The following is a 113,461-nucleotide window of genomic DNA, read 5'->3' on the forward strand; positions in this document are numbered from 1 at the left end:
ATGGGGCCAGGAAACTCCGGGCGCAGCTACGCTGCGCCTTTCAGCCACTCGGCGATGAACTCAGCTATTGCCTCTGGCTGGTTAATATCCAGGAATTTAACCCCTGTAACAGGCCGATCGCTGGCTACGGCAATGACAAACTTATCCAGCATATCCTCCAGCGGCCTGCCTATATCTTCACGATACAGAATGATCTTACTCACCGGCTCGTGTTTAAACCCTTCCACTAAAATCACATCTACCTTGTCACGATCAAATCGGCTGGCCAGATAGTGCAGATCAAGCGGCAATTGCTCCGGTGTTTCTGTCATTAGTGCCCAGCGACGATCGCTGGCGACCAATGTTTGATCGGCGCCTGCTTTACGTAATTCATAACTGTCTTTGCCTGGCGTATCTACATCCATATCATGATGCGTATGTTTAATCAGTCCTACGCGGATTTCCCGCTGTCTCAATAACGGTATTAGCTGCTTAAGCAGGGTAGTTTTACCTGTACCGCTATAGGCAGCAATGCCCAGCAAAGGAGGGTGGGGGTTATTCATGGGGGAATCCTTTTTCCTGCTGCCAGCGCAGGCAGTCTTCTCGCGTATTAAGGTTGTGGAATGCGGCTTGCTGACCAATGAACGTTACCTGGCGCGCGCCTACTGCGTCCAGAAACAGCATTAGCTTGCGATCCCCTCTAGCCAGATAGCCTGCTAACTGGGGTGCCAAGCTGGCGTGCAACAGTGCCAGCGTTGGATGTGCCCGCTCCCCATCGCTGGCATAGGCGGCCAGTGCCGGGCCTTTTTGCTGCCAGAGTTGTTCGACCAACGTGGTGGGAAAATCGGGCACATCGCAGGGAACAAATACCACCCATTCAGTGGCGGCGTATCTCAGCCCGGCCAATATACCGGCCAGAGGACCGGAAAAGTCAGTGGTCAGATCGCCGATCGTCGGCAGGCCGCTTTCCTGATAACGGGCCTGATTGCGGTTGGCGCTGATGGCAATCAAGCCTACCTGCGGTTGTAATCGGGCAAGCACGTGCTGATACAACGGTATTCCGGCAACCTGAACCAAGCCTTTATCTTCCCCGCCCATTCGCGTGGCGCGTCCCCCGGCCAGAATAATGCCGGTAATGTCCTCGTGCATATTTCTCATCCTGCATTGTGGCTAACGTCCTGATTGTAGCGCTAAAGCCGGTGCGGCATCAGGATTTACCTTTATTGACAAGCTGCTTCTTTCACTGCGTTGGTAAGCCTGTTACTTTGTGTGCTTATTCATTCTATTGGACGGTATTGCGATGAAAACGCACCGCGTAAACGAGCTGATTGAGCTGTTACACCCGGCCTGGCAGGAAGATCCTGATCTCAACCTGATTCAGTTTTTGCAAAAGCTGGCGCAAGAAGCCGGTTTTCAGGGGGATTTGGCTGAACTGAGTGATGATATTCTTATCTACCATCTGAAAATGCGCGGCAGCGCCGGCACGGAACAGATCCCAGGGCTAAAAAAGGATTACGAGGAAGACTTTAAAACGGCCTTGCTGCGCGCCCGTGGCGTTATAAAGGATTAGCATTTGTGCGGTACGGTGAACCAGTGCTCGTGAAATTTGTCATTAATGCTACTATTTCTCATTCCCGGCACAGTGCTGTCACCCAATGAAACTGAATGTTGTTATGAACAACTCCGCTTTTAATTTTCAAACCCTGTCGCCCGACCTGATTATGGACGCGCTGGAAGGGGTTGGCCTGCGTGTAGATTCCGGGCTAACGGCGCTGAACAGCTATGAAAACCGCGTCTACCAGTTTATGGACGAAGATCGTAAGCGATACGTGGTGAAGTTTTACCGGCCCGAACGTTGGAGTGCGGCGCAAATTATTGAAGAACACCAGTTCGCCGGGGATCTTGCTCAGGCGGAGATCCCTGCAGTTGCGCCACTGGCCCTGCAGGGCAATACGCTACATACGCACAACGGTTTCTTTTTTACCGTATTTCCCAGCGTTGGCGGGCGGCAGTATGAGATAGACAACCTCGATCAACTGGAGTGGGTTGGCCGTTTCCTGGGGCGTATTCATCAGGTGGGCAGTGAAAGCCTGTTTGTGGAGCGTCCTACAATGGGGATTGAAGAATATCTCACCGCGCCGCGTGAAGTGCTGGCTGGCTGCAAACTGTTGCCCAAGGCACAGCGCGACAGCTTCCTGACTGCGACGGACGCTCTGATTGAGGCGATAAAACAGCATTGGCATCTGGACTGGCAGCCGCGGCGTTTGCACGGTGACTGCCACCCGGGCAATATCCTGTGGCGTGATGGCCCACTGTTTGTTGATCTTGACGATGCGCGCAATGGGCCGGCGGTACAGGATCTGTGGATGCTGTTGCACGGTGAGCGCCGTGATCGCCTGATGCAGCTGGATGTTTTGCTGGAGGCTTACTCAGAGTTTGCCGAGTTTGATCAGAGTGAGTTGGCGTTGATCGAACCTTTGCGTGCCATGCGAATGGTGTACTACCTGGCATGGGTAGCTCGCCGTTGGCAGGATCCCGCATTTCCTAAAAGTTTTCCGTGGATGGCGGAGTCTGATTTCTGGTTATCTCAGACCGCGGCATTCACTGAACAGGTTAAGCTGTTGCAGGAACCTCCTCTGCAGCTGATGCCAATGTATTGAAGCTTTAACACAATGGAGAGTTTAGTCTTATGAAGAAAATATGGTTGGCGCTCGTTGGCATGGTAATGGCATTCAGTGCCTCGGCTGCGCAGTTTAGCGATGGTTCTCAGTATGTAACCCTGGACAAACCGGTGACAGGTGAACCTCAGGTGCTGGAGTTCTTTTCCTTCTATTGCCCGCACTGCTATCAGTTCGAGCAGGTTTACCACGTTTCCGAGAACGTGAAAAAAGCGCTGCCTGTAGGCACCAAAATGACCAAATACCACGTTGAGTTTCTGGGGCCGCTGGGTAAACAGCTGACTCAGGCCTGGGCGGTTGCGATGGCGCTGGGTGTGGAAGATAAAGTGAGCCCGCTGATGTTTGAAGCCGTACAAAAAACTCAGACCGTGCAAACCCCTGATGATATCCGTAACGTGTTTGTCAAAGCCGGCGTGAGTGCGGAAGACTATGATGCGGCCTGGAACAGCTTTGTGGTGAAATCCCTGGTGGTTCAACAGGAGAAAGCTGCGGAAGATCTGCAGCTGCGCGGTGTTCCGGCAGTATTTGTGAACGGTAAGTTTATGGTTAAAAATGATGGCCTGGACACCAGCTCGATGGATGCCTACGTGAAGCAATTCGCCGACGTGGTTAAATTCCTCAGCCAGCAGAAATAACTGAGATTGAAAGTGAAGAACGCCGGCTGAGCCGGCGTTTTTTTTAACTGTATTGCCGCTTTAACTTATCCAACAGCCTGTCTTTTTCCTGCCATAGCGTATTCAGCCACAGTTGGAAACGCCGTTTAAAGAGCTTGTCGTTAAAGTAATCGCCATGCAGGGTTTCATCGATCGGCAGCAGCTCGATTCTCACCACAATGCGCTTTAATCGGCCGCACAGCATATCCCTAAAAGGCCGTTCGCTATTCTCTGGATAAAGCAGGGTAACATTTAACACTTTATCGAACTGCCTGCCTAATGCACTGAGCGTAAAAGCAATACCGGCGGCCTTTGGGGCCAGTAAATTGCGATAGGGGGAGCGGGTTTTAATTTTCTTGGCTTCAGTAAAGCGGGAACCCTCCACAAAATTGACGATAGTGGTCGGACGTTTTCGGAATTTCTCGCAGGAGCGGCGTGTGGCTTCGATATCCCTGCCGCGTTTTTCCGGGTGCTTGAGCAAATAGGCGCGCGAATAGCGTTTCATAAATGGCATATCCAGTGCCCAACAGGCGAGGCCGACAAAAGGCACCCAGGCTAACTGTTGCTTGAGAAAGTATTTATTCATGGGAATATGGTTACGGAGCAGTACGCACAGCACGACAATATCCGACCAGCTTTCGTGATTGCTGATAAGCAGATACCAGTTTTTACGGTCCAGCCCTTCCAGCCCCTCAATATCCCAACGTAGCTGCCAGTTAATGCGCAATAACAGCGACAATCCCTGACACCAGCACCACATCATAAAATCGGCAAAGGCGGAGGTCTGTCGCCAGATGACAGGATAGGGGATCAATAGCTTAACGATACCGGCCAATGTGATGGGGATCGAACACAGCATGGTCACCAAAATGGCGAGCAGTGCCGAAAATATAAAAATAACAGGGGATAGCAGTCTAAGCATGATTATGGGCTGATGGTCGGTGGGAACAGCGTTACATGCCGATATGCATGAACAAAAAAATATTTTAACAGAAATTATGGGGGGAAAGCGCTCACTAACAGCAACAGTTTTTATAGATGAATAAATAATCATTTGCTGCGTTTTCGTGCAACTTGCTCATCTTGTGCTAGGGTAATTGAGTTGCCAAATTTGATTAATAGTGCGATTAAAATCGAGCGCAAGTTATATCCACAAATTGTGTAAAAGTCGATAAATACCCTTCTTCAAAATAACACCATTTAACACGGTGATTTCAATAGGAATTTTATTTTCAATTATAACGATAAATGCATTGTTATAATCTGTTGTCTTTTCTATGCACAAAGTTATCCACAGGTAGGATCTTGCGGATCGCTTCGCATAATCACATCATTTTCATCCGTAATGCACGCTAAGGTTCGTCTCAGGCGGCCAGCTATGGCATGCTTACCGCTATGTCCGATCACGATAAAGAAACGCTATGGCCCAGATTGCAGAAAACCCATTAATCCTGGTTGACGGTTCCTCTTACCTCTACCGTGCTTATCACGCCTTCCCTCCGCTGACCAATTCCGCGGGCGAACCGACCGGAGCAATGTACGGCGTACTGAATATGCTGCGCAGCCTGCTGTTGCAGTACCAGCCAAGCCATGTTGCGGTGGTGTTTGATGCCAAAGGGAAAACCTTCCGCGATGAGCTGTTCGCAGAGTACAAATCACATCGGCCACCGATGCCTGACGATCTGCGCGCTCAAATCGAGCCACTGCACAAAATGGTCAAGGCCATGGGCCTTCCGCTTTTGGTCACGCCTGGCGTAGAAGCGGATGACGTTATCGGCACGCTGGCTCTGGAAGCCGAAAAGGCCGGCCATGCGGTGTTGATCAGCACGGGCGATAAAGATATGGCGCAGTTGGTCACACCGAACGTGACGCTGATCAACACCATGAATAACACCATTCTTGGTCCGCAAGAAGTGTGCGATAAGTACGGCATTCCGCCAGCGCTGATTATCGACTTCCTGGCGCTGATGGGCGACTCCTCGGATAACATCCCAGGTGTGCCAGGTGTGGGTGAGAAAACCGCGCAGGCGCTGTTACAGGGGCTTGGTGGGCTGGATGCACTCTATGCCAACCTGGACAACATCGCCACGCTCAACTTCCGTGGCGCCAAGACCATGGCAGCCAAGTTGGAACAGAACAAAGAGGTGGCGTACCTCTCCTATAAGCTGGCGACGATTAAAACCGATGTCGAGCTGGATCTTTCCTGCGCAGAACTCGAAGTCTCTCCGCTGGACGTTGACGCACTGCAACAGTTGTTCAAACAGTACGAATTCAAACGTTGGCTGGCGGATGTTGAAGCCGGCATCTGGCTGGAAGGCAAAAAAGGCACCGGCGCGAAAGCGGTCAGTGCGTCGAAACCTGCCGGCGTAGTGGCAGACACCCCAAAAGTGGCTGCGGAAGCGACGCTGTCGCAAGAAGGCTACGTCACCATATTGGATGAGAAGACCTTCGCTGATTGGCTCAAAAAGCTGAAAAACGCCGAAGTATTTGCCTTCGATACCGAAACCGACGGTCTGGATACCCTGACCGCCAACCTGATCGGCCTGTCCTTTGCCGTTGCGCCGGGCGAAGCCGCTTATTTGCCGGTGGCGCATGACTATCTTGATGCGCCGGCGCAGTTGGATCGCGCTTATGTGCTGGAAACGCTGAAACCGTTGCTGGAAGACGAGAAGGCGCTGAAGGTCGGTCAGAACCTGAAGTTTGATATGGGTTTGTTGGCGCGTTACGACATCACCCTGCGCGGCATTGCCTTCGACACCATGCTGGAATCTTATGTGTTGGACAGCGTGGGCGGTCGCCACGACATGGACAGTTTGTCCGATCGCTATCTCGGCCATAAAACCGTTACCTTTGAAGAGATCGCCGGTAAGGGCAAAAAGCAGCTCACCTTCAACCAGATTGCGCTGGAGCAGGCGGCGCCTTACGCGGCCGAAGATGCCGATGTCACGCTGCAGTTGCATTTGGCGATGTGGCCGCAGTTGAAAGAAAGCGCCGAGCTGTTGACGGTGTTCAATGAGATTGAAATGCCGCTGGTGCCGGTACTGTCGCATATCGAGCGCACCGGGGTGCTGATTGACCAAAGTATTTTGGCCACCCACTCCATCGAGTTGACCAAGCGTCTGGCCGAACTGGAAATTCAGGCGCACGAACTGGCGGAAGAGCCGTTCAATCTGGCGTCGACCAAACAACTGCAGGCGATCCTGTACGAAAAGCAAAAGCTGCCGGTCCTGAAGAAAACCCCTGGTGGCGCACCATCGACCAACGAAGAAGTGTTGGCCGAGCTGGCGCTGGATTATCCGTTGCCGAAGGTGATTCTGGAATACCGTGGGTTGGCGAAGCTGAAAACCACCTACACCGATAAGCTGCCGTTGATGATTAACCCGTTTAGCGGACGGGTGCACACTTCCTACCATCAGGCGGTGACGGCTACCGGACGCCTCTCCTCCAGCGATCCTAACCTGCAGAATATTCCGGTGCGTAACGACGAAGGACGCCGCATCCGGCAGGCATTTATTGCCCCTGAAGGCTACCGCATCGTCGCGGCCGACTATTCGCAGATTGAACTGCGCATCATGGCCCACCTGTCGCAGGATGAGGGGCTGCTGAAGGCATTTGCCGAGGGTAAAGACATCCACCGCGCTACGGCAGCCGAAGTGTTTGGCGTGCCGTTGGACAAAGTGACCGGCGAACAGCGCCGCAGCGCCAAAGCGATCAACTTTGGCCTGATTTACGGTATGAGCGCATTCGGCCTGGCGCGTCAGTTGGGGATCCCGCGCGGTGAAGCGCAGCGCTATATGGATCTTTATTTCGAGCGTTATCCGGGCGTGCTGGAGTATATGGAGCGCACACGCCAACAGGCTGCCGAACAGGGTTATGTCAGTACATTGGATGGTCGTCGTCTGTATCTGCCGGACGTCAGTTCCAGTAATGGCATGCGTCGCAAGGCCGCCGAACGTGCGGCGATCAACGCTCCGATGCAGGGGACGGCAGCCGATATCATCAAGCGCGCGATGATTGAGGTGGACGCCTGGTTGCAAGGTCAGGATGAGCCATTGGTGCGCATGATCATGCAGGTGCACGATGAACTGGTGTTCGAGATACATGAGTCAGTGATTGAAGCGTCCAGCCAGCGCATCCGCGAGTTGATGGAAAACAGCATGACGTTGGCGGTACCGCTGAAAGTGGACGTCGGCGTGGGTGCCAACTGGGATGAAGCCCATTGATAATGCGGCCGCTTACCCGTTAATCATCATCGCTGATGAGCTAACTGGTGATAACCTAAGCACTTTTCGTAATTTAGCTACAAGATACGGCGATTGTTTCCCCAACCTCGCCGTTATTACGCGCTAAGTTGTGTAAGTAAACTACAAAAAATTCTTTTGCACTGCGAAAAAATCATGTAGAGTTACAGGCGTAGGGTACAGAGGTAAGATGTTCTATCTTTCAGACCTTTTACTTCACGTAATCGGATTTGGCTGAATATTTAGCCGCCCCAGTCAGTATTGACTGGGGCGTTTTTTATTGTAAAAACAACGCCAAACCATAGTTTTTTCTTATTCATCCCCCCATTTTTCTGCCTGACGATCTTCTGTTATTGCCCGCTAACTCTGCCGCTGCCAATAAGTCATCATAAGAATTTATGATGGTTTTTTGTCAAAACTGTAATTAGATAACGAAAACGCCAAAGGCTTTGAAAATTGGGCATAAAAAAACCGATGTGTTTCCACATCGGCTATCTCGGCACCTGCGGCAGATTACTCGCTGGCAGCGTCGTCTTCCGGCAGAACTTCCGGCGGGATCTCGTTAAACCAGGTATTCAGCTTCTGGCTCAGCTTGTCGACACCGATTTTTTTCGGTGAGGAGAAGGCTTCTACCTGGATATCGCCCATAAATGGCACTACCGCTTCACGCACCATATTGAGCTGCGCTTTACGCGCGCCGGAGGCCAGTTTGTCCGCTTTGGTCAGCAGAACCAGCACCGGCGTGCCGACATCCACCGCCCATTGAATCATCTGCTGGTCGAGATCTTTCAGCGGGTGGCGGATATCCATCAGCACCACCAGGCCTTTCAGGCAGTTGCGCATCTGCAGGTATTCACCCAGCGCCCGCTGCCACTTGCGTTTCATCTCTTCAGGAACTTCGGCGTAGCCATAACCCGGAAGGTCGACCAGGCGAATGCCTTCTTCCACTTCAAACAGGTTGATGAGCTGGGTACGGCCCGGCGTTTTACTGGTACGTGCCAGGCTTTTCTGATTGGTCAGGGTATTTAACGCGCTGGATTTACCGGCATTGGAACGACCGGCGAACGCAACTTCAATACCTTCATCCCCCGGCAGATGGCGAATATCGGGCGCACTGGTGACGAAATGGGTCACATGATAATTGTAATTCTTGCTGGTCAAAATTTTTCGTCTCCGCGAGGATGGCTAACTGGTTGGCGATTATAACTGCATCAGCGGCAAAAATGGTGTGTTTCTCTGTTTTTAAGCGCCGGGCCAGCAGGGCGTGGCAGTCACGCCGCATTGAGCGTGTGAGACATTTGCCATTCGAATAGTGGGCAATGTCGCTTTATTCGAAAGTGATTTTTATTCTTTTTATTAAAAAACAAAAAGTTAACATTTTTCTGTGTTATTGAGGGTTGGCATTCCACGGCAGATACCTTGAGCGTCACCTTTGATCGCGTAAAGTAGATCGCAGCACAAGGCTGTGCAGGAGTAAGGAACATCCGGGAAGGGTGACAAACCTCAGGGAGCGCACGGGAAGTGCAATGAGTGACAGGATGACCCCAGCAGGAACGCCTTGTTTGCACCTGAATGTGTGAACAGCATAAGGATGGTGAAGTTATTGCAATCTGGATGCCCGCAGGAAGCGCGCTCAGGGAGAGCGGATGCGAACGGATTGCGCCATGGACGATTTCTCTTTCAGGATGAAGGACGTAGTAGCAGGGAATGCGTTTATAGCAGAGGGAAAAACCAGGATGTTGAGTGTGCGCACGGAGCGCGTGGCAGGAATATCCTTCGAAAGAGGGTGAGAAATAGGCGGCAGGTTTAACCTGCCGCCTTTTTTCTTTGTCCGCTTTCTGCTAGATTCCGCCGCAATCGTATAGCATCTCTATACTGAATCTACATACCTAAGAGCGTACGCTATGAACCAACCATCAAAAGCACCTCGCGCCCCACGCAGCAGCGCGGCGACGTCGAAATCGAAAAAGAAAAGCCGTGTGGAGCTCGATCAGGAAGCCCGTGAGCGCAAGCGCCTGAAAAAACGCCGTGGTCTCGCTTCCGGTTCTCGCACTCAGGTTGAGTCCGCTAATCAGAAAAACAAGGCCGAAGCGCAGGTCAAAGATCCGCGTATTGGCAGCAAAGTGCCGGTAGCGCTGGTGGCTGAAGCTAAACCAAAAGCCAAACCGCAGCCTAAGCCGAAGGCCGCAGCCAAACCGCGCCTGTCGCCGGAAGAAGAGCTGGCGAAGCTGGAAAATGACGAGCGTTTGGATGCATTGCTGGATCGTATCGACGACGGTGCGACGCTGAACGCCGAAGACCAGGCTTACGTTGACCAGACGCTGGATCGCATCGATGCGCTGATGGAGCAATTGGGCATTGAGCTGGGCGACGACGAAGACGATGAAAAAGAAGAAAAGCAGGAAGACATCCTGAAACTGCTGAAAAGCGGTAACCCGAAAGACGTATTTTAACGTGCCATGTGGCCGATCCTGGCAATAGCCCTACTCTTGATGTGTTATCTGCTGTGGTTATTCGGTAAACTATGGCGGCTGTCTAAACGCAAAACGCGTTTTCGCAGCGCTTCCGCGGCCAGACAGCGTAGACAACTGCCCATTTCCCGGCCCGGTAGGAAAAAATATCGGAAGGAGTGAGCATGTCAGAGCAGGCAATCGTCTGGGATCTGGCCCTGATCCAGAAATATAACTATTCAGGGCCGCGTTACACCTCATACCCTACGGCGCTGGAGTTTAACCAGGGCTACGACGAAGCGGCGTTTCAAAGCGCCGCGGCGCGTTATCCTGAACGTCCGTTGTCACTGTACGTACATATTCCGTTCTGCCATAAACTCTGTTATTTCTGCGGCTGCAACAAGCTGGTGACGCGTCAGACCCACAAGGCTGATGAGTACCTGGCGGTACTGGCGCGTGAAATCGCCGAGCGCGCTCCGCTGTTTGCCGGGCGCAAGGTTGGCCAGATGCACTGGGGCGGCGGTACGCCCACCTACCTAAGTAAGTCGCAAATCAGCAGACTGACGGCGATGTTGCGGCAACACTTTGATTTCTTGCCCGATGCGGAAATGTCGATCGAGGTTGATCCGCGTGAAATTGAACTGGACGTACTCGATCATTTACGCAACGAAGGTTTCAACCGCCTGAGCATGGGGGTGCAGGACTTCAATAAAGAGGTTCAGCGGCTGGTTAATCGTGAGCAGGATGAAGAATTTATCTTTGCCCTGATCGCCCGCGCCAAGGCACTGGGATTTAACTCCACCAATATCGATCTTATTTACGGGCTACCAAAACAGACGCCGGAGAGTTTTGCTTTCACCCTAGAGCGGGTGGCGAAGCTAAGCCCGGATCGCCTCAGCGTGTTCAACTACGCGCATTTGCCGAGTCTGTTCGCCGCACAGCGCAAGATCAAGGACGCCGACTTGCCAAGCGCGCAGCAGAAACTGGATATCTTGCAACAGACCATCGCTTCCCTGACCGAGTCCGGTTATCAGTTTATCGGCATGGATCACTTTGCTCGCCCGGACGATGAGCTGGCGGTAGCCCAGCGCGAAGGCAAGCTGCACCGCAACTTCCAGGGCTACACCACCCAGGGCGACAGCGATCTGTTGGGGTTGGGCGTTTCCGCCATCAGCATGTTAGGCGACAGCTATGCGCAGAACCAGAAAGAGCTGAAGACCTATTACAGCAGCGTTGAGGCGCAGGGCAATGCGCTGTGGCGTGGCTTGACGATGACGGAAGACGATTGCCTGCGGCGTGAAGTGATTAAAACGCTGATCTGCAATTTCCAATTGGGTTATCGCGCGATAGAACAGCAGTTCGCCATCGACTTCGCCGCTTACTTTGCCGAAGACCTGCAGTTGTTGGCGCCGTTTGAACGAGATGGGCTGGTGGAGCGTGATGAACGGGGAATTCGCGTAACCCCGCGCGGCCGTTTGCTGATCCGCAATATTTGCATGTGCTTTGATCTCTATCTGCGTCAGCAGGCGCGCACTCAGCAGTTCTCGCGGGTGATTTGATGCATAAAAAAACGGCCGCTGATGCGGCCGCTTTTTCAACTGAAGAAATTAATCAGTGCTGCGCACAGCACCGCAGCAACGGCTGCCTGCGGCGTGTGGCTGGCGGAAGAGCCAAGCTCTGCGCCTTGGGAAATAAATACGATGAATGAGTCCAACATCCTGAGCCTCCAGAGTGTGCGACCCGATCATACTGCGACCATGCAGGCTGTAAAGCCTGAAATAGCCGTTTTTTTGTGCGCTTGATTGTATTTTTTATAATCAATGACGCAAGCTATTCCATTCCCAACTCTTTCAATTTCCGCGTTAAGGTATTGCGGCCCCAGCCCAGTAGCCGGGCGGCTTCTTGCTTATGTCCCTGGGTGTGACGCAGCGCGGTCGTGAGCAGCGTACGCTCCATCTCCGGTTGTGCTTCCGACAACAGGTTTTGATGACCGGAACGCAGGGCGCGATCGGCCCACTGCGCCAGCAGCGTAGCCCAACTGTCCGGCAGGCTGTGGCCGGCGGTTTCCGGTACGGAGGTTTCAAACAGCTCGCTCGGCAGATCCTGAATTAACACTTCCTGTCCGGCGGCCATCACGGTTAACCAGCGACAGGTATTTTCCAACTGACGCACATTCCCTGGCCATGGCAGGCGGGTCAGCGCGGTTTCGGTTTCCGGATGCAGATTCTTCGCTTCAACGCCCAGCTCTTTTGCCGCTACCTGCAGGAAGTAGCGTGCCAGGCGTGGGATATCCTCACGGCGCTCGCGCAGTGGCGGCAGGTGCACGCGGATCACGTTCAGGCGGTGGAACAAGTCCTCGCGGAATTTGCCTTCCTGTACCCGCAGCTCCAGGTTTTGGTGCGTGGCGGCGATGATACGCACGTCTACCTTCACCGGCGCATAACCGCCGACCCGGTAGAATTGACCGTCTGCCAGCACGCGCAGCAAGCGCGTCTGCACGTCCAGCGGCATATCGCCGATTTCGTCCAGGAACAGCGTGCCGCCGTCGGCCTGTTCAAAACGCCCCTGACGGATCTGATTGGCGCCGGTGAACGCGCCTTTCTCGTGGCCGAACAGTTCGGATTCGATCAGGTCTTTGGGGATCGCAGCCATGTTCAGCGCGATAAAAGGCGATTTGGCACGCGGGCTGTGGCGATGCAAGGCATGGGCCACCAACTCTTTGCCAGTCCCCGATTCGCCGTTGATCAGCACGCTGATCGACGAGCGCGACAGGCGGCCGATGATGCGAAACACATCCTGCATCGCCGGCGCTTCGCCGATGATGTCCGCCGCCGGATCGTTGGCCGGCTGGCTACGCGCCGGTTGCTGTTGTTCCTGATAATGGCTGATGGCGCGTTCGACCAGCGCCACCGCTTCGTCGATATCAAACGGCTTGGGCAGGTAATCGAACGCCCCTTGCTGATAGGCGCTGACGGCGGCGTCCAGATCCGAGTGCGCGGTCATTATGATGACCGGCAGCATAGGATGGCGCTGTTTGATCTGCTTGAGTAACGCTAAACCATCCATACCCGGCATGCGGATGTCAGACAGCAACACGTCGGGAGTTTGCGTGGCCAATGCTTCCAGCACTGCATTGCCACTGTCGAAGGTGGCGCAGCTCACACCCGCTCCAGTGAGCGCGCGTTCAAGCACCCAGCGGATGGAGCTATCGTCATCGACGATCCAGACTATCCCTCGTTGCATAGAAAACCTCACTGGCGAATAGGCAGGTAAACCGAGAATTCGGTATGTCCTGGCCAACTGTTAAATTCAATTTTTCCGCAATGCTGATCGATAAGATTACGGGCGATGGATAAACCCAGGCCGGTGCCGCCTTCGCGGCCGCTGACCATCGGGTAGAACAGGGTGTCCTGCAACTGCGCTGGAACACCGGGGCCGTCATCTTCGATATCGATACGTGCCGCCAATCGGTAGCGAGTGCCGTGCAGAGTGATCTGGAACGCGGTGCGGGTGCGCAGTGTGATAGTGCCACCTTCAGCGCCCAGAGCCTGCAGGGCATTGCGGGTAATGTTCAGCAGCACCTGTTCTATCTGATCCGGATCGTGCGCCATTTCCGGCAGGCTGGGGTCATAGTCGCGCACCAGCGTCACGTTGTCCGGTTTCTCCAGCGACACCAGTTGGCATACCCGTTCCGCCACCTGATGAATGCTCTGGGTAATGTGCTGGCCGGGCCGCTGAGGCCCCAGCAGGCGATCGACCAGGTTGCGCAGGCGATCGGCCTGTTCAATGATCACTTTGGTGTATTCGGTCAGCGCCGGATCGGGGAGTGCCTTGGCCAGCAACTGTGCAGCGCCGCGCAGGCCGCCAAGCGGATTTTTGATTTCATGCGCCAGGCCGCGGACCAGATCGCGGGCCGCCACCTGCTGGGCGTGTTGCAATTGTTCCTGGCTCAGACGGCGTTGGTTATCCATTGGCGCCAGCTCGACCAGGATATAGCCTTCAGGCAGCGCCTGAGCGGTCAGGGAGAGGATATGCGCACGGCCGTCAACCACCAGTGTCACTTCACTATCGGTAAAGCCCTGGCCAGCTCGCAGGCTCTCGCGCATCAGATCGACATTCAGCGAGAAATAGCCGAGCAGCTCGGGTAACGGTGTACCGAAAAGTTTACGGGAACTTTGCGCCAGCAGTTGTTGTGCTGCCGGATTGGCGTAATGAACCGCCAGATCATCATCCAACAGCAGGATGCTGTTGATGAGAGAATTGAGGATCTGCCCAGCATCGGGCAGCTTGCCAGTTGCCATAAAGCAGACTCCTGCACCTTTTTAGTGCATCTATGCTACTCCATCCGTGATGCGAGCGGTATGGAATAGTGTTGCAGAAATACGGTGGAGAAAAAAACCCATCCGAAGATGGGCTGAAAGTTTCCACGGCAACAAAAAAACGACAAATAAAATTTGGTGCGCCATCCGCAGATGGCGCGGTAAAGGCTTAAACGCTGTAGTACAGTTCGAACTCAACCGGGTGCGGCGTCATGCGAACGCGGTCCATTTCTTCTTTACGCAGGTCGATGTAAGCGTCGATTGCGTCGTCGGTGAATACGCCGCCACGGGTCAGGAACTCGCGGTCTTCGCTCAGTGCAGCCAGCGCTTCGTCCAGAGAGCCTGCAACTTTTGGAATTTCAGCTTCTTCTTCCGGCGGCAGGTCATACAGGTTTTTGTCCATGGCATCGCCAGGGTGGATTTTGTTAATCACGCCATCCAGGCCTGCCATCAGCAGAGCCGCGAAGCACAGGTACGGGTTAGCCGCTGGATCCGGGAAACGGGCTTCGATACGGCGCGCTTTCGGGCTGGCAACCACTGGGATACGGATGGAAGCGGAGCGGTTACGGGCTGAGTAAGCCAGCATGACCGGCGCTTCGTAGCCTGGGACCAGACGCTTGTAAGAGTTGGTGGTCGGGTTGGCCAGGGCATTGATCGCTTTAGCGTGCTTGATGATACCGCCGATGTAGAACAGGGCAGTTTCAGACAGGCCGCCGTATTTGTCGCCAGCGAACAGGTTAGTGCCGTTCTTGGACAGCGACATGTGGCAGTGCATACCTGAGCCGTTATCACCGAACATAGGTTTCGGCATGAAGGTCGCGGTTTTGCCAAATGCGTGAGCCACGTTGTGAACCACGTATTTGTAGATTTGGATTTCGTCGGCTTTCTTGGTCATGGTGTTGAAGCGGGTTGCCACTTCGTTCTGACCCGCGGTTGCCACTTCGTGGTGGTGCGCTTCGACCACCAGACCCATTTCTTCCATGGTCAGACACATGGTAGAACGGATGTCCTGTGAAGAGTCGACCGGAGGAACCGGGAAGTAACCGCCTTTTACTGCCGGACGGTGGCCTTTGTTGCCGCCATCGTATTTGGTGCCGGAGTTCCATGCGCCTTCGACATCGTCGATAGCCACGTGGGAACCACGGATGCTGCTGCCGAAACGAATATCGTCGAACAGGAAGAACTCAGGCTCTGGCCCGAACAGCACGGTATCCGCGATGCCGGAAGAGCGCAGGAAGTCTTCTGCACGCTTGGAGATGGAACGCGGGTCACGGTCGTAGCCCTGCATGGTGCCTGGCTCGAGAATGTCGCAGCGAATAATCAGGGTGGATTCTTCGAAGAACGGATCCAGCACCGCAGTGCTGGCATCTGGCATCAGCACCATGTCAGATTCGTTGATGCCTTTCCAGCCGCCGATCGAGGAGCCGTCAAACATCTTACCTTCTTCGAAGAAGTCGGCATTCACCTGATGAGCAGGGATGGTGACGTGTTGTTCTTTACCCTTGGTGTCAGTGAAACGCAGGTCTACGAATTTCACTTCATGCTCATTCAGCATCGTCAAAACGTGTTCAGCGGACATACTTAACTCTCCCGGATTTATTATTGTCGTCGTCGTGGAACGAATCTGTGGAACTGGCTGTTTTTGCCTTGAATAGACTAAAGCGAAAACTGTGCCAACTTTGCAAAAGCGCTTTAATCGCCTTCCTGCGCGGGTTTTGCACAGAATCAGTATGCACCATCAGTGACGCATTGCACTTATATGGTGCAAATAACGCAGTGTGGGGCACTGTAATGGTGCAAAAGTGCACCAGCTGCTGCTTTTTGCACCGTGAAAGGGATCACAAACTGACCTGTACACAGTTGTTTATAAGAGACTGTTGTGATCTTGTTTAGTACCTCGCTTAATACGTGTACAATAGCGCGCTATTTCTAATGCCTGAGGCAAAGCTGTGATCGAAAATTTGCGTAACATCGCCATTATTGCCCACGTTGACCATGGTAAAACCACCCTGGTTGATAAGCTGCTGCAACAATCCGGTACTTTCGGAGAGCGTGTAGAAGCCACCGAACGCGTAATGGACTCCAACGATTTGGAGAAAGAGCGTGGGATTACCATCCTCGCAAAAAACACCGCCATTAATTGGAAAGACTACCGCATCAACATCGTGGATACCCCAGGACACGCCGACTTCGGCGGCGAGGTTGAGCGTGTGATGTCAATGGTTGACTCGGTGCTGCTGGTTGTGGATGCAATGGATGGCCCAATGCCGCAAACCCGCTTCGTGACCAAAAAAGCCTTCGCTAATGGTCTGAAGCCGATCGTGGTAATCAACAAGGTTGACCGTCCGGGCGCACGTCCTGACTGGGTTGTCGATCAGGTCTTCGACCTGTTCGTTAACCTCGACGCGACCGATGAGCAGCTCGACTTCCCAATCATCTATGCTTCTGCATTGATGGGTATCGCGGGCACCGACCACAACGAGATGGCGGAAGACATGACCCCGCTGTATCAGGCGATCGTAGACCACGTGTCTGCGCCGCAGGTTGAGCTCGAAGCGCCGTTCCAGATGCAGATCTCTCAGCTGGACTACAACAACTACGTTGGCGTTATCGGTATCGGCCGTATCAAGCGCGGTAAGGTTAAACCTAACCAGCAGATCACTATCATTGATAGCGAAGGCAAAACCCGTAACGGTAAAGTCGCTAAGGTTCTGACCCACATGGGTCTGGAACGTATCGAAGCTGCCGTGGCTGAAGCTGGCGACATCATCGCTATCACCGGTCTGGGCGAGTTGAACATCTCTGACACCATCTGCGACACCAACGCCGTTGAAGCGCTGCCGGCACTGTCTGTTGATGAACCGACCGTAACCATGTACTTCAACGTCAACACCTCTCCGTTCTGTGGTAAAGAAGGCAAGTACGTGACTTCACGTCAGATCCTCGACCGTCTGAACAAAGAGCTGGTGCACAACGTGGCACTGCGCGTTGAAGAAACCGAAGATGCTGACGCATTCCGCGTATCGGGCCGTGGTGAACTTCACCTGTCGGTTCTGATCGAAAACATGCGTCGTGAAGGTTTCGAGCTGGCGGTTTCCCGTCCTAAAGTTATCAACCGTAAAATCGATGGCCGCATGCAAGAGCCGTTCGAGAACGTGACGCTGGATATCGAAGAACAGCACCAGGGTTCAGTCATGCAAGCCATGGGTGAGCGCAAAGGTGACGTTAAGGACATGATCCCAGACGGCAAAGGTCGTATTCGCCTGGATTACCTGATCCCTGCGCGTGGCCTGATCGGCTTCCGTACCGAGTTCATGACCATGACTTCCGGTACCGGTCTGCTGTACTCCACCTTCAGCCACTACGACGATGTACGCCAGGGCGAAATCGGCCAGCGTCAGAACGGCGTGCTGATCTCCAACGGCCAGGGTAAAGCGGTAGCGTTCGCCCTGTTCGGCCTGCAAGATCGCGGCAAGCTGTTCCTGGGTCACGGTGCGGAAGTGTATGAAGGCCAGATCATCGGTATTCACTCACGTTCCAACGACCTGACCGTAAACTGCCTGACCGGTAAGAAGCTGACCAACATGCGTGCTTCCGGTACTGACGAAGCCACTACTCTGGTTCCGGCTATCAAGATGTCTCTGGAGCAAGCTCTGGAATTCATCGATGATGACGAACTGGTAGAAGTAACGCCAACGTCCGTACGTATTCGTAAACGTCACCTGACGGAAAACGATCGTAAGCGTGCAAGCCGCGGTCCTAAAGACGCTTAATCGCTGATTGAGTGTTCTATGCTTAGGGCGCGTTCTGCGCCCTGAGTTTTTTCCTCTGCCTTTCCCCATTTCTGCCGTGCGCTATGCGCTTTTCCGTCGGCTCTCTGTTCAGCCCCCCCTTTTCCCGCTACAGTGAAATCTCACCGGCCCATCAGGAGAGGACTATGTTGTATATCTTTGATTTAGGTAATGTGATTGTCGATATCGATTTCAAACGTGTACTGGGTGTATGGAGCAATTTGAGTGGCACGCCGCTGGCGGTATTGTCCGAGCGTTTCACCCTGGGTGAGTTGTTCCAGCAGCATGAGCGCGGTGAAATCAGCGACGAAGATTTTGCCGAACGGCTAAGTGATGAAATGGGTATCGCCCTCAGTTTTGAGCAGTTCGCTACCGGCTGGCAGGCGGTGTTTGTCGCCCTGCGTCCGGAGGTGATCGATATCATGAAGCGCCTGCGCAGCGAAGGTCACCGGGTGGTGGTGTTGTCGAACACCAATCGTCTGCACTGCAACTATTGGCCGCAGCATTATCCGGAAGTGGCCGAGGCCGCCGATCATCTGTACCTGTCTCAGGACATCGGCATGCGCAAACCGGACGCCAACATCTATCTGCACGTACTCAACGCCGAAAATACGCCGCCGGAAGCCGCAGTGTTCTTCGACGATCACCCGGATAACGTCGCCGCCGCACAGGCGCTGGGAATCAAAACGGTGCACGTGACCGACCGTAACGTGGTGCCGGCTTATTTTGCCCAATGACTGCGAAGGGTTAAGCTTAAGGCGTACAAACTGACATCAAGGAGTGACCATGTCGTTTTTCCGCCGTAAAAAGTTGTCTTCTGCGATCAAACCCAGCGTCACCTTCGGGCGGCTGTTGTTCCAACGCGTCGATAACGATGGCCTGACCATGCTGGCGGGCCATCTGGCCTATGTTTCCCTGCTGTCGCTGGTGCCGCTGATTACCGTGGTGTTCGCGCTGTTTGCCGCGTTCCCGATGTTTTCCGACATCAGCGTCCAGTTGAAAAGTTTTATCTTCTCTAATTTCATGCCTGCCGCCGGCAACGTGATCCAAAGTTATCTGGAGCAGTTTGTCACCAACTCCAACAAAATGACCGCCGTCGGTACCTGCGGGCTGATTGTCACCGCGCTGCTGCTGATCTCCTCGGTGGACAGCGTGCTGAATACTATCTGGCGCAGCAAGAACAAACGGCCAATCGTATTCTCGTTTGCGGTGTATTGGATGGTGCTGACTCTGGGGCCGCTGTTGGTAGGTGCCAGCATGGCTATCAGCTCCTATCTGCTGTCGCTCAATTGGCTGGCGCAGACCGGTGTTAACAGCCTAGTGGATCAGGTACTGCGAATTTTCCCGTTAATTCTGTCGTGGGTATCATTCTGGCTGTTGTATTGCATCGTGCCAACGGTGCGTGTGCCACCCAAAGATGCGCTGATCGGCGCGCTGGTGGCCGGGGTATTGTTTGAGCTCGGCAAGAAGGGCTTTGCGCTGTATATCACCATGTTCCCGTCTTATCAGCTGATATACGGCGTGCTGGCGGTGATCCCGATTTTATTCCTGTGGGTCTACTGGAGCTGGTGTATCGTGTTACTCGGCGCGGAAATCACCGTTACCCTCGGAGAATACCGTGACTACCGCCGGCAAAAGACGGAGCAACAGGATCAGACACAAGAAGGGCAGTTATGATTGCGTTAATACAACGGGTGTTAAACGCCAGCGTCACGGTCAAGGGAGAGACGATAGGCAAGATTGGCCCCGGTTTGTTAGTGTTATTGGGCGTGGAGCAGGACGATAACGAGCAAAAAGCCGTGCGCCTGTGTGAACGCGTGCTGGGGTATCGCATCTTTGGCGACGAGAACGACAAGATGAATCTCAATGTCCAGCAGGCGGGAGGCAGTCTGTTGGTGGTTTCGCAGTTCACGCTGGTGGCCGATACCCAAAAAGGCATGCGCCCGAGTTTCTCACGTGGTGCAGTACCGCAGGAGGCCGATCGGTTGTATCAATATTTTGTTGGCCAGTGCCGCGAACGCGGTGTAGAAACACAGACCGGGGAGTTCGCCGCCGACATGCAAGTGGCGCTGGTGAACGACGGGCCGGTGACGTTTTGGCTTCAAGTCTAAGTATTTTGAGAGAGAAGGCGTCTATGTATCACCTACGAGTACCCGTAACAGAACAAGAGCTGAAGGATTATTACCAGTTTCGTTGGGAAATGCTGCGCAAGCCATTGCACCAACCGGTGGGTTCGGAAAAGGATGCCTACGACGCCATGGCGCACCATCAGATGGTGGTGGATGAGGGCGGTAAAATTGTCGCTATCGGGCGGTTGTATATCAATGCCGACAACGAGGCGGCGATCCGCTTTATGGCGGTAGACCCTACGGTGCAGGACAAAGGCCTTGGCACGCTGGTGGCGATGACGCTGGAGTCCGTGGCACGTCAGGAAGGGGTAAAGCGGGTGGTGTGTAGCGCCCGTGAGGATGCGGTGGAGTTCTTTGCCAAGCTGGGTTTCGTCAATCAGGGCGAGATCACCGCGCCGCAAACCACCCCTATCCGCCACTTCCTGATGATTAAGCCGGTGGCCACGCTGGACGATATTCTGCATCGCCCCGATTGGTGCGGCCAGCTGCAGCAGGCCTGGTACGATCATATCCCGCTCAGCGAGAAAATGGGGGTGCGCATCAGCCAGTATACCGGTCAGCGTTTCGTCACCACCATGCCGGAGATTGGCAATCAGAACCCGCATCATACGCTGTTTGCCGGCAGCCTGTTCTCTCTGGCCACGCTGACCGCCTGGGGGCTTATCTGGCTGCTGCTGCGTGAGCGCCATCTGGGCGGCACCATTATTCTGGCAGATGCGCATATCCGCTACAGCAAACCTATCACCGGCAGACCGCGCGCGGTGGCGGATCTCAGTTCGTTGAGCGGCGATCTGGCACGTCTGGCGCGGGGCCGCCGCGCACGGGTGCAAGCGGAGGTGCATCTGTTCGGTGACGACGATAAAGGCGCGATATTTGAAGGCACTTATATGGTGCTGCCGGCCGAGTCGGACGCGCCCCTGGATCAGGGCGGCTCTGAGGCGATAGAAAGCTGAGTTATCGGCCCTCTTCCCTGGGAAGAGGGCGTGAAAGCCTAGGGTAACTGTTGGTCGACCGTACGGCCATCGCCGGCGGTGGCCTGCAGTTCGCCCTTAAGTGAAGATTTAAACGGGCCATCGCTGTTCAGCAACCCTTTCAACTGCAACTGCAGATTTCCGTCACCTTCCAGCGGAACCGACTGCCATCCCCATTGCTGCAAAGTATTCACCGGCACCGAGCGGCCGTTCAACGACAGCGTAAAGGGTTTGCCCGGCAGCTGTTCGACCGTGGCTTTGGCTTCCAGTAATCCTTTTGGCATAAAGGCGCTTAGCTCGGTGACGTTGATCTGCCCGTCGTTAGCGTTTAGCGCCAGCGATGGGCGTCTAATGTCAATCTTGTTGAGGGTGGCTTCGCTGCCGTTCAGGTTCAGCGTGCCGGACCAAATGCCCCACTGGTGGTCACGCGCCAACAGCAGATTTCCGCCGTAGCCGTCCAGCGCGGTGATCTGGAACGGGAAGTCCGGATTAATATCGATGATCAGGTTGCGATTGGTGGTCAGCTTGTTGACGTAAACCTCCGCCAGCCAGTGCGGCAGCGGTTTCAGCCACAGTGCGCGCCAATCTGACGGTAAAGTGTATTCCAGTGCGGCGACGGCCACTTCGTCCAGTTGCAGGCGATTGTTGGCGCGCAGCCAGTTGCCGGAGGTGCGCAACAATCCGCCTTCCCAGCGGCTGGTGAACTGCTGAATGGCGATACCGGCCGGTGAAAGCCGCATATTCATGATCGGGTCGATCAGGTGGAAACCCCCGTTGATCAGATCGCTGGCGTTGAAGTTCAGCGAACCGTCCTCGCTGCGCCAGTCGCCCTGCTGGAAGGTGATGTTCTGCAGCGACAGATCGAGATCGTTGAACGCCCACTCCTTGCCTTCCAGTCGCGCGTCGATCAGATCAAAACGTTTGAGAGTGACCGGTGGCAGGGCGGTAAAGCGTTGCCAGAATTCGGCCAGCGTCAGCGGAGTTTGCATGCGCACACCGCTCAGCCGCAGGCGTTCCACCTGCCAACTGCCGTCGGCGGCACGGCTGGCAACCCCGGTCAGGTCACCCTGAGCCAGATCGGCACCGAAGTTGTTGAGCTTCAGCTGGTTCTGTTTAAGTTCACCCTGTACCAGCACCTGCGAAGCCGGGATACCGTTCAGCGTCATCGAGCCGGCGCTGAACTGGAACTGATTGTTTTCTCCCAGCGGATGGCCGGCTTTGGGTTGCCAGGGCGTAATGCCGGCATTGACCTGCTGCGCATTGAGCTGCCAGGTTTCATCGCGGGACAGCAGCGCCATATTGCTCAACTGCAACACATCGGCCTGCACCGGCAGTGTCGCGGCTTGCGGCTGAACGGTAAGCGTGCCGTCGCGCAGCGTTACGCTGTGAAAATAGCGCGGTTCAGTGATTTGGCGCAGGCTCAGGCCGAGATCTACCCGTTTGGCGACCAACGCCTGCGGCTGGTTATTTTTGGCCAGTTGGACGTCTTCCAGGCTGATTTGGCCCGGCTGATTCCATGAGTGCGAGATTTTTGCCACCGACAGGCGATATTCGCTGTTGTCGCTGATCCAACGGCTAAGCCAGCCCGCCGCCCAGCCGGTTTGCCCCACGACGTATAACAGCACAATGGCAAGCACTACCAGCAGCAGCAACGTCAGCAACAGTTTTCCGATAAATTTCATCGTCTACATCCGCGTCGGTCAAAAAAGATACCCTGTTTATGCCGCAATTGGCCGGGCATCTCAAGTGCAATGGTCTGATAGGCAATAAAAAACGGCCGCAAGTGGCCGTTTGTGGCAGGCAGCGCGGCGGATTATGGCTTCTCGTGTTCGTGCGGGAACACCAGGTTGAGCACGATAGCGGTGATGCCGCCGGCGGCAATGCCTGAGGAGAGCAGGGTTTTCAGCCAATCCGGTGCGAACTGCAGGATCAGCGGTTGCTGAGAAACGCCCATACCGACGGCCAGCGACAGCGCCATGATCATGATCGCGCGGCGGTTCAGCCTTTCGCGTGACACGATACGCACGCCGGAGGCGGCGATGGTGCCGAACATCACCAGGGTAGCGCCGCCAAGCACCGGCTCAGGAATATGTTGCACGAAATTGGCCACTGCCGGGAACAAGCCCAGCGCGATCAGCATCAGCGCCACCACAAAACCGACGTAACGGCTGGCAACACCGGTCAGTTGGATCACGCCGTTGTTCTGACCAAAACAGGAGTTGGGGAAGGTGTTGAACACAGCCGACAGCATCGAGTTCAGGCCGTTGGCCAGCACGCCGCCCTTCAGGCGCTTCATATACAGCGGGCCGCTGACCGGCTGTTCCGACACGTCTGAGGTAGCGGTGATGTCGCCGATGGTTTCCAGCGAGGTGACCATAAAGATCAGCATTAGCGGCAGCAGCAGGCTCCAGTCAAAGCCCAGGCCGTAATACAGCGGGATCGGCAGGGTGACTGCCGCCGTTTGCGGAGCCGGTTGGCTTGCCGGCAGCATGTCCATCGCCCAGGCCAGCAGGTAGCCGACCGCCATGGCGATCACCAGCGAGGCGACGCGCAGGTACGGGTTGCGCTGACGGTTAAGCAGAATAATCACCGCCAATACCGCGCCGGCCAGCAGCAGATTTTTCGGTGCGCCGAAGCTGCCTCCGCTCATCGCGGCATAACCGCCGCCGATGGAGGTCAGCCCAACCTGAATCAGCGACAACCCGATAATCATCACCACAATTCCGGAGACCAGCGGGGTGATGATGCGTCGCGCCAGGTGCAGCACGCGGGAGAGCAAGATCTCGGTGCAGGAAGCGACCATCAGCGTGCCGAATAGCGCGGCCATCATGGTGGGGACGTCGGCACCGCCGTTCTTCAGCGCCAGCCCGCCCATAATCAGTGGCGAAACAAAGTTGAAACTGGTGCCCTGAATCGACAGCAGGCCGGAACCGATGGGTCCCCAGGTTTTAATTTGCAGAATGGAGGCCAGACCGGAGGCAAACAGCGACATGCTGATAATGTGCTGAGTATCCTGTGTCGGCAGACCGAGCGCCTGACAGATCAACAGAGCCGGGGTGATTACCGCCACGAACATCGCCAGCAGATGCTGACCGGCGGCAAACAGCGTTTGCGGCAGCGGCGGGCGGTCTTCCAGGCGATAAATCAGTTCGCTGGTGTGGGGAGTTACGGCGGCTTTTTGCACGGCATCAAGCTCGGTGGATGGCATGGTCATGATGTGACATTTCCAGAAACGGCAAAGCAGGCATTTTAATGATCCACCCCGCAAAAGCAAACGGTTGCGCCCTAATATTACGTCGGGGTTATCAATGCTTATGTCGTATTTTTGTTCATTTTTTCTTGTCTTCTCAGCATTTTTTACTTCTAATCCCACCCTCATCAAGTTTTAAAAACTAAGCGGTTTTCTATAACTTATTATTTCTTATTGGATCTTTTCCGTTACAGGGAGTACCCGGATGTTTCATCTTGATACTTATGGCACGTTAGTCGCGGCAACGCTGGTTTTGCTCCTTGGGGGCAAATGCGTCACAAGCATTCCGCTGTTGCGAAAATACACTATTCCCGCACCTGTCGCCGGTGGTTTGCTGGTGGCGCTCTTGTTGTTAGCCCTGAAAAAGTTCGCTAACTGGGAAATCAGCTTCGATATGTCGCTGAAAGACCCGTTGATGCTGGCCTTCTTCGCCACCATCGGCCTGAATGCCAACCTGGCGCGGCTACGCGCGGGTGGCAGAGCGCTAATGGTGTTCCTGTTTGTGGTGCTGGGCCTGCTGCTGGTGCAGAACGCCATTGGCATCGGCATGGCGAAAATACTGGGTCTGGATCCGCTGATGGGTCTGATCGCCGGTTCAATTACGCTATCCGGCGGTCATGGTACCGGCGCAGCCTGGAGCAAGCTGTTTATCGAGCGCTATGGGTTTGAAAACGCGACCGAAGTGGCGATGGCCTGTGCGACTTTCGGCCTGGTGCTGGGCGGCCTGATCGGTGGTCCGGTGGCGCGTTACCTGGTGAAACACTCCTCTACGCCGGAGGGCACACCGGAAGATAGCGTGCAACCGAGCGGTTTTGAAAAACCGGAAAGTGGTCGACTGATCACGTCCTTGGTGATGATCGAAACTATCGCGATGATCGCCATCTGCTTGAGCCTGGGCCAGTTTATTGCCGGCCTGTTGAATGGCACGGTGTTTGAATTGCCAAACTTTGTTTGCGTGCTGTTTGTCGGCGTGATCCTCAGCAATACGCTGGCGTTCAGCGGTTTTTACACCGTGTTCGAACGGGCGGTGTCGGTGCTGGGGAACGTCAGCCTGTCACTGTTTCTGGCCATGGCGCTGATGAGCCTGCGCCTGTGGGAGCTGGCGTCGCTGGCGCTGCCGATGCTGGCCATTCTGGTTGTGCAGACACTGGTGATGGCGCTCTACGCGATTTTCGTCACTTACCGGGTGATGGGTAAAAACTACGATGCGGCGGTACTGGCTGCGGGCCACTGTGGTTTTGGCATGGGCGCTACGCCAACGGCGATCGCCAATATGCAGGCGATTACCGATCGCTTCGGTCCCTCGCATCTGGCGTTTCTGGTGGTGCCGATGGTGGGGGCGTTCTTTATCGATATCGCCAATGCGATCGTGATTAAGCTGTATCTGCTGTTGCCGGTGTTCCCGGCGGTGGGCTGAGTAACGTTCGAGAGGTAAAGCAAGGGCGCCATTGGCGCCCTTGTCTATGGCTGAGGGTCAGGCGTTGGAGTAGCGCGCTTTCTCCGGTAGCCAGCGTTCAATCAGGGCGCGGGCATGTTCCGGGTACTGCTGATGAATATGACGGGCGACGCGTTGCACTTCCGGTATCATTGCCTGGTCGCGCAACAAGTCGGCCACCTTGAACTCCGCGCTGCCGGTCTGGCGCGTCCCAAGCAGCTCGCCTGGGCCACGAATTTCCAGATCGCGCTGGGCAATCACGAAGCCATCGTTACTGTCGCGCAGTACCTGCAGACGTTTCTGCGCAGTTTTACTCAGCGGGGTTTTGTACAACAGCACGCAATGCGATGCCACAGCGCCACGGCCAACGCGGCCGCGCAACTGATGCAGTTGCGCCAATCCAAGCCGCTCCGGGTTTTCGATGATCATCAGGCTGGCGTTCGGTACGTCGACGCCCACTTCGATCACTGTGGTTGCCACCAACAGCTGTAACTCACCCTGTTTAAAGGCCTGCATTACCGCCTGCTTTTCCTGTGCTTTCATGCGGCCGTGAACCAGAGCGACTTTCAGTTCGGGCAGCGCAGTCTTCAACTCTTCCCAGGTGGCTTCTGCCGCCTGCGCTTCCAGCAACTCCGACTCCTCGATCAACGTACAGACCCAGTACGCCTGCCGGCCTTCTTCCATACAGGCGCTTTTTACCCGCTGGATAATATCGGCGCGCCGGGTGTCAGGAATGGCGACGGTGGTGACCGGCGTCCTGCCTGGCGGCAGTTCGTCGATCACCGAGGTATCGAGATCGGCATAGGCGGTCATTGCCAGCGTGCGTGGGATTGGCGTGGCGGTCATGATCAACTGGTGGGCATGGAAGCCTTGCTCCTCGCCCTTTTCCCACAGAGCCAGCCGTTGGTGCACGCCAAACCGGTGCTGTTCGTCGATGATCACCAGCGCCAGGCCGGAAAACTGTACCTGTTCCTGGAAGATGGCGTGCGTACCGACCACCATCGACACTTTTCCGCTGGCGATCGCTTCCTGCTGAGCAATGCGTGCCTTGCCTTTTTGCTTGCCGGCCAGCCAGCCGACTTCAAGCCCCAGCGGTTCAAACCACTGGCGGAAGTTATTGGCGTGTTGTTCGGCCAGCAGTTCGGTGGGCGCCATCAATGCCACCTGTTTGCCGTGGGCGATGGCGCGTAGCGCCGCCAGCGCTGCTACCAGCGTTTTGCCTGAGCCGACATCACCTTGTACCAACCGCATCATCGGGAAGCCTTTTTGCATATCGGCTTCGATATCGGCCACCACGCGCTCTTGCGCGCCGGTCGGCGAGAACGGCAATTCGGCGAGAAATTGTTGTTTCAGACAGTCATCCGGCATCAGCGGCAGCGCCTGATAACTCTGCGCGCCGGCACGTACCGCCAGCATGCTGAGGTTATGCGCCAGCAGCTCTTCCAGGATCAGGCGTTTTTGCGCCGGATGCTTGCCCTGTTCCAAATCTTCCAGCTGGATATCCGGCGGCGGGCGGTGCAGTGTGTGCAGTGCCTGCGGCAGGCTCATCAGCCCGCCACTGAGTTCCGGTGGCAGCAGTTCGGCGATGGCGCAGGTGTCCAGCAGCTCCAGCGCCTGATCGGTCAGCTTGCGCAGCGTGGCCTGCCTGATGCCTTCGGTGGTCGGATAAACCGGCGTCAGTGATTCTTGCAGCTCAACCTCGCTGCTTTCCCCCTGAATGCGGTATTCCGGGTGGATGATTTCTGCGCCGTGGTTACCGCGTTTGATCTCACCGTAAGCGGTCACGCGTCGGCCTGCGGCCAGGCTGTTTTTCATCGCTGCGTTGAAGTTAAAGAAACGCATGGTGAGCAAGCCGGTACCGTCGCTGATTTGGCAGGTCAGCATACGCCGACGGCCAAAACTGATATCGCTGCGCAGCACTTCGCCTTCCACCGTGGCAAAAATGCCCGGCAGCAGATCGTTGATCGGATAGAGACGGGTGCGGTCTTCATAACGCAGCGGGAGGTGCAGCAGCAGGTCCTGAATGGTTTCCAGGCCAATTTTGGCCAGCTTGCCCGCCTGGCTGGCTCCAACCCCGGAAAGCGTGGTGAGAGGGACGGCGTCCAGCAGGCGGCCTTTCATCGGCGTACCGTTGCCTGCATGGTTGCCCACCATTCGGTGTCGGCGACCACCTGGCCCTGTTGGTCAATCTGCGGACGCGGCAGCCCTTTGCGCTTGGCGACGTTGGCCAGCACCGGGTAACCGCCCTCGAACAGCAGGCGTTGCTGTTCTTCTTCGTCCAGCGCGCTGTGGGTGCGCAGGTACATACCGGCGTTGTGGCGTTGGCGCTGCGCTTCGTACAAGATCAAGGCGGAGGCGACCGACACGTTGAGGGATTGCACCATGCCGATCATCGGAATGATGATGTCCTGGTCGGCCAAGGCCAGCGCTTCTTCGGTGATACCGGTTTTTTCCTGGCCCAGCAGCACGCAGGTTGGGCGGGTGTAATCCACCTCGCGGAAATCAACCGCGCGGGCGGAAAGGTGGGTCGCCAGAATCTGCATACCTTGATCTTTCAGGTGGGTCACTGCGTCAGAGATGGTGCGGTGGGTTTTTACGTTGACCCAGCTGTTGCTGCCGGCAGCGGAGGAAACCAGGGTGCGCATGCGTGAGGTCGGCCACACGGCATGCACCTGGTGCACGCCGACGGCGTCGGCGGTGCGGATAATGGCGGAGACGTTATGCGGTTTGTGTACCTGTTCCAGGCAGACCGTCAGATCCGGCTGCCGGGTTGCCAGCATTTCACAAATCCGCGCATAGCGTTCAGGGCTCATAGGCGCTAATTTCGGTTACGGTTAACTTTAATCACATCCGGCATGATACGGATTTTACGCATAATATTTGCCAGATGGATGCGATCGCGGGTGGTCAGGCGAATAAAGGCGCTATAAACCCGGCCGTCTTTCTCTTCGGTATTCAGGCTCTGAATATTGGACTCGGCCGCGTTGATGGCCGCCGTCAGGTTGGCCAGCGCACCCTGATGGTTAAACATGTCCACTTTGATCTCGGCGATGAATTCCTGCTCGATATCTTTATCCCACTCTACCGCCATGAATTTCTCAGGCTCTTTCTGGTAGCCGCGGATGTTTCGGCAGGATTCATGGTGGATCACCAGCCCTTTGCCCGGGCTGACGTGGGCAATGATCGGGTCGCCCGGAATAGGCCGGCAGCATTTGGCGAAGGTGATCAGCACGCCGTCTGCGCCCTTGATCGCCAGGTTACGAACCCCGGAGGAGGTGCCCAGATTGGATTGGTCACCCTGCAGGTTTTTTGCCACCACCACGCTCATGGCGTTGCCGAGGCCGATTTCAGCCAGCAGATCGTCCAGGGTCGCCAGCTTCATGCGATCCAGCTCGTGCTGGATATTTTCCGGTGGAATTTCTGCCAGTTTGCGGCTACCGCCCAACGCATGGTTCAGCAAGCGGCGGCCGAGGCCGACCGAGTCATCGCGTTTGAGGTTTTTCAGCATCTGGCGGATTTTGGCGCGCGCTTTCGAACTGACGACAAAGTTCAGCCAGGCGGCGTTTGGTCGGGCACCCGGTGCGGTGATGATTTCCACCGTCTGACCGCTGCTCAGCGACTGCGACAGCGGATAGGGCTGGCGATCGACGCGGGCGCCAACGCAGGCATGACCGATATCAGTATGCACCGCGTAGGCGAAGTCGACCGGCGTTGCGCCCGCAGGCAGTTCAACGATGCGGCCTTCCGGGGTGAAAACGTAAATCTCATCCGGGAACAGATCGGATTTCACGCTCTCGATAAATTCAAATGAACTGCCGGCGCTTTGCTGCAACTCCAGCAAGCTTTGCATCCAGCGCTGGGCGCGGATTTGCGCGGTGGTGCCGGTTTCGCCCTGTTCTTTTTCTTTATAAGCCCAGTGCGCGGCCACCCCCATTTCTGCCATCTGATCCATATCTTCGGTACGGATCTGCACTTCAACCGGCACGCCGTGAGGGCCGATCAGGGATGTGTGCAGCGATTGGTAGCCGTTGGCCTTGGGAATGGCGATATAGTCTTTGACCCTGCCCGGGCGCGGTTTATACAGGCTGTGGGCCTGGCCCAGCACGCGGTAACAGGTATCGACTTCCTTCACGATCACCCGAAACGCGTAGATGTCCATAATCGAATGGAACCGCTGTTCTTTCAGGTGCATCTTGAGGTAGATGGAATACAGATGCTTTTCTCGCCCACTGACGCGGCAAGGAATGCCGGCTTCGTTCAATCGGCCTTCGATCTCGGAGAGAATCTTTTGGATCATCTCCTTACGGTTACCGCGAGCGGCTTTCACCACTTCTTTGATTACACGGTAGCGGTTCGGGTACAACGCCTCAAAACCCAGCTCTTCCAGCTCGGTCTTCAGGTGGTGAATACCCAGGCGATGGGCCAAGGGGCTGTAGATTTCCAGGGTTTCACGCGCGATACGCCGACGTTTGTCAGGACGCAGCGAACCCAGGGTACGCATATTGTGCGTGCGGTCGGCCAGCTTGATCAGCACGACGCGGATATCCTGCACCATCGCCATGATCATTTTGCGGAAGTTTTCCGCCTGGGCTTCTTTCTTATCCTGGAACTTCAGCTTGTCGAGCTTGGATACGCCTTCAACCAGTTCAGCGACGCTCTTGCCGAACAGTTGTTCCATATCCTGGTAGGTGGCCGGGGTGTCTTCGATGACGTCATGCAGCAGCGCTGCCATCAGCGTCTCATGATCGAGACGCATTTCCGCCAGAATGCAGGCCACGGCGACCGGGTGAGTAATGTAGGGCTCACCGCTGGAGCGTGTCTGTCCCTCGTGAGCATCACGTGCAACGAGGTATGCCTGTTTGAGGCGCTTAATCTGCTCCTCAGGCAGGTAACGTTGAATCAGCAGATTCAGGCTTTCAAACAGGTACAAGGCAGACTCGCAGTCTAATTAACGACGACCTTCAGCAATTGCGGTAACCGCTTGAATTTCTGCGGCTTCCTGCTCTTGCTGCTCCTGACGATCACGAACATCGAGGATCTGGCTGGTGATCAGGCCTTCTTCGATTTCGCGCAGAGCGATAACGGTGTACTTGTCGTTTTCTTCCGGAACAAGTGCATCTTTACCGCCAGTCTGGATTTGACGTGCCCGACGAGCAGCGACCAACACCAGGTCAAAACGGTTACCAATTTTCTCTACAGCGTCTTGAACAGTTACGCGTGCCATATTTGTGCTACTCCACAGGTGACGAAAAGACTGGGCATAATACTGAAACTGTCTTCAGTCTGCCAATAGTTTGCTGATTAAAGCGTCATGCCGCAGTAATTGCCGGCCTAAACGCAGGCGCTCGGCGCGAATAATGGTTTTCAGATCGGACAGGGCCAGATCGAAATCATCGTTCACGATTAAATAATCATACTCCGCGTAGTGCGTCATCTCCGCTACGGCTTGCGCCATGCGTTTGGCGATCACGTCTTCGGAGTCTTGCCCGCGGCCACGCAAGCGACGGCCAAGTTCATCTTTCGACGGCGGCAAAATAAAGATGCTGCGCGCCTGCGGCATTTTAGCGCGGATCTGCTGTGCGCCCTGCCAATCGATATCCAGGAAGACGTCTACGCCGGTCGACAGCACCTGCTCAATGGCGGCGCGTGAGGTCCCGTAATAGTTGCCGAACACTTCGGCATGCTCAAGAAACGCATCCTGCTCAATCATCCGGCGGAATTCATCTTTTGAGACGAAGAAATAATGTTCGCCGTGATGTTCACCCGGGCGGCTGTCGCGCGTGGTGTGCGAAACCGAAACCTGCGTGTCGTACAGCGGTTGCGTCTTTAACAAAGCCTGAATCAGACTTGATTTCCCTGCGCCACTGGGGGCAGAGACAATAAAAAGCGTGCCTTGAGCCATGATGATGTTCGTTGATAGCGGTTGATGTGCCAATAACAGCGGATGTGTATTTTCTCCGCACAGTATACACGGCTAACGCGCCGGGTGCAGCGTTAGCTCGCATTTTGCCCGCCGCTTTGTGCTGAAAAAACCGCTAAACGGCGGATTTGCGCAGCGGATCGGTAAATTTCCGCGATTTCATGTAACGCAGTCACCCTTTCTCGAGCCGCTAGGCAGTTCGGAAAACTGGCCGTTGCCAAGGCGCCGCTACCCGGTTTTACTGCCGGTTATCAGGGAGGTGCGCTATGCGAAAATGTGGAATACGGGTCGGGATGACGCTGTTGGTCGGGGTAATGTTCTGCGGTGCGCTGCGGGCAGAAAGTTGTCCGGCGTGGCGACCGGAGCGGCTGCAACTGGAGATAACCACGTTAAAAAACCAGCTTGAACGCTGGGATGTGGCTTATTACCAACAGGGCGACAGTTTGATTGAGGATGAGGTCTACGACAGCCTGCGGCAAAAGCTGCAGTTGTGGCACCGTTGCGCCGGGCTGGAAAGGGGCGAGGAGCCCAGTCCGCTTTTACCGGCGGGCAAGACGCCTCACCCGGTGGCGCACACCGGGCTGCATAAATTGGCGGATCCTGCAGCCGTGGGCCAATGGTTGCGAGGCCGCAGCGATGTCTGGGTTCAGCCAAAGGTGGACGGCGTCGCTATTACTTTGGTGTATCGCGATGGGGAACTGGCGGCAGCGGTCAGCCGGGGAAACGGGCTACAGGGGGAAAACTGGCTGGAAAAGGTGCGGGCTATTCCGGCGATACCGGCGACGGTGAAGGGCGCTCCGCCGACGTTGATTCTGCAGGGCGAACTCTTTCTGATGGTGAACGGTCATCAGCAAAAGATTCATGGTGGCATCAATGCCCGATCCACGGTAGCCGGTGCGCTGATGAAAAACCGGCTTTCGCCGGTCTTGCAACAGATAGGTCTGTTTGTCTGGGCATGGCCGGATGGCCCGCAGGAAATGACTCAGCGTTTGCAGCAGCTTGCCGCAATGGGATTCCCTCTCGCGTTGGCTTATTCACAGCCCGTGAGTTCACTGGACGACGTGCGGCAATGGCGTGAGCATTGGTATCGCGAAGCATTGCCCTTCGTCACGGATGGCGTGGTGATTCATCAGGCGCGCTCACCGCAAGGGCGCTACTGGCAGGCAAAGCCCGGCGATTGGGCGGTTGCCTGGAAATATCCGCCGGTGCAGCAGGTCGCCAGGGTCAATGATGTCGAGTTCAGTGTAGGCCGTACCGGAAAGATTGCCGCGGTGCTGAAACTTGATCCTATCAGGATGGATGATAAATGGGTCTCGCGGGTTAACCTGGGATCGCTGCCCCGCTGGCGGCAGTGGGCGGTTGTGCCAGGTGACCAGGTGGCTATTAGCCTGATGGGGCACGGGATCCCGCGTCTGGATAAAGTGGCCTGGCGGACCACAGAAAGAATCGAGCCCAGTGCGCCGGCTGCCGATCGCTACCATGCTTTGAGTTGCTTTACCTGGCTGCCGGAGTGTCGCCAGCAGTTTCTGGCGCGGCTGGTGTGGTTGGGTGGCCCACAGGGACTCGGCCTGCACGGCGTCAGTGAATCCACCTGGCAGGTGCTGATTGATCAGGGGCTGGTGCGGCACTTACTGGATTGGCTGGTGTTGACGCCGGAGCAACTGATGTCAGCGCCCGGCATCGGTGATAAACGCGGACGTAGCATCCACCGGCAATTTCAGCTGGCGCGACAACAGCCGTTTGCTCGCTGGCTGATAGCCTTAGGCGTGCCGCTGAGCCTGCAACAAACGCCGGCGCTGAAAAGCTGGCATCAGATACGGCAACTCCCCGTAGGAGAGTGGCGAAAAATGACCGGGATAGGCGCGAAAAAGGCCGAGCAAATCACCGGTTTTCTGCAGCATCCGCCATTTCTGACGCTGGTCAGCACGCTGGAGGCACAGGAAATAACAGGTTTTGTCGGAACCCAGTGATGTGCTGTTACTCCGTCGATCTCTCGACAAGTGAGTTTGCGTCTGTGGTCTGTGGATGCGTGATCGGCGGGGGTGAGGCATGACGCAGGAAAATAAAAACGATGCCTGCGGAAATCGCCGTCATTAACGCCAGAATATACAGCAGGTTATGAAATGCGGCTTCGTAGCTCTGTTTCAAGGCCGCAGTATCGGCATTCAGCAGTGCCGCCGCTTGTTGCAGGTCGCCCATTGCCAGCCGATGGGCGCCGGCGGCCGCATTGGCCAGCGGAGAGCCCGGTAGATGCTGTTCAACCAGGGTGGCCAACAACGCACCCACCACGGCGAGTGCGATACCTTCGCCCGCCACGCGGACGGTGCTAAAAATGCCGGTAGCCATGCCTGCGCGATCCTTCGGCACCACGCTGACTGCCAGGCCGTCCATTAATCCCCAGGGCAAGCTGATGCCGCAGCCAATGGTCAACAGCGGCAGAATCAATAGCACGAAGGGTTTCCCCGGCACATATTGCGCCAGCCATAGCAGGCCGAAGGCGCAGATCAGTAAACCCAGGCTGGAAATGATACCGGCGGAAACCCGGTGCGCCAACATGCCTGCCAGCACAGGCAATACCAGCATTGGCGCCGAGAGTGCGAACATAACGATACCCGCCTCCTGGGTGCCGTAACCTTCGATGCCAATAAAGCGCAGCGGGAGTAAAACCAGCAGCACCACGTAGGAATAGGCTGGGGCGGCCGCCAGAAACTGTACGCCGACAAAGCGCGGATAGCGGAATAAAGACAGATCAAGCATCGGCCTGCGCACGCGATTCTCGATCGCGACAAAGGCAATCATGAAAAGCAGCGCGCCGCTGAACAGAGCGATGACTTCACGGCTGCCCCAACCGCTGTCGGGGGCTTGCAGTACGGCATAAGTCAATAATGTCAGAGCCAGTGTAAAGGTGGTCGCGCCAGGCCAGTCGAGTTTGGCCGCTGCGGGATCGCGCGACTCATGCATATAGCGTATACCGGCGAACAGGGCGATGGCGCTGAACAGCGACACGCTGATAAAAATCGCGCGCCAATCAAAATGCTGTACCAAAAAACCGGCCAGCAGCGGGCCAAATGCCAGGCCGATGCCAAAGGTGGTTCCCAACAGGCTGAAGGCTTTGGCGCGTTCTGCGCCATCGAATACCTGAGCCAGGCCGGCGGTTCCTCCGGCAAACGCCGCTGCGGCGGCAATACCCTGAAGCGCACGAATCACATCAAAGGCGATGATATCTTGCACCATCAGCATAACCATCGAGCTTAGGGTAAGCACCGCCAGGCCGCTGATGAACACGCGTTTGCGGCCAAAGCGATCGGCGAGTGCGCCGGCAATCATCAGGCTGCAGCCAAAGGTCAGCATAAAGGCGTTGGTGACCCAACTGAGGGCGACTACGCTGCCGCCCAGGCTGGCGGCGATAGCGGGTAAAGAGACTGCCGGGCCGGTAAAGTTAATTGGCATAATCAACCCCGCCAGGCAGACGGAGAACAGGATAATCCAGCGCTGCGGATCGGGAGCGGGGTCTGGAAGACGGTAAGGATGGTTCATGATGAGCTCCAGCGGCAGTATTGTCGGTTGGGATGGATGATAAAGTGGATTTAATTGGCTAAAAATGGGGCTATATTCCACTCTTTAAGGACAATAACGCTCTAATTGGAGATCCTATGGACAGCCTCAGTGGCCTATTGGCCTTTGTGCGCGCTGCCGAGCTACGCAGTTTTGTCGCCGCAGGTGAACGGCTGGGCGTGTCCGCCTCTGCCGTCGGGAAAAGCGTGGCCAGGCTTGAGGAATCGTTGGGCGTCAGGCTGTTTAACCGCAGCACCCGGCGTATCAATCTCACCGATGAGGGGACATTGTTTTTTGAACGCTGCCAACGCATCGTCAGCGAAATTGAAAATGCCGAAGCCGAAATGGCGAGGATCTCCGACGCGCCGCGCGGCAAGCTGCGCGTAAGCATGCCGGCTATCGGCTATCGAATGTTGGTCCCTCTGCTTGCTGATTTCAGCGCGCTTTATCCCGAGGTTGAGCTGGACGTGGACTTCAATGACCGGATGGTGGATCTGATCGCCGAGGGAATCGACGTGGCGGTTCGCAGCGGCGAGTTGGCGGATTCCCGGCTGATGGCCCGGCGGCTGGGGCCGTTCCGGTTGATACTGGCGGGTGCGCCTGAGTATTTACAGCGTCGGGGTGTGCCGCAGGGGCCGGAAGATTTGCTCGAGCATGCCTGCCTGCGCTATCGCTACCCGGGGGGCCAGCAATTGCAGGAGTGGAGGTTGTTTTCTGATGGAGAGCCGGTTTCCCAACGAATCCCGGTGACGCTGAGCTGCAACAGCATTGAAGCCCTGATCCACGCCACCCAGGAAGGATTGGGCATCGCTTACCTGCCGGATTTTACGCTGTGTTCGGCCATTAACGCCGGGCAACTGGTGGTGGTGTTGGATCAACATACGCAGGAGCAGGGATTTTTCTCAGCTCTGTGGCCGTCAAGTCGGCATATGCTGCCCAAGGTGAGGGTCTTTGTAGACTACCTGGCGCAGCATATGTTGCCTCTGAGATGAGCCGTATTAGTGGTCTGGATGCTGGTAGTTGAATACCGGCAGCCCCAGGCGAAAGCGCAGGGCGATCAAGCGGGCGCTCAGGCCGGCGACCAGCGTGATGATGACGACCAGGTTATGCGGCAGGCTGAAGTGTTGCAGGCCGATGTACAGCCAGGCGGCGGCGAAGGAAATACCGGCATAGATTTCCTTCTGGAAAACCAGAGGGATGCGGTTGCAAAGCATATCGCGCAGCACGCCACCGAACACGCCGGTGATGACAGCCGCAATGGCGGCGATGATAGGGCCGTGGCCCATATCCAGAGCGACCTGCGCCCCGATGATTGAAAATACAATCAGGCCAACGGCGTCCAGCACCAGGAACAGGCGACGCAAGTGGCGCATCAGCGGCGCTACCCAGGTAGTGACAATCGCGGCAATGGCGACAATCACGATATATTCAGGATGCTTGACCCACCCCAACGGAAAGTGCCCGAGCAGCATATCGCGCACCGAGCCACCGCCAATAGCTGTGGCCGAAGCGATAATAATCACGCCAAACATATCCATCTGGCGGCGGCCGGCAGCCAGCGCGCCGGTCATGGCTTCGGCGGTGATGCCGATGATATAAAGAATGCTCAGTAACATAAGGTATTCACAGGGTGGGCGGGAGTGAGTGTAAGGCCGAAAGGGTAATCGCCGACGGGGCATATCGCTACTGAGTTTTTCTAACCAATGCCTATTCGGATTACTTTAATTAATCTGGCAGTGGTTTATCTGACTTGTTATTGGCCTTTTTTAACCTTTCAATGCCCATACAGGTATTAGATATTTCGTGTTAGTTTCTAGAGCTGACTATGCTTTTTGCATTCTATCTTTACGCTGCGCATCGGCGGTGTATTTCAGGCTGATGACGGGTGTGCCCACCGAGGAATATGAATATAAAATGAAAAATACTCCCATGCTGGCGGCGGCCTTGGTTACCGCCCTGTTGTTGAGCGGCTGTGTTGCAACGGCCCAAAATGCCACGCAGCAAAAGCCGAAGGTTTGCGGCACCGGCGATCCGATGGTCCAAACCACGCTTTATTTCGGTTTGAACCGCCCAACCGGACCGGTGATTACCGCAGCAGAGTGGCAGGGTTTTGTCGATCGGCAGGTGACGCCGCGCTTTAAAGACGGCCTGTCGGTGTTTGATGCCAAAGGGCAGTGGCTGGGCAATGATGGCAAGTTGGCGCGTGAGAACAGCAAGGCATTGATGCTGATTCATGCGCCGGGCAAGGAGAGTGAAACCAACATCGAGGCGCTGCGCAGCAGCTATAAGCAGCAGTTTGCGCAGGATTCGGTGATGCGCGTTGATGCGCCGGTGTGCGTCGCGTTCTGAGGTGATCCCGGCCGGAGCCGGGGTATTGCTTACAGCACCAACCCTGCGATGGCTGCCGAGAGCAGGCTGACCAGCGTTGAACCATAAACCAGCTTCAGGCCAAAGCGGGATACCACGTTGCCTTGTCGTTCATTCAGCCCTTTGATCGCCCCGGCGACGATGCCGATAGAGGCAAAGTTGGCAAAGGAGACCAGGAACACGGACAGAATACCCAGGCCGCGCGGCGACAGTTCCGCCGCAATTTTCTTCAGCTCGATCATCGCCACGAATTCATTGGCCACCAACTTGGTCGCCATGATGCTGCCGGCCCGCAACGCATCCTGTGCCGGGATGCCGATCAACCAGGCCAGCGGATAAAACACGTAGCCCAGAATTTGCTGGAAGCTGATGCCGAACACGGCGGAGAACAGAGCATTTACCGCAGAGATCAGCGCAATAAAACCAATCAGCATCGCGGCGATAATCATCGCAATCTTGAAGCCCGCCAGAATGTATTCGCCCAGCATTTCAAAGAAGCTCTGATCTTCATGCAGTTTGTTCAGTTTCAGCTCAGGCTCATCGTCCAGTTGATAAGGGTTGATGATCGACAGAATGATAAAGGTGCTGAACATATTGAGGATCAGTGCCGCAACCACGTATTGCGCATCGATCATCGACATGTAGGCGCCAACGATGGACATGGAGACCGTCGACATGGCGGTTGCGGCCATGGTGTACATGCGGCGCGGCGAAATATCGCCGATGATTCCCTTATAGGCGATGAAGTTTTCCGACTGACCGAGTACCAGCGTGCTGACGGCGTTGAAAGACTCCAGCTTGCCCATGCCGTTAACCTTGGACAGCAGGGTGCCGACCAGGCGGATAATCAGCGGCAGAATACGAAAGTGCTGCAAAATACCGATTAGCGCGGAAATAAAGATAATCGGGCACAAAACGCCCAGGAAAATGAACGCCAGCCCGTCCTTGCTCATGCCACCGAAAACAAAGTCGGAGCCTTGCGCTGCGTAGGTCAGCAGCGTTTCAAAGAAGCCGGCGACGTGTCTGATTACGCTGAGGCCACTTTCTGAATGCAGGAAGAAATAGGCGAGTGCACCTTCAATGACCAACAGCTGAATAATATAGCGCAGGCGGATTTTCTTGCGATCGTTGCTGACCAGCAACGCCAGGGCGATGATCACCACCAGGGCGAAAATAAATTGCAGAATTTGCGGCATAAAGGGTCCGTACGGCTTGCGGGCATGAAAAAAACACATTTAGCCACAGCTTAGCCCGCCTTTCATTACCTTACGTGATAATTAGAACAAAATACTTCGGGCGGCTGGTATGGGTTATGGATTGTCATTCTCTGGGTGATCGTCGCAGTTTTTCGTAAAAGCCTCGCTTTTACGGCGAAGATGCCTGTAAACCCATCGCCGATGGAGCGGGCCGGCTGGAATCTGTCCCGCATAATCTGAACGTCATCCCGCTTAACTATTGATTTTTTCCTCGCTGAGAGAGAAAAAGAGTTCACTATTTCGCCGCAAAAGACGGCCTACTTTCTCAGGATGAGGATGCGGATATGAAGACACAGGCAATGTTGAGGGCGCTGGCAAATGGCGTTCACCCCGAGACGGGGGAGTTGCTGGGTACGGCGTCAATGACCGGTTCGCCGGAGGCGATTCGGCTACTGTTTGCATTGGCCGAGGAGTTTCAGGCTGAGCCGGAGCGCCAGAAAAAAGTAAAGCTCTCACCGGAAGAGCGGCAGCAGAAGAACATTGCCGAGGGGCGGCCGGCGAAATCGTACTTCCCATGGACAGAGGAGGAAAAACAGCGGCTGCAGGAGAGCTATACAGCCGGCGGAACGCTTGAGGCATTGAGCAGCGAATTTGAGCGAACCACTTGGGCCATCGCCGTTCAACTGCAAAAAATGGGGCTAATTACCGAACAGCAGGCGGCCAGGTATGTATAGGGTTAGTTCATAAAAAAACCCGCATAGCGCGGGTTTTGGTTAGTGAAGAAAATATCACTCGATATTCTGGATCTGCTCGCGCATTTGCTCGATCAGCACTTTCAGTTCGATAGCGGAAGTGGTGACTTCGGCATTAATCGACTTGGAGGCCAGCGTGTTCGATTCGCGGTTAAACTCCTGCATCATAAAGTCGAGGCGGCGGCCCACGGCTTCTTTCTTCTTCAGGATGTTATGCGTTTCTTTTACGTGGGCTTCCAGACGGTCCAGCTCTTCGGCAACGTCAATACGTTGCGCCATCAACACCAGCTCCTGTTCCAGGCGAGTGTTTTCCAACTGCACCTGAGCTTCTTCCAGCTTGCTGACCAGGCGCTCACGCTGCCATTGCAGGATGTTTGGCATCTGGGCGCGCACTTTGATCACTTCGGCGCTGACGCCGTCGAGGCGCTGTTCGATCAGGGCTTTCAGCGCGGTGCCTTCGCTTTCGCGAGCGGTGATGAAATCATCCAATGCGCTGTCCAGAGCCTGCATCAGCTGTGCGCTGATGGCGTCCAGATCCTGCTCCTGAGCAGACATCACACCCGGCCAACGCAAGACGTCGATAGGATCGATTTCCCCTTCGTCGCTCTGCATTTTTACCCAGTTGGCGGCTTCAACCAGCTGTTTAGCCAGTTTTTCGTTCAGGATCAGCGAGCTTTGCGCGCTCGGGTCCAGCTCGAAGCGCAGGTTGCATTCCACTTTGCCACGGGTCAGACGGCCACGGATACGTTCGCGGATCACCGGCTCCAGGCTGCGGAATTGCTCCGGTAAACGGATGTAGGTTTCTAGATAGCGTTGGTTAACGGAACGCAGCTCCCAAGCTGCGCTGCCCCATTCACCCTTGATTTCACTCCGTGCGTAGGCGGTCATGCTGCGGATCATTGATGCGTACCCGTAATAGGAAAAGATGGAACGATTATAACGTTGGACCTCCGGGCAGGATAGGCATTACGTCACGAAGCCCGTATAATGCGCAGCCAATCGTAGATTAGAAGCCGGAGAGAACCCATGCGTCCTGCAGGCAGAGCACCACAACAAGTTCGCCCACTGACACTGACCCGTCACTATACCAAACACGCTGAAGGTTCAGTGCTGGTTGAGTTTGGCGATACCAAAGTTTTGTGCACCGCCACGGTAGAAGAGGGCGTTCCGCGCTTCTTGAAAGGTCAGGGCCAGGGTTGGATCACCGCCGAATACGGCATGCTGCCGCGCTCCACCCACAGCCGTAACGCTCGCGAGGCCGCAAAAGGCAAGCAGGGCGGCCGTACGCTGGAAATTCAGCGCCTGATCGCCCGTTCGCTGCGTGCGGCGGTCGATCTGAAAAAACTGGGTGAGTTCACCATTACCCTGGATTGCGACGTACTGCAGGCTGATGGCGGCACCCGTACCGCCTCCATTTCCGGTGCCTGCGTTGCGCTGGCTGATGCGCTTAATGCATTGGTTGCTGCGGGCAAACTGAAGGCCAACCCAATGAAAGGGCTGGTGGCTGCAGTGTCTGTCGGTATCGTCAAGGGCGAAGCGCTGTGCGATCTGGAGTACGTCGAAGACTCTGCGGCAGAAACCGATATGAACGTGGTGATGATGGAAGACGGCCGCATGATCGAGGTGCAGGGCACCGCCGAGGGCGAACCCTTCAGCCACGACGAGCTGTTGGCGCTGTTGGCGCTGGCTCGAGGGGGCATCGAAACCATCTTCCAGGCGCAGAAAGCGGCGCTGGCAGAGTAATTTTTAAGGCGACTGAAGAGTCGCCTTTTTTACGCCCGACTATCGGGTGGCAGTAATAACAGATCTAACAGACCCAGACGAGGAGAAGCAGTAATGAAAGCCTATCAGCGCCAGTTTATCGAGTTCGCGCTTAACAAGCAGGTATTGAAATTCGGTGAGTTCACTCTGAAATCCGGCCGTACCAGCCCGTATTTCTTTAATGCCGGCCTGTTTAATACCGGGCGTGATCTCGCGTTGTTAGGACGCTTCTACGCCGAAGCGCTGATGGACTCCGGCATCGATTTTGATCTGCTGTTTGGCCCGGCATACAAAGGTATCCCGATCGCCACCACCACGGCGGTAGCTCTGGCGGAACACCATGAACGCGACGTACCTTACTGCTTTAACCGTAAAGAAGCCAAAACCCACGGCGAAGGCGGCACTTTGGTGGGCAGCCCGCTGCAGGGCCGAGTGATGCTGGTGGACGATGTGATCACCGCCGGCACCGCAATCCGTGAGTCGATGGAAATCATCGGTGCCAGCGGTGCGACGTTGGCCGGGGTGTTGATCTCCCTGGACCGTCAGGAACGCGGGCGTGCGGAGATTTCAGCTATTCAGGAAGTCGAGCGCGACTATCACTGTAAGGTGATTTCCATCGTGACGCTGAAAGATCTGATTGCTTATCTCGAAGAGAAACCGGAAATGGCGGCGAGTCTGGCGGCGGTGCGCGCCTATCGTGAACAGTACGGAGTTTAACGCGCTATTCACGTTGTCAGGCGCGCCAAAACGCGCCTGACAACGGTTTATTGCAGCTGTGCCGCCAGCAGCGGCCAGCGGCCGTCGAAGTCTTGCGTAGGACGGTAACGGAACTCGGAGCGCACGTAGCGTGACAGCATACCTTCGCAGAATGCCAGCAGTTGGCTGGCCAGCAGCGTTTCATCCACGACAAAGCCTTTGCCTTCCCGCAGTTTGCGTTCTTTCAGTACCTGCCGCAGCTGTGCCTCTATACGTTCAAACAGCTGGCTGATCCTTCCCTGCAAGCGGTCCTGCTCAAACATCAGCGCATGGCCGGTCATGATGCGCGTCAGGCCAGGGTTACGTTCGGCAAACCCCAAGATCAGCAACAGGATCAGGCGCAGGCGGTTAAAGGTTTCTTTTTCGTCCTGCAGGATCAGGTTGATGCGCGTTATCAGGCTGTCTTCAATAAATTCGATCAGACTGTCGAACATCCGTGTTTTGCTGGGAAAATGCCGATACAACGCAGCTTCGGAGACACCGACGTTAGCGGCCAGTTTCGCAGTGGTGATACGCTGGCTGCCGTCGCTGGATTCCAGCATCTGGGCTAACGCCTGCAGTATTTCCTCGCGCCTGTTCCTTTTGGTATTTTCTTTTTCTGCCATGTCTGATTAGACCCTTGCTAAAACTGCTTAGACTTTCGGAAACCCGCGCACCGGCCATTGCAGAGAGATCTCTGTGCGGCTTATGTGATAGCTTTTTTACGATGCTGGGGTCAGCGGCCTTAACGACCTGTGTTCTCCGCGCGACCTGGTGTGCGCTGTAATCGTTGCCGGACAAACCTTGCCATATACCCGTTATACTTGAAGCTGCATCTGTGTTGGCTGCACCCACTCACCCGAATCGCTTACCACTGTAAGCTCATCCCGTAGGGGCCAGCGCAAGCGCTGTTCAACAAAGCCACGGCTTTGTTGTGATGCAACTCCAATTATCTTGGGTATAGAAATGTCCTTCTCTCTGGGCGGCAAGGTTTCGGACGACATTTCCCTGCCGACCATCAAGTCTTGGGCTGCGCTTAGTGACGACCCGAGTGGCCAAAGCCACCTGCGCCACGTTCGCTGCTGTCGAACTCTTCTACCAGATTGAACTCAGCTTGCACAACAGGCACAAAGACCATTTGCGCGATACGTTCGCCAGGTTCAATGGTGAAGGATTTTTGGCCGCGGTTCCAGACGGAAACCATCAGTTGGCCCTGGTAGTCGGAGTCGATCAGGCCAACCAGGTTGCCCAGCACCACGCCGTGCTTGTGGCCCAAACCTGAGCGCGGCAAGATCACCGCCGCCAGATCGGTATCGGCAATGTGAATAGCCAGACCGGTAGGCAGCAACGTGGTTTCACCCGGCGCCAGTTCAACCGCGGTGTCCAGGCAGGCGCGCAGATCGAGACCGGCTGAACCTGGGGTGGCGTAGGTCGGTAAAGGGAAATCCTGTCCGATACGCGGGTCGAGGATTTTAACGTCGATTTTTTTCATCATAACGGCTGACTATCTCGTCTATTAAACGTTGGCCAAGGAGTGCCTTATCGCTCAGCGCCAGGCGCTTTTCTCCATTCTGCCAAAAAAGGTGCAAGGCATTGGTGTCACTGTTAAACCCATGCTCTGCAAGCGATACATCATTAGCGCAAATTAAATCCAGTTTCTTACGCGCCAGTTTTTGTCGCGCGTATTCTTCCACATTCTGGGTTTCGGCGGCAAACCCCACGACAAAGGGGCGATTTTTAGTCATTGCGGCGACGCCGGCAACGATGTCGGGGTTTTTTACCATTTTGAGGATGATTTCATCACCCTGTTTTTTTATTTTTTCACCGGCGATCTGCCCGGCACGGTAATCGGCTACGGCGGCACAGGAAATGAAAATGTCCTGCTGGGCGGCGCGCTGCTGCACTGCGTGTTCCATTTCCAGCGCACTGATGACGTCTACCCGGGTTACCCACGGCGGCGTCGGCTGGTTGACCGGCCCGGCAATCAAGGTGACCTGCGCACCGCGTGCGGCGGCGGCTTGGGCGATAGAGAAGCCCATTTTACCGGAACTGTGATTGCTGATGAAACGCACCGGGTCCAGCGCTTCACGCGTTGGGCCGGCGGTGATCATAATCTTTAAATGTTGCAAATCTTGTGAAGCGGAGAAATAACCGTTCGCCAGGTCGACGATGTTCAAGGGATCGAGCATGCGGCCAGGGCCAACATCACCACAAGCCTGGCTGCCGCTGTCCGGGCCCCACAGCAACATGCCGCGTGCCTGCAGCGTTTGCAGATTGGCCTGGGTGGCTGCGGCGCGATACATCTGCTGGTTCATGGCGGGCGCTGCGGCTATCGGCGCGTCGGTCGCCAGGCAAAGGGTCGTCAGCAGATCGTTGGCCATGCCGGCGGCGACGCGTGCCAGCAGATCGGCGGTAGCGGGGGCCAGGATCACTAAATCCGCCCATTTGCCGAGCTCTATGTGACCCATCGCGGCTTCGGCTGCGGGATCCAGCAGATCGTCGGAGACCGGATAGCCGGAAACCGCCTGCAGCGTCAGCGGCGTGATGAACGCTTTCGCCGCGCCGGTCATTACCACACGCACTTCCGCGCCTCTGTCACGCAGGCGGCGCACCAGTTCTGGGCATTTGTACGCAGCGATACCGCCACTGATGCCAAGCACAATATGTTTGCCGGAAAGTCCCGTCATCATGATTGTCCGATTGAAAACCGAAAGATGCGCCATTTTAGCATAACCGCCAGACAGGTGAGCGATTCCGCTGTCTCTGCAGCTTGTTACATTGCGCTTTGCGCAGTACTTCGCAATGTTATCAAACACCTGTCGTTCCCCTTTGTTCCGCATGGCATGCTTGGACGCTTTCGGGGGGTGATGATGAGCAGTCAGGTAATGACCTTGTGGCCGGGAGCGCTTGCGCCCCGGGAAAAGTTACTGCGGTACGGCGCGGCGGCGCTGTCCGATGCGGAGTTGCTGGCGATTTTTCTGCGTACCGGCTTTCCCGGCCTGCATGTCATGCAACTGGCGGAGCAGCTGTTGGGGCAGTTTGGCTCGCTGTATCATCTGATGTCGGCAGACCATCAGGTTTTCTGCAGCCACAAAGGATTGGGTAATTCGAGCTATGCGCAGCTTCAGGCGATTTCAGAATTGGCGTTTCGCTTCTTTTCCGGCCATCTGGCGCAGGAAAACGCCATGCTCAATCCCAAAATAACGCAGCATTATCTGCAAAGCTTACTGGCGCACCGTGAGCGGGAAGTGTTTTTGGTATTGTTTTTAGACAATCAGCACCGCGTTATTCGCCATCAGGAGATGTTTGCTGGTACCATCAGCAGCGTCGTCGTGCACCCGAGAGAAATTGTGCGTGAAGCGTTGAAGGCTAATGCGGCCGCCATTATTCTGGCGCATAATCATCCTTCGGGTAAGGCTGAACCCAGTCACGCTGACCGTTTGATAACAGAGCATGTGGTTAATGCCTGCCTGTTATTGGAGATCCGAGTGCTCGATCATTTGGTGATAGGTCGGGGTGAATGCGTCTCTTTTGCCGAGCGCGGATGGCTTTAAGCGATTTTTTCGCGATCCTTCGGGGATCTTTAGCTGTTCGGGACTTGAGCACTTACGCCTCAGAGCGTATACTACGCCACCTTTGAGAATCTTGGGTTTGGCGTAAGAGCCTATCTCAGCAGGTTTCTAACCTGATGTGTGGTTTCTGACCTGATGACGGGAGTCTCCTCAGTATGGAGTTTGCTGAGATGGGCTCTAAAAGCCTGACGAGGCGGCCATACCCTATACGAAGCTCGAGCTGATTTGATTTTTGGAGAATAGACATGTCCCGAGTCTGCCAAGTTACTGGCAAGCGCCCGGTGAGCGGTAACAACCGTTCCCACGCAATGAACGCGACCAAACGCCGTTTTCTGCCGAACCTGCACTCACACCGTTTTTGGGTTGAGGCTGAGAAGCGCTTTGTAACGCTGCGTGTATCTGCTAAAGGTATGCGTGTTATCGATAAGAAGGGTATTGAGACGGTCTTGGCCGATCTGCGTACCCGTGGTGAGAAGTATTAAGGAACTGCATCATGGCTAAAGGTGTTCGCGAGAAGATCAAGCTGGTTTCTTCTGCTGGTACTGGTCACTTCTATACCACCACGAAGAACAAGCGTACTAAGCCGGAAAAATTGGAACTGAAGAAATTCGATCCAGTTGTCCGTCAACACGTACTGTACAAAGAAGCTAAAATTAAATAATTTTAGTGGATTAATAAAAACCCAGCTTAGGCTGGGTTTTTTGTTTTATAAGGGTAGAAAACCGACGGGAGAGCGCCAGATGCCTGAATTACCAGAAGTTGAGACCAGCCGACGTGGTATTGAACCTTATCTTGTCGGCCATAGCATTCAGTATGCGGTGGTGCGCAACGCGCGGCTGCGTTGGCCTGTTTCCGAGCAAATTCTGGCGCTGAGCGACCGGCCGGTACGCAGCGTACAACGCCGCGCCAAGTATCTGCTGATTGAACTGGACCACGGCTGGATTATCGTCCATTTGGGGATGTCCGGCAGCCTGCGTATGCTGGCTGAGGAAACCGAAGCCGGTAAGCACGACCATGTTGATCTGGTGATCAGCAACGGCATGACGCTGCGTTATACCGATCCCCGCCGTTTTGGCGCCTGGCTGTGGTGCGAAGACCTGGCGAACAGCAATGTGCTGGCCCACCTTGGGCCGGAACCGCTAAGTGAAGCCTTTACTGGCGCCTACCTGTACGAAAAATCACGCAATAAGCGCACGCTGATCAAACCCTGGCTGATGGATAACAAGCTGGTCGTAGGGGTTGGCAATATCTACGCCAGCGAATCACTGTTCACCGCCGGGATCCTGCCCGATCGCCCGGCCGGTTCGCTGAGCAAAACGGAAGCTGAGTTGTTGGTGGAGACGATCAAGGCGGTATTGCTACGCTCGATTGAGCAAGGGGGTACAACGCTGCGCGATTTCCTGCAGTCGGACGGTAAACCAGGCTACTTCGCGCAAGAATTGCAGGTGTATGGTCGTGCGGGTGAGCCTTGCCGCGCGTGCGGCACGCCGATTGAATCCGCTAAACACGGGCAGCGCAGTACCTTCTTCTGCCGCCGCTGCCAACGCTGATTATTGTGCGGCGAGCCTTTCCATCAGTGCCTGGGTGACCACGTCCGGCAGGAAAGGTGCGATATCGCCGCCGTGGCGCGCCACTTCCTTCACCAGGGAGGAAGAGATAAACGACCACTCTTCGGAAGGCATCAGGAACACGCTTTCCAGCGTTGGCATCAGGTGGCGGTTCATGTTCGCCAACTGCAATTCATATTCAAAGTCAGACACCGCACGCAGGCCGCGCACCAGAATATTGGCATTTTGGTGGGCGGCAAAATGCGCCATCAGCTCACTGAATCCCAACACTTCGACATTATCCAGATGCGATGTCACCTGGGTGGCTAACGCCACGCGCTCTTCCAGCGTGAACAGCGGTTTTTTGCTTGGGCTGGCGGCAATGGCCAGAATGACGTGATCGAACATCAATGACGCGCGCGTCACCAAATCCAGGTGGCCGTTAGTCAGGGGATCGAAAGTACCGGGATAAATGGCTTTACTGGTCATGATTCACTTCTCTGAAGAGTTGCGGCCCAATGCCCACAATGCGGCATATTTATTGAAGGTATATTGCGCGTTGACCACGGCTAACAGCAACCCCTGTTTACCGTCGAGGAAGCCGGCGCGCAGCAGCCAGGTTTTGCAGAAGGCACCGAGAGTATGAGTCAGTATGGAGGAGTAACCGCAGCGCTTGCCGGCCTGATGACGCTGATTGGCCCATTCTTCGGCATAACGCAGCTGCTTGCGCTGGAAAGCGAAAAAGTCGCGGCAGGTCAGGTGTAGCAGATCGCCGCTGAGGGGCACCACTTTCGCGGCGCCGATATTGAGCGATTCATGCACCAGATCGTCGTTATAGCGATAGCGTCGGTTGGCGTACAGCCGGTTGACGCGATCCGGATACCACCCGCTGTGACGCATAAAACGTCCAAGGAACAGGTTGCGGCGCGCACAACTGTAGACCTGATTGTCGTCAGGCGCGGCCAAGGTCTGTTCAATCGATTGGCGCAGTTCGGGGGTGACGCGCTCGTCAGCGTCGATCATCAGAATATAGTCGTGGCTGGCGTAGCTTTGAGCCAATTGGCGCTGTTTGCCGAAGCCCTGCCAGTCTGTATGGACGAACACTTTGGCGCCGAGGTTTTCGGCAATGGCGATGCTGTCATCCTGGCTGCCCGAATCGAGAATGACCACTTCGTCCGCCCAGGCCACAGAGTTCAGGCAATCCGGCAGCAGCCCGGCTTCGTTCTTGGCGATGATCACCACCGACAGGCTTTTGCGGTCGCTCATTTAATGGCTCCGTGGCGGCAGGTGCGGTTCCAACAGTTGCAGCAGGCGCTGCAGCGCTCCCTGATTCTGATACAGCACTTCCACGGCGTGGCGGCCGTAATAGCGGCGATAGTCTTCGTCGGTGAGCAGAGTGGCGACTTCCTTGACCAGCGAGTCCTCGTCGGCCACGGTGATCAGCCCTTCGGCCTGCGATAACTTGGCGCAGATATCTTTAAAGTTGAAGATATGCGGCCCCATCAGCACCGGAATGGCGTGTGCGGCGGCTTCCAGCGGATTATGCCCGCCGCGTTCCACCAGGCTGCCGCCGACAAAGGCCAGGTCGGCAATGCCGTACAGCAGCATCAGTTCGCCCATGGTATCGCCAATCACCACCTGGGTGCTGCCGGAGGGGATTTCACCGCTGCTGCGCAGGGTGTAGCTGAAACCGGCTTTCTGCACCAGTTCTTTGGCGGTAGAGAAACGTTCAGGGTGACGCGGCACCAGGATCAGCAGCAGGTCGGGGTGCTTTTCCAGCAGCTTGCGGTGTGCCGCCAGCAGAATGGTTTCTTCACCTTCATGAGTGCTGGTCGCGATCCACACCGGGCGACGCGGCGCCCATTGGCGGCGTAATGTGATCGCGCGTGCAGCCAGCTCGGGAGTGACGGAAATGTCGAATTTCAGGCTGCCGGTCACGGTCAGCTGTGAGCGCTTCAGGCCAAGTTCGATAAAGCGTTCGCCATCTTCCTGATTTTGCGCGGCGATTAGCGTAATGCGGCGCAGCATGTCGCGGACAAAACCGCCGATTTTTTTATAACCGGCGGCAGAGCGAGCGGAAAGGCGTGCGTTGGCGATCACCAGCGGGATCTGACGCTGATGCAGTGCGTTAATCAGATTTGGCCACAGCTCCGTCTCCATGATGATAACCAGCTTGGGGTTCACCTGATCGAGGAAACGGCGCATGGAGCCGGGCAGGTCGTAAGGCAGATAAACATGATGAACGTCTTTACCGAAAGCGGACTGAACGCGCTCTGAACCAGTTGGCGTCATCGTGGTCACAGTAATCGGTAAATAGGGATAGCGGTGGCGCAGCGCGCGGACCAACGGGATGGCTGCCAGCGTTTCCCCCACGGAGACGGAATGCAGCATGATGCCGCCCGGCACCACTTTTCCGGCGCAGAAGCCATAGCGTTCTGCCCAGCGTTTACGGTAGGCTGGAGCTTTGCGGCTGCGCAGCAGTAAGCGGAGCCAGATCAGGGGTTGGATGAGGTAGAGTAGTACCTGATATAAACGCAGCAACATTCTATCAATTTCATTTATATGGGTTAGTCAGAATAGTACCATAACTGGAAGGGAAAGGCGCTAATTTGGTAACCTTTGGTGTCAGTTTTAGACAACAGGCGAGAGATTTCGCTGATAGGCTTGGAATGAAGAATATTTTAATTATTCGCCGTGACAATATTGGCGATCTTGTTTGTACGACCCCTTTGATTGAAGGGGTGAAAATTGCCTATCCGGATGCCAAACTTTATCTGTTAATCAATAAAGTCAGCCAGGATGTCGTTAAAAACAACCCGCACCTTGAAAAGGTTTTTGTCTATAAAAAGGCAAAGCACAAGGCGAAAAACGAAACGACATTAGGGGTTTATTTTGAGCGTCTGATGATTTTTCTTAAGCTGCGTAAAATAAAATTCGACGCGGCGATCCTGGCCAACCCGGTTCCTTGCAAGTACAGCCTGCGGTTGGCGAAAATGGCGGGGGTAAGCAATATTATCGGCGCAGATTTAGGTACGCCTGATATTCATCATCCTTTCCGTAAGGAAAATTTCAGCGGCAAGCATCAGGTAGAGCATACTTACAGCTACTTATCGGCGATTACCGAACAGCGCATCCCGATTCCGCCGGTCCGCGTGTTTTTGGCCCCGGAAGAGCGCCAGCAGGCGGCGCAACGTTTGCAGAAACTCTTGCCGCCTGTCGGGCGAGTTTGCGCGGTCCATATCAGCAGTCGCAGCCCTAAACGTCGTTGGCCGATAGAACGCTATGCCGAAATTATCAATCGCTTAGTCGCCGATCAGAACACCGCCGTGCTGATTTTCTGGTCCCCGCAAGGCACGCTGACGCCTGATGATATCGGTGACCAAAAACGTGCAGAGCAGTTGTTGGCGCTGTGTCAGAATGAACGCGTGGCGCTTTACCCGACGGCCTCGGTGCGGGAATTACTGGCCGGTTTTGATTTATGCGACAGGGTATTGTGCAGCGATGGCGGGCAGATGCATCTGGCTGCGGCGTTGAATAAAGATATGGTGGTCTTTTTTGGCGATACGGATAAAGAATCCTGGCATCCCTGGACGGGGCGTTATCACATTCTGCAGACCGAATCGGGTGATTGTATTGATGTGTCCGTTGACGATGTCTGGCAAAAAATACAAATGTTCGATTAATTAAAGTAAGGGCAGGGAATTCCCTGCCCTTATTTATTTCTTGAGCTCCAAATAGCGCTGACAAATAGATTTCAGTCCATAGCTCAGCAACTGCTGGTGATTAATCTCCGGAGGTTGGGCATAAATTTTTGCCATTTTTTCCGCCAGCGATTTTTCATTGAGGTCTGCCAGTGCGTTATCCATTCCGGCTTTTTCCAGAATTTCCGCAGGCCCCCCTGGACAACGGGTGCTGACCACCGGCGTACCGCATAACAACGCTTCCACCAGCACATTGCCAAAGCCTTCGCTGTCGGAGCTGAGCACCAGCAGCGATGCGTGCCGAATAAAAGGATAAGGGTTGGCCTGGAAGCCGAGGAACAGTACGCGGTCGGCGATGCCCAACTGATTGGCCAGCTGTTTCACTTCCCCTACGTTGACTTCGCTGCCGGCGCCAATCAGTGCCAACGGCGCCTGTATGCCCGATTGCGCATAGGCTTTCAACAGGCGATCGTGCCGCTTGTGCGGGTGAAAGCGCCCGACGTGCACCAGATATTCCTGACCCGCCAGTTCACAGGGTTCCGACGCCTGTTGTTCGATGGCGGCAATATCAAACGGATTGTTGATGACTGCCAACCGGTTCGGGTGGATAGGCAGGTTTTGTTGCAGATCGTCACCGACGGCCTGTGAGACGGCGACGATATTTTGGCCCTGATAAACGCCGGCGATTTTCCGCTGTTTCAGCCAGCGATCCAGGCCCTTGCGATGGCCGAGATAAGAAGTCGATAGCATGCCGTGGATGCAAAACCACAGGCGATCCGAGGAGAGCAGCTTGCTGCGGCTGACGATGCGATCGGTTTTATGCAGGTTCGAGAACACCAAATCATAGGCACCCTGCTGGCGTTCGTTATCGGCAATCACCCGATCCAGTGCGGCGGCGCGGCGTGACAGCTCGGTCAGTTTTCGCCAGGGGGTGCGGCTGTGATCCGCAACCACCTGATAATGAACGCCGGCCGGGATAGGGTAGTTACAGACGTCGCGAAGCGAAATCAGGCTGACGTCATTGCCCATTTCCTGCATGCCCTGACACAGCGTCAGCACCACTTTTTCTGCGCCGCCGCCGGGCAGGCCATCGATAATCATTAAAATACGCATAGTTAATCCAGCAGCCGGTTATAAAGGGAGATCAACTGTTCCGACAGGTGCGCCGGGGTGGCAGACATGATACGTGCTCTCGCGGCTTCACCCATGGCGGAGCCCAGTGCCTGGCGTGGCAATGCCTTGATCGCCGTGACGAGGGCGGGGACATCCAGAGCATCGGTAACGAAGCCGTTTTGCCCTTGAGCGATAAATTCCGCGCCGCCGCAGGTGGTGCTGGTGATGACCGGCAGACCGCAGGACATTGCCTCCAGAATCACGTTAGGGAACGGGTCGTACAGCGTTGGCAACAGCAGTGCATCGGCGGCCTGATAGAACGGCAGCGTCTGCTTTTGCACGCCCATAAACCGCACCCGATCGCCGCACCCTAGCGACTGTGCCAGCGCCTGATAGCGCTTTTCAGCCTTATCTTTACCGACGACCAGCAGATAACTGTCCGTGGCCGCGACAGCGCGGATGGCGGCGGCCAGCCCTTTGCGCTCAAAGCCGGAGCCGACAAAAATCAGGCAGTGCGCCTGTTGAGGGATCTGGTGTTGCCGACGCAATTGCTGCCGCTGCTCGGCCGTGGCCGGCAGAAATTTTTGATTATCAATGGCGTTGTAGATCACCGTGATTTTATCGGCCGGAACCCCAAAGTCGTCGATGATTTCCTGTTTAATCATTTCCGCATTGCAGATGACCGCTTTCAGTTCCGGCGCGGCATACATCGCACGTTCCGCACACATTACGTAACGGTGATAGCGGTTGGAGAACAGCCATTTGCGGCGCCAGTCGGGCAGCAAACGCGCTCTTTGCAGCAACCAGCGGCGGTGAACGCCATCGCCGGCGCGGTAAATATCGCAGCCGGGGATACGCTCGTGGCTCTGCACCAGATCAAATTTCTCTTTCTGCCACAGCGCTCTGGCGGCCTCGGCAAAACCGCGCTCACGGCTGATGCGCCCAAGCTTTATCGGATTGCACAAATGAATATGCCAGTTCGGATGGGTTTCACCCTGCCATTCGCGGGTGATAACGTTCAGATCGAGGTTCTGTTGCTCCAGTGCTTCCAGAGCGCGTGAGACGAAACGCTCGGCGCCACCGTCCGGGCGATACTTTTGACGAACGATCGCCAAACGAAATGCTTTCATGCTAGCCGGCTCCGCGCGGCTGCAATCACCGCGTCTGTAGGGATAAGGTCCAGGTAACGTTCATCGGTGCCGGTGTTGATGGCGTCCGGATCGGGTAAGGTGCCGAAGTCCCCGGCCCATATCACGCAGCCATTAACCTGCCATGGGCGCCAAAACACCAGCTTGGAAGGGCCAAACAGCGCAATGCAGGGTGTCTGCAGCGCAGCGGCCATGTGCATGGGCACCGAGTCTACACCGATAAACAGTTTAGCGTGGTCGATCAGGGCGGCAAGCTGACGCAGCGTTAACTGGCCGGCCAGCGAAACGACTCCCTGCGGCGGGCAGAGCGCCAGAATGCGCTCCACCATTTCCCGCTCTTTTGTGTCCGGCCCAGAGGTGATCACCAACCGGTGGCCGTCGGCCTGCAACGCGCTGACAGTGGCGGCCATTTTTTCTTCGCTCCAGCATTTGAAGAACCAGCGGGACGTAGGTTGTACCACGATATAATCGCCGGTAATGCCCTGCTGCCGTAACAACTGCTCGCAGGTTTGCCAGTCCTGCGGCGGATAGCTCATGGTCACCTGCTGGCTGAGGGTCGGCAGACCGAGCGGCCGCAACAGGGACAGGTTCTGTTCAACGGTATGCAACCGCGCGTGATCGCTTACCGGCACCAAATGCGTGTGGCAATGACGCCATAAGAAGCCTCGCCGTTTGGGCAAATCGAAACCCAGCCGAATGCGTGCGCCGGTCAGGCGGGCGATAATGGCGCTGCGCCATTGATCGGCCAGATTGACCACCAGATCGTAACCTTGGCCTTTGAGCTGCCGGATCAGGTTAAGCTCGTGGCGCAGATGAGCTTTCGTACCCTGTTTTTTCCACTGGCGATCGATAACGAACACATTCGACAGCGCCGGGTGGCTGGCCAGCATATCCTGGGTTTCTTTATACAGCAGCACGTCGATCTGCGCCTGCGGGTAGTTTTGCCGCAGGGTATTGATGACCGGCGTGGTCAGCAACATGTCGCCGTGATGGCGAAGTTTAACGATCAGAATACGCTGTATCGAGGTATCAGGAGCTAGGGCTGGCGCGTCGTTCATCATGAGTCGCTTTCAGGGAAACCAATATTTGATTCTAAATGACCCGATCGCATGTGGCTACTGTTGCACGGTTTTCTTGCCGCGAAGTGAAAAAATAGCGCGAAGGAGAGACAAAAGGCCTTCAACGTTGTCCAAACCAGGCAGTAAAGTCGTTTGCCCTGGCGAAACGCCCTGCGTAACATAATGCATTCTGTTGATATCAGGCTCGATATTTATGACTAAACCGGCGTTTCTCATCACCATTGATACCGAAGGCGACAATCTGTGGCAAAACCACGATCGTATTTCGACCGAAAACACGCGCTTTTTGCCGCGCTTTCAGGCGTTGTGTGAGAAATATGGCTTCAAGCCGGTGTATCTTACCAACTATGAAATGGCGGTAGATGCCGAATACGTCGAGTTTGCCCGCGATGTGATTGCGCGCGGTACCGGGGAAGTAGGAATGCACCTGCACGCCTGGAACAGCCCACCTCTGACGCCGTTGACCGACGATGACTGGCGGCACAAACCTTATCTGATCGAATACCCGGCCGAACAAATTCGCGCCAAGGTCGATCATATGACCAAGCTGCTGGAAGATGCCTTCCAGACCAAAATGCTCAGCCATCGCGCCGGGCGCTGGGCGTTTAACGAGTACTATGCGGCGTTGTTGCTGGAATATGGTTATCAGGTAGATTGCTCGGTCACGCCACGCGTCAACTGGCAATATTCGCCGGGCAACCCGCAAGGGAACGGCGGTACCGACTACCGGCACTTCCCGTCGCAGGCCTATTTTATCGATCCGGAAAATATCGCCGCAGCGGGAGCCTCAACGCTGTTGGAAGTGCCGATGAGCATCCAGTATAAGCATTCTGCGCTGATGAATACGCTCAAGCAGGGTTATGATCGGTTGCGTGGCAAGCAGCGTTCGCCGTCGGTAAACTGGTTGCGGCCAAGCGGCGGCAATCTGGAAAAAATGCAGCAGGTGGCCGAACGTTGCCTGTTGCAGGGACATGACTACGTCGAGTTTATGCTGCACTCTTCCGAGTTTATGCCCGGCGGCAGCCCGACGTTTAAAACCGAGCAGGATATTGAAGTGCTGTATCGCGATTTAGAGCAACTGTTCGCCTGGCTACAGCAGCGTACGGTGGGCATGACGCTGGCCGAATATTATCAACTTAAAGTGAACTGACATGTCGAAAAAATGGAAAATTAAGGTCGCGGATTGGTTTTTGCGACGTTATACCGCAAAGTCCGGCCGTTTCCAGGATAAGGCGACTTTCGACAGTCGGCTTCAGTTTGACAATATCGTCATCTATTCGACCACGGCGTTGGGCGATTTTATGTTCAACACCCCCGCGCTGCGGGCGATGCGGGAACGCTATCCCGATGCGCACATTACGCTGGTGGTGCACAAGAAGAATCAGGAACTGGTGGAGAACGGCCGCTACTACGATCGCGTGGTGTATTGGGACAGTAAAATCAAGAGTATGCGGCCGCTGCTGAAGTCACTGCGCGAGCATCAGCCGGATTTGGCGCTGATCCTGCATTCGCATCTGCCGTACGACATCATCAGCGCGGTATTATCCGGTGCGAAATATATTATCCGCGATAACTACAGCTCCGGGATTTGCGGGCTTGAACCTTGGCTGACCAATTATATCTTCCATTATTACGGTCATTTTATTCGCCGCAAGCTGGAGCTGATTTCAATTTTGGGTTGTCGCAGTGACGATCCCACCATGGAAATCCCCGCGCCTTATCAGCCGGGTATCAAAAGTAGCGAGCACTGTACTGTTGGTTTTCAACTGGGCGCTTCTACCGAATCACGCTGCTGGCCAGTCTCGCATTTCGTCCGGCTGGCGGACGAACTGGTGGCCAAACACGGCAAGGTACGTATTGTGCTGATTGGCGGCCCTTTTGATGAGGGGAAAGCGCAGCAGTTCCTGAGCCAGGTGAACCCTGAAACCCGGGCTTGCGTGGACAACCGGATTGGTAAAACGGGATTGCAGGCGCTGCTGACGCTGATCGACAGCTTCCATGTGCTGATCACCGGCGATACCGGGCCGCTGCATCTGGCGGTCGCGCTGAAAGTAAAAACCATCAGCCTGTTCGTCACGGCTGATTCACGTTCTACCGGGCCCATTCAGGATCCGGAGCTTCATCGGATTATTCAGGTTTCCCGCACCGGTTACACTATGCCGCTGGAAGCTGAAAGCCCGATGGGCGTGATCCAACCGCAGCGTATTTATGCTGAGGTGGTGGAGCATCTGTCATTGAATTAAGCGTGTTTTTCGCGCGTTCTCAGTCGCCAGCGGATTTTTGACAACCAGGTATCGACCCGGGCGTAGCGCATTTGCCGGATTTTTTTTCGCGGTACGCCGCTGTTGCGGCATACCTCAGCCACGCGGTTGAAGGTGCGCAGCGCTTCCGGCTCATAATGGTAGTAGCCGTACAGCGCTTTCGACATGCTTTTCACTTCCGAGAAACAGTTGGCGAGCATTAAGGCCGCCAATTGTCGCAAGGGCTCATCATGCGGGCGCTGATCGATAAAACGCAGCGTTTTGCCGATGGCAAACAGCATATCTTCAATATCTTTGGCTTTGACGTTGCGGGTGATGCCCTGGCTGTTATCCCGATAGAAATAAAGCTCATGGTCGAGATGGGCGATTTTCCGGGTTTTGAAATACTGGAACGGCGTGAAGATAACGTCTTCATAGCGCCGGCCGTTTTCGAATGATTCCCCTTCCAACAGCGTACGCCGATAGACCCGGCTCCAGAGATGCCACATTGAGCGGGCAAACAGCGGAGTGAGGCAGGACAGGCCCTGGTTGTCAAAATCATAAACGCTGCGGCGGGCGGTTGTCTGGTGCGGCAGCATTGGCGGGGTATCGATAAACTTTTGATAATTAAAGTCGATCAGGTCATCTTCATCCGCCAGTAGCAATGGCCGCAGAATGGCCAGGTAGTCGCCGCTCAGCAAATCGTCCCCGTCAAGGAAGGTAATGTAACGCCCACGCGCGTGTTGCAGCCCGATGTTCCGGGCACAGGCGATGCCGCCATTTTTCTGCGAGATAAAGGTCACATGCGGGTGTGGGATCTCTGCCAACAACTGGCGTACCCGATCGGCTGAAGCATCGGTTGAGCCGTCGTCAATGATGACCACTTCAATATCATCGCCGATTTGGTCGAACAGTGAACTCAGGCTGGCGACAACGAAATCCTCATTATTGTAAAAAGGCACAATAAAACTGAGCAGCGGCGGTGATGAGTTCATATCGTTCAATCCTGGGAAACCTGCATTTTCTTCATCGACAGCACGCTGGCAATTATCGCCAGGCAGAATATTGCCGTGCCTTCGGTGCTGAAGAAGATAACGTCGCTGAGCCCGTAAACAAACAGGCTGAATGTCACCCCTAACAATAACGCATTACGGTGCGGCTTAAGAGAACTGACGAATAAGCCAACGTAGAGCGCGAATAAAAACAGCACACCCCAAACACCTTTGAGCGAGTAGGTTTCCAGCAGTTCGTTATGCAGATGCACATTGATATAAGGCATAACGCCGTACAGTTCGGGTTGCTTGGCGACAATGGCCTTGATTTCCTCGCCGCGCTGCTCTGCAGATTGTCCCAACGGTGCCATCGTACCGGTACGTAAGCCGATTCTTTGCATCGTAATACGGGATATGATGGAATTGTCGATTTCCGGCGTACTGACCAGCTTCATGTTGGTTTTAAAATCATCAATGCGCTGTTCTATCTGTGATTTGAAGACAAAACCACTGACGAGTAGCAGCACAGGTACCGAAGCTATCAGTAGCATCTTGTGCTTATGGGATATCAGGTTCTTCGTTGCCAGTATCGACAAGGCGATAACAACCGGGTAAACCAACATGGCCGCCCGCGTTCCAGTGAGCACCAGCGTGGAGAACGTAACCAGGAAGCCAATGATATACAAAGGAATACGGTACTTACTGCGTAGCATCAGTATCGCCTGCAGCATCACCAGATTGATGGCGGTAATCAGGTAGGCGGCGACGGTGGCGCGATCGAAGTTGATTTCTATACGCGGAATATCCAGCCACAGCCCTTGGTAAAGCGAATAACCGTTGACCGCGATGCCGGTCGCCAGTGCGACGACAACAAACGCGCGCTGCATGCAAAGCCGTTCATTTAACGCAATCAACAGGATAAACGCGGTGGCGATCAGCAATTTCCCGGTCGACATATAGGAACGGTAAATATTGATGTACTCGCCCGGTTGTTTGAAGTGCTGCAACCAGAAAATGCTCCCCATGCCTACGCAGAAAAACAGAACCGGCAGAATTAAGTTTTTTTTGTTTTTAACAAAATACTTTATGTTCAGGCAGACGGCGATGAACGAGATATAGCTGGAAATATAAAACAGATTGCGCCCGGTGGCGGAGCCAAAGGGGATCGTGCAAAAAGCGATAGCGCATCCCAAATAAATAAGATAGCTGAAGGCGGGATGTGGAGTTGTTTCTTTTAGCAGCATGGGGCTGGGTTTCCTGCTCATATTACGTTTGGGTAATAAATGATTTCAGCGAATCATCAAACTCGGTCTTGAACATAGCGTAGCTGAAATGTTCGACGGGGTAACGCTGCGCATTTCGGCTCATGGTTTGGTAGGTTTCAGGTACCATCAGCCTTTCGACCGCATCCGCGCATTCCAGGTGCGACAGCAGCTTTGGCACCACCAGGGCATCGGTAGCCGGATCGTAAACATCGTGAGGGAAATCCACCTTGATACCGGTCAGTCGGCAATGTTCTTCGATTGTCACTGCAGGCGTCAGCCCAATACCGCACTGCCCGTCCTTGATCACTTCAGGCTGGCCATCCACCTGCGGGAAAATCACCGGCACGCCAAAATACAACGCTTCCATACAGGATAAGCCGAAGGGTTCGGTAATCGGCGTGCTCATATAGATATGGGTACGGTTGAAAAAGTCGGCCACGTTATCCTGAAAGCCGCTGAAGGTGACCCGATCGCCCAGTTCGAGTTTTTCTGCCAGTGCTTCAAACGCCGCCCGATCCGGCCCTTTGCCGGCGATTTCCAGGGTGACATCATGCCCGCGGCGCAGCAACTCTTGCAGCGTCAGCAATGAAACGCTGATGCCTTTCAGGCTCACCAGGCGAGACGCCGTGCCTATCCTCACCGGCTGGCTCAGTGGCTTCAAATTATCATGAATACCGATAGGGGTTTTAAGCCGGTTAATCACCACGTGATTGGGGCAGGGCAGGTTAAACCGCAGCGCCATCACCCGCTTTGAGGCGTAAGACGCGGAGATGCAGCCGTCCAGCATGGCGAGGAATCGTAATGTCTTCGGGTTTTTCGGATAGCGCCAGGAGCAGCCATGATCGTAATAAATCAGTTTGCCGCGTTTAGGCTTCGCTGCCAGGCCGGGCACAAGATCCCAGACAATCACTACGTCGGCGTTGGCTTTCTCGATTTTTCTGTTCAACAGGTATTTGCGCAAGAATTGCGGGCAACGCAGCGGGAACGCGTTAATCAACCTGTTGGCAAAGGTGATCTTCTGGTCAGGCATTTGCCGACGGATTTCTTCACCGACCTCACCGCTGATGCAAATGACGTCGTTGCTGCCATCGGTCGTGTCGTTGATATACTGCAGGAACAGACGTTCGACACCACCCATTTTCCCTAAATTGATAATGTGCAGTTTTTTCATCAAATAACCTTTTGCAACTCTGCCCAGACTGCGTCAGCGCTGAGCGTCGCCATGCTTTTTTCCGGAGAAATCAGGGAATGCTGATTTTGCCCATAGCCGCCGATCAATCCCGGATCGGTCGGGCCGAACAGCGTGATATTAGGCCTGTCGAGCGCAGCGGTCAGATGGCTGAGACCGGTATCGACCGAGACCACGCCTTTCGCGCCGGCCAGCACCTCGGCGACCTGCTGCAGGCTGAGTTTTGGCAGCACCTCGACGTGCGGGAAGCCTTCCGCCAAACGCAGCGCTCGCAGGCGTTCGTGTTCCGCGCCCCACGGCAATTTTATCTTCAATCCGCTTGGCGCCATCAGCCCAATCAATTCCCGCCAGTGCGACTCAGGCCAATGTTTCTCATCGCGGGTCGTCGCGTGCAAAAACACCAGGTATTGCCCGGCATCGGCCGGCAGGTGGCTGAGAAAGCGCGCCGCAATGGCGTAATCGCCGTAGCTTTCCGGCTTAGCATAGCCCAGGCTTTTGGCGAACAGCTCGCGGGTGCGCTCCACGGCGTGTTGCTGTTTGTCGATGTCATGACGGTGGTTATAGAACCAACTGGCGAACGGCTCGCGGGCGCTCTTGGCATCCTGGCCGTGCTTGCTGCCTTTGGCGATGCGGGTGATCAATGCGGCGCTTTTGATTAACCCTTGGGCGTCGATCACCACGTCGTAGGTGCGCTCCTGCACCAGACGTTTAAAATCGCAACGCTCCTGACGGGTCTCGCTGCCAAACCAGTTTTTGCGCCAGCGGCGGATCGCCACCGGGATCACGCGGTCTACTGCCGGGTGCCAGGTGGGGATCTGGCTGAAACCTTCCTCCACCACCCAGTCGAAGCGAATGCCGGGAATGGCCTGCATGGCGTCGGTCAACGCCGGTAGCGTATGGAGCACGTCTCCCATCGAGGAGGTTTTTACAATCAACACCTGCATGCTTACTTATTCCTCGCTGGCGGCAAGTAACGGCGTCAGCGCGTCCAACACCTGCTGTGGCTGAATATCGATCAGACTCTGATGGTAACCCTGATCGGCATCGCCTTTGCGTATCTTATGGTAACCACTGATTAAGCGGATCACTTTGGCTTTATCGGACAGCGGCGGCGTGAAATCCGGGCTGCTTGGGCCGTACAATGCTATCAGCGGTTTGTTCAATGCCGCTGCAACGTGCATCAGGCCAGAGTCGTTGCTGACCACGGCCTGGCAGGACGCCAGCAGGATCACGGCCTGCTCCAACTGAGTTTCCCCGGCCAGATTCATGCAAAATCCTCGGGCGTCGTCATCCAGCGCCGCGCGGATTTGTTCGCCCGCTTCGTGATCCTTGGCCGAGCCGAACAGCGCGATTTGATAACCCTGGTCGATCAGCATCTGCGCCAACTGGGCGTAGTGGTAGTGCGGCCAGCGTTTGGCCGGGCCAAATTCGGCCCCTGGGCAGAAACCGATAATCGGCCGATGATCGGTCAGGTTGAAGGCCGCGGTGGTTTCGGCAATTTCTTCGTCGCTTACCTGCAACTGCGGCCACAGCAGCGGCTGCGGCAGATCTTCGGCGCGATGGATGCGTTGCTTGTCGTAAGCCAGCGCCACATAGCGCTGTACCATCAATGGAAAAGCGGCTTTGTCCAGGACGCGGATATCATTGAGCAGACCGTAGCGCATTTCGCCACGCCAGCCGGTCCGCTGTGGCACTTGGGCGAAGAACGGCACCAATGCGGATTTGAACGAGTTCGGCAGTATGTAAGCGCGATCGTAGCCGTTGGCGCGCAGGGCGCGCCCCAAGCGCCGGCGTTCACCGAGCGCCAGCGCGCCGTGGCCTAACGGCATCGACAGAGCCTGATTGACCTCCGGCATACGCGCCAGCAACGGACGGCACCAGGCGGGCGCCATCACGTCAATTTCCGCTGTCGGGTGCTCGGCCTTCAGGGTGCGGTAGAGACTTTGCGACATCATCATATCGCCAACCCACGAAGGGCCGATAACCAGTATTTTCATACCCTGAATGATTTCCTTCAGCTTAAGCGGTGCGGTTCAACCAGGCCATGTACTCTTTCACGCCTTCGGCGACCGTTTTGAACGGCGCGTCATAGCCGGCAGCGCGCAACTTGGTCAGGTCGGCCTGGGTAAATGCCTGGTAGCGACCTTTGAGTTTGTCCGGGAACGGGATGTTTTCCACCGCGCCTTTCTGGTGGAAATCGACGACCGCGTCAGCCACCGCCTGGAAGGTTTCTGCACGGCCGGTGCCGCAGTTGAAAATGCCGGACACGCCGCTTTTCCAGAACCACAGGTTTACCGCGGCCACGTCGCCGACGTAGATAAAGTCACGCTTGAAGTCCTGGCTGCCGTCGAACAGTTTCGGGTTCTCGCCGCGGTTGATCTGGCTGTTCAGGTGGAATGCAACGCTGGCCATGCTGCCTTTGTGGCCTTCGCGCGGGCCATAAACGTTGAAGTAACGGAAGCCGCAGATCTGTGAATCCGCCTCAGGCAGGATTTCACGCACGTACTGATCGAACAGGAATTTGGAGTAACCGTACACGTTCAGCGGCTCTTCAAACTGGCGCTCTTCGATAAATTCTTCACGGCCGCCGTAGGTGGCTGCCGATGAGGCGTACAGGAACGGGATTTCGCGATCCAGGCAATAATGCAGCAGGTCTTTGGAGTACTGATAGTTGTTGTCCATCATGTACTTGCCATCCCACTCGGTGGTGGATGAACAGGCACCTTCATGGAATACCGCGTCGATTTCACCCAGATCGTCACCGGCCACGATGTTGGCGATAAAATCTTCTTTATCGATATAGTCGGCGATATCCAGATCGACCAGGTTGGCGAATTTGGTGCCGTCTTTCAGGTTATCTACCACCAGGATATCGCGATACCCTGTGTCATTCAGCGCCTTAATGATATTGCTGCCGATCATGCCGGCGCCACCAGTAACGATAATCATTGGGTTACCCCCTATTATTCTGCCCGGTGGGACAGGGTGCCCCACGCTCAATGCCGCTTATAATAGCATTTCATGCCGCCGCAAACATCGGACGGGCTCCGAATATCCCGCGATGTCGAGCATCAAAGCACTTTGCCGTGATATCTGCTGCAATTTTCATATTCTCTCCTGTGTATTGTCGTCAGTTTGGTTACAAATCAGTAAAATATGTGGAAAACAGACCCATCCTGGAGATAACCGAATGTCCGCGTCTTTTTATCAGCAGTTGGAACAACAGCTTGCAACCGCCCGTAGCGAAGGGTTGTTCAAGGAAGAGCGCATTATCACCACCGCTCAGCAGGCTGATATCGCCGTTGCCGACGGCCGCCATGTAATCAACTTCTGCGCCAACAATTACCTTGGCCTGGCCAACCATCCGGCGATGATCGCGGCGGCCAAGGCCGGTATGGACAGCCACGGGTTCGGCATGGCGTCGGTGCGCTTTATTTGCGGCACCCAGGACAGCCATAAGCAGCTGGAGCGGAAATTGGCCGACTTTCTCGGTATGGAAGACGCCATCTTGTATTCCTCTTGCTTCGATGCCAACGGCGGGCTGTTCGAAACGCTGCTTGGGCCGGAAGACGCGATTATCTCCGACACGCTGAACCACGCGTCGATCATCGACGGTGTACGTTTGTGCAAGGCGAAGCGTTACCGCTATGCCAATAACGACATGAACGAGCTGGCTGCGCAGCTGAAACAGGCCAAGGCCGATGGCGCGCGCCACATCATGATCGCAACCGACGGCGTGTTCTCCATGGACGGCGTGATCGCCAACCTGAAAGGGGTATGCGACCTGGCGGACCAGTATCAGGCGCTGGTGATGGTGGATGATTCCCATGCGGTAGGTTTCGTTGGCGCCAATGGGCGCGGCACCCATGAGTATTGTGACGTGATGGGCCGCGTCGACATCATTACCGGTACGCTGGGCAAAGCGCTGGGCGGCGCGTCCGGCGGCTATACTGCGGCGAAAAAAGAGGTGGTGGAGTGGTTGCGCCAGCGTTCACGGCCTTATCTGTTCTCCAACTCACTGGCGCCGGCGATTGTCGCCGCTTCGATCAAAGTGCTGGAACTGCTGGAGCAGGGCGATGCGCTGCGCGATCGTCTGTGGGCCAATGCGAGCCTGTTCCGCGAAAAAATGACCGCGGCGGGCTTTGAGCTGGCCGGGGCCGATCACGCCATCATCCCGGTGATGTTGGGTGAAGCAAAGCTGGCGCAGGAATTCGCCAACGCGCTGCTCAAGGAAGGCATTTATGTGACCGGTTTCTTCTATCCGGTGGTGCCGAAAGGCCAGGCGCGCATCCGTACCCAGATGTCTGCTGACCACACCCCGGAGCAAATTGAGCGTGCGGTCGCGGCGTTCATTCGTATCGGTAAGGATCTTGGCGTTATTGCATAAGGTAAAACCATGAAAGCATTGTCAAAACTGAAAGCGGAAGAAGGGATTTGGATGACGGATGTGCCTCAGCCTGAGCTGGGCCATAACGACATCATGATTAAAATCCGTAAAACCGCGATCTGCGGTACCGATGTTCATATTTATAACTGGGATGAATGGTCGCAGAAAACCATCCCGGTCCCTATGGTGGTCGGCCACGAGTACGTGGGCGAAGTGGTTGCCATGGGTCAGGAAGTTAAAGGGTTTAACGTCGGGGACCGCGTTTCCGGCGAAGGCCACATCACCTGTGGCCACTGCCGTAACTGCCGTGGCGGCCGCACCCATCTGTGCCGCAATACCATTGGTGTGGGCGTGAACCGTCCAGGTTCCTTTGCTGAATACCTGGTGATCCCGGCGTTTAACGCTTTCAAGATCCCGGACAATATTTCCGATGAGCTGGCGTCAATCTTCGACCCGTTCGGCAACGCGGTTCATACGGCGCTGTCGTTTGATCTGGTTGGCGAAGACGTGTTGGTTTCCGGTGCCGGCCCGATAGGCATTATGGCCGCTGCGGTGTGCAAGCACGTTGGTGCCCGCCACGTAGTGATCACCGACGTTAACGAATACCGGCTGGAACTGGCGCGTAAAATGGGCGTGACCCGTGCGGTGAACGTCAGCAAAGAAAACCTGAACGACGTGATGGCCGAACTGGGCATGACCGAAGGGTTCGACGTGGGGCTGGAAATGTCCGGTGCACCACCGGCGTTCCGTACGCTGCTGAATGCGATGAACCACGGCGGCCGCATCGCCATGCTGGGTATTCCACCGTCGGATATGTCGATCGACTGGAATCAGGTGATCTTCAAAGGGCTGTTTATCAAAGGGATTTATGGCCGTGAGATGTTTGAGACCTGGTATAAGATGGCGGCGCTGATCCAGTCTGGTCTGGATCTGACACCTATCATCACCCACCGTTTCTCGATCGATGAGTTCCAGCAGGGCTTTGACGCCATGCGCTCCGGGCAGTCCGGAAAAGTGGTTTTGAGCTGGGATTGACAGTAAAAAGGGCCGGAATCTTCCGGCCCTGATTTTATGCTTTCGGTTTGTCTGGCGCTGAGCCGACCCAGCGATGCCACTGGCGCTTGATAAACTCTGCCGCCGGCGACTGTGTCACGCTTTCGCCGATCACGCTTATCGCCTTGCCTGCGTTGACTTTTTCCTTCGGCAACTTGACCTTGCACTGCTTGATACCGCCGGTGAACGGGTTCTTCGGCTGCGGTTTCTGCGGCTTGACCGGCGGTGGAACGTAACTGCCGCCGCCGCTGTTACTCTGCGGTTCATTCAGCAGCGAACTGGGTTTCACCAGCACGATATCGGCCGGCAACGTCGGCAGCATTTGCTGCAGCACCTTTACCGTTGCCGGACGTGGATGGCCAATCGCGATGGCGGAACCGTTGCGGCGTGCCAGATCGACCGCACGGTTAAACTGGCGGCGAATATCGGCCTCGTTGGCGGTATCGTCCAGAAACACTTTACGCTTGATGATCTTCACCCCGGTGCCTGCAGCGGCACGGGTGGCCTGGCTATTGCCAATGGTCATGCTATCGAGAAAGTACAGGCGGTAACTTTCGAGCGCCTGCATGACTTTTTGCATGCCCGGCAGACTGGAGGTCATGGCGCTGCCCATGTGGTTGTTCATCCCGACCGCGTAGGGCACGTTATTCACCGCATTGCGGATGATGCGCTGGATCTCTTCGCTGCTCATGGAAGGCTGCAGCGTATCGCGCTCCAACGGCTGTTTGCTGAGCGGGGCCATTGGCATGTGAATCAACACTTCGCGGCCCTGGCTGTGGGCGCGGGTGGCCATTAGACGGGCGTGAGGGGCATTGGGCAGCACGGCAACGGAGATCGCCGTCGGCATTTGCAGCACGGCGTCTTCCTCGTGCGGCCGATAACCCACGTCATCGATAACGATGGACAACTTCCCCGCCTGCGCGGCGCAAACCTGCAACAGACAGCCAATCAATACGACAGTACGGGTTTTGATATAGCGCAAATCTATCTTCCCAACCACGGTAGTGGGTTAACCGCCTGACCTTGACGACGGATTTCGAAATAAAGTGACGGCGTTCCCTGGCCCCCGCTGGTGCCTACCAAGGCTATCGGCTGCCCGGCGCGGACCTGCGCCCCGACGTTGACCAGCGCGCTCTGATTGTAGCCATACAGGCTCATGTCGCCCTTACCGTGCTCGACTACGACGACCAGACCATAGCCTTGCAGCCAGTCGGCCAGCAATACGCGGCCGTCGGCAATGGCTTTCACTTCGCTACCTTCGGCAGCCGAGATCACCATGCCTTTCCAGCGTAACTCACCCTGCAATTGTTCACCAAAACTGTGCAAGGTGCGGCCACGAACCGGCCACATCGCTTGTCCGCTCGGTCTGCCAAGGCCGCCGGTACGGGCAATCAGCGAGCGGTCGGCTTCGCTAGGTTTGTAACTGGTGCCGGTTTTCTTCGCCTGCTGTTCTTTGGCGCGCATTTGCTCGCGCACCTTGGCGGCTTCACGCGCTTCACGTTCGGCACGGGCGCGGGCTTCGCGTTCAGCTCGGGCAATTTTATCGCGCATGCGGGTTTCGTTTTGACGCAGTTCCACCAGCCGCTGCTGATCTTTTTCCAGCGAGGCTTCCAGTGCGGTCAGCGTTTGCTTACGTGCGCCACGTGCCTGCTCCAGCTTCTGTTGTTGCGTTTGCTGTTCGCCCAACAGCGATTTTTGCTGGCCCTGTTTGGCGACCAGCGTGGTTTTTTGCTTTGCCAGCTTGAGACGGATTTGTTTCAGTTCTTCGATAGTTTGCTGACGCGCCTCGTTCAGATAGCTGAAGTAAGCCAGAATACGCTCGCTGCGCTGGCTCTCCTCACCGCTGAGGATCAGTTGTACTGCACTGTGTTGCCCCTGCCGGAAAGCGGCGTCGAGCTGTTTGGCGAGGATCTCTTGCTGAGTAGACTGCTGCTTTTGCAGCTTGGCGATGGAGGCGTTCAGGCCGGAAATGTCTTTCCCCAGTTGGCTTAGCGTGCCCTGGGTGTCACGCAGCAGGCGGCTGGCCTGCGCAATGGTTTTTTCCTGCTGTTTAAGCTGATCCTGCAATGAGCTGCGTTGCTGCTGCTGCTGTTTAACCGCCTTCTCTTTTTCGGCGATGCTTTGCTGGATGTCTTTGAGCTGGGATTTGTTGTCTTCCGCCGCCTGTCCGGCTAACGGCAACAGCAAGACGCCAGCGCAAAATACGCTGGCGCACATGGCGGTCAACTTCCTTGGCGCTGTGCGTTCAGGCAGCGGCCGGCTGCCTGCGTTTGCGCTTCGGGTTACCCTTGATAGTGCAAAAAACGCCTTCTCCCTCATGGAGAAGGATTATTCCACGATGAACAGCGGCTTACCAGTCATCTCTTTCGGGATTTCCATTCCCATCAGCGTCAACATGGTCGGCGCGATATCGGAAAGCTTGCCGCCGTTGACCGCGTGAGCAGGCTTGCCGACGTAAATCAGCGGCACCGGCAGGCTGGTATGGGCGGTATGCGCCTGACCGGTGGCCGGATCACGCATTTGTTCGGCGTTGCCGTGATCGGCGGTGATCAACAGCTGTCCGTCAACGGCCTTAACGGCCTCCACGACCTGCGCGATGCAGCTATCGAGAGTTTCCACCGCTTTCACCGCCGCGTCATAGACGCCGGTATGGCCCACCATGTCGCCGTTCGGGTAGTTACAGATAATGGCGTCGTATTTGCCGCTGCTGATGGCACTCAGCAGTTTGTCGGTCAGCTCCGCCGAACTCATTTCCGGTTGCAGATCGTAGGTGGCGACCTTCGGCGAGTTGACCAGCACGCGTTCTTCGCCTTTGAACGGTTCTTCCACACCGCCGTTATAGAAGAAAGTGACGTGTGCGTATTTTTCGGTTTCCGAGATGCGCAACTGCGTTTTGTCGTGCTTCATCAGCCATTCGCCGAAGGTGTTGTTTAACGACGCCGGCGGGTAGGCGCAAGGGGTTTTGATGTCGGCGGCATATTCGGTCAACATCACGAAATCACCGAAGTTCACCACCTTGGCGCGGGGGAATCCGTCGAAATCGGCATTCACGAAGGCGCGCACGATCTGGCGCGCGCGATCGGCGCGGAAGTTCATGAAAATCAGCGCGTCGCCATCTTGCAGAGCGGCGGAGGCTTCACCGGCGGCCTGAAGCACGGTCGGTTTCACGAACTCGTCGTTTTCGCCGCGCTCATAAGCGGCTTGCAGTGCGGCAACGGCGTTATCGGCCACGTAATCGCCCTGAGCCTCAGTCATCAGCGCATAAGCCAGTTGAACACGGTCCCAGCGATTGTCGCGGTCCATGGCGTAATAGCGGCCAATCAGCGAGGCGATGCGCCCGGCGCCCAGTTTGGCAAAGGCGTCGCTAAAGCGTTGCAGCGAGTTTTCTGCACTGCGTGGCGGAGTGTCGCGGCCGTCCAGGAAGGCGTGCAGGTACACGGCTTTCGCGCCGCGTTGAGCGGCCAGTTCAATCATGGCCAAAATGTGGTCTTCATGACTGTGCACGCCGCCCGGCGACAGCAGGCCCATGATATGCACCGCTTTGCCCGCCTGTACGGCCTTGTCGACCGCTGCCGTCAGCGTCGGGTTGGCGAAGAAGTCGCCGTCTTTGATTTCTTTATCCAGTCGGGTCAGATCCTGATAAACGATGCGTCCGGCGCCCAGGTTGACGTGGCCGACCTCCGAGTTGCCCATCTGGCCATCAGGCAAGCCCACGTCCAGGCCGGAAGCGGCGATCAGGGTATGCGGCTGCTGTTGCCACAAGCGATCCATCACCGGCGTTTTGGCGTTCAGAATGGCATTGTCCTGTTGCTCCTCCCGATGGCCGTAGCCGTCCAGGATCACCAGCACCATCGGCTTTTTGTTACTCGACATTGCATTAACCTCGTTATGAACTTTTAAGTTGTGAATAGCCATCTGCCCGCAATCGGAATGATGGCTATTCACCTTAAAACCGCCCGATTTTACAACGCGCACGATTAAAAAGAGCCTCGAGAGATCAAAGTTGCGGCGAACAAGACCGGCTTTTATGCTCTGACGTTAGGAATTTCTCAGCGCACTCCGCAGTTTCTGCAATAGCGCTTGCTTATTGGCTGTATTTGCCGCACTCGGCAGGTATACTCTGGAACCTTGACTTATTTATCCCTTAACTGACGGGAGTTGTTACACCCCATGCTGCAAGAAATTATGCAATTTGTTAGCAAGCATCCGATACTGAGCCTGGCTTGGATTGGCTTGCTGGTTGCCGTGATCGTCATGACGTTCAAAAGCCGTTTCTCCAAGGTGAAAGAGATCGCTCGTGGTGAAGCCACTCGCCTGATTAATAAAGAAGATGCCGTTGTGGTTGATACCCGCAGCCGTGATGATTTCCGTAAAGGCCACCTGGCCAACGCCATCAACCTGACGGCGAGCGAAATCAAAAACGGCAGCCTGGGCGAGCTGGAAAAACATAAGGCTCAGCCGATCATCGTGGTTTGCGCCAACGGCACTGCCTCTCGCGAGCCGGCGGAAAACCTGAGCAAGGCCGGTTTTGAAAACGTGGCCATGCTGAAAGACGGTATTGCCGGCTGGAGCGGGGAAAACCTGCCGTTAGTGCGCGGTAAGTAATTCTTTAATGTATTTGAGGTGGTAATCCATGGCTAACATTGATATCTACACCAAAGCGACCTGTCCGTTCTGCCATCGCGCCAAAGCGCTGCTGAACAGTAAGGGCGCGGCGTTTAACGAAATCGCCATTGATGGCGATAATGAAAAACGCGAAGCGATGATTGCGCGCAGTGGGCGCACCACCGTGCCTCAGATTTTCATCGACGACCGGCATATCGGCGGCTGCGATGATTTATATGAACTCGATGCTCGTGGTGGTCTGGATCCGTTGCTATAAGCGGACCACTGCCGGTTACTGAGTGTCAATAAGGACGTTTAACCAAGGGTATTACACACATGTCAGAACAAAACAGCACAGAGATGGCTTTCCAGATTCAGCGCATTTACACCAAGGATATCTCCTTCGAAGCGCCAAACGCTCCGCAGGTTTTCCAGCAGGAATGGCAGCCAGAAGTTAAACTGGATCTAGATACCGCTTCCAGCCAGTTGGCTGACGAAGTGTATGAAGTTGTACTGCGCGTAACCGTGACTGCGTCTCTGGGCGAAGAAACTGCGTTCCTGTGTGAAGTGCAGCAGGCGGGCATCTTCTCCGTTGCAGGCATCGATGGCACGCAGCTGGCGCATTGCCTGGGTGCATACTGCCCGAACATTCTGTTCCCGTATGCGCGTGAGTGCATCACCAGCCTGGTTTCTCGCGGCACATTCCCGCAATTGAACCTGGCACCGGTTAACTTTGACGCGCTGTTCATGAACTATCTGCAACAGCAGGCGGAAGGCGAAGGTGCCGCACCACATCAGGATGCCTGATGAACACCGTCAATGCTTCAATGACCGTTATCGGTGCCGGCTCGTACGGCACCGCATTAGCCATTACGCTGGCGCGTAACGGCCACCCCGTGGTGCTGTGGGGGCATAACCCAGAGCAAATTCAAAAATTGCAGCGTGACCGCTGCAATCAGGCGTTTCTCCCCGACGTTGCCTTCCCCGACACGCTGCTGTTAGAAGCCGATCTGGCACGTGCGCTGGCTGCCAGTCGCGATGTGCTGGTGGTGGTGCCAAGCCATGTGTTCGGTGACGTATTGCGCCAACTAAAGCCGCATCTGCGCCCGGATGCCCGCATTGTGTGGGCGACCAAAGGGCTGGAAGCGGAGACCGGCCGGTTGTTGCAGGACGTAGCGCGCGAAGCGCTGGGCGATGATATCCCGCTGGCGGTAGTCTCAGGGCCAACGTTCGCCAAAGAGCTGGCCGCCGGGCTGCCGACGGCTATTGCGCTGGCTTCCACCGATACTCAGTTTGCGGAAGATCTGCAACAGCTGCTGCACTGCGGTAAAAGCTTCCGCGTTTACAGCAACCCCGATTTTATCGGCGTGCAGTTGGGTGGGGCGGTGAAGAACGTGATTGCCATCGGCGCCGGGATGTCAGACGGCATCGGCTTTGGCGCCAATGCGCGTACTGCATTGATTACCCGTGGCCTGGCGGAAATGAGCCGCCTCGGCTCGGCGTTGGGCGCCGATCCCTCGACCTTCATGGGCATGGCCGGTTTGGGTGATCTGGTGCTGACCTGCACCGATAATCAATCGCGCAACCGCCGTTTCGGTATTATGCTGGGGCAGGGAAAAGGCGTGCAAGAAGCGCAAGACAGTATCGGTCAGGTGGTTGAAGGCTATCGCAATACCAAAGAGGTGTTGGCGCTGGCGCAGCGACACGGTGTGGAAATGCCGATTACCGAACAGATTTACCAGGTGCTGTACTGCCATAAAAATGCCCGGGAAGCCGCGTTGAGCCTGTTAGGGCGCACCAGAAAAGACGAAAAGCACAGCATCTGATCCCCATACCCTGGGGATTTCAGGTTGCAGCCAACGGTGCTACGGCTTGAAGGGCGACAAGTATAAAACCGATAGGCGGGGCAGCGAGCTGACCCCGGCAATTGATTTGGGCTGCCTGACCGTGATGCGGTGAGGCAGCCTGTTTTGCAAGGTGGAGAGGAACCTGATGTCGTCAGAAGAGTTAGAGCAGGTCTGGAAAAGCATCAAATCAGAAGCGAGAGAGCTGGCTGAGTGTGAACCGATGCTGGCTAGCTTTTTCCATGCGACGTTGCTCAAGCATGAAAACCTGGGCAGTGCGCTCAGCTATATTCTGGCAAACAAGCTGGCAAATCCGATTATGCCGGCTATTGCGGTGCGTGAAGTGGTGGAAGACGCCTACCTTGCCGATAAGCAGATGATCGTCTCGGCAGCGCGCGATATCCTGGCGGTGCGTTTGCGCGACCCGGCGGTAGATAAATACTCGACGCCGCTGCTGTATCTGAAAGGTTTCCATGCGCTGCAGGCTTACCGTATCGGCCACTGGCTGTGGTTGCAGGGGCGCCAGGCGTTGGCGATTTACCTGCAAAATCAAATTTCGGTCGCCTTTGGCGTGGATATTCACCCTGCGGCCACTATTGGCTGCGGTATTATGCTCGACCATGCCACGGGCATCGTTATTGGTGAAACCGCAGTAGTAGAAAACGACGTGTCCATCCTGCAGTCGGTCACCCTTGGCGGTACCGGCAAAACCAGCGGCGATCGTCATCCGAAGATCCGAGAGGGCGTAATGATTGGCGCCGGGGCTAAAATTCTCGGCAATATCGAGGTGGGCAAAGGCGCAAAAATCGGTGCCGGATCGGTAGTATTGCAATCCATACCGCCGCATACCACTGCCGCCGGGGTGCCGGCGCGTATCGTCGGCCGACCGGAAAGCGATACGCCTTCGATGGATATGGATCAGTACTTCAACGGCACCAATCAGGGTTTTGAGTTCGGCGACGGCATTTAAGCCGGTTTGCTGATGGATAAAATCGGGGGGAGCTTTAGGCTCCCCCCGATGTTTTCCGGCAGAGAATTAACCCTGTTTCGGGAATTTCACGATATCGGTAACCATGCTATCGATCGCCGCTTTGACCTCGTTCGCCGTCACCGGCGCGGAGTCATTGCTGACGGTCTTGCCATAGCCCTTACGCACCACTTCCATCACCGTTTTGCCGGTATCCTGATCGATCAGTTGCGCTTCGAGGAACAGCGTGGTGTTTTGCGTGCGGTGCCCGCTGGCGGCCATGGTGCTGGCGATCACTGCGGTAACCGGGGTCACTTCATAGAACTTCAGATCTTCATTTTCAGCCGACACGGCGGTGATCGCCACTTTGGCGAGCAGCACGCGCGATCCTGACGGGCTTTGCAGCACGGTCATTCGCTCGCTCAGTGCGGCGTTGATTCGCTGATTGGCGTAGTCTTTGATTTTGTTCAGCGTATCCTGGTTGACGCGTGCCGTCGGTTTGGCCGCCGGGTAATAGGTCACAGGAGAAAAATAGACGCCCCGGTAATTGGATTCTTTAAAGGTAGGATCGATCCAACGCAGCGTTTTATGGCCGGTGGCCGATTCAGTTTCCTGCAGCTTGCTGTAATCGCTCAGAAAACCTGAATACTGCTGCTTATTTGCTACTTTAGACGAACAGCCCGCCAACAACAGGCCTGTTGCCAGCACCGCCATGGCAACGCTCAAGCGTTTTTTTTTCATACGATTTCCTATGATGAATGTCTATTACCCTTACAAAACATAGCTCATTATCCTCTATTGCAGCGAATGTTTTGGGGCCAGACGTGCACTGTCTTTGCATACTTTGTCAGGACCGTGATGCGTCGCGGGTTTTAGAGGTGAGCGCCCGCGAAAGCGCAAATAATGCGGCTTCAGCCCTCTCCAGCGCTGTTTCCTGAGCGTCTTGCCATTCTGGCAGCAGCGGCCAGAGATCTTGCTGATTTTCGGCTTGCCGGCACCAGACAAAACGATCGTGCCACTCTCCCAGTGCATTTTGCGCCACTTTCAGGCTGGCGGCGGCTTCCGGAGTGATAAGCGAGAACTGTGGGTAGGCGTCGGTAACATAGCGCAGCCGCTTGATCAGCAGGCGCAGCCGGTGGCGATCGTAGTGCCCGTCGGCCAGCGCCAGACGCAGCTGTTTCACCTGCCGGGACAGGCGATGGGCAACGCGGCGTTTTGCGTGCCGGCGTTTGGCTTTATGGAAGCTTTTTGGCCAGTCGTGCAGCAAGTTGGGAAAGCGGAACAGCAAGGGATGTGACGCAAGGGCGAGGTTGCGGCTTTGCAATTCGGTTTTGCGGACGTTGGTCTGCCACTCTAGCGGATGTCGCGCCAACTCGGCGATCAACACTTCCAAATCGCGTATCGGTGTAGTGAGTTTCCCTAGGCTGGCGGCGGCGTTGTCGAGTTGTGCGACGCCGGGTGTGCCGCGTAATGGTCTCAACAGGCTCCTGATTCGCCGCAGGTTGATGCGTACGTCGTGCAGAGCCTCAGTGTCCGTCGTGTCCTGCAAACGCGCCAGCGCCTGATTCAGCGCATTCTCGAGCCTGCGGAAGTGGGCGATAATACTCTCTGTGAAAGCCATGCGATGTCCCCGGAGAGGTGATCTGTTCAGATTATCCTCCCCGCGGGACGGGTTGTCACCGCTTAAGGTTTAATCAGTGCACCGGCATAGTCCAACTGCCGCCAGGCTTCGTACACCACCACCGCGACGGCGTTCGACAGGTTCATGCTGCGGCTTTGCGCCTGCATGGGTATGCGGATTTTCTGCTGTGCAGGCAAGGCCTCGAGGATCTCGGCGGGCAAGCCGCGAGTTTCCGGCCCAAACAGCAGGTAGTCGCCGGCCTGATAGCTGACCGCGCTGTGTGCTGGGGTACCTTTGGTGGTCAGGGCAAACAGTCGCTGCGGGTTTTCGCTGGCGATAAAGGCGGCGTAATCGGCGTGACGTCGGATATTGGCGAATTCATGATAATCCAGCCCGGCGCGGCGCAGCCGTTTGTCGTCCCATGGAAAACCCATCGGTTCTATCAGGTGTAACTGGAAGCCTGTATTGGCGCACAGACGGATAATATTGCCGGTATTGGGTGGAATTTCAGGTTCAAATAAAACGATGTTCAGCATGTAAAAGGCCCCTCATGAAGAGGGGCGCAGAATAACAAAATCTTGCCGATCTGTCTTAGGCGATCAACGCTGGTGCAGAGGTAGCCACAGTACCAACCGCAGGCCACCGAGCGGGCTGTCTTCCGCCTTCACCCAGCCGCGGTGTTGATTGACCGCAGCCTCGACAATCGCCAGGCCCAGACCGGTGCCGCCCGATGCACGATCGCGTGCTTCGTCGGTACGGTAGAACGGCCGGAAAATCTGCTCGCGATCTTCCTCGCTGACGCCAGGACCGTCGTCGTCGACCACAATAGTGATGCCCTGGTTGTCGGCGCTAAACGCCACGGCAATGCGCGTGTTCGAATAGCGCAGGGCGTTACGCACGATGTTTTCCAGTGCGCTGTCTAATGCGCTGGCGTTGCCGAATAGCGCCCAGGGGCCTGGAGGGGAGCTGACTTCCAGGTGTTTGCCCATTTGCTCGGCTTCGAATCCGGCGTCATCCAGCACGTCGGCCCACAGTTCGTTGGCCAACAGCCGCTCGCGCGCCAACTCGCTTTTCTGCTGCCCGCGCGACAGCACCAGCAGATCGTTGATCATCGAGTCCAGACGCTGCGCCTCGGTTTCGATGCGCGCCAGTTCATGTCCTTCGCCGTGACGACGGCGCATTAGCGCGGTAGCCAACTGCAAGCGGGTGAGCGGTGTGCGCAGCTCATGCGAGATGTCGGAGATTAGCCGCTGTTGGGCGGTCATCATGCGCTCCAGCGCACTAACCATCTGGTTGAAGCTGGCGCCGGTGGCCAGAAACTCTTGCGGCCCAGATTCCAGCTCCGGATGCTGTTTCAGGTTGCCGCGGGCGACGTCATCGGCGGCGTTTTTTAACTTGCGCGCCGGTTTGGCCAGGCTCCAGGCCAGCCACAACAGTAGGGGGGCGCTGATCAGCATGGTGACGATCAGCAGCAACAGCGGCCGGTCGAACATCAGGTTGATAAAATCGGATTGTGGGCTGTTGGCGGGACGAATGAGGTACAGCTGGTAGTTGTCCTCGCCATCGCGCACGGAGAACGGGCCGACCAGCTCGACGCGGCCGTATTTTTTCTTCTTCGGATGATCAGAGTTATCAGACTGGCCGATAAAGTTACGCACCAGCTGCATTTCGTTGCGCTGCATGTTACCAATCACGCGGCCTTCGCTGGTGACCAAAAGCAGGCGCTGCCCTGGCGGGGCCCATTTTTCGATGGCGCGAAATAAGCGCCGCCACCACATCAGGTCGTTGGCCGGATCGTTTTGCAACTCGGCCTCGACGTGTTGTTCCAGCATTAACCCCTGCCGCTGCTCGCTGTCCAGCAGCGAGGTCATTTGGCGGGAGTCGAGCTTGGGCACCATCAACACCAGCATCAGCACCAGGGCTAATGTGAACCAAAAAATGGCGAAGATACGTGCCGTCAAACTGTTGATCATGTTGCAGATACCATTAAATAACCCCGACCGCGCAGGGTCTTGAACCACGGATGGCCATCTTTGCGGTTCGGCAGTTTACGTCGCAGGTTGGAGATATGCATGTCGATGGCGCGATCGAATGGCGTCAGGCGCTTACCCAATACTTCCTGGCTCAGCAGCTCACGCGACACGACCTGGCCAAGGTGCTGCGCCAGCAGGTACAACAGGGTAAATTCGGTACCGGTGAGATCCAGCGTTTGGCCGTCAAAGCTGGCTTCCTGGCGGCCCGGATTGAGCTGCAGGCCGTCAACGTCCAGCGTCGGTGCGCCGGTATCGACATTTTGCTGCTGTTCGCTCCAGTTGGAACGGCGCAGGATGGCGCGGATACGCGCCACCAATTCACGATCGTTAAAGGGTTTCGGCAGGTAGTCATCGGCACCCAGTTCCAGCCCCAGCACGCGATCCAGTTCACTGCCGCGGGCAGTCAACATAATGACCGGCGTCTGGTGATGCTGGCGCAGCTCTTTCAAGGTATCGATACCGTTTTTCTTCGGCATCATGATATCGAGCAGCAGCAGATCGATGGAGCTGTCGAGCAGCGACAACGCCTGTTCGCCATCGTAAGCAACGACGATAGTAAAACCTTCCATTTCAAGCAGTTCTTTTAACAGCGAGGTCAGCTCGCGGTCGTCGTCAACTAACAGAATTTTATTCATTATGTTTTACCTCCTGACGCAAAATACGTCATCAACTGTTGGCATTCCATGACTTTACGTAGTTTTACATGCACTGACGCATGTTTGCAGGTGCAGCAGTACACTGCTCCTCGTTGATTCGCAAAGTGAGAAAGAACGAGGAGTTAAAATGCGTAAGGTAACCGCATTAGTTATGGCATCAATGCTGGCAATAGGTTCTACCGCTGCGTTTGCTGCTGACACTACTTCGGAAACTGCACCAACTCCCGGAAATGATGCAATAACCAGAGTCCCTGGCCAGCACCACATGTTTGACGGTGTCAGCCTGACTGAGCAGCAGCGCCAGCAAATGCGCGATTTAATGCGCCAGGCGCGCCACGATCTGCCTGGTGTCAATGTAGCTGAAATGGAAGCCATGCATAAACTGGTGACCGCAGACAAATTTGATGAAGCCGCCGTGTATGCTCAGGCGGAAACAATGGCTCAGCAACAGGTTAAGCGCCAGGTCGAAATGGCCCGGGTGCGTAATCAAATGTATAACCTGCTGACGCCACAGCAAAAAAGCGTTTTAGACCAGAAACATCAGCAGCGAATGCAGCAGATGGAGCAACAAATTACTGGTTTACAGCAAACTTCTGCCCAGAAGTTGAGTATGACTGAGTAGTCCCCTGTTTTTCCTTGCCATAGACACCATCCCTGTCTTCCCCGCCATGATGGCGGGGCTTTTTTTGCCCGTCATTCCGTTATACTGACCCTCTCATGTTTTACCCAAGGTGGGTTATGGAACCGCAATATGCGCGTTTGGTGAAGTCCACCGCGTTAGCTGCCACCGTGTTGGCCTCCACGCTGTTACTGATAAAAATTGTTGCCTGGTATCGCACCGGTTCGGTGAGCCTGCTGGCTGCGCTGGTGGATTCCCTGGTGGATGTTGCCGCGTCGCTGACTAACCTGCTGGTGGTGCGTTACTCGCTGCAACCGGCCGATGAGGAGCACACCTTCGGGCATGGTAAGGCGGAGTCGCTGGCGGCGCTGGCGCAAAGCATGTTTATTTCCGGCTCGGCGCTTTTTCTGTTTCTGACCGGTTTTCAGCATCTGTATTCGCCGGAAACCTTGCGTGACCCCGGCATAGGTATTGTCGTGACAATCGTTGCGCTGGTCAGCACCCTGATCCTGGTCACATATCAGCGTTGGGTGGTAAGAAAAACTCGCAGCCAGGCCGTGCGAGCAGATATGCTGCATTATCAGTCAGATGTCATGATGAATGGTGCTATTCTTATTGCGCTTGGGCTAAGCTGGTACGGTTTCCAGCGGGCAGATGCGCTGTTTGCATTGGGAATTGGCGTCTACATTCTCTATAGCGCGCTGCGGATGGGCTATGAAGCGGTACAATCGCTGCTGGACAGAGCATTGCCGGATGACGAGCGCCAGGCGATTATCGACGTAATCTCTTCCTGGCCGGGGGTGAAAGGCGCGCACGATCTGCGCACACGCCAGTCCGGCCCGACGCGTTTTATCCAGTTGCATCTGGAAATGGACGATGAGCTGCCGCTGATGCAGGCGCATATTCTGGCCGAACAGGTGGAGCAGGCGCTGTTGCATCGTTTTCCGGGGGCGGATGTCCTCATCCACCAGGACCCTTGTTCCGTGGTGCCATCGGGCCGGCAGGGGCATTGGGAGCTATAATTCATGCAGGGCGGTCAGGATAAGTACGGCAGGCGAATAACGAGTTAGCTCAGCGTGCCATGTCGATTTTTTACCGTAATATTGCGTGACTTGAATCAATTCAGCTGGGTGTTTTTGTTATAATATCCAGCAATAAAGCCGTAACGCTGGTTTTCTGCAGCCGGAGAGGTTCCAAGGCAATCGGCGAATACAGAATTCTTAAGAAATTGCATCTACAGTTCAGAGGTAGTCATGATCAAGAAAATCGGTGTACTGACGAGTGGCGGTGATTCGCCGGGTATGAATGCTGCGATCCGTGGCGTTGTGCGTGCCGCGCTTTCGGAAGGTCTGGAAGTTTTTGGTATTTACGATGGCTACCTTGGTTTGTACGAAGATCGCATGGAACGGTTGGACCGCTATAGCGTGTCCGATATGATCAACCGCGGTGGCACCTTCCTCGGTTCAGCGCGTTTCCCTGAGTTCAGAGACGACAGCGTGCGTGCCAAGGCGATTGAAAACCTGAAAAACCGCGGTATCGATGCATTGGTGGTGATCGGCGGCGACGGTTCCTATATGGGGGCCAAGCGCCTGACGGAAGAAGGTTTCCCTTGTATCGGCCTGCCGGGCACCATTGATAACGACGTGGCAGGTACCGACTACACCATCGGCTTCTTCACCGCGCTTGAAACCGTGGTCGAAGCGATTGACCGTCTGCGCGACACCTCATCTTCGCATCAGCGTATTTCCATCGTTGAAGTGATGGGGCGCTATTGCGGCGATCTGACGCTGGCGGCGGCCATCGCAGGTGGCTGTGAATTTATCGTGTTGCCTGAAACCGAATTCAACCGCGAAGACCTGGTCTGTGAAATCAAGGCCGGCATCGCCAAAGGCAAAAAACACGCGATCGTGGCGATCACCGAGCACATCTGCGATATCGATGAACTGGCGCGCCATATCGAACAAGAAACCAAGCGCGAAACCCGTGCTACCGTGCTGGGGCATATTCAGCGCGGCGGTTCGCCGGTGGCTTACGATCGTATTCTGGCTTCCCGCATGGGCGCTTACGCCATCGAACTGCTGTTGCAGGGCTACGGTGGCCGTTGCGTCGGTATCCAGAACGAGAAGATGGTGCATCACGACATCATCGATGCGATCGAAAACATGAAGCGTCCGTTTAAAGGCGATTGGTTGGATACGGCGAAAAAACTGTACTGATCCCCATCCAGCCCAGCAGTCACAGCCTCCGCATGCGGGGGCTTTTTTTTGTCCGGCGCGTTTATATTCCATAATCGTCTAGCCCAAAATTTTTAATTCTTTAATTGGTGAGAGAGTTTCTGGCAGGCTCTGATGCTAAATCAACCGATTGAGGTTGCGATTATTTTCCTGGGAGAACGAGTCGATGCGTAAATGGGGTGTAGGTCTGACAATAATGCTGCTGGCGTCAGGTGCCATGGCGAAAGATATCCAACTGCTGAACGTTTCGTACGACCCGACGCGTGAGTTCTATCAGGAATACAACACCGCATTCGGTAAGTACTGGCAGCAGCAAACCGGCGATAAAGTGACTGTGCGTCAGTCGCATGGCGGTTCCGGCAAGCAAGCCACCTCGGTGATTAACGGTATTGAGGCCGATGTGGTCACACTGGCGCTGGCCTATGATGTGGATGCTATCGCCGAACGTGGGCGCATCGACAAAGACTGGATCAAACGTCTGCCGGACAACTCCGCGCCTTATACCTCGACCATTGTGTTCCTGGTGCGCAAAGGCAACCCAAAACAAATTCACGACTGGGCCGATTTGATTAAACCGGGCGTGTCGGTGATTACACCGAATCCGAAAACCTCCGGTGGTGCTCGTTGGAACTATCTGGCTGCCTGGGGTTACGCGCTGCACCACAACAATAACGATAAAGCCAAGGCGCAGGAGTTCGTGAAAAACCTGTATAAAAACGTTGAAGTGCTGGATTCCGGTGCGCGTGGCTCAACCAATACCTTCGTTGAGCGCGGTATCGGCGACGTGCTGATTGCCTGGGAAAACGAAGCGTTGCTGGCGGAAAAAGAGCTGGGTAAAGACAAGTTTGAGATTATCACTCCGAGCGAATCGATCTTGGCTGAACCAACCGTGTCAGTGGTGGATAAAGTGGTCGATAAGCGCGGCACTCGCGATGTGGCTACGGCTTACCTGAAGTACCTGTATACGCCGGAAGGGCAGACCATCGCGGCGAAAAACTACTATCGCCCGCGTGATGCGGCAGTGGCGGCCAAGTTTGCCGACCAGTTCCCGAAACTGAAACTGTTTACCGTGGATGATACCTTCGGCGGCTGGACCGAAGCGCAGAAGGTGCACTTTGCTACCGGCGGCGTGTTCGATGAGATCAGCAAGCGCTGATGCTTTTGTGACAGCAATAAAAAACCCCGGCATGCCGGGGTTTTGTTATTTATGAGCCGAATGAAATCAGGCTTTTTTAGCGGCTGCAGCGGCTTTGACGATCACGGCGAAAGCGTCAGCTTTCAGTGATGCGCCGCCAACCAGCGCGCCGTCGATGTCCGGCTGGGTGAACAGCTCGGCAGCATTCTTATCGTTCACAGAGCCGCCGTACTGGATGATCACTTCTGCAGCTACGGCTGCGTCCTGCTTGGCGATGTGATCGCGGATAAATTTGTGTACTGCCTGTGCCTGCGCAGGCGTAGCTGATTTGCCGGTACCGATGGCCCAAACTGGCTCATAAGCGATAACGGTACCTTTGAACGCTTCAGCGCCCTGGGTTTTCAGCACGGCGTCGATCTGGCGTGCGCAAACTTCTTCGGTTTTACCCGCTTCGTTTTCTGCATCGGTTTCACCGATGCACAGCACCGGGATCAGACCGGCCGCTTTCAGCACGGCAAATTTTTCGGCGATCGCAGCGTCGGTTTCTTTGTGGTAAGTGCGACGTTCGGAGTGGCCGATGATGATGTATTGCGCGCCTACATCTTTCAGCATGTCAGCGGAAACTTCGCCGGTGAATGCGCCGGACAGGTTCACGTCTACATTTTGAGCGCCCAGAGCAATGCGGCTGCCGGCCAGAGCGTGCTTGGCCTGATCCAGGTACATCACCGGCGGTGCGATAGCCACGCCACAACCGTCAACGCTGCTCAGTTCATTGCGCAAAGCGGCAATGAGTTCGTTAACCATGTGAGTGCTGCCGTTAAGCTTCCAGTTACCCATAACTAATGGATGACGCATGTTTTTTCCTCCAACAAGGGAACGCGAGAGTCGAAATAACCACTGCCGGACCGGCAGTTTACCTGCCCAACAGTATAGAGATGATTAAGCGCGAAGGCTTTGCTTTTCGTCATTAAATACCCAGCTGTTAAGGCTCGGATAGCGCCAGCTTAACCGGTTCAACAGCGAAAGTTACCCCTTTATCGCCGTTGTCCGATACCACGTAGCGGATCGCGCCGACCTGCTGTTGGTAGAAGCGTGAACCTTTGCCCTTTTCCAGCAGGCTGGTCACTTTTGCCAGGCTTTGTTCCACCGTCAATGCCGGTTCAAATTGGCGCATCAGCGCGGCCATGTAGCTGACGGCAACGCTGCGAGCAACCTTCTCTTCACTGCTTTGCTGCAGCGGCAGGTGAGTGATCTGCAGCGTTTTGATTTTACCGGTGCCTTTTTCCAGTGCGGTGGAGGCATAGAGGTTTTCATTCAGCTTGCTGGCGGCACGGGTCAGCAGGGGCGAGTCGTCTTCTGCGGTTGCAATGGCGCGAAATTCGCCGATCGGCAGCGTTGGATTATCGCGGTTGTATTTTTCGCGGAATATTACCACCGTCAGATCAAACGTCGGCGCGCCGGCCAGCAGATAAGGTGCGGTGGGCGACGCACTGGCGGCGGCATCCGGTGGATCGGCCCAGGCACTGCTGATACCCAGCAACAGGCAGGCGATGGCGATGGATTTTCTCAGCATGGCATACACGGCATCAAGAACAAAGATGGCTCCGATTAAAGCGATAACCGAGGGGGATTGTCAAAGATCCCGCGCTATTATCGCTTGCTGACAGGAAAGCTGTGCGTTACTCCGCGTAATGCAGGGCGGAAATCTCTGCCCGGCGGCGCCTATGTTACACTGCGCGACAGAATATGGGCAGGCTAAGAGCGCAGGAATCGATGACGTTACAGCAGTGGTGTTTTTCTTTTAAGGGTCGTATCGGGCGGCGTGACTTCTGGATTTGGATGGGTGCCTGGCTGGTATTGATGGCCGTCGCCTTTACGCTGGCGAATTACCAACTGGTGGCTATCCAGTCGATAGCGTTCTTTATCGTTGCGTTGCTGTGGCCAACTGCGGCGGTGCTGATCAAGCGCCTGCATGATCGCAACAAGACCGGCTGGTGGGCGCTGCTGTTGATTCTGGCGTGGATGCTGGCGGCGGGCAATTGGCAGATGCTGGCGCCAATCTGGCAGTGGGGCGTCGGGCGTTTTATCCCGACGCTGATTCTCGTGATGATGATGATTGATCTGGGCGCTTTTGTTGGCACCCCAGGGAATAACCGTTTCGGCCCGGAAGCCGAGCCGGTCAGGTTCCGCAGTAAATAAGCCTGAGGTTACCAGTAATGCTCGCTGGTCATATGGCCCGGCTTACGGCGCAGATGTTTGCGCATCTGCCGCTGATCCTTCAACGTCTGCTGGGTGTCTCGCACCATCTGCGGGTTACCGCACAGCATGACGTGGCAGGTTTCGGCATCGAGGGGCAGCCCCACCGCCGCTTCCAGCCGGCCGTCTTCGATCAGCGCCGGCACGCGCCCGGTCAGCGAACCAGCAGCGTCTTCGCGGCTGACGACAGTCTGAATGCGCAGCTTCCCGTTGTAGCGCTGCTGCAATTGCTGCATCAGCGGCAGGTAGCTGAGATCGCGCGCAAAGCGGGTGGCATGCACCAGCACCAAATTTTTGAAGCGTTCCAGGTCTTTGCCTTCCTGCAGGATGGACAGGTAAGGGCCGATGGCGGTGCCGGTCGCCAACATCCACAAGGTGTCGCATTCCGGCACTTCTTCCAGCACGAAGAAACCGGCGGCCTCTTTGGTCACCATCACTTCCGATCCCGGCCGCAGTTGATTGAGCCGCGGGCTCAGTTTGCCTTCCGGCACGGTGACCAGGTAAAACTCCAGATTCGGATCGCTGGGCGCGTTGACGTAGGAATAGGCGCGCTGCACGCGCTCACCGTCAACTTCCAGCGCCAGTTTGGCAAATTGCCCGGCGGTAAAGGTATCAATAGGGGCATGGACGGTAATGCTGAACAGCCCGTCGGTCCATTGCTCTACCTGCGTAACCTTGCCATTAACCCAGTCAGCCATACTCTAAAGCTCCAATGGTCGAATCAAATAAGCGCAATGTCGTGAGCCGGAAATGGCATGCGCAGCGCGTTCTATTCGGTAGCCGTGGCCAAACAGGCGGTGAAACAGCCGCAGTTCCGAGTTGCACAGGTTGCTGCAGACAGTGGCCGCCACGCCGATCGGGCAGTGATTTTCCACCAGCAGCATGCCCTGTGGGTGTTCGAACAGTTCGGCCATGTAGCCATCGTGCTGCCGCAGGCGCACCAACCGGGCGAGTCTGCCCTGATGGCTGCGTTCTTCCGACAGCTCTTTGGCATAGCGCTGATAAAGCTTTTCTTCCCGTTCGCTAATCAGTTGTTCCACACCTTCGGCGCCAAACAACTGATGGGCAGACTCCAGTAACGCCGTGGCAAGCGTATCGTGGCAATCGGCGAACTCAGCGTGGCCTTGATGGGTCAGCGACCAGTAACGCGTTGGGCGGCCTACTTTAGTACGCGCCTCTTCGTAACAAACCAGCTCACGTCTTTCCAGGGATTGCAGATGCTGACGGATACCCATTGGGGTGATGTCCAGACGCTCAGCCAGCATTTTGGCGGAATGCGGCCCCAAGGTTTTCAACTGCAATAAAATCAGCTCTGGTGTTTTCATGAACCAAATCCCTATGGTGTTATTTTATTTCAAGATGATGAAAATAATTATCGATTAAATGCTAAAGCCAAATTACGGCGATCTCGCCATTTTTACCCCTTAAGCGTTAGACGTACAGTTTAATTTACGAGGTTGGTTGCCTTTGCTGCCAGTGTGACCGGGATCAATATCTGTCTGAAACTCGCTAAAAAAATCAGATTTGTTAGCTTATGCCGCCATAGAGGGCTGCTCGCCGTTCTGACTCAATCCGGAGTCAGAACGGGACGCTGTGACGAGTTAATACGCTAACGAAGACAATGAGAAAAATAGACAATTTTCACCTGCTGGTGATGCTCACCCTGTTGGTGGCCGTCGGTCAGATGGCGCAAACCATTTATGTCCCTGTCATTGCTGACATTGCCCGAGATCTGTCGGTGCGTACCGGTGCGGTACAGCGCGTGATGGCGGCGTATCTGATGACCTATGGCTTTTCACAGCTGATTTACGGCCCGCTGTCGGACCGCATTGGCCGCCGCCCGGTGATCCTCGCCGGGATGATGATTTTCCTGATTGGTGCCTTGGGCGCGTTCTTGTCCACTAGCCTGACGATGCTGGTTGCCGCCAGCGCCATTCAGGGGATGGGCACCGGCGTGGCGGGGGTGATGGCGCGTACCATGCCGCGTGACCTGTATGCCGGGACCTCACTGCGCTATGCCAACAGCCTGCTCAATATGGGCATTCTGGTGAGCCCGCTGCTGGCGCCGATTATCGGTGGGGCATTGGCGATGCTATTCGGCTGGCGCGCTTGCTACGCTTTCCTGTTGGCGCTTTGCGCCGGCGTCGCCTTCGCCATGTTCCGTTGGCTGCCGGAAACCCGGCCTCAGCAGACAGAAAAACGGCGCATGCTGGCGAGTTTCGGCAAGCTGCTGGCCGACGGCACTTTCAGCTGTTACCTGGTGATGCTGATCGGAGCGCTGGCGGGGATAGCGGTATTTGAAGCCAGCTGTGGCGTGCTGATGGGGGGCGTGTTGGGCCTGAGCGGGCTGACCGTCAGTATCCTGTTTATCCTGCCGATCCCTGCGGCGTTTTTTGGCGCCTGGTATGCCGGCCGTGACGGCAAAACCTTCCACAACCTGATGTGGCATTCGGTTATCAGCTGTCTGCTGGCAGGCCTGATGATGTGGATCCCGGGTTGGTTTGGTGTGATGAACATTTGGACGCTGATCGTGCCGGCGGCGCTGTTCTTTTTCGGCGCCGGGATGTTGTTCCCATTGGCTACCACCGGTGCGATGGAGCCTTTCCCCTATCTGGCGGGTGCGGCGGGCGCGTTGGTGGGCGGTATGCAGAATATGGGGTCGGGTTTGGCGACCTGGCTTTCCGCCATGCTGCCGCAGACCGGGCAGTTCAGCCTCGGCCTGCTGATGTTTGCGATGGCACTGCTGATTTTGCTGTGCTGGTGGCCGTTGTCAAATCGTCTCCAGCATCAGGGGCATACCGCATAAATCAACAGGGCACCCTGTTGGTTTATGACAAAGTGGCCTTTGAGTCCGAGATATCCCGGGCCTAGCGCACCGAGGGGCGCTCCGGCAGCTAAAGCTGCTACGACCCCTTAGGCACGCTCTCCCTAATAGCGGGCTTTGTCAGCAATTTGAGGGTGCCAATGGCGCCCTGTTTAATTACAGCAGGAACTCGTGCAGCGCCGGATCTTTACGGTCCAGATAATGGGTTGAGCGAATGCGGCGGATAGTGCGGGACTTGCCGCGGATCAGCAGGGTTTCCGTGGTGGCCATATTGCCCTGGCGGCTAATGCCTTCCAGCAGATCGCCCTTGGTGATGCCGGTGGCGGAGAAAATGACGTTGTCGTTGCGCGCCATTTGGTCCAATACCAACACCTGGCCGGCCTCAATCCCCATCTCTTTGCAACGCGCCAGTTCTTCTTCGCCGATGCGGCGGTTCTCGGCACTGTCGCCTTTCACCTGATGACGCGGCAGCAGTCGCGCCTGCATATCTCCATCCAGCGCGCGGATCACCGCAGCGGAAATCACCCCTTCAGGTGCGCCGCCGATACCGTACATCACGTCGACTTCGCTTTCCGGCAAGCAGGTCAGGATGGAGGCCGCCACGTCGCCGTCGGGGATAGCGAAGACCCGCACCCCGAGCTGTTGCATCTGCGCGATAACGCCGTCGTGGCGCGGCTTGGCCAGAATGACCACCGTCAGCTGCGCCAGCGGCTTGTTCAGTCGGGCTGCGACCTGGTTCAGGTTTTCTGCCAGCGGCAGGTTGAGATCGATAGCGCCGCGCGCCGCCGGGCCCACCACCAGCTTTTCCATATACATGTCCGGCGCGTGCAGGAAAGTGCCGCGATCGCCCACCGCCAGCACGGCCAGTGCATTGGGCTGGCCCATGGCGGTCATGCGGGTGCCTTCGATGGGGTCGACCGCGATATCTACCGCATCGCCCTGGCCGCTGCCGACGTGCTCGCCGATATACAGCATGGGCGCTTCATCAATTTCGCCTTCGCCGATCACGATGCGGCCATCGATATCCACTTTATTGAGCATAATGCGCATTGCGTTGACCGCAGCGCCGTCGGCGGCATTCTTGTCGCCGTGTCCCAGCCATTTGTAGCCCGCCAGCGCGGCGGCTTCGGTAACGCGGGAAAATTCGATGGCTAATTCACGTTTCATGGCAAAACCCGTTGTGAGAAAGGAAGAAAATATCGGCAAAGTTTATCACAGCAGGGCGGCAGCGGGCGGGGCAAAAAAAACGCGCCGCCCGGGGGCAGCGCGTGATTCGGTCAACAAAGCAAAAGGGTGTTAGTCGTGATCTTCCCATGCCTGGGCGCGGGCAACCGCTTTTTTCCAGCCGCTGTAGCGGAAGTTACGCTCGGTGGTTTCAATGCTTGGGCGGAACTCACGCTCGATAACGGCTTTGCTCTTCACCTCATCCAGATCGTTCCAGTAACCAATGGCCAGGCCCGCCAGGAAGGCTGCACCCAGAGCCGTCGATTCACGCACTTCAGGGCGCTCAACACGGGTACCGAGGATGTCGGACTGGAACTGCATCAGGAAGTTATTGGCCACTGCGCCACCGTCCACACGCAGCGATTGCAGGCGGGTGTTGGAGTCGGCCTGCATGGCGTCGAGCACGTCGCGCGTCTGGTAGGCGATGGACTCCAGCGTGGCGCGGATGATGTGGTTGCTGTTCGCACCACGAGTCAGGCCGAAGATAGCGCCACGGGCATACGGGTCCCAGTAAGGGGCACCCAGGCCGGTGAAGGCCGGTACGACGTAGACGCCGTTGCTGTCTTTCACCTTGGTGGCGAAGTATTCGGAGTCGGCCGCATCGCTGATCAGTTTCAGCTCATCGCGCAGCCACTGGATAGAGGCGCCGCCGATAAATACCGCGCCTTCCAGCGCATAGTTCACTTCACCGCGCGGGCCGCAGGCGATGGTGGTCAGCAGGCCGTGGCTGGATCGCACCGCTTCTTTGCCGGTGTTCATCAGCAGGAAGCAGCCGGTGCCGTAGGTGTTTTTCGCCATGCCCGGTTGAACGCACAGTTGGCCGTACAGCGCCGCCTGCTGGTCGCCGGCGATACCGGCGATAGGAATACGCGTGCCGCCTTTACCGCCGATATTGGTCTGGCCGTACACCTCGGAGGATGGACGGACTTTCGGCAGCATGGCGCGTGGAATATCCAGCGCTTCCAGCATGCGATCGTCCCAGTCCAGCTCATGGATATTGAACATCATGGTGCGCGAGGCGTTGGTGTAATCGGTCACGTGCACCCGCCCTTGGGTCATTTTCCACACCAGCCAGGTGTCGACGGTGCCGAACAGCAGCTCGCCGCGTTTGGCGCGTTCACGGGCACCTTCAACGTTATCGAGGATCCACTTCACCTTGGTGCCCGAGAAGTACGGGTCGACCACCAGGCCGGTGTTGTGACGAATGTACTCTTCCAGGCCATCGCGCTTGAGCTTTTCGCAGATGTCGGCGGTGCGGCGACATTGCCAGACGATGGCGTTGTAAATCGGCTTGCCGGTCTCTTTTTCCCAGACGATGGTGGTTTCACGCTGGTTGGTGATGCCGATGCCGGCAATCTGATCGGAGTTGATGTCGGCTTTTGCCAGCACTTCCACCAGCGTGGAGCTTTGTGATGACCAGATCTCCATCGGATCGTGTTCAACCCAGCCGGCTTTCGGGTAAATCTGCGTGAACTCGCGCTGAGATACCGCAACAATATTGGCATCGTGATCGAGCACTACGGCACGTGAACTGGTGGTTCCCTGGTCGAGAGCGACAATGTATTTTTTTTCTACTGTCATGATCTTAATCCTGCTGTTGTTAACCGTTTTAAAACTGTGTCAATCACGCTTTGCGCTGCTGGGCCTTGGTAGCGGGTTCTTCTTCCTCTACGCAGACGTCGCACGGCAGATGGCGGCCAATCAGTGCGCGGTAGCCGAAGGCACCCAGGCCGGCACCGAGGATTGGGCCAAAGATTGGCACCAGGAAGTACGGGATATCACGTGCCCCGGTGAAGGCCACTTTGCCCCAACCTGCCAGATAAGCGAACAGTTTCGGGCCGAAATCACGCGCCGGGTTCAAAGCAAAGCCGGTCAATGGTCCCATGGAGGCACCGATAACGGCAATCAGAATACCGATCAGCAGCGGCGCCAGCGGGCCACGTGGAATACCGTTGCCGTCGTCGGTCAGCGCCAGAATCAGGCACATCAGAATCGCGGTAATCACCGTTTCCACCAGGAAGGCCTGGCCGACGGAGATGTGCGCGTTAGGATAAGTGGAGAAGATACCGGCCAGAGCAAGGCTCTCGTCGCTGCCGCGGACCATATGGTTGGCCGCTTCGAAATCGAAGAACAGGTTGTAATACAACCCGTAGACCAGGGCTGCTGCGCAGAAGGCTCCGGCGATCTGCGCGACAATGTAAGGGAGTACTTTGCGTCCGTCAAAGCAGGCGAACAACCACAGCGCGATAGTGACGGCCGGGTTAAGGTGCGCACCGGAGATGGCAGCAGTCAGATAGATGGCCATGGCAACGCCCAGGCCCCAAATGATACTGATTTCCCACTGGCCGAAGCTGGCACCCGCCAGTTTCAGTGCGGCAACGCAGCCTACGCCAAAAAAGATCAACAAACCTGTGCCGAGGAACTCGGCGATACACTGGCCTTTTAGGGTCGGACTGGTGGTTTGGCTCATAATGTTGTTGTCCTGCAAAACGGCGGTTATAGGTTTATAGGCTCACTGTGCTAATCCACTTGGCCTATGGGTACAGTTTTTTTCATCTCGTCCAATTATTAATTGAGGACGTGATGTAAATTTATCGTTAACGAACATAAACGAGAAATAGCGAAATCAAAATGTGTGTGCTTCGTCATAAAATTGAGCGAATTCGCGTCGTCCGGTGTTCTTTCTGCGCCATGAAAGTGTGATCTGACCAGTGGTTTTCCCACCAATTGTTAACAAACCCTTTTTTGTCCGATGGGCATTTTCAGTTTTTGCTGATAGTGAGGGCAGGAAAATTGCAACAGACTGCGCGATGAGCCGGTATGTTGCTAGACAGTCGGGGACAGGCTACTTACAATCGTTTTTATCGAAAGAAACGTTTTATCGAGACAGGCGCGCTTTTTTCAATAAAAGCGCGTGTCACTTGGCGCGATGCATATTCGCAGCGGTTGCAACCTGAGTTGCGACTGTTAGCTATAGATGTACGCCTTGCTATCATGAGGGGACTGAAGAATGTCATTTGAAGTATTTGAGAAATTGGAAGCAAAAGTTCAGCAGGCGATCGATACCATCACCCTGCTGCAGATGGAAATTGAAGAACTGAAAGACAAAAACAATACTCTGTCTAACGAAGTTCAGGCTGCCTCAGGCAACCACGAATCTCTGGTGCGTGAAAATCAGCAACTGAAAGAAGAGCAGCATGTATGGCAAGATCGCCTGCGCGCGCTGCTGGGCAAAATGGAAGAAGTTTGATTCCCTGATGCCAGAATCGAAAAGGGCGCCTTAGGCGCCCTTTTTCATCTCTGCGGGTTACTCGATATCGAGCGGGTCCTCAGACAGAATGATCCCGGTATTGTCGGCATAGAGATGATCGCCGGAGAAGAAGGTGACGCCGCCAAAGTTAACGCGAATATCGCTTTCGCCGACGCCTTCGCTGATGGCGCCCGCCGGAATGGCCGCCATCGCCTGAATGCCGATGTCCAGCTCTTCCAGATCGTCTACCTGGCGTACTGCACCGTAAACCACGATGCCTTCCCATTCGTTCTGGGTTGCCAGACGCGCCAGCTCAGCGTTGATCAGTGCGCGACGCACCGAGCCGCCACCGTCGATCAGCAGGACGCGTCCACGACCATTCTCCTCGAGCAGATCGAATAACAGGCCGTTATCCTCAAAGCATTTCACCGTAGTGATTTGCCCGCCAAATGAAGTACGCCCGCCAAAATTGGAGAATAGAGGTTCAACAACGTTCACCTCTTCATGATAGATGTCGCAAAGTTCGGAAGTATCGTATTTCATAGGATTTTACGTCTGTTTGCCGCTGGAATAATCAGTATATCCCTTTATTCGCCCTGTTGGCAAAATCATCAGTTTTTAACTGAGCGCCACGCCGATGGCGAACAATACGTTGGCCAGCAGCGCCGCCTTGACCATATGTTCCAGCATCGGGCGCATGCCGGCCGGGGTCGGATCGCGCAGCACGCGCAGGCCATGACGCAGCAGCAGCGGGATAGCCAGCACAAACAGCCAACCCCACAGGCTATGCAGATTAAGCAGCGTAAACAGCGCGAAACACGCCACCGCGCCAATCAGCAGCAGGGCGTGGTAGTAGCGCGCCTTCTGCGGGCCGAGCCGCACCGCCAGGGTATTTTTGCCGTTGGCGCGATCGCTTTCGATATCGCGCAGGTTATTGATATTGAGTACCGCGGTTGCCAGCAGACCGCAGGCGGTGGCCGGCAACATCACTATGCTGTCAAAAGCGTGGGTTTGCAGGTAGTAGGTGCCCGCTACGCTCAGCCAACCAAAGAACACCAGCACCGAAATATCGCCCAATCCCAGATAACCGTAAGGCTTGTTACCTACGGTGTAGGTAATGGCGGCGACGATAGAAAGCCCGCCCAGCACCAGGAAGCCTATGACGTCGCTGGGCTGCTCACAGGCCACGGCGATCAGCGAACAACCGGCGATGGCAATCAATACCACCGTCACGACCAGCGCGCGTTTCATCTGTGCCTGGGTGATCATGCCTTTCTGCATGCCGCGTAACGGTCCGATACGATCTTCCTTGTCGCTGCCTTTTACCGCATCGCCATAGTCGTTCGCCAGATTGGAGAGAATTTGCAGCAGACCGGCGGTCAGCAGTGCCAGCAGCGCCACGCCGGGTTTCAGGCTGTCATGCAAGGCGGCAATGGCGGAGCCGACCACTATCGAGGCAAAGGCCAGCGGCAGGGTGCGCGGTCGTAAACTTTCAAGCCAGGCTCTGGCCGGGGAGGTGGAAGTTGATGAGCTCATTTTTCGCTTCAGAGTAAGTGGCTGTGTCCGTTAGAAATAATTGTGGGAGGCAATGCCTCCCACACAGATGACCGACAGGACATGATTGAGCGATTATAGGATAAAACGACTCAAATCTTCATCCGCTACCAGTTCATCCAGATGATTACGCACGTAATCCGCATCAATTGTAATGGATTGGCCGTTAATTTCACTCGCATCGTAGGAAATATCTTCCATCAGACGCTCAAGCACGGTGTGCAGACGACGCGCGCCGATGTTTTCGGTGCTTTCGTTAACCTGCCACGCGGCTTCGGCGATGCGACGGATACCTTCGGCGGTGAACTCGATATTGACGCCTTCGGTGCCCATCAACGCTTTGTACTGTTCGGTCAGCGAGGCGCTTGGCTCGGTCAGGATACGCTCGAAATCTTCGGTGGTCAGCGCCTGCAATTCAACGCGGATCGGCAGGCGGCCCTGCAGTTCCGGGATCAAATCCGACGGGCTGGCGGTCTGGAATGCGCCGGAGGCGATAAACAGAATGTGATCGGTTTTCACCATGCCGTGCTTGGTGGAAACGGTACAGCCTTCCACCAGCGGCAGCAGATCGCGCTGCACGCCTTCGCGTGACACGTCCGGGCCGGAGCTTTGGCCACCGCGCTTACAGATTTTGTCGATCTCGTCGATAAACACGATGCCGTGTTGCTCAACCGCTTCGATCGCCTGCTCTTTCAGCTCTTCCGGGTTCACCAGCTTGGCGGCTTCTTCTTCGATCAACAGCTTGAAGGCTTCTTTGATCTTCAGCTTGCGCGGTTTGTGCTTCTGGCCGCCCAGATTCTGGAACATCGATTGCAGCTGATTGGTCATCTCTTCCATGCCCGGAGGCGCCATGATTTCCACGCCCATTGGCGCAGAAGCCAGATCGATTTCAATCTCTTTGTCGTCCAGCTGGCCTTCACGCAGTTTCTTGCGGAATGCCTGACGCGCGGCCGACGGCTCTTGATGTTCTTCCGGCTGGCCCCAGTTGTTTTTGGCCGGTGGGATCAGTACGTCGAGAATGCGTTCTTCCGCCATCTCTTCGGCGCGGGTGCGGTTTTTCTCGATCGACTGCAGACGCACCATTTTGATCGCGGCGTCGGTCAGATCGCGGATGATGGAATCCACTTCCTTACCGACATAGCCTACTTCGGTGAACTTGGTGGCTTCTACCTTGATGAAGGGGGCATTGGCCAGCTTCGCCAGACGACGGGCGATTTCAGTTTTACCGACGCCGGTCGGGCCGATCATCAGAATATTTTTTGGCGTGACTTCATGACGCAGCATCTCGTCGAGCTGCATCCGGCGCCAGCGGTTACGCAGGGCGATGGCAACGGCACGTTTGGCCTTGTTCTGGCCGATAATGTAGCTGTCCAGCTCGCTGACGATCTCGCGCGGGGTCATTTCAGACATAGTATTCGATCCTTACGCTTTGGAAGGCAATTCTTCGATGGTGTGGAAATGGTTGGTGTAAATACAGATGTCACCGGCGATGTTGAGGGATTTATCAACGATTTCGCGGGCGCTCAGCTCGGTATTTTCCAACATCGCACGAGCGGCAGCCTGGGCGTATGGGCCGCCGGAACCGATCGCAATCAAATCATTTTCAGGCTGGATCACGTCACCGTTGCCGGTGATGATCAGCGAAGAGTGTTCATCAGCCACGGCCAGCAGCGCTTCAAGCTTGCGCAGCATGCGGTCGGTACGCCAGTCTTTAGCCAACTCAACGGCCGCTTTAACCAAATGGCCCTGGTGCATTTCCAGCTTGCGCTCGAACAGCTCAAACAGCGTGAAGGCATCCGCAGTGCCACCGGCGAAACCGGCAATCACTTTGTCGTTATACAGGCGACGCACTTTCTTGACGTTGCCCTTCATTACCGTATTGCCCAAGGTGGCCTGGCCATCGCCACCGATCACTACCTGGCCGTTGCGGCGTACGCTTACAATTGTTGTCACGAGCAGACCCTCGTTGAAGACGGAAAGAAGCCCTCGCAGCGTCTGCTTGCGCAGACACTACGAGGCATATTGAGAGTATAGATGGGGGGGGATTGACGCTTTTCAACCCCCAACGGCGAGGGGAATGCAACTTGACATGCCAGCGCCCTTCAGACGCGATAGGGTTTTGTCCGCTGTTGCGCGGCTGCTGTAGGGGCCGAGCACCACGCGATTCCAACCGCCACCGGCGGTGATGCGGCTTTCGATACCTTCAAACGCCAGGCGCGCACGGACGGATTCCGCCTGATCGGTGGCACGGAACGAACCGCATTGCACCATCCACTTCTGTTTCTGCTCAGGCTTGGTTTCCTGCTTGGCCGTTTCCTGTTTCACTTCCGGCTTGGTTTCCGGTTTTACCTCAGGTTTTGGCTGCGGTTTAGGCTCAGGCTGTTTAACCTGGACCGGCTGCGGCTGCGGCTTGGGTTTGGGTTGAGCCTGCTGGTGCTGTTGTTGTTGCTGCACCGGCGCCGTGGTTGCGCCGCTGTTAAACGGATTACGCGGCTGGGTAACCTGTGGTTGCTGCACCTGTTGCTGAACTTGCTGCTGTATTTGTTGTTGCTGCACCTGCTGTTGGCGGCTGTTGCCGCGCACTGCGGCTTGCGAAGGGTCGTTATACGGCACTTCATTCAACTGCGTTGGGCGCTGTTGCATATCCGCCTGCATTTGTTCCAGCAGTTGGCGTTGTTCGGTGGTCAACTGAGTCTTGGAGTTGACTTCACCGCCGGCCGTTGGCTCGGTCGGGGTCTGCACGCCAATCTGGCGGTTCTCCAGCTCTTTGATATAGCGCCAGCGCTCTTCCGGCTTCGGCGGCAGGCCATTGCCAGGGCGGTTGCTGTGTGCAGGCAACAGCGGTACATCGTCCGGTTTATTGTGCGTAATGAAATAGAGGCCACCGATAAAGATCACCAGAAGTGCTACGGCTAACGCCAGCACGGTTTTGGATACTTTCGGAGAACTGCTCTTTTTACGGCTGGGGGTTTTGCGCCGCGCTCCTGTGCGCCCACGGCCTACATAGTCTTTTTGTGCCACTATTATTCCGCTGTGTCCTGATGAGGAGATAAGTCCTGCATGTTACTGAACCCTAAAATATTTGACTAGCGTTTAGGGGCAGCGGTGCTGCCTCTGATAATTAACTCACTGTCCAATAGCCGGGAGCCACTTGGTACTGCCTGTCCGTGCAGTTGTTCCAACAACAGCAGCATCGCTTGCCGGCCGATCTCATAGCGCGGTTGAGCCACCGTGGTTAACGGCGGATCGCAATACTGCGTCAGCTTGATGTCGTCAAAGCCGACGATGGAAAGGTCCTGCGGTACTCGCAGCCCCATTTTTTTCGCCTGTGACAGCACGCCGATTGCCATGACGTCACTGTGGCAGAATATTGCCGTCGGGGGTTTTGGTTGCGCCATTAGCGCTGTCAGCGCCTGCGCACCGGCTTCGTACGTGAAATCACCCCGGGTAATATAGCTGCTTTCGACGTTAATGCCATTACGACGTAGCGCCTGAATGTAACCTTGCAGCCGATAATGGCTGAGAGGCATCTGTTCCGGTCCGGCGACACAGGCGATTTGCTTGTGTCCGAGCTGGTGCAAATAATGTACGGCCTCGAAGGCGGCGGTCAGGTTATCGATGTGTACCGTCGGCAGTTCCAGCTCCGGGGCAAACTCGTTGGCCATCACCATCGGCGGCAGATTGCGCTGCTCTTCCTTGCTGGCGTCGAAGGGCAGGTTGGAGCCGAGCAGCAGCATGCCGTCGATTTGCTTGGTGATAATCAGATTGACGAAGGTTCGTTCCTGCTGGTTTTGCTGAGCGCAATCGCCAATCAGCACCAGATAGCCTTGCTGCGCCGCGGTCTGCTCGATCCCCTGGATCACGTCGGCGAAGAACGGATCGCAAATGTCGGGGACGATCACCAGAATGGTACGGGATTCATTGCGCTTGATATTGCGCGAGAGGGCATGAGGAGAGTAGCCCACGGCCAAGACGGCCTGCTCCACTTTCTGACGCGTCGGCGTTGACACCTTCTCCGGGTTCATCAGCGCGCGCGACACGGTTGCCGTTGAAACGCCCGCCATCTCGGCAACGTCTTTCATGGTTGCCATGGGTAATTCTTTCTTGTGTTCCAACGCCTTTCTCCTTGCGTTAGCCCCATGCCAACGCGACTACTGCAGTTTGCTCACAAATTTTGGCGTACGGTGGTGTTGTTATCATTTAGCGCCATCCGCATTCGAACATTCTGTCACGGTGCTACTTTAGGTGCCAAAATTGCCTTGGCAGACATTCTAAACAGAATATGTCCCGCCTTTGTTACCTAATTTGCATAAAAAGTGTGACCCGGGAAGGTTTTTTAGCGTTCGCTCGCAATTTCAAGGGTAAACGTTTGCCTTGCCTGAACTGAATCAGACTTTTCCGGGTTCAGCTATCTATCGGATCGACGTCCAGCGTCCATTTCACCTTACGTGCCTGTGGCAGTGTACCGATCAACGGCAACGAGCTTTTCATCAACTGTTGCAGCACGCGTCGCGAAGGGTGCTGCAACAGCAGTTGCCAACGGAAGCGGCCGCCGCGTTTTGACTGCAATGCCGGGACGGGCCCCATGACCCACAACGAGTCGTCTTTCAGCGGGCTGGCTTCCAGCAGGTTGCGCAGCTGCTGCAGGAACAGCGGCGCCTGTTGGTTATCGTGATCTTCCGAACGCACGATGATATGGCTGGTGTAGGGCGGCAGGAATACGCTGTTGCGTTCCGCCAGCGTCTGTTTGGAAAAGGCCTCGTAGCCCTGCTGCAACAGAATTTGCAGCAGCGGGTGTTCCGGGTGGTGAGTCTGCAAAAGGACTTCACCCTGTTTGCCGGCGCGGCCTGCACGGCCGGAGACCTGGGTATACAGTTGGGCAAAGCGTTCAGCGGAACGGAAATCAGCCGAAAACAGCGCGCCGTCGACGTCCAGCAGGGCGACTAGCGTCACGTCCGGGAAATGGTGACCTTTTGCCAACATCTGGGTGCCGATCAATATGCGTGAGCCACCACGGTGAATATCCGCCAGATGCTGCTCGAGCGAGCCCTTGCGGCTGGTGGTGTCTCGGTCAATACGGGTGATCGGCGTTTCCGGGAACAGCGGCGCCAGTTCGTTTTCCAATTGCTCGGTACCGACGCCGACCGAGACCAGGTGCGTTGAACCGCATTGCGGGCACTGGTGCGGTACCGGCCGCTGGCTGTCGCAGTGGTGGCAGCGCAGTTGGCGATGATTCTGATGGAAGGTGTAGTAATGATCGCAGCGTTGGCATTCGGCAATCCAGCCGCACTCGTGGCACAACAACGCCGGCGCATAGCCGCGGCGGTTAAGGAATAACATCACCTGATTGCCGGCTTTCAGGTGGTGCTGCATGCTTTTCAGCAAAGGCTGCGACAGACCCACCTTCAGCGGCAGGCCTTTCAGGTCGATCAGGTGCTGCGCCGCCGGTTTGGCGTTGCCCGCGCGCTGGGTGAGCTTGAGTTGACGGTATTTACCCAGTTGCACGTTGTGCAGCGTTTCCAGCGCCGGTGTGGCGGAACCCATGACCATCGGGATGTTCTCTTCCCGGGCGCGGAACACCGCCAGATCGCGTGCGTGGTAGCGCCAGCCTTCCTGCTGTTTATAGGAGCTGTCGTGCTCTTCGTCGAGAATGATCACGCCCAGGCGTGAGAACGGGGTAAATAGCGCAGAGCGGGTACCTATGACGATCGCCGCTTCGCCGCTGCGGGCGCGCAGCCATACCGCCAGCCGTTCGCTGTCGTTGAGGCCGGAGTGCAGTACGTCTACCGGCGCATTGAAGCGCTCGCGAAAGCGGGCGATAGTTTGCGGCGTCAGGCCGATTTCCGGCACCAGCACCAGCGCCTGTTTGCCCATGGCCAGAATGTTTTCCAGCACGCTGAGATAGACTTCTGTCTTGCCGGAGCCGGTGACCCCGGCCAGCAACCAGGCGGCAAACTGATCGTCTTCGCTGCGGATCGCACCCACGGCGGTGGCCTGCTCGGTATTCAGCCGCAGCCGTTCGCCGAGCACTTCAAAACCCGGTCGCCAGTCCTGCGTCGCCAAAGTCTGAGCCCGTAAGTCGATCAGCCCTTTGGCGCGCAATGCCTGCAGCGCGCTCTCGGTCAGTTCAAGTTCGCTGACCTGGTGGCGATACACCGGGCGTTGCAGCAGCGCGGCCAGTGCCTGCTGTTGTTTGGGGGCGCGTTTCAGGCTTTCCGGCGGCGTGGCGCGGCCCTGTTCAGTGGCGAACCATTGCCACAGCGGCGCGGCTTCCGCCGGTTTGCCTTGCCTTAGCAGGATCGGCAGCGCGTGGAACAGCACTTCGCCGATAGGATAATGATAATAGTCGCTGGCCCAGCGAAGAATGCGCCACAGGCTGGGGGAGAACAGGGAGGCGTTGTCGATGATGCTGTCGATGGGCTTAAGCTTATCCAGCGGCAGTTCGCTGGTGTCGCTGCTGCCGGTGACGATGCCGATTGCCCGTTGCTTACCCCAGGGTACGCAAACGCGCGCGCCGGCTACCGGCTGCAAGCCTTGCGGCAGCAGATAGTCGAAGGTGCGGGCGAGGGGAACCGGTAAAGCAACGTGTACAACGGGCATGTGGCGGCCATCCAGATGGAAAAAGTGTCGGGTAGTTTACACTGCGGGCCGCAAAATGTACGGTTCCAATTGCGCGCTACATTGAATTTCTGTATAGTTTGCCGCCTTTGGTATAATCCGATACCAAAATATATTATCAACCACGTGTGGTGTCTGGCGAAACAGGGCTGGATAGCGACACGGCCTTAACTGAGGTTTCCCATGAAACAAGGTATCCACCCAAAATACGAAGAAGTTACTGCTAACTGCTCTTGCGGTAACGTGATCAAAATCCGCTCTACCGTGGGTCACGATCTGAACCTGGACGTTTGTGGTCAATGCCACCCGTTCTACACTGGCAAGCAGCGTGACGTTGCTACCGGTGGCCGCGTTGACCGCTTCAACAAGCGTTTCAGCGTACCAGGCGCTAAGAAATAATATTTCTTACCGTCAGATGAAAAAGGCGCCTTCGGCGCCTTTTTTCATTTCTGCCGCCTGCTTTCGCAGGCCGACTGGTTAGTATTCCCAGGTATCGGGATCCACACCCAATTCACGCATCAGCACTTTTGCGGCTTCCGGGATTTCATCGCTGCGTTCTTTGCGCAGGTCTTCATCGTTCGGCAGCGGCTGGCCGGTAAAAGCATGCAGGAATGCTTCGCACAGCAATTCGCTGTTGGTGGCGTGGCGCAGGTTATTGACCTGGCGACGAGTCCGCTCATCGGTGAGGATTTTCAGGACCTTCAGCGGAATGGATACCGTGATTTTTTTTACTTGCTCGCTTTTTTTACCGTGTTCAGCGTAAGGGCTGACATACTCGCCGTTCCACTCAGCCATGGGACACCTTAAATTTGTCAGAAAAATTACAAAATTCTAAAAACCGGCCAATTATGCCCGATCTTCACTGTTCTCACTAAATAAATGTCAATTTTACGCGACCAGGGTCACTGTATACTCAGGATCAATAGGTGTCGCCTATGCATTTCGCGTTAACATCGTATCGTCATATCAAACCGGCATAATTTTAGCGGGTATTACCGCTTTGCTCAATCTATACGCAAAGAAGTTTAGATGTCCAGATGTATTGACGTCCATCTCTGCTGCGATTAATCTTTAGCCCTCATTCATCCGAATCCTGAGAGCCGAGCGACCCTATGACGCGTAAACCAGCCACGATTGCCGTACGTAGCGGCCTGAACGATGACGAACAGTACGGCTGCGTTGTCCCGCCGATCCATCTTTCCAGCACCTATAATTTCACCGATTTCAACCAGCCTCGCGCGCATGACTACTCACGCCGCGGCAACCCTACGCGCGATGTGGTGCAACGTGCGCTGGCGGAGCTGGAAGGCGGCGCCGGTGCGGTAATGACCAGTAGCGGTATGTCGGCGATCCATCTGGTGACCACCGTGTTCCTGAAACCCGGCGATCTGCTGGTGGCGCCGCACGATTGTTATGGTGGCAGCTACCGTCTTTTCGACAGCCTGAGCAAGCGAGGCGCTTACCGCGTGCTGTTTGTCGATCAGGGTAATGAAGAGGCGTTGGCACAGGCGTTGGCGCAAAAGCCAAAACTGGTGCTGATAGAAAGCCCGAGCAACCCGCTTTTGCGCGTGGTGGACATTGCGGCGATTTGCGAGGCGGCGCATGCGGCAGGCGCGCTGACGGTAGTGGATAACACCTTCCTCAGCCCGGCGCTGCAGCAGCCGATTGGATTGGGAGCCGATCTGGTGGTTCACTCCTGCACCAAATACCTCAACGGCCATTCCGATGTGGTGGCCGGCGCGGTGATCGCCAAAGATAAGGATCTGGCGGTGGAGCTGGCTTGGTGGGCCAATAATATCGGCGTTACCGGCGGCGCGTTCGACAGCTATTTGCTGTTGCGCGGCATGCGCACCCTGTCGCCACGCATCAAGGCGGCGCAACAAAACGCCGAAGCGATTGTCAGTTATTTACAGCAGCAACCGCTGGTGAAAAAGCTGTATCATCCTTCTCTGCCACAGAACCCAGGGCACGAGATTGCGCGCCGCCAGCAACGCGGCTTTGGCGCGATGCTCAGTTTTGAACTGGATGGTGATGAGGCGCTTCTTCGCCGTTTCCTCTCTGCCCTTGAGCTGTTTACTCTGGCAGAATCCTTAGGGGGCGTAGAAAGCCTGATTTCGCATGCAGCGACCATGACCCATGCCGGTATGGCAGCGGAAGCACGTGCGGCGGCCGGTATCTCCGAGAGCCTGCTGCGTATTTCCGTGGGTATTGAAGACAGCGAAGATTTGATTGCCGATCTGGAACGTGCTTTCCAGGCGGCGGCAACGAGGTAAGCATGAATGCAATTGCGGTAGCAGGGCCGGTGAGCGGGCGTCAACTGCACAAGTTTGGCGGCAGCAGCCTGGCGGACGTGAAGTGTTATCTGCGTGTGGCCGGGATCATGGCCGAATACAGCCAGCCGGGCGATATGATGGTGGTGTCGGCTGCCGGCAGCACCACCAACCAACTGATTAACTGGCTGAAGCTCAGCCAGAGCGATCGCCTTTCTGCGCATCAGGTTCAGCAGACGCTGCGCCGTTATCACAGTGAATTGATCGGCGGTTTATTGCCGCCGGAAACCGCCGAACCGCTGATCGCCGAATTTATTCAGGATCTGGAGCGTCTGGCGGTCTTGCTGGATGACAAGATTGACGACGTGACTTATGCCGAGGTCGTCGGCCACGGCGAAATCTGGTCGGCGCGGCTGATGGCTGCGGTACTGAACAAGTTGGATATGCAGGCGGCCTGGCTGGATGCGCGCGATTTCCTGCGTACGGAACGCTCCGCTCAGCCGCAGGTTGATGAAGGCCGTTCTTACCCGCTACTGCAACAATTGCTGGCTCAGCACCCAGGCAAACGCCTGGTGGTGACCGGTTTTATTTCACGCAACGACGCCGGTGAAACCGTGCTGTTGGGGCGTAACGGCAGTGACTATTCCGCGACCCAGGTCGGCGCTTTGGCCGGCGTGGAGCGCGTGACCATCTGGAGCGACGTGGCCGGGGTGTACAGCGCCGACCCACGTAAAGTGAAAGATGCCTGCCTGCTGCCGCTGCTGCGGTTGGATGAAGCCAGCGAACTGGCGCGTCTGGCGGCACCGGTGCTGCATACCCGCACCTTGCAGCCGGTTTCCGGCAGCGATATCGATCTCCAACTGCGATGCAGTTACCAGCCGGAACAGGGTTCAACGCGCATCGAGCGCGTGCTGGCTTCCGGTACGGGCGCCAAGATTGTCACCAGCCATGATGACGTGTGCCTGATTGAGCTGCGCGTCGCCAGCCAGCATGATTTCAAGCTGGCGCAGAAAGATCTGGATCTGGTGCTGAAGCGCGCGCAGATCAAACCCTTGGCCGTCGGCATTCATCCGGACCGCAACCTGGTTCAGCTGTGCTACACCTCGGAAGTGGTGAACAGCGTGCTGCGTACCTTGCAGGATGCCGGGCTGCCGGGGGAACTGAAACTGCGCGAAGGGCTGGCGCTGGTGGCGCTGGTGGGGGCGGGGGTTTGCAAAAACCCGCTGCACAGCCATCGTTTTTACCAACAGTTGAAAGACCAGCCGGTTGAGTTTATCTGGCAGGCGGAAGACGGCATCAGCCTGGTGGCGGTGCTGCGTCAGGGGCCGACTGCCTTGCTGATTCAGGGCTTGCACCAGTCATTGTTCCGCGCTGAAAAACGCATCGGTCTGGTGCTGTTCGGCAAAGGCAACATTGGCGCACGCTGGCTGGAACTGTTTGCCCGCGAGCAGAAAAATATTTCCGCCCGCAGCGGTTTTGAATTCACTCTGGCCGGGGTGGTGGACAGCCGCCGCAGCCTGCTGGATTACGACGGGCTGGACGCCAGCCGTGCGCTGGCATTCTTCGAGGACGAAGCACAGGAGTTGGACGAAGAGTCTCTGTTCCTGTGGATGCGTGCGCACCCGTTCGACGATCTGGTGGTGCTTGACGTTACCGCCAGTGAAAATCTGGCCGAGCAGTATCTGGACTTTGCCAGCTACGGTTTCCACGTGATTAGCGCCAACAAGCTGGCGGGCGCGTCGTGCGGTGATAACTACCGCCAAATCCGCGATGCCTTCGCCAAAACCGGCCGCCATTGGTTGTATAACGCTACCGTTGGCGCGGGCCTGCCTGTCAACCATACGGTGCGTGATTTGCGCGACAGCGGCGACAGCATTCTGGCGATCAGCGGTATCTTCTCCGGTACGCTTTCCTGGTTGTTCCTGCAGTTCGACGGCACGGTGCCGTTCACCGAACTGGTGGATCAGGCCTGGCAGCAGGGGCTGACAGAACCGGATCCGCGCGTCGATCTCTCCGGCCAGGACGTAATGCGCAAGCTGGTCATTCTGGCGCGCGAAGCGGGCTATGACATCGAACCGAATCAGGTGCGGGTAGAGTCGCTGGTGCCTGCCGGTGCCGAGCAGGGCTCTGTCGATCAGTTCTTCGAGAACGGCGATGCGCTGAACCAACAGATGCTGCAGCGTTTTGAGGCTGCCAGCGAAATGGGGCTGGTGCTGCGGCACGTGGCGCGCTTCGATGCCAACGGCAAGGCGCGTGTCGGGGTAGAGGCGGTGCGTCCTGAGCACCCGCTGGCGGCGCTGTTGCCGTGCGACAACGTGTTTGCTATCGAAAGCCGCTGGTACCGCGATAACCCCTTGGTGATCCGTGGGCCGGGTGCCGGCCGCGACGTCACGGCCGGGGCGATCCAGTCAGACCTTAACCGTTTGGCGCAACTGCTTTAATTTTCTTGCGGGCGCGGGTTCACTGCGCCCCTCGTTTTTCCTGCCATAATTCATCTTGTTTCGAACATGAAATTCTTTCTCTTTGCGGGTGAGGATTAATCATCTTATTCCCCCAGTTTCCTGTTGACTCTTTAGCCAACATACGGCATTTTCTATTTAGACGTCTAAACGTATAGACGCTTATTAAAATAAAGCAAAATGCAAAACAGCGATCGATAAGAGGCGGACAGGGTATGAGTTTTTTTCACGCAAACCAGCGGGAAGCGCTGAATCAGAGTCTGGCGGAATTAAACGGCCAGATTAACGTATCGTTTGAGTTTTTCCCGCCGCGCACCAGCGAGATGGAAGATACCCTGTGGCAGTCCATTGATCGTCTGAGCAGCCTGAAACCTAAATTTGTCTCTGTGACCTATGGCGCTAACTCCGGCGAGCGCGATCGCACCCACAGCATCATCAAAGGGATCAAGGACCGCACCGGTCTGGATGCGGCTCCACACCTGACCTGCATCGACGCCAGCCCGGCGCAGTTGCGTGAAATCGCCACCGATTATTGGAACAACGGCATTCGTCATATCGTGGCGCTGCGCGGCGATTTGCCTCCGGGTGGCGGCAAGCCGGACATGTACGCGACCGATTTGGTTAAGTTGCTGAAAGAAGTCGGCGATTTCGATATCTCCGTTGCCGCCTACCCTGAAGTGCATCCGGAGGCGAAAAGCCCGCAGGCGGATCTGATTAACCTGAAGCGTAAAATCGATGCCGGCGCCAACCGCGCGATCACCCAGTTTTTCTTCGACGTGGAAAGCTATCTGCGTTTCCGCGATCGCTGTGTCGCCACCGGTATTGATGTAGAAATCGTGCCGGGCATTTTGCCGGTATCCAACTTCAAGCAACTGCAGCGTTTCGCCACCATGACCAACGTACGCGTACCGAGCTGGATGACCAGCATGTTTGAAGGGTTGGACGACGACGCTGAAACCCGCAAAATGGTCGGCGCCAATATCGCGATGGACATGGTGAAGATCCTCAGCCGTGAGGGGGTGAAAGATTTCCACTTCTATACGCTGAACCGCGCCGAGATGAGCTATGCCATCTGTCATACGCTGGGTGTGCGCCCGGCCGCAGCATAATCCATTCGCTATCGGGAGGGGCGCTGCGTAAAAACAGCGCCCTTTTTGTTGGGCGCAATTTCTTCCAATACCCCTCTTTAGCGGCATGGTGAGATGACGCATCATCCCCATGAAAAGAGCTCGTCACCATGATGCCGTTTTCCAATGGTTTTTTACTCAGTTTGTCGCTTTGTCTGGATATTGGTATCGCCAATATCGCCATGATCACGCTGGCGATGCAACGCGGTTATTTTCATGGCTTCTGGCTGGGGATCGGTACCTGCGTGGGTGACCTGATTTATGCGGTGCTGGCGCTGGCGGGCATGGCGGTGCTGTTGCAATACCAAGGTGTCCGCTGGGTACTGTGGATCGGCGGTTCAATGATGCTGCTGTGGTTCGCTTACAAAATGCTGCGCGCGGCCTTCGCCAGGACGACTGAGCTGGCGGTGGCTGAGCCGGAGACGCCACGCTCGGTGCCGCGCAACTTTCTGCGCGGCGTGGTGCTGGCTATGTCATCTCCTACGGCGATCCTGTGGTTTGCGGCGGTGGGCGGTGCGCTGATTTCACGTATGGGTCAGGGGGGGCCGGCGGCAACGTCGTGGTTCCTCTCCGGCTTTTTTATTGCCGGCGTGGTGTGGACGGCGGTGCTTTGTTCCGTTGGCAGTCTGGGCGGCAAAATGCTGGGGGCACGCCTGCTGAAATATTCTTACTTTGCTTCGGCGGTGATTTTTGGCTACTTCGCGCTGTACGTGGTGGTGTCGGGCTACCGTGAGTTTATTTAGCGGGTGAAGGATTGCAGATAGTGATGCGGCGTGATGCCCATCGTTTTGCGAAAAGCGTTAATAAAATGGCTTTGATCGTAAAAACCCAAGGCCAGCGCCACGTCCAGCGTGTGTTGATTCTGCCGCAACAGGTTACGCGCCTCCAGCAGCCGCAGCTGCATGTGATATTGCAGCGGCGGCATGCCGACGCGTTGCCGGAACAGCCGGACAAAATGATATTTACTCATGCCGCTGACCTGGGCCAACGTGTCCAGGCTGATTTTCAGCGTCAGGTTGTCACGCATGAATTCCAGCGCCCGGCCGACGGTTTCCGTCGGTTGCGGGTGATCCGCTGTGCGATCGTCCAGCAGGGTACCCAGCAGCCACAGCAGATTTTGCTCCTGTTCAACGGCGTCGTGCGCAGTGCAGGCATAGCGGCAAATGGCGTCGAACAACGCCGGGTTGCGCAGCACACCTTCGGTCAGCACCGGCGCCTGGCGATCGGAACTCAGGTTATGGTTGTTGGCCAGCCTGCGCAAAAGTGATTGCGGCAAATGCACGCTGCAGAATTCGACTTTCTCACTGCCAAATTGCGAGGACTGAATGCTGGCCGGGTTGTAAACGGTGATTTCGCCACCGCGTACCAGCGAGGTTTTGCCGTCCAGCCAAATCTGTTCGGTACCGCTCAAATTGGCGCTGATCACGTATTCATCGTGGGTGTGACGGGGGAAGGAGGCATTGATCGCCGTCAGGCGCGAGCACTCGATATCGTTGGCAACAAACCAGTCCGAGAGGGATAACGCCATCGCGCACCTCCGCGCCCGTCAGCGACACATAGAAAAACGGCTCCTGTTTACAGGAGCCGTGCTTTGACGCGCAACCTAGCCGGTGTTGCGCATGCCGGCGGCGACGCCGGCAATGGTGACCATCAATGCCTGTTCAACGCGGGTATCAGGATGTTCCTGCTGGCGCGAGCGGTGCAGCAGTTCTGCCTGCAGCACGTTCAGCGGATCGGTATACACGTTGCGCAGCGCGATGGATTCGGCGATCCACGGCAGATCTTCCATCAGGTGAGCGTCATTGGCGATGGTCAACACGACCTTGATGTCGCTTTCGAGCTGATCGCGCAGCTGCTGGCCCAGCGGCCACAGCGATTTGTCGACCAGGCGCTGATCGTAGTATTCCGCCAGCCACAGGTCGGCCTTGGCGAAGACCATTTCCAGCATGGCGATGCGGGTAGAGAAGAACGGCCAGTCGCGGCACATGGCCTCCAACTGATTCTGTTTGCCGGCTTTCACCGCTTCCTGCAAACCTGCGCCAGCGCCCAGCCAGGCCGGCAGCATCAGGCGGTTCTGCGTCCAGGCGAAGATCCACGGAATAGCGCGCAGGCTTTCTACGCCGCCGTTTGGCTTGCGCTTGGCCGGGCGTGAACCCAGCGGCAGTTTACCCAGTTCCAGTTCCGGCGTTGCGGCGCGGAAGTAAGGCACGAAGTCCGGATTCTCGCGCACGTAGCCGCGGTACATTTTGCACGATGTCTCCGACAGGTCGTCCATCAGCGAACGCCATTCTTTCTTCGGCTCCGGCGGCGGCAACAGGTTGGCTTCCAGAACCGCGCCGGCATACAGCGCCAGGCTGCTGATGGCTACTTCCGGCAGGCCAAATTTGAAGCGAATCATCTCACCCTGTTCGGTCACGCGCAGGCCACCTTTCAGGCTGCCCGGTGGCTGCGACAGCAGTGCCGCATGCGCAGGCGCGCCGCCGCGACCAATCGAACCGCCACGGCCGTGGAACAGCGTTAACGCCACTCCGGCCTTTTCACAGGTTTTGATCAAGGCATCTTGCGCGCGGTACTGCGCCCAGGAAGCGGCCATCACCCCGGCATCTTTCGCCGAGTCGGAATAGCCGATCATCACCATCTGCTTGCCCTGGATAAAGCCGCGATACCAGTCGATATTCAGCAACTGGGTCATAACGTCGTCGGCGTTGTTCAGGTCGTCGAGGGTTTCGAACAGCGGCGCGACCGGCAGCGCAAACGGGCAACCGGCTTCTTTCAGCAGCAGATGGACCGCCAGCACGTCAGAAGGGGTGCGTGCCATGGAGATGACGTAGGCGGCGATGGAGCCTTGCGGCGCTTCGGCGATCACGCGGCAGGTTTCCAGCACTTCCTGGGTATCGGCGCTCGGTTCCCACTTCAACGGCACCAGCGGGCGTTTGGAGTTCAGTTCGCGGATCAGGAATGCTTGTTTGTCGGCTTCTGACCAGCTTTCGTAGTCGCCGAGGCCCAGATAACGGGTCAGTTCGGCGATGGCTTCGGTATGGCGGTTGCTTTCCTGACGGACGTCGATACGCACCAGCGGCACGCCAAAGCAGCGAACGCGGCGCAGGGTATCCAGCAACTGACCGTTGGCAATGATGCTCATGCCGCAGGCCTGCAGCGACTGATAACAGGCGAACAAAGGTTCCCACAGCTGATCGTTGCTTACCAGCAGGTCGTTCGGCTTCAGCACGCGTTCGCCTTTCAGGCGGCCTTCCAGATAGGCTTGAGAGCGCATCAACTGGCCGCGCAGCTGTTTCATGATTTCGCGGTACGGTTCCTGCACTTCGTCGCCACCGGCGAGGGCGCGCAATTCCGGGGTACATTCGGTCATCGACAGCTCGGACACCAACACCTGGATATCGCGGGTGAACAGGTCGCAGGCTTTCCAGCGGCTGAGCAGCAGCACGTGACGGGTGATTTCGGCGGTCACGTTCGGGTTACCGTCGCGGTCACCGCCCATCCAGGAGGTGAAACGCACCGGCACGGCTTCCGCCGGCAGGCTGTAATCGATGGAGTTTTCCAACTGCTCGTTGAATTCGCGCAGGAAGGCAGGCACCCCTTCCCACAGGCTGTTTTCCACCACCGCAAAGCCCCACTTGGCTTCGTCGATAGGCGAAGGGCGGTTTTTACGGATCTCGTCGGTGTGCCATGACTGGGCAACCAGCTGGCGCAGGCGGCGCATGATCTTGTTGCGCTCGTAATCGGCCAGATCGTTATGATCGAGTTGGCTCAGACAGGTGTTGACCTCAACCAGCTTGTGGATCAGGGTGCGGCGGGTGATTTCCGTCGGATGCGCCGTCAGCACCAGCTCGATGGAGAGCTGAGAGACCGCATTTTGCAGCTCTTTGGTGCTGAGCTTTTTGTCTTTCAGCCGGGTGAACAGCTGGGCCAGCGCTTCGGGATTGCTGGCGGCTTCGCCATTGGGCGAAATGCTGTGGTACTGCTCGGCGACGTTGGTCAGATTAAGGAACTGGCTGAAGGCGCGCGCGACCGGCAGCAACTCGTCGTTGGACAGGTTCTGCAAGGTGGAAAGCAGCTCCTGACGGTGCGCCTCGTTACCGGCACGTGAAGATTTGGAAAGCTTACGGATAGTTTCAACGCGATCGAGAATATGCTCGCCCAGCGCATCTTTGATGGTATCGCCGAGCAATTTGCCGAGCATACTGACATTACTTCGCATTGCCGAATATTGTTCGTTCATATAACCCCTGGCCCAGTTCTGTATGATTTTTTATCTTGTAAGTAAATTTCACGTGTCAGGCGAAGAGCGCCTGTTTCATCTCGCCACGTTCCTGTCCAATCGTCAATTGACACTATTTTTAGCAAAAAAACATCAAAATCGGCGCCTTTTCTGAAATTTAATTACGGCGCGCCGGTTATCAGTCTGGCTTATTATATTGTTTTGGTACTTCTTAATAGGTAGGGCGATGATAAATCATTACCCCTACCTTGTGTCAGGTTTATTGATGGCAAAAGTGCTCGACCAACTGGCCCAGCAGCTTGCGCGTCGGCTCGATAAACGCCGTATCGATGTATTCATCCGGCTGGTGCGCCTGGTTGATTGACCCCGGGCCAAGCACCAGCGTCGGGCACACCTGCTGGACGAACGGTGCTTCGGTGCAGTAGTTGACCACCTGAGTGCGGGTGCCCAGCAGTTTCTCAATCACTGCCACCATATGATGATCGGTCGGGCACTCGTAGCCCGGGACCGAGGCATGCAGTTCCTCAATGTTCAGGCGGCCCGGCCAGCGCTGGCTGACCGGCTCCAGCGTCTGGTGCATCAGCTCGTTGATATTGTCGAGCGTCATGCCCGGCAGCGGGCGAATATCCAGGTGCAATTCACAACAGGCGCAGATGCGGTTGGCTGCATCGCCGCCGCTGATATGGCCGAAGTTCATCGTCGGATAAGGCACGGCGAATGCCGGATTGTTGTAGCGCTCCTGCAACGTTTTGCGCAGTTCCATCAGGCGGCCAATGGTTTCGTGCATCAAATCGATGGCGTTGACGCCGCGCGCCGGGTCGCTCGAGTGGCCGGACTGGCCGACAATGCGGATGGCGTTGGCCATATGCCCTTTGTGCGCGCGCACCGGTTGCAGTGAGGTGGGCTCGCCGATAATGGCGAAATCCGGGCGGATGGCGGTCGAGGCGGCGAAATAACGTGCGCCGGCCATCGTCGTTTCTTCATCTGCGGTGGCCAGAATATACAGCGGCTTGGTCAGTTTGCCGGCATCGATGTCGCGCACGGCATCCAGAATAAAGGCAAAGAAGCCTTTCATGTCCGCAGTGCCCAGACCGTACAGCTTATTGTCGTGTTCGGTCAGGGTGAAGGGATCGCGCGTCCAGCGGCCTTCGTCATAAGGTACGGTGTCGGTGTGGCCCGCCAAAAGCAGGCCGCCGCTGCCTTCGCCGATGCTGGCGAGCAGGTTGAATTTGTTGCGGGTATCGGGCACCGGCTGTACGTCGACGCGAAAGCCCAAATCGGCAAACCATCCGGCCAGCAAGTTGATTAACGCTTCATTACTCTGATCGAGGGCGCCATCGGTGGCACTGATCGACGGAGTGGCGATCAACGCCCGGTACAGCTCAATAAATGGAGGTAATTTCATCTTCACTGTTGACAGCCTTTGGTTAGGGTAGTATCAATATTCATGCATTTATTTTGAATAAAAATACAGTAAGCTAGAGCGTAAGGGAACCCGATTCCCGGATGATTATAAAAACATCAACGCTCGACCACGTGGGTGAACGGCGAAACAACGCTGGTGAGCCCGGTTACCTGAGTCGAATACGACCACTCGTAAGCCAAGAAGGTGAAAGGCCACATGTTGAATACGCTGATCGTTGGTGCCAGCGGTTACGCCGGAGCGGAGCTCACGGCTTACCTGAATCGTCACCCACATATGAACATAACCGCATTAGCGGTTTCAGCGCAAAGTGCAGATGCAGGAAAATTGCTTTCTGATTTGCATCCCCAGTTAAAAGGCATCGTCGATCTGCCGTTACAACCGCTGGTTGACGTGGCTGCCGCCGCCGATGGCATCGACGTGGTGTTCCTGGCCACGGCGCACGAGGTCAGTCACGATATCGCGCCTTTGTTCCTGGCTGCGGGCTGTGTGGTGTTCGATCTGTCCGGTGCGTTCCGCGTGAAAGACGCCGGTTTCTATACCCAGTACTACGGTTTCGAGCATCAGCATCCTGAGCTGCTGGATCAGGCGGTGTATGGCCTGGCGGAGTGGCAGAGCGAAAAAATCAAACAGGCGCAACTGATCGCCGTACCTGGCTGCTACCCGACGGCGGCGCAGCTGGCGCTGAAACCCTTGATCGACCAACAGTTGCTGAACCCTGACCAATGGCCGGTCATCAACGCCACCAGCGGCGTCAGCGGCGCGGGCCGCAAAGCCAGCGTGACCACCAGTTTCTGTGAAGTAAGCTTGCAGCCGTACGGCATCTTCAACCACCGTCATCACCCGGAAATCGTTGCGCATCTGGGTGTACCGGTCATCTTCACGCCACATTTGGGTAACTTCCCGCGTGGTATTCTCGAAACCATCACCTGCCGCTTGAAAGCCGGCGTTACCGCGCAGGACGTGGCCGCTGCCTATCACGCCGCCTATGACGACAAACCGCTGGTGCGGCTGTACGACAAAGGCGTGCCGGCATTGAAAGCGGTGGTGGGCCTGCCGTTCTGCGATATCGGCTTTGCCGTTCAGGGCGAACACCTGATCGCCGTAGCGGCGGAAGACAACCTGTTGAAAGGCGCGGCCGCTCAGGCGGTGCAATGCCTGAATATCCGTTTTGGGTTCCCGGAAACCCAGTCATTACTTTAATGAATAACCAGCGTGGGATGTAAACAGCGATGAATCCGTTAATTATCAAGTTAGGTGGCGTGTTATTAGACAGTGAAGAGGCGCTGGAGCGTTTATTCACCGCCCTGGACAGCTACCGTCAGCAGCATCAGCGCCCGCTGGTTATCGTTCACGGCGGCGGTTGCCTGGTGGATGAGTTGATGAAACAACTTTCTCTGCCGGTGGTGAAGAAAAACGGCCTGCGGGTGACCCCTGCTGACCAGATCGACATCATTACCGGCGCGCTGGCCGGTACTGCCAACAAGACCCTGCTGGCGTGGGCCATCAAGCACCGGATCAATGCGGTGGGCCTGAGCCTGGCGGACGGCGGCAGCGTTTCCGTGACCCAACTCGATCCGGCGCTGGGCCACGTAGGCAACGCACAGCCGGGTTCACCGGTGCTGCTCAATACCCTGCTGGGTGCCGGCTACCTGCCGGTGATCAGCTCTATCGGCATCACCGCCGAAGGGGAATTAATGAATGTGAACGCCGATCAGGCGGCGACGGCCCTGGCCGCCACGCTGGGTGCGGATTTGATCCTGCTGTCGGATGTCAGTGGCATTCTCGACGGGAAAGGGCAACGCATTGCAGAAATGACGGCACAAAAAGCGGAACAACTGATTGCCCAAGGCATCATCACCGATGGTATGGTGGTGAAGGTGAATGCGGCGCTCGACGCGGCCCGCACCCTTGGCCGGCCGGTGGATATCGCCAGCTGGCGCCATGCCGATCAGCTTCCAGCTCTGTTTAACGGCGTGTCGATTGGCACCCGGATCCTCGCTTAAATTTAGAATTAAAAAGGAAAAGACCATGCAAAACCAAGGCATCAAAAAAATCGTTCTGGCGTACTCTGGCGGCCTGGATACTTCGGCCATCATTCCTTGGCTGAAAGAAAACTACGGCGGCTGCGAAGTGGTGGCGTTCGTGGCGGATATCGGCCAGGAGCGCAGCGATCTGGAAGGCGTGGAGCAAAAAGCCCTGCAATCCGGTGCCTCTGAGTGTCACGTGGTTGATCTGCGTGAAGAATTCATCCGCGATTACGTTTATCCGGTTCTGCAGACCGGTGCGCTGTATGAAGGCAGCTACCTGTTGGGCACTTCAATGGCGCGCCCGATTATCGCTAAAGCGCAGGTTGAGCTGGCGTTGAAGGTCGGCGCTGATGCGCTGTGCCACGGTGCAACCGGCAAAGGCAATGACCAGGTGCGTTTCGAAACCACCTACACCGCGCTGGCGCCACACCTGAAAGTGGTTGCGCCTTGGCGTGAGTGGAACCTGCGTTCCCGTGAAGCGCTGCTGGATTACCTGAAAGAGCGCAATATCCCAACGACGGCGTCGCTGGAAAAAATCTACAGCCGCGACGAAAACGCCTGGCATATCTCTACCGAAGGCGGCGTGCTGGAAAGCCCGTGGAATGCCCCGAACAAAGACTGCTGGGTTTGGACCGTAGATCCGCAGGAAGCGCCGGACCAGCCTGAGCAAGTGACCATCACCGTAGAAAAAGGCCGCGTTGTGGCGGTTAACGGTGAAGCCTTGAGCCCATACAAATGTCTGGAAACCCTGAACGTGCTGGGCGCCAAACATGGCGTGGGCCGGATCGACATCGTGGAAAACCGTCTGGTAGGCATCAAATCTCGCGGTTGCTACGAAACTCCGGGCGGCACCATCATGGTGGCGGCACTGCGCGGCGTTGAGCAACTGGTTCTGGATCGCGACAGCTTCAAATGGCGTGAGCAGTTGGGTCTGGAAATGTCCTACGTGGTGTACGACGGCCGCTGGTTTGCTCCGCTGCGTCGTTCTCTGCAGGCCTCTGCAG

General features: G+C 56.1%; 108 protein-coding genes (1 of these 108 cut by a window edge). 48 read left to right on the forward strand and 60 right to left on the reverse strand.

Annotated features, from left to right (window positions below; genetic code table 11):
• Positions 1–26: 26 nt before the first annotated feature.
• Together mobB and mobA are read right to left on the reverse strand one after the other, a co-directional pair.
• The gene (gene mobB, locus ACUTSW_RS23830; RefSeq protein WP_434461979.1) at positions 27–542 is read right to left on the reverse strand and encodes a molybdopterin-guanine dinucleotide biosynthesis protein MobB; all 516 of its coding nucleotides are present in this window, start codon (positions 540–542) and stop codon (positions 27–29) included.
• On the reverse strand, positions 535–1,128 hold the full coding sequence (mobA, locus tag ACUTSW_RS23835; RefSeq protein ID WP_445585506.1) for a molybdenum cofactor guanylyltransferase MobA: 594 nt from the start codon (positions 1,126–1,128) through the stop codon (positions 535–537). The genes mobB and mobA overlap by 8 nt, the downstream gene beginning before the upstream one ends.
• A 151-nt stretch (positions 1,129–1,279) precedes the next feature.
• Here mobA and ACUTSW_RS23840 point away from each other — a divergent pair, with 151 nt between their 5' ends.
• The 3 genes from ACUTSW_RS23840 (at position 1,280) to dsbA (ending at position 3,292) form a co-directional block, all read left to right on the forward strand.
• The gene (locus tag ACUTSW_RS23840; RefSeq protein ID WP_004953469.1) at positions 1,280–1,549 is read left to right on the forward strand and encodes a YihD family protein; all 270 of its coding nucleotides are present in this window, start codon (positions 1,280–1,282) and stop codon (positions 1,547–1,549) included.
• Between the two features lie 103 nt (positions 1,550–1,652).
• Positions 1,653–2,639: a serine/threonine protein kinase gene (locus ACUTSW_RS23845; protein WP_434461975.1), complete on the forward strand. Its 987-nt coding sequence runs from the start codon at positions 1,653–1,655 to the stop codon at positions 2,637–2,639.
• A 29-nt stretch (positions 2,640–2,668) separates the two neighbouring features.
• Positions 2,669–3,292 (forward strand): thiol:disulfide interchange protein DsbA, encoded by a 624-nt coding sequence (gene dsbA / locus ACUTSW_RS23850; RefSeq protein WP_006320191.1) that lies wholly within the window; start codon positions 2,669–2,671, stop codon positions 3,290–3,292.
• 43 nt (positions 3,293–3,335) lie between these two features.
• Here the strand turns inward: dsbA and ACUTSW_RS23855 are convergent, their stop codons facing one another.
• Positions 3,336–4,232, reverse strand: a complete 897-nt coding sequence (locus ACUTSW_RS23855; RefSeq protein WP_006328973.1) for an acyltransferase — start codon at positions 4,230–4,232, stop codon at positions 3,336–3,338.
• A 499-nt stretch (positions 4,233–4,731) separates the two neighbouring features.
• Between ACUTSW_RS23855 and polA the strand changes: the two genes are divergently transcribed.
• Positions 4,732–7,533, forward strand: a complete 2,802-nt coding sequence (polA, locus tag ACUTSW_RS23860; protein ID WP_062869084.1) for a DNA polymerase I — start codon at positions 4,732–4,734, stop codon at positions 7,531–7,533.
• Between the two features lie 208 nt (positions 7,534–7,741).
• Positions 7,742–7,789, forward strand: a complete 48-nt coding sequence (locus ACUTSW_RS23865) for a spot 42 RNA, inhibition of DNA synthesis (RefSeq protein WP_071892919.1) — start codon at positions 7,742–7,744, stop codon at positions 7,787–7,789.
• Between the two features lie 275 nt (positions 7,790–8,064).
• Here ACUTSW_RS23865 and yihA read toward each other — a convergent pair whose 3' ends face one another.
• A complete protein-coding gene (gene yihA, locus ACUTSW_RS23870; RefSeq protein ID WP_445585507.1) occupies positions 8,065–8,712 on the reverse strand; it encodes a ribosome biogenesis GTP-binding protein YihA/YsxC in 648 nt (215 codons plus the stop codon).
• A 743-nt stretch (positions 8,713–9,455) separates the two neighbouring features.
• Between yihA and yihI the strand changes: the two genes are divergently transcribed.
• Positions 9,456–10,004 carry a Der GTPase-activating protein YihI gene (yihI, locus tag ACUTSW_RS23875; RefSeq protein ID WP_020440002.1) on the forward strand — a complete coding sequence of 183 codons (549 nt, stop codon included), beginning with the start codon at positions 9,456–9,458 and terminating at the stop codon, positions 10,002–10,004.
• Between the two features lie 182 nt (positions 10,005–10,186).
• Positions 10,187–11,560 (forward strand): oxygen-independent coproporphyrinogen III oxidase, encoded by a 1,374-nt coding sequence (hemN, locus tag ACUTSW_RS23880; protein WP_445585508.1) that lies wholly within the window; start codon positions 10,187–10,189, stop codon positions 11,558–11,560.
• Between the two features lie 35 nt (positions 11,561–11,595).
• Here hemN and ACUTSW_RS23885 read toward each other — a convergent pair whose 3' ends face one another.
• The 4 genes from ACUTSW_RS23885 to glnA form a co-directional block, all read right to left on the reverse strand.
• Positions 11,596–11,718: a YshB family small membrane protein gene (locus ACUTSW_RS23885; RefSeq protein ID WP_006320185.1), complete on the reverse strand. Its 123-nt coding sequence runs from the start codon at positions 11,716–11,718 to the stop codon at positions 11,596–11,598.
• A gap of 113 nt (positions 11,719–11,831) precedes the next feature.
• Entirely contained in the window at positions 11,832–13,244 is a 1,413-nt protein-coding gene (gene glnG / locus ACUTSW_RS23890) for a nitrogen regulation protein NR(I) (RefSeq protein WP_062869081.1), read from the reverse strand.
• 8 nt (positions 13,245–13,252) lie between these two features.
• The gene (gene glnL / locus ACUTSW_RS23895) at positions 13,253–14,302 is read right to left on the reverse strand and encodes a nitrogen regulation protein NR(II) (protein ID WP_004953431.1); all 1,050 of its coding nucleotides are present in this window, start codon (positions 14,300–14,302) and stop codon (positions 13,253–13,255) included.
• Positions 14,303–14,489: 187 nt separating this feature from the next.
• Positions 14,490–15,899 carry a glutamate--ammonia ligase gene (gene glnA / locus ACUTSW_RS23900; protein WP_004953429.1) on the reverse strand — a complete coding sequence of 470 codons (1,410 nt, stop codon included), beginning with the start codon at positions 15,897–15,899 and terminating at the stop codon, positions 14,490–14,492.
• Between the two features lie 370 nt (positions 15,900–16,269).
• On the opposite strand from glnA, the gene typA reads away from it, so the two are divergent.
• From typA to fabY, 5 genes are all read left to right on the forward strand, one after another.
• A complete protein-coding gene (gene typA / locus ACUTSW_RS23905; protein ID WP_006328953.1) occupies positions 16,270–18,093 on the forward strand; it encodes a ribosome-dependent GTPase TypA in 1,824 nt (607 codons plus the stop codon).
• Between the two features lie 164 nt (positions 18,094–18,257).
• Positions 18,258–18,848, forward strand: coding sequence for a glucose-1-phosphatase (yihX, locus tag ACUTSW_RS23910; protein WP_004953418.1), 591 nt, complete (start codon positions 18,258–18,260; stop codon positions 18,846–18,848).
• A 49-nt stretch (positions 18,849–18,897) separates the two neighbouring features.
• Positions 18,898–19,788 (forward strand): virulence factor BrkB family protein, encoded by an 891-nt coding sequence (locus ACUTSW_RS23915; RefSeq protein WP_445585509.1) that lies wholly within the window; start codon positions 18,898–18,900, stop codon positions 19,786–19,788.
• Complete coding sequence (gene dtd, locus ACUTSW_RS23920; protein ID WP_445585510.1) at positions 19,785–20,222, forward strand: D-aminoacyl-tRNA deacylase; 438 nt, start codon at positions 19,785–19,787, stop codon at positions 20,220–20,222. Before ACUTSW_RS23915 ends, dtd begins: the two co-directional genes overlap by 4 nt.
• Positions 20,223–20,245: 23 nt before the next feature.
• Positions 20,246–21,193, forward strand: a complete 948-nt coding sequence (fabY, locus tag ACUTSW_RS23925) for a fatty acid biosynthesis protein FabY (protein ID WP_013815043.1) — start codon at positions 20,246–20,248, stop codon at positions 21,191–21,193.
• A 38-nt stretch (positions 21,194–21,231) separates the two neighbouring features.
• Here the strand turns inward: fabY and ACUTSW_RS23930 are convergent, their stop codons facing one another.
• The gene (locus ACUTSW_RS23930; protein ID WP_445585511.1) at positions 21,232–22,893 is read right to left on the reverse strand and encodes an AsmA family protein; all 1,662 of its coding nucleotides are present in this window, start codon (positions 22,891–22,893) and stop codon (positions 21,232–21,234) included.
• 131 nt (positions 22,894–23,024) lie between these two features.
• Positions 23,025–24,425: a nucleobase:cation symporter-2 family protein gene (locus ACUTSW_RS23935; RefSeq protein ID WP_445585512.1), complete on the reverse strand. Its 1,401-nt coding sequence runs from the start codon at positions 24,423–24,425 to the stop codon at positions 23,025–23,027.
• 241 nt (positions 24,426–24,666) lie between these two features.
• Between ACUTSW_RS23935 and gltS the strand changes: the two genes are divergently transcribed.
• Positions 24,667–25,878 carry a sodium/glutamate symporter gene (gene gltS / locus ACUTSW_RS23940; RefSeq protein WP_445585513.1) on the forward strand — a complete coding sequence of 404 codons (1,212 nt, stop codon included), beginning with the start codon at positions 24,667–24,669 and terminating at the stop codon, positions 25,876–25,878.
• Between the two features lie 57 nt (positions 25,879–25,935).
• On the opposite strand, the gene recG is transcribed toward gltS, so the two are convergent.
• From recG to gmk, 5 genes are read right to left on the reverse strand one after another with little or no spacing between them, the layout of a single operon-like run.
• A complete protein-coding gene (gene recG, locus ACUTSW_RS23945; RefSeq protein WP_445585541.1) occupies positions 25,936–28,017 on the reverse strand; it encodes an ATP-dependent DNA helicase RecG in 2,082 nt (693 codons plus the stop codon).
• The gene (gene trmH / locus ACUTSW_RS23950; protein ID WP_445585514.1) at positions 28,014–28,709 is read right to left on the reverse strand and encodes a tRNA (guanosine(18)-2'-O)-methyltransferase TrmH; all 696 of its coding nucleotides are present in this window, start codon (positions 28,707–28,709) and stop codon (positions 28,014–28,016) included. The genes recG and trmH overlap by 4 nt, the downstream gene beginning before the upstream one ends.
• A gap of 5 nt (positions 28,710–28,714) precedes the next feature.
• Positions 28,715–30,826: a bifunctional GTP diphosphokinase/guanosine-3',5'-bis pyrophosphate 3'-pyrophosphohydrolase gene (spoT, locus tag ACUTSW_RS23955; RefSeq protein WP_006320163.1), complete on the reverse strand. Its 2,112-nt coding sequence runs from the start codon at positions 30,824–30,826 to the stop codon at positions 28,715–28,717.
• Between the two features lie 18 nt (positions 30,827–30,844).
• Positions 30,845–31,120: a DNA-directed RNA polymerase subunit omega gene (gene rpoZ / locus ACUTSW_RS23960; protein WP_004953385.1), complete on the reverse strand. Its 276-nt coding sequence runs from the start codon at positions 31,118–31,120 to the stop codon at positions 30,845–30,847.
• 54 nt (positions 31,121–31,174) lie between these two features.
• A complete protein-coding gene (gmk, locus tag ACUTSW_RS23965; RefSeq protein ID WP_004953384.1) occupies positions 31,175–31,798 on the reverse strand; it encodes a guanylate kinase in 624 nt (207 codons plus the stop codon).
• 311 nt (positions 31,799–32,109) lie between these two features.
• On the opposite strand from gmk, the gene ligB reads away from it, so the two are divergent.
• On the forward strand, positions 32,110–33,786 hold the full coding sequence (gene ligB / locus ACUTSW_RS23970; RefSeq protein ID WP_445585542.1) for an NAD-dependent DNA ligase LigB: 1,677 nt from the start codon (positions 32,110–32,112) through the stop codon (positions 33,784–33,786).
• Positions 33,787–33,793: 7 nt separating this feature from the next.
• Here ligB and ACUTSW_RS23975 read toward each other — a convergent pair whose 3' ends face one another.
• Positions 33,794–35,353, reverse strand: coding sequence for an MFS transporter (locus tag ACUTSW_RS23975; protein ID WP_445585515.1), 1,560 nt, complete (start codon positions 35,351–35,353; stop codon positions 33,794–33,796).
• A gap of 116 nt (positions 35,354–35,469) precedes the next feature.
• Between ACUTSW_RS23975 and ACUTSW_RS23980 the strand changes: the two genes are divergently transcribed.
• Positions 35,470–36,363 (forward strand): LysR family transcriptional regulator, encoded by an 894-nt coding sequence (locus ACUTSW_RS23980; RefSeq protein ID WP_166729228.1) that lies wholly within the window; start codon positions 35,470–35,472, stop codon positions 36,361–36,363.
• A 6-nt stretch (positions 36,364–36,369) separates the two neighbouring features.
• Here the strand turns inward: ACUTSW_RS23980 and ACUTSW_RS23985 are convergent, their stop codons facing one another.
• A complete protein-coding gene (locus tag ACUTSW_RS23985) occupies positions 36,370–36,987 on the reverse strand; it encodes a trimeric intracellular cation channel family protein (protein WP_006320142.1) in 618 nt (205 codons plus the stop codon).
• A gap of 298 nt (positions 36,988–37,285) precedes the next feature.
• On the opposite strand from ACUTSW_RS23985, the gene ACUTSW_RS23990 reads away from it, so the two are divergent.
• The gene (locus tag ACUTSW_RS23990; RefSeq protein WP_062789484.1) at positions 37,286–37,720 is read left to right on the forward strand and encodes a DUF3574 domain-containing protein; all 435 of its coding nucleotides are present in this window, start codon (positions 37,286–37,288) and stop codon (positions 37,718–37,720) included.
• Between the two features lie 29 nt (positions 37,721–37,749).
• Here the strand turns inward: ACUTSW_RS23990 and ACUTSW_RS23995 are convergent, their stop codons facing one another.
• Complete coding sequence (locus ACUTSW_RS23995) at positions 37,750–38,934, reverse strand: NupC/NupG family nucleoside CNT transporter (RefSeq protein ID WP_006328931.1); 1,185 nt, start codon at positions 38,932–38,934, stop codon at positions 37,750–37,752.
• 344 nt (positions 38,935–39,278) lie between these two features.
• On the opposite strand from ACUTSW_RS23995, the gene ACUTSW_RS24000 reads away from it, so the two are divergent.
• Positions 39,279–39,668 (forward strand): hypothetical protein, encoded by a 390-nt coding sequence (locus ACUTSW_RS24000; RefSeq protein ID WP_445585516.1) that lies wholly within the window; start codon positions 39,279–39,281, stop codon positions 39,666–39,668.
• A gap of 54 nt (positions 39,669–39,722) precedes the next feature.
• Here the strand turns inward: ACUTSW_RS24000 and ACUTSW_RS24005 are convergent, their stop codons facing one another.
• A complete protein-coding gene (locus ACUTSW_RS24005; protein WP_006328929.1) occupies positions 39,723–40,586 on the reverse strand; it encodes a YicC/YloC family endoribonuclease in 864 nt (287 codons plus the stop codon).
• A 126-nt stretch (positions 40,587–40,712) separates the two neighbouring features.
• Between ACUTSW_RS24005 and rph the strand changes: the two genes are divergently transcribed.
• Entirely contained in the window at positions 40,713–41,429 is a 717-nt protein-coding gene (gene rph, locus ACUTSW_RS24010) for a ribonuclease PH (protein WP_004953365.1), read from the forward strand.
• 93 nt (positions 41,430–41,522) lie between these two features.
• Positions 41,523–42,164, forward strand: coding sequence for an orotate phosphoribosyltransferase (gene pyrE / locus ACUTSW_RS24015; RefSeq protein WP_004953362.1), 642 nt, complete (start codon positions 41,523–41,525; stop codon positions 42,162–42,164).
• 47 nt (positions 42,165–42,211) lie between these two features.
• Here the strand turns inward: pyrE and slmA are convergent, their stop codons facing one another.
• The 3 genes from slmA to coaBC form a co-directional block, all read right to left on the reverse strand.
• The gene (slmA, locus tag ACUTSW_RS24020) at positions 42,212–42,808 is read right to left on the reverse strand and encodes a nucleoid occlusion factor SlmA (protein ID WP_004953358.1); all 597 of its coding nucleotides are present in this window, start codon (positions 42,806–42,808) and stop codon (positions 42,212–42,214) included.
• Positions 42,809–43,218: 410 nt separating this feature from the next.
• On the reverse strand, positions 43,219–43,677 hold the full coding sequence (gene dut, locus ACUTSW_RS24025) for a dUTP diphosphatase (RefSeq protein ID WP_013815030.1): 459 nt from the start codon (positions 43,675–43,677) through the stop codon (positions 43,219–43,221).
• Positions 43,655–44,872, reverse strand: a complete 1,218-nt coding sequence (coaBC, locus tag ACUTSW_RS24030) for a bifunctional phosphopantothenoylcysteine decarboxylase/phosphopantothenate--cysteine ligase CoaBC (protein WP_197929154.1) — start codon at positions 44,870–44,872, stop codon at positions 43,655–43,657. The genes dut and coaBC overlap by 23 nt, the downstream gene beginning before the upstream one ends.
• Before the next feature lie 180 nt (positions 44,873–45,052).
• On the opposite strand from coaBC, the gene radC reads away from it, so the two are divergent.
• From radC to mutM, 4 genes are all read left to right on the forward strand, one after another.
• The gene (gene radC, locus ACUTSW_RS24035; protein ID WP_062869072.1) at positions 45,053–45,736 is read left to right on the forward strand and encodes a RadC family protein; all 684 of its coding nucleotides are present in this window, start codon (positions 45,053–45,055) and stop codon (positions 45,734–45,736) included.
• A 263-nt stretch (positions 45,737–45,999) separates the two neighbouring features.
• Entirely contained in the window at positions 46,000–46,236 is a 237-nt protein-coding gene (rpmB, locus tag ACUTSW_RS24040) for a 50S ribosomal protein L28 (protein WP_004953342.1), read from the forward strand.
• Positions 46,237–46,247: 11 nt separating this feature from the next.
• Positions 46,248–46,415, forward strand: a complete 168-nt coding sequence (rpmG, locus tag ACUTSW_RS24045; RefSeq protein ID WP_002208990.1) for a 50S ribosomal protein L33 — start codon at positions 46,248–46,250, stop codon at positions 46,413–46,415.
• A 79-nt stretch (positions 46,416–46,494) separates the two neighbouring features.
• Positions 46,495–47,304, forward strand: coding sequence for a bifunctional DNA-formamidopyrimidine glycosylase/DNA-(apurinic or apyrimidinic site) lyase (gene mutM, locus ACUTSW_RS24050; RefSeq protein ID WP_013815027.1), 810 nt, complete (start codon positions 46,495–46,497; stop codon positions 47,302–47,304).
• On the opposite strand, the gene coaD is transcribed toward mutM, so the two are convergent.
• From coaD to waaA, 3 genes are read right to left on the reverse strand one after another with little or no spacing between them, the layout of a single operon-like run.
• Positions 47,305–47,790, reverse strand: a complete 486-nt coding sequence (coaD, locus tag ACUTSW_RS24055) for a pantetheine-phosphate adenylyltransferase (RefSeq protein ID WP_062789450.1) — start codon at positions 47,788–47,790, stop codon at positions 47,305–47,307.
• Positions 47,791–47,793: 3 nt separating this feature from the next.
• A complete protein-coding gene (locus tag ACUTSW_RS24060) occupies positions 47,794–48,567 on the reverse strand; it encodes a glycosyltransferase family 2 protein (protein ID WP_004953322.1) in 774 nt (257 codons plus the stop codon).
• Entirely contained in the window at positions 48,568–49,845 is a 1,278-nt protein-coding gene (gene waaA, locus ACUTSW_RS24065) for a lipid IV(A) 3-deoxy-D-manno-octulosonic acid transferase (RefSeq protein WP_006328922.1), read from the reverse strand. It lies immediately after the preceding gene.
• A 125-nt stretch (positions 49,846–49,970) separates the two neighbouring features.
• Here waaA and ACUTSW_RS24070 point away from each other — a divergent pair, with 125 nt between their 5' ends.
• Positions 49,971–50,984 (forward strand): glycosyltransferase family 9 protein, encoded by a 1,014-nt coding sequence (locus tag ACUTSW_RS24070; protein ID WP_445585543.1) that lies wholly within the window; start codon positions 49,971–49,973, stop codon positions 50,982–50,984.
• Between the two features lie 33 nt (positions 50,985–51,017).
• On the opposite strand, the gene ACUTSW_RS24075 is transcribed toward ACUTSW_RS24070, so the two are convergent.
• From ACUTSW_RS24075 to rfaQ, 3 genes are read right to left on the reverse strand one after another with little or no spacing between them, the layout of a single operon-like run.
• Positions 51,018–52,115, reverse strand: coding sequence for a glycosyltransferase (locus ACUTSW_RS24075; protein WP_445585517.1), 1,098 nt, complete (start codon positions 52,113–52,115; stop codon positions 51,018–51,020).
• Positions 52,116–52,117: 2 nt separating this feature from the next.
• Positions 52,118–53,245 carry a glycosyltransferase family 4 protein gene (locus ACUTSW_RS24080; protein ID WP_063203001.1) on the reverse strand — a complete coding sequence of 376 codons (1,128 nt, stop codon included), beginning with the start codon at positions 53,243–53,245 and terminating at the stop codon, positions 52,118–52,120.
• The gene (gene rfaQ / locus ACUTSW_RS24085) at positions 53,242–54,324 is read right to left on the reverse strand and encodes a putative lipopolysaccharide heptosyltransferase III (protein ID WP_445585518.1); all 1,083 of its coding nucleotides are present in this window, start codon (positions 54,322–54,324) and stop codon (positions 53,242–53,244) included. The genes ACUTSW_RS24080 and rfaQ overlap by 4 nt, the downstream gene beginning before the upstream one ends.
• 211 nt (positions 54,325–54,535) lie before the next feature.
• On the opposite strand from rfaQ, the gene ACUTSW_RS24090 reads away from it, so the two are divergent.
• Together ACUTSW_RS24090 and ACUTSW_RS24095 are read left to right on the forward strand one after the other, a co-directional pair.
• On the forward strand, positions 54,536–55,492 hold the full coding sequence (locus ACUTSW_RS24090; RefSeq protein ID WP_006328908.1) for a polysaccharide deacetylase family protein: 957 nt from the start codon (positions 54,536–54,538) through the stop codon (positions 55,490–55,492).
• A gap of 1 nt (position 55,493) precedes the next feature.
• Positions 55,494–56,585, forward strand: a complete 1,092-nt coding sequence (locus ACUTSW_RS24095; RefSeq protein WP_166729232.1) for a glycosyltransferase family 9 protein — start codon at positions 55,494–55,496, stop codon at positions 56,583–56,585.
• Here the strand turns inward: ACUTSW_RS24095 and ACUTSW_RS24100 are convergent.
• From ACUTSW_RS24100 to rfaD, 6 genes are read right to left on the reverse strand one after another with little or no spacing between them, the layout of a single operon-like run.
• Positions 56,582–57,577 (reverse strand): glycosyltransferase, encoded by a 996-nt coding sequence (locus ACUTSW_RS24100; protein WP_063202995.1) that lies wholly within the window; start codon positions 57,575–57,577, stop codon positions 56,582–56,584. The genes ACUTSW_RS24095 and ACUTSW_RS24100 overlap by 4 nt on opposite strands.
• A 5-nt stretch (positions 57,578–57,582) precedes the next feature.
• On the reverse strand, positions 57,583–58,818 hold the full coding sequence (locus tag ACUTSW_RS24105; protein WP_445585519.1) for an O-antigen ligase family protein: 1,236 nt from the start codon (positions 58,816–58,818) through the stop codon (positions 57,583–57,585).
• Between the two features lie 22 nt (positions 58,819–58,840).
• On the reverse strand, positions 58,841–60,010 hold the full coding sequence (locus ACUTSW_RS24110) for a glycosyltransferase family 4 protein (protein WP_445585520.1): 1,170 nt from the start codon (positions 60,008–60,010) through the stop codon (positions 58,841–58,843).
• The gene (gene rfaC, locus ACUTSW_RS24115) at positions 60,010–60,972 is read right to left on the reverse strand and encodes a lipopolysaccharide heptosyltransferase RfaC (RefSeq protein ID WP_197929162.1); all 963 of its coding nucleotides are present in this window, start codon (positions 60,970–60,972) and stop codon (positions 60,010–60,012) included. Before rfaC ends, ACUTSW_RS24110 begins: the two co-directional genes overlap by 1 nt.
• Before the next feature lie 6 nt (positions 60,973–60,978).
• Entirely contained in the window at positions 60,979–62,025 is a 1,047-nt protein-coding gene (rfaF, locus tag ACUTSW_RS24120; protein ID WP_445585521.1) for an ADP-heptose--LPS heptosyltransferase RfaF, read from the reverse strand.
• A gap of 22 nt (positions 62,026–62,047) precedes the next feature.
• Entirely contained in the window at positions 62,048–62,977 is a 930-nt protein-coding gene (gene rfaD / locus ACUTSW_RS24125; protein ID WP_445585522.1) for an ADP-glyceromanno-heptose 6-epimerase, read from the reverse strand.
• A 241-nt stretch (positions 62,978–63,218) separates the two neighbouring features.
• Here rfaD and kbl point away from each other — a divergent pair, with 241 nt between their 5' ends.
• Together kbl and tdh are read left to right on the forward strand one after the other, a co-directional pair.
• Positions 63,219–64,415: a glycine C-acetyltransferase gene (kbl, locus tag ACUTSW_RS24130; protein WP_004953277.1), complete on the forward strand. Its 1,197-nt coding sequence runs from the start codon at positions 63,219–63,221 to the stop codon at positions 64,413–64,415.
• 9 nt (positions 64,416–64,424) lie between these two features.
• Complete coding sequence (gene tdh / locus ACUTSW_RS24135) at positions 64,425–65,450, forward strand: L-threonine 3-dehydrogenase (protein ID WP_004953275.1); 1,026 nt, start codon at positions 64,425–64,427, stop codon at positions 65,448–65,450.
• Between the two features lie 34 nt (positions 65,451–65,484).
• Here the strand turns inward: tdh and ACUTSW_RS24140 are convergent, their stop codons facing one another.
• Genes ACUTSW_RS24140 through gpmM form a run of 3 tightly spaced genes read right to left on the reverse strand, consistent with a single transcriptional unit; the run spans position 65,485 to position 69,341 of the window.
• Positions 65,485–66,450, reverse strand: coding sequence for a divergent polysaccharide deacetylase family protein (locus ACUTSW_RS24140; RefSeq protein ID WP_445585523.1), 966 nt, complete (start codon positions 66,448–66,450; stop codon positions 65,485–65,487).
• A gap of 2 nt (positions 66,451–66,452) precedes the next feature.
• Positions 66,453–67,787, reverse strand: coding sequence for a murein hydrolase activator EnvC (gene envC / locus ACUTSW_RS24145; RefSeq protein ID WP_445585524.1), 1,335 nt, complete (start codon positions 67,785–67,787; stop codon positions 66,453–66,455).
• Positions 67,788–67,796: 9 nt separating this feature from the next.
• Positions 67,797–69,341: a 2,3-bisphosphoglycerate-independent phosphoglycerate mutase gene (gene gpmM, locus ACUTSW_RS24150; protein WP_006328897.1), complete on the reverse strand. Its 1,545-nt coding sequence runs from the start codon at positions 69,339–69,341 to the stop codon at positions 67,797–67,799.
• Between the two features lie 297 nt (positions 69,342–69,638).
• Here gpmM and ACUTSW_RS24155 point away from each other — a divergent pair, with 297 nt between their 5' ends.
• The 5 genes from ACUTSW_RS24155 (at position 69,639) to cysE (ending at position 72,887) form a co-directional block, all read left to right on the forward strand.
• The gene (locus ACUTSW_RS24155) at positions 69,639–70,073 is read left to right on the forward strand and encodes a rhodanese-like domain-containing protein (protein WP_006328896.1); all 435 of its coding nucleotides are present in this window, start codon (positions 69,639–69,641) and stop codon (positions 70,071–70,073) included.
• Positions 70,074–70,101: 28 nt separating this feature from the next.
• Positions 70,102–70,350, forward strand: a complete 249-nt coding sequence (grxC, locus tag ACUTSW_RS24160; protein WP_004953258.1) for a glutaredoxin 3 — start codon at positions 70,102–70,104, stop codon at positions 70,348–70,350.
• A 59-nt stretch (positions 70,351–70,409) separates the two neighbouring features.
• Positions 70,410–70,880, forward strand: coding sequence for a protein-export chaperone SecB (secB, locus tag ACUTSW_RS24165; RefSeq protein WP_004953255.1), 471 nt, complete (start codon positions 70,410–70,412; stop codon positions 70,878–70,880).
• On the forward strand, positions 70,880–71,899 hold the full coding sequence (gpsA, locus tag ACUTSW_RS24170) for an NAD(P)H-dependent glycerol-3-phosphate dehydrogenase (RefSeq protein WP_004953251.1): 1,020 nt from the start codon (positions 70,880–70,882) through the stop codon (positions 71,897–71,899). Before secB ends, gpsA begins: the two co-directional genes overlap by 1 nt.
• Before the next feature lie 166 nt (positions 71,900–72,065).
• Positions 72,066–72,887: a serine O-acetyltransferase gene (gene cysE / locus ACUTSW_RS24175; protein WP_004953246.1), complete on the forward strand. Its 822-nt coding sequence runs from the start codon at positions 72,066–72,068 to the stop codon at positions 72,885–72,887.
• Positions 72,888–72,953: 66 nt separating this feature from the next.
• Here cysE and ACUTSW_RS24180 read toward each other — a convergent pair whose 3' ends face one another.
• The 5 genes from ACUTSW_RS24180 to cpxR all read right to left on the reverse strand — a co-directional run bounded on the left by ACUTSW_RS24180 (position 72,954) and on the right by cpxR (position 77,173).
• On the reverse strand, positions 72,954–73,625 hold the full coding sequence (locus ACUTSW_RS24180; protein ID WP_004953244.1) for a DUF3313 domain-containing protein: 672 nt from the start codon (positions 73,623–73,625) through the stop codon (positions 72,954–72,956).
• Positions 73,626–73,731: 106 nt separating this feature from the next.
• On the reverse strand, positions 73,732–74,505 hold the full coding sequence (locus ACUTSW_RS24185; RefSeq protein ID WP_445585525.1) for a CHAD domain-containing protein: 774 nt from the start codon (positions 74,503–74,505) through the stop codon (positions 73,732–73,734).
• Positions 74,506–74,567: 62 nt separating this feature from the next.
• Positions 74,568–75,041 (reverse strand): tRNA (uridine(34)/cytosine(34)/5-carboxymethylaminomethyluridine(34)-2'-O)-methyltransferase TrmL, encoded by a 474-nt coding sequence (gene trmL / locus ACUTSW_RS24190; protein WP_006317734.1) that lies wholly within the window; start codon positions 75,039–75,041, stop codon positions 74,568–74,570.
• A gap of 63 nt (positions 75,042–75,104) precedes the next feature.
• A complete protein-coding gene (gene cpxA, locus ACUTSW_RS24195; RefSeq protein ID WP_004953237.1) occupies positions 75,105–76,478 on the reverse strand; it encodes an envelope stress sensor histidine kinase CpxA in 1,374 nt (457 codons plus the stop codon).
• Positions 76,475–77,173 (reverse strand): envelope stress response regulator transcription factor CpxR, encoded by a 699-nt coding sequence (gene cpxR, locus ACUTSW_RS24200; protein WP_004953234.1) that lies wholly within the window; start codon positions 77,171–77,173, stop codon positions 76,475–76,477. Before cpxR ends, cpxA begins: the two co-directional genes overlap by 4 nt.
• Positions 77,174–77,321: 148 nt before the next feature.
• Between cpxR and cpxP the strand changes: the two genes are divergently transcribed.
• The 4 genes from cpxP (at position 77,322) to ACUTSW_RS24220 (ending at position 81,203) form a co-directional block, all read left to right on the forward strand.
• On the forward strand, positions 77,322–77,816 hold the full coding sequence (gene cpxP / locus ACUTSW_RS24205) for a cell-envelope stress modulator CpxP (RefSeq protein ID WP_197929174.1): 495 nt from the start codon (positions 77,322–77,324) through the stop codon (positions 77,814–77,816).
• A gap of 116 nt (positions 77,817–77,932) precedes the next feature.
• Positions 77,933–78,835 (forward strand): CDF family cation-efflux transporter FieF, encoded by a 903-nt coding sequence (gene fieF / locus ACUTSW_RS24210; RefSeq protein ID WP_445585526.1) that lies wholly within the window; start codon positions 77,933–77,935, stop codon positions 78,833–78,835.
• A gap of 231 nt (positions 78,836–79,066) precedes the next feature.
• On the forward strand, positions 79,067–80,029 hold the full coding sequence (pfkA, locus tag ACUTSW_RS24215; protein WP_004953227.1) for a 6-phosphofructokinase: 963 nt from the start codon (positions 79,067–79,069) through the stop codon (positions 80,027–80,029).
• A 184-nt stretch (positions 80,030–80,213) separates the two neighbouring features.
• Positions 80,214–81,203 carry a sulfate ABC transporter substrate-binding protein gene (locus tag ACUTSW_RS24220; RefSeq protein WP_004953224.1) on the forward strand — a complete coding sequence of 330 codons (990 nt, stop codon included), beginning with the start codon at positions 80,214–80,216 and terminating at the stop codon, positions 81,201–81,203.
• Positions 81,204–81,269: 66 nt separating this feature from the next.
• Here ACUTSW_RS24220 and tpiA read toward each other — a convergent pair whose 3' ends face one another.
• Both tpiA and ACUTSW_RS24230 read right to left on the reverse strand, forming a co-directional pair.
• On the reverse strand, positions 81,270–82,037 hold the full coding sequence (gene tpiA, locus ACUTSW_RS24225; protein WP_004953219.1) for a triose-phosphate isomerase: 768 nt from the start codon (positions 82,035–82,037) through the stop codon (positions 81,270–81,272).
• 127 nt (positions 82,038–82,164) lie between these two features.
• Complete coding sequence (locus ACUTSW_RS24230) at positions 82,165–82,755, reverse strand: DUF1454 family protein (RefSeq protein WP_445585527.1); 591 nt, start codon at positions 82,753–82,755, stop codon at positions 82,165–82,167.
• Between the two features lie 200 nt (positions 82,756–82,955).
• Between ACUTSW_RS24230 and ACUTSW_RS24235 the strand changes: the two genes are divergently transcribed.
• Entirely contained in the window at positions 82,956–83,381 is a 426-nt protein-coding gene (locus ACUTSW_RS24235; protein ID WP_445585528.1) for a DUF805 domain-containing protein, read from the forward strand.
• A gap of 8 nt (positions 83,382–83,389) precedes the next feature.
• Here ACUTSW_RS24235 and fpr read toward each other — a convergent pair whose 3' ends face one another.
• Together fpr and ACUTSW_RS24245 are read right to left on the reverse strand one after the other, a co-directional pair.
• On the reverse strand, positions 83,390–84,136 hold the full coding sequence (gene fpr / locus ACUTSW_RS24240) for a ferredoxin--NADP(+) reductase (RefSeq protein ID WP_004953210.1): 747 nt from the start codon (positions 84,134–84,136) through the stop codon (positions 83,390–83,392).
• Between the two features lie 3 nt (positions 84,137–84,139).
• Positions 84,140–84,763, reverse strand: a complete 624-nt coding sequence (locus ACUTSW_RS24245) for a helix-turn-helix transcriptional regulator (RefSeq protein WP_013815001.1) — start codon at positions 84,761–84,763, stop codon at positions 84,140–84,142.
• Positions 84,764–85,059: 296 nt separating this feature from the next.
• On the opposite strand from ACUTSW_RS24245, the gene emrD reads away from it, so the two are divergent.
• The gene (gene emrD / locus ACUTSW_RS24250; RefSeq protein WP_445585529.1) at positions 85,060–86,244 is read left to right on the forward strand and encodes a multidrug efflux MFS transporter EmrD; all 1,185 of its coding nucleotides are present in this window, start codon (positions 85,060–85,062) and stop codon (positions 86,242–86,244) included.
• 174 nt (positions 86,245–86,418) lie between these two features.
• Here emrD and glpX read toward each other — a convergent pair whose 3' ends face one another.
• The 3 genes from glpX to ACUTSW_RS24265 form a co-directional block, all read right to left on the reverse strand.
• The gene (gene glpX, locus ACUTSW_RS24255) at positions 86,419–87,429 is read right to left on the reverse strand and encodes a class II fructose-bisphosphatase (RefSeq protein ID WP_445585530.1); all 1,011 of its coding nucleotides are present in this window, start codon (positions 87,427–87,429) and stop codon (positions 86,419–86,421) included.
• A 129-nt stretch (positions 87,430–87,558) separates the two neighbouring features.
• Positions 87,559–89,067, reverse strand: coding sequence for a glycerol kinase GlpK (glpK, locus tag ACUTSW_RS24260; RefSeq protein ID WP_445585531.1), 1,509 nt, complete (start codon positions 89,065–89,067; stop codon positions 87,559–87,561).
• Between the two features lie 43 nt (positions 89,068–89,110).
• Complete coding sequence (locus ACUTSW_RS24265; RefSeq protein WP_004953195.1) at positions 89,111–89,956, reverse strand: MIP/aquaporin family protein; 846 nt, start codon at positions 89,954–89,956, stop codon at positions 89,111–89,113.
• A gap of 540 nt (positions 89,957–90,496) precedes the next feature.
• Here ACUTSW_RS24265 and zapB point away from each other — a divergent pair.
• Positions 90,497–90,736 (forward strand): septal ring assembly protein ZapB, encoded by a 240-nt coding sequence (zapB, locus tag ACUTSW_RS24270; RefSeq protein WP_434461913.1) that lies wholly within the window; start codon positions 90,497–90,499, stop codon positions 90,734–90,736.
• Positions 90,737–90,793: 57 nt separating this feature from the next.
• Here the strand turns inward: zapB and rraA are convergent, their stop codons facing one another.
• From rraA to priA, 7 genes are all read right to left on the reverse strand, one after another.
• Positions 90,794–91,279 carry a ribonuclease E activity regulator RraA gene (gene rraA, locus ACUTSW_RS24275; RefSeq protein WP_013814997.1) on the reverse strand — a complete coding sequence of 162 codons (486 nt, stop codon included), beginning with the start codon at positions 91,277–91,279 and terminating at the stop codon, positions 90,794–90,796.
• Between the two features lie 75 nt (positions 91,280–91,354).
• Complete coding sequence (locus ACUTSW_RS24280; RefSeq protein WP_445585532.1) at positions 91,355–92,272, reverse strand: 1,4-dihydroxy-2-naphthoate polyprenyltransferase; 918 nt, start codon at positions 92,270–92,272, stop codon at positions 91,355–91,357.
• Between the two features lie 93 nt (positions 92,273–92,365).
• Positions 92,366–93,700 (reverse strand): HslU--HslV peptidase ATPase subunit, encoded by a 1,335-nt coding sequence (gene hslU / locus ACUTSW_RS24285; protein ID WP_004953188.1) that lies wholly within the window; start codon positions 93,698–93,700, stop codon positions 92,366–92,368.
• Between the two features lie 12 nt (positions 93,701–93,712).
• A complete protein-coding gene (hslV, locus tag ACUTSW_RS24290; RefSeq protein WP_004953184.1) occupies positions 93,713–94,243 on the reverse strand; it encodes an ATP-dependent protease subunit HslV in 531 nt (176 codons plus the stop codon).
• A gap of 102 nt (positions 94,244–94,345) precedes the next feature.
• Positions 94,346–95,311, reverse strand: a complete 966-nt coding sequence (gene ftsN, locus ACUTSW_RS24295) for a cell division protein FtsN (RefSeq protein WP_445585533.1) — start codon at positions 95,309–95,311, stop codon at positions 94,346–94,348.
• Between the two features lie 65 nt (positions 95,312–95,376).
• Positions 95,377–96,405: a DNA-binding transcriptional regulator CytR gene (gene cytR, locus ACUTSW_RS24300; RefSeq protein ID WP_013814994.1), complete on the reverse strand. Its 1,029-nt coding sequence runs from the start codon at positions 96,403–96,405 to the stop codon at positions 95,377–95,379.
• 289 nt (positions 96,406–96,694) lie between these two features.
• Positions 96,695–98,890: a primosomal protein N' gene (gene priA / locus ACUTSW_RS24305; protein ID WP_445585534.1), complete on the reverse strand. Its 2,196-nt coding sequence runs from the start codon at positions 98,888–98,890 to the stop codon at positions 96,695–96,697.
• Between the two features lie 201 nt (positions 98,891–99,091).
• Here priA and rpmE point away from each other — a divergent pair, with 201 nt between their 5' ends.
• Positions 99,092–99,307: a 50S ribosomal protein L31 gene (gene rpmE / locus ACUTSW_RS24310; RefSeq protein ID WP_004953176.1), complete on the forward strand. Its 216-nt coding sequence runs from the start codon at positions 99,092–99,094 to the stop codon at positions 99,305–99,307.
• A 78-nt stretch (positions 99,308–99,385) separates the two neighbouring features.
• Here the strand turns inward: rpmE and metJ are convergent, their stop codons facing one another.
• Positions 99,386–99,703, reverse strand: coding sequence for a met regulon transcriptional regulator MetJ (metJ, locus tag ACUTSW_RS24315; RefSeq protein WP_006317756.1), 318 nt, complete (start codon positions 99,701–99,703; stop codon positions 99,386–99,388).
• Positions 99,704–100,020: 317 nt separating this feature from the next.
• Here metJ and metB point away from each other — a divergent pair, with 317 nt between their 5' ends.
• The 4 genes from metB (at position 100,021) to ACUTSW_RS24335 (ending at position 105,507) form a co-directional block, all read left to right on the forward strand.
• Positions 100,021–101,181: a cystathionine gamma-synthase gene (metB, locus tag ACUTSW_RS24320; protein ID WP_062869047.1), complete on the forward strand. Its 1,161-nt coding sequence runs from the start codon at positions 100,021–100,023 to the stop codon at positions 101,179–101,181.
• A 2-nt stretch (positions 101,182–101,183) separates the two neighbouring features.
• Entirely contained in the window at positions 101,184–103,619 is a 2,436-nt protein-coding gene (locus ACUTSW_RS24325) for a bifunctional aspartate kinase/homoserine dehydrogenase II (protein WP_004953170.1), read from the forward strand.
• A gap of 233 nt (positions 103,620–103,852) precedes the next feature.
• On the forward strand, positions 103,853–104,746 hold the full coding sequence (gene metF / locus ACUTSW_RS24330; protein WP_062869046.1) for a methylenetetrahydrofolate reductase: 894 nt from the start codon (positions 103,853–103,855) through the stop codon (positions 104,744–104,746).
• A gap of 128 nt (positions 104,747–104,874) precedes the next feature.
• Complete coding sequence (locus tag ACUTSW_RS24335; RefSeq protein ID WP_445585535.1) at positions 104,875–105,507, forward strand: LysE family transporter; 633 nt, start codon at positions 104,875–104,877, stop codon at positions 105,505–105,507.
• On the opposite strand, the gene ACUTSW_RS24340 is transcribed toward ACUTSW_RS24335, so the two are convergent.
• The 3 genes from ACUTSW_RS24340 to argE form a co-directional block, all read right to left on the reverse strand.
• The gene (locus ACUTSW_RS24340; RefSeq protein ID WP_445585536.1) at positions 105,504–106,292 is read right to left on the reverse strand and encodes a helix-turn-helix domain-containing protein; all 789 of its coding nucleotides are present in this window, start codon (positions 106,290–106,292) and stop codon (positions 105,504–105,506) included. The two genes, ACUTSW_RS24335 and ACUTSW_RS24340, sit on opposite strands and share 4 nt — an antisense overlap.
• 75 nt (positions 106,293–106,367) lie before the next feature.
• A complete protein-coding gene (ppc, locus tag ACUTSW_RS24345) occupies positions 106,368–109,004 on the reverse strand; it encodes a phosphoenolpyruvate carboxylase (RefSeq protein WP_004953159.1) in 2,637 nt (878 codons plus the stop codon).
• A 259-nt stretch (positions 109,005–109,263) separates the two neighbouring features.
• A complete protein-coding gene (gene argE, locus ACUTSW_RS24350) occupies positions 109,264–110,409 on the reverse strand; it encodes an acetylornithine deacetylase (RefSeq protein WP_004953157.1) in 1,146 nt (381 codons plus the stop codon).
• Between the two features lie 216 nt (positions 110,410–110,625).
• Between argE and argC the strand changes: the two genes are divergently transcribed.
• The 3 genes in view from argC to ACUTSW_RS24365 are tightly spaced (at most 29 nt apart) and all read left to right on the forward strand, a layout consistent with a single transcriptional unit that may run on beyond the window.
• Positions 110,626–111,630, forward strand: coding sequence for an N-acetyl-gamma-glutamyl-phosphate reductase (gene argC, locus ACUTSW_RS24355; protein ID WP_013814986.1), 1,005 nt, complete (start codon positions 110,626–110,628; stop codon positions 111,628–111,630).
• A 29-nt stretch (positions 111,631–111,659) separates the two neighbouring features.
• Positions 111,660–112,433 (forward strand): acetylglutamate kinase, encoded by a 774-nt coding sequence (argB, locus tag ACUTSW_RS24360; RefSeq protein WP_004953149.1) that lies wholly within the window; start codon positions 111,660–111,662, stop codon positions 112,431–112,433.
• A 25-nt stretch (positions 112,434–112,458) separates the two neighbouring features.
• Positions 112,459–113,461, forward strand: the 5' portion of a protein-coding gene (locus tag ACUTSW_RS24365) for an argininosuccinate synthase (protein ID WP_004953146.1). It continues 218 nt past the right edge of the window; the window shows 1,003 of its 1,221 coding nt (coding positions 1–1,003); it begins with the start codon at positions 112,459–112,461; its stop codon lies off the right edge, out of view.

The organism is Serratia sp. TSA_198.1, from assembly GCF_052686505.1.

Excerpts from the sequence above, each read along its gene's own strand:
- mobB (WP_434461979.1), bottom strand. The coding sequence starts at position 542 with ATGAATAACCCCCACCCTCCTTTGCTGGGCATTGCTGCCTATAGCGGT.
- mobA (WP_445585506.1), bottom strand. The coding sequence starts at position 1,128 with ATGCACGAGGACATTACCGGCATTATTCTGGCCGGGGGACGCGCCACG.
- ACUTSW_RS23840 (WP_004953469.1), top strand. The coding sequence starts at position 1,280 with ATGAAAACGCACCGCGTAAACGAGCTGATTGAGCTGTTACACCCGGCC.
- ACUTSW_RS23845 (WP_434461975.1), top strand. The coding sequence starts at position 1,653 with ATGAACAACTCCGCTTTTAATTTTCAAACCCTGTCGCCCGACCTGATT.
- dsbA (WP_006320191.1), top strand. The coding sequence starts at position 2,669 with ATGAAGAAAATATGGTTGGCGCTCGTTGGCATGGTAATGGCATTCAGT.
- ACUTSW_RS23855 (WP_006328973.1), bottom strand. The coding sequence starts at position 4,232 with ATGCTTAGACTGCTATCCCCTGTTATTTTTATATTTTCGGCACTGCTC.
- polA (WP_062869084.1), top strand. The coding sequence starts at position 4,732 with ATGGCCCAGATTGCAGAAAACCCATTAATCCTGGTTGACGGTTCCTCT.
- yihI (WP_020440002.1), top strand. The coding sequence starts at position 9,456 with ATGAACCAACCATCAAAAGCACCTCGCGCCCCACGCAGCAGCGCGGCG.
- hemN (WP_445585508.1), top strand. The coding sequence starts at position 10,187 with ATGTCAGAGCAGGCAATCGTCTGGGATCTGGCCCTGATCCAGAAATAT.
- ACUTSW_RS23885 (WP_006320185.1), bottom strand. The coding sequence starts at position 11,718 with ATGTTGGACTCATTCATCGTATTTATTTCCCAAGGCGCAGAGCTTGGC.
- glnG (WP_062869081.1), bottom strand. The coding sequence starts at position 13,244 with ATGCAACGAGGGATAGTCTGGATCGTCGATGACGATAGCTCCATCCGC.
- glnL (WP_004953431.1), bottom strand. The coding sequence starts at position 14,302 with ATGGCAACTGGCAAGCTGCCCGATGCTGGGCAGATCCTCAATTCTCTC.
- glnA (WP_004953429.1), bottom strand. The coding sequence starts at position 15,899 with ATGTCCGCTGAACACGTTTTGACGATGCTGAATGAGCATGAAGTGAAA.
- yihX (WP_004953418.1), top strand. The coding sequence starts at position 18,258 with ATGTTGTATATCTTTGATTTAGGTAATGTGATTGTCGATATCGATTTC.
- ACUTSW_RS23915 (WP_445585509.1), top strand. The coding sequence starts at position 18,898 with ATGTCGTTTTTCCGCCGTAAAAAGTTGTCTTCTGCGATCAAACCCAGC.
- dtd (WP_445585510.1), top strand. The coding sequence starts at position 19,785 with ATGATTGCGTTAATACAACGGGTGTTAAACGCCAGCGTCACGGTCAAG.
- fabY (WP_013815043.1), top strand. The coding sequence starts at position 20,246 with ATGTATCACCTACGAGTACCCGTAACAGAACAAGAGCTGAAGGATTAT.
- ACUTSW_RS23930 (WP_445585511.1), bottom strand. The coding sequence starts at position 22,893 with ATGAAATTTATCGGAAAACTGTTGCTGACGTTGCTGCTGCTGGTAGTG.
- ACUTSW_RS23935 (WP_445585512.1), bottom strand. The coding sequence starts at position 24,425 with ATGACCATGCCATCCACCGAGCTTGATGCCGTGCAAAAAGCCGCCGTA.
- gltS (WP_445585513.1), top strand. The coding sequence starts at position 24,667 with ATGTTTCATCTTGATACTTATGGCACGTTAGTCGCGGCAACGCTGGTT.
- recG (WP_445585541.1), bottom strand. The coding sequence starts at position 28,017 with ATGAAAGGCCGCCTGCTGGACGCCGTCCCTCTCACCACGCTTTCCGGG.
- trmH (WP_445585514.1), bottom strand. The coding sequence starts at position 28,709 with ATGAGCCCTGAACGCTATGCGCGGATTTGTGAAATGCTGGCAACCCGG.
- rpoZ (WP_004953385.1), bottom strand. The coding sequence starts at position 31,120 with ATGGCACGCGTAACTGTTCAAGACGCTGTAGAGAAAATTGGTAACCGT.
- gmk (WP_004953384.1), bottom strand. The coding sequence starts at position 31,798 with ATGGCTCAAGGCACGCTTTTTATTGTCTCTGCCCCCAGTGGCGCAGGG.
- ligB (WP_445585542.1), top strand. The coding sequence starts at position 32,110 with ATGACGCTGTTGGTCGGGGTAATGTTCTGCGGTGCGCTGCGGGCAGAA.
- ACUTSW_RS23975 (WP_445585515.1), bottom strand. The coding sequence starts at position 35,353 with ATGAACCATCCTTACCGTCTTCCAGACCCCGCTCCCGATCCGCAGCGC.
- ACUTSW_RS23980 (WP_166729228.1), top strand. The coding sequence starts at position 35,470 with ATGGACAGCCTCAGTGGCCTATTGGCCTTTGTGCGCGCTGCCGAGCTA.
- ACUTSW_RS23985 (WP_006320142.1), bottom strand. The coding sequence starts at position 36,987 with ATGTTACTGAGCATTCTTTATATCATCGGCATCACCGCCGAAGCCATG.
- ACUTSW_RS23990 (WP_062789484.1), top strand. The coding sequence starts at position 37,286 with ATGAAAAATACTCCCATGCTGGCGGCGGCCTTGGTTACCGCCCTGTTG.
- ACUTSW_RS23995 (WP_006328931.1), bottom strand. The coding sequence starts at position 38,934 with ATGCCGCAAATTCTGCAATTTATTTTCGCCCTGGTGGTGATCATCGCC.
- ACUTSW_RS24000 (WP_445585516.1), top strand. The coding sequence starts at position 39,279 with ATGAAGACACAGGCAATGTTGAGGGCGCTGGCAAATGGCGTTCACCCC.
- ACUTSW_RS24005 (WP_006328929.1), bottom strand. The coding sequence starts at position 40,586 with ATGATCCGCAGCATGACCGCCTACGCACGGAGTGAAATCAAGGGTGAA.
- rph (WP_004953365.1), top strand. The coding sequence starts at position 40,713 with ATGCGTCCTGCAGGCAGAGCACCACAACAAGTTCGCCCACTGACACTG.
- pyrE (WP_004953362.1), top strand. The coding sequence starts at position 41,523 with ATGAAAGCCTATCAGCGCCAGTTTATCGAGTTCGCGCTTAACAAGCAG.
- slmA (WP_004953358.1), bottom strand. The coding sequence starts at position 42,808 with ATGGCAGAAAAAGAAAATACCAAAAGGAACAGGCGCGAGGAAATACTG.
- dut (WP_013815030.1), bottom strand. The coding sequence starts at position 43,677 with ATGATGAAAAAAATCGACGTTAAAATCCTCGACCCGCGTATCGGACAG.
- coaBC (WP_197929154.1), bottom strand. The coding sequence starts at position 44,872 with ATGATGACGGGACTTTCCGGCAAACATATTGTGCTTGGCATCAGTGGC.
- radC (WP_062869072.1), top strand. The coding sequence starts at position 45,053 with ATGAGCAGTCAGGTAATGACCTTGTGGCCGGGAGCGCTTGCGCCCCGG.
- rpmB (WP_004953342.1), top strand. The coding sequence starts at position 46,000 with ATGTCCCGAGTCTGCCAAGTTACTGGCAAGCGCCCGGTGAGCGGTAAC.
- rpmG (WP_002208990.1), top strand. The coding sequence starts at position 46,248 with ATGGCTAAAGGTGTTCGCGAGAAGATCAAGCTGGTTTCTTCTGCTGGT.
- mutM (WP_013815027.1), top strand. The coding sequence starts at position 46,495 with ATGCCTGAATTACCAGAAGTTGAGACCAGCCGACGTGGTATTGAACCT.
- coaD (WP_062789450.1), bottom strand. The coding sequence starts at position 47,790 with ATGACCAGTAAAGCCATTTATCCCGGTACTTTCGATCCCCTGACTAAC.
- ACUTSW_RS24060 (WP_004953322.1), bottom strand. The coding sequence starts at position 48,567 with ATGAGCGACCGCAAAAGCCTGTCGGTGGTGATCATCGCCAAGAACGAA.
- waaA (WP_006328922.1), bottom strand. The coding sequence starts at position 49,845 with ATGTTGCTGCGTTTATATCAGGTACTACTCTACCTCATCCAACCCCTG.
- ACUTSW_RS24070 (WP_445585543.1), top strand. The coding sequence starts at position 49,971 with ATGAAGAATATTTTAATTATTCGCCGTGACAATATTGGCGATCTTGTT.
- ACUTSW_RS24075 (WP_445585517.1), bottom strand. The coding sequence starts at position 52,115 with ATGCGTATTTTAATGATTATCGATGGCCTGCCCGGCGGCGGCGCAGAA.
- ACUTSW_RS24080 (WP_063203001.1), bottom strand. The coding sequence starts at position 53,245 with ATGAAAGCATTTCGTTTGGCGATCGTTCGTCAAAAGTATCGCCCGGAC.
- rfaQ (WP_445585518.1), bottom strand. The coding sequence starts at position 54,324 with ATGATGAACGACGCGCCAGCCCTAGCTCCTGATACCTCGATACAGCGT.
- ACUTSW_RS24090 (WP_006328908.1), top strand. The coding sequence starts at position 54,536 with ATGACTAAACCGGCGTTTCTCATCACCATTGATACCGAAGGCGACAAT.
- ACUTSW_RS24095 (WP_166729232.1), top strand. The coding sequence starts at position 55,494 with ATGTCGAAAAAATGGAAAATTAAGGTCGCGGATTGGTTTTTGCGACGT.
- ACUTSW_RS24100 (WP_063202995.1), bottom strand. The coding sequence starts at position 57,577 with ATGAACTCATCACCGCCGCTGCTCAGTTTTATTGTGCCTTTTTACAAT.
- ACUTSW_RS24105 (WP_445585519.1), bottom strand. The coding sequence starts at position 58,818 with ATGCTGCTAAAAGAAACAACTCCACATCCCGCCTTCAGCTATCTTATT.
- ACUTSW_RS24110 (WP_445585520.1), bottom strand. The coding sequence starts at position 60,010 with ATGAAAAAACTGCACATTATCAATTTAGGGAAAATGGGTGGTGTCGAA.
- rfaC (WP_197929162.1), bottom strand. The coding sequence starts at position 60,972 with ATGCAGGTGTTGATTGTAAAAACCTCCTCGATGGGAGACGTGCTCCAT.
- rfaF (WP_445585521.1), bottom strand. The coding sequence starts at position 62,025 with ATGAAAATACTGGTTATCGGCCCTTCGTGGGTTGGCGATATGATGATG.
- rfaD (WP_445585522.1), bottom strand. The coding sequence starts at position 62,977 with ATGATTATCGTTACTGGTGGCGCCGGCATGATCGGCAGCAATATCATT.
- kbl (WP_004953277.1), top strand. The coding sequence starts at position 63,219 with ATGTCCGCGTCTTTTTATCAGCAGTTGGAACAACAGCTTGCAACCGCC.
- tdh (WP_004953275.1), top strand. The coding sequence starts at position 64,425 with ATGAAAGCATTGTCAAAACTGAAAGCGGAAGAAGGGATTTGGATGACG.
- envC (WP_445585524.1), bottom strand. The coding sequence starts at position 67,787 with ATGAGGGAGAAGGCGTTTTTTGCACTATCAAGGGTAACCCGAAGCGCA.
- gpmM (WP_006328897.1), bottom strand. The coding sequence starts at position 69,341 with ATGTCGAGTAACAAAAAGCCGATGGTGCTGGTGATCCTGGACGGCTAC.
- ACUTSW_RS24155 (WP_006328896.1), top strand. The coding sequence starts at position 69,639 with ATGCTGCAAGAAATTATGCAATTTGTTAGCAAGCATCCGATACTGAGC.
- grxC (WP_004953258.1), top strand. The coding sequence starts at position 70,102 with ATGGCTAACATTGATATCTACACCAAAGCGACCTGTCCGTTCTGCCAT.
- secB (WP_004953255.1), top strand. The coding sequence starts at position 70,410 with ATGTCAGAACAAAACAGCACAGAGATGGCTTTCCAGATTCAGCGCATT.
- gpsA (WP_004953251.1), top strand. The coding sequence starts at position 70,880 with ATGAACACCGTCAATGCTTCAATGACCGTTATCGGTGCCGGCTCGTAC.
- cysE (WP_004953246.1), top strand. The coding sequence starts at position 72,066 with ATGTCGTCAGAAGAGTTAGAGCAGGTCTGGAAAAGCATCAAATCAGAA.
- ACUTSW_RS24180 (WP_004953244.1), bottom strand. The coding sequence starts at position 73,625 with ATGAAAAAAAAACGCTTGAGCGTTGCCATGGCGGTGCTGGCAACAGGC.
- ACUTSW_RS24185 (WP_445585525.1), bottom strand. The coding sequence starts at position 74,505 with ATGGCTTTCACAGAGAGTATTATCGCCCACTTCCGCAGGCTCGAGAAT.
- trmL (WP_006317734.1), bottom strand. The coding sequence starts at position 75,041 with ATGCTGAACATCGTTTTATTTGAACCTGAAATTCCACCCAATACCGGC.
- cpxA (WP_004953237.1), bottom strand. The coding sequence starts at position 76,478 with ATGATCAACAGTTTGACGGCACGTATCTTCGCCATTTTTTGGTTCACA.
- cpxR (WP_004953234.1), bottom strand. The coding sequence starts at position 77,173 with ATGAATAAAATTCTGTTAGTTGACGACGACCGCGAGCTGACCTCGCTG.
- cpxP (WP_197929174.1), top strand. The coding sequence starts at position 77,322 with ATGCGTAAGGTAACCGCATTAGTTATGGCATCAATGCTGGCAATAGGT.
- fieF (WP_445585526.1), top strand. The coding sequence starts at position 77,933 with ATGGAACCGCAATATGCGCGTTTGGTGAAGTCCACCGCGTTAGCTGCC.
- pfkA (WP_004953227.1), top strand. The coding sequence starts at position 79,067 with ATGATCAAGAAAATCGGTGTACTGACGAGTGGCGGTGATTCGCCGGGT.
- ACUTSW_RS24220 (WP_004953224.1), top strand. The coding sequence starts at position 80,214 with ATGCGTAAATGGGGTGTAGGTCTGACAATAATGCTGCTGGCGTCAGGT.
- tpiA (WP_004953219.1), bottom strand. The coding sequence starts at position 82,037 with ATGCGTCATCCATTAGTTATGGGTAACTGGAAGCTTAACGGCAGCACT.
- ACUTSW_RS24230 (WP_445585527.1), bottom strand. The coding sequence starts at position 82,755 with ATGCTGAGAAAATCCATCGCCATCGCCTGCCTGTTGCTGGGTATCAGC.
- ACUTSW_RS24235 (WP_445585528.1), top strand. The coding sequence starts at position 82,956 with ATGACGTTACAGCAGTGGTGTTTTTCTTTTAAGGGTCGTATCGGGCGG.
- fpr (WP_004953210.1), bottom strand. The coding sequence starts at position 84,136 with ATGGCTGACTGGGTTAATGGCAAGGTTACGCAGGTAGAGCAATGGACC.
- ACUTSW_RS24245 (WP_013815001.1), bottom strand. The coding sequence starts at position 84,763 with ATGAAAACACCAGAGCTGATTTTATTGCAGTTGAAAACCTTGGGGCCG.
- emrD (WP_445585529.1), top strand. The coding sequence starts at position 85,060 with ATGAGAAAAATAGACAATTTTCACCTGCTGGTGATGCTCACCCTGTTG.
- glpX (WP_445585530.1), bottom strand. The coding sequence starts at position 87,429 with ATGAAACGTGAATTAGCCATCGAATTTTCCCGCGTTACCGAAGCCGCC.
- glpK (WP_445585531.1), bottom strand. The coding sequence starts at position 89,067 with ATGACAGTAGAAAAAAAATACATTGTCGCTCTCGACCAGGGAACCACC.
- ACUTSW_RS24265 (WP_004953195.1), bottom strand. The coding sequence starts at position 89,956 with ATGAGCCAAACCACCAGTCCGACCCTAAAAGGCCAGTGTATCGCCGAG.
- zapB (WP_434461913.1), top strand. The coding sequence starts at position 90,497 with ATGTCATTTGAAGTATTTGAGAAATTGGAAGCAAAAGTTCAGCAGGCG.
- rraA (WP_013814997.1), bottom strand. The coding sequence starts at position 91,279 with ATGAAATACGATACTTCCGAACTTTGCGACATCTATCATGAAGAGGTG.
- ACUTSW_RS24280 (WP_445585532.1), bottom strand. The coding sequence starts at position 92,272 with ATGAGCTCATCAACTTCCACCTCCCCGGCCAGAGCCTGGCTTGAAAGT.
- hslU (WP_004953188.1), bottom strand. The coding sequence starts at position 93,700 with ATGTCTGAAATGACCCCGCGCGAGATCGTCAGCGAGCTGGACAGCTAC.
- priA (WP_445585534.1), bottom strand. The coding sequence starts at position 98,890 with ATGCCCGTTGTACACGTTGCTTTACCGGTTCCCCTCGCCCGCACCTTC.
- rpmE (WP_004953176.1), top strand. The coding sequence starts at position 99,092 with ATGAAACAAGGTATCCACCCAAAATACGAAGAAGTTACTGCTAACTGC.
- metJ (WP_006317756.1), bottom strand. The coding sequence starts at position 99,703 with ATGGCTGAGTGGAACGGCGAGTATGTCAGCCCTTACGCTGAACACGGT.
- metB (WP_062869047.1), top strand. The coding sequence starts at position 100,021 with ATGACGCGTAAACCAGCCACGATTGCCGTACGTAGCGGCCTGAACGAT.
- ACUTSW_RS24325 (WP_004953170.1), top strand. The coding sequence starts at position 101,184 with ATGAATGCAATTGCGGTAGCAGGGCCGGTGAGCGGGCGTCAACTGCAC.
- metF (WP_062869046.1), top strand. The coding sequence starts at position 103,853 with ATGAGTTTTTTTCACGCAAACCAGCGGGAAGCGCTGAATCAGAGTCTG.
- ACUTSW_RS24335 (WP_445585535.1), top strand. The coding sequence starts at position 104,875 with ATGATGCCGTTTTCCAATGGTTTTTTACTCAGTTTGTCGCTTTGTCTG.
- ACUTSW_RS24340 (WP_445585536.1), bottom strand. The coding sequence starts at position 106,292 with ATGGCGTTATCCCTCTCGGACTGGTTTGTTGCCAACGATATCGAGTGC.
- ppc (WP_004953159.1), bottom strand. The coding sequence starts at position 109,004 with ATGAACGAACAATATTCGGCAATGCGAAGTAATGTCAGTATGCTCGGC.
- argE (WP_004953157.1), bottom strand. The coding sequence starts at position 110,409 with ATGAAATTACCTCCATTTATTGAGCTGTACCGGGCGTTGATCGCCACT.
- argC (WP_013814986.1), top strand. The coding sequence starts at position 110,626 with ATGTTGAATACGCTGATCGTTGGTGCCAGCGGTTACGCCGGAGCGGAG.
- argB (WP_004953149.1), top strand. The coding sequence starts at position 111,660 with ATGAATCCGTTAATTATCAAGTTAGGTGGCGTGTTATTAGACAGTGAA.